General features: G+C 68.0%; 102 protein-coding genes, 2 tRNA genes and 3 pseudogenes (2 of these 107 running past the window's edge). 54 read left to right on the forward strand and 53 right to left on the reverse strand.

The window, feature by feature from the left end:
• Nucleotides 1-705 carry the 5' portion of a malto-oligosyltrehalose synthase gene (gene treY / locus ACSZL9_RS14755; protein WP_446666263.1) on the reverse strand. 1,704 nt of this gene lie to the left of the window's left edge, so only the first 705 of its 2,409 coding nucleotides appear in the window; the start codon lies at nucleotides 703-705; the stop codon falls past the left edge of the window.
• Nucleotides 706-846: 141 nt separating this feature from the next.
• A complete protein-coding gene (locus ACSZL9_RS14760) occupies nucleotides 847-1,620 on the reverse strand; it encodes an NAD(P)H-dependent oxidoreductase (RefSeq protein WP_446666264.1) in 774 nt (257 codons plus the stop codon).
• An 84-nt stretch (nucleotides 1,621-1,704) separates the two neighbouring features.
• Between ACSZL9_RS14760 and ACSZL9_RS14765 the strand changes: the two genes are divergently transcribed.
• Nucleotides 1,705-2,037, forward strand: coding sequence for a winged helix-turn-helix transcriptional regulator (locus ACSZL9_RS14765; protein WP_446666265.1), 333 nt, complete (start codon nucleotides 1,705-1,707; stop codon nucleotides 2,035-2,037).
• A gap of 102 nt (nucleotides 2,038-2,139) precedes the next feature.
• Here the strand turns inward: ACSZL9_RS14765 and ACSZL9_RS14770 are convergent, their stop codons facing one another.
• Together ACSZL9_RS14770 and ACSZL9_RS14775 are read right to left on the reverse strand one after the other, a co-directional pair.
• Nucleotides 2,140-3,165 (reverse strand): GNAT family N-acetyltransferase, encoded by a 1,026-nt coding sequence (locus ACSZL9_RS14770; protein ID WP_446666266.1) that lies wholly within the window; start codon nucleotides 3,163-3,165, stop codon nucleotides 2,140-2,142.
• Nucleotides 3,166-3,240: 75 nt separating this feature from the next.
• Nucleotides 3,241-4,257 (reverse strand): CapA family protein, encoded by a 1,017-nt coding sequence (locus ACSZL9_RS14775; RefSeq protein WP_446666267.1) that lies wholly within the window; start codon nucleotides 4,255-4,257, stop codon nucleotides 3,241-3,243.
• Nucleotides 4,258-4,267: 10 nt separating this feature from the next.
• Here ACSZL9_RS14775 and ACSZL9_RS14780 point away from each other — a divergent pair, with 10 nt between their 5' ends.
• A complete protein-coding gene (locus ACSZL9_RS14780; protein ID WP_446666268.1) occupies nucleotides 4,268-4,525 on the forward strand; it encodes a hypothetical protein in 258 nt (85 codons plus the stop codon).
• A gap of 110 nt (nucleotides 4,526-4,635) precedes the next feature.
• Entirely contained in the window at nucleotides 4,636-5,055 is a 420-nt protein-coding gene (locus tag ACSZL9_RS14785) for a hypothetical protein (RefSeq protein WP_446666269.1), read from the forward strand.
• A 133-nt stretch (nucleotides 5,056-5,188) separates the two neighbouring features.
• Here the strand turns inward: ACSZL9_RS14785 and katG are convergent, their stop codons facing one another.
• The 6 genes and pseudogenes from katG to ACSZL9_RS14815 form a co-directional block, all read right to left on the reverse strand.
• On the reverse strand, nucleotides 5,189-7,390 hold the full coding sequence (katG, locus tag ACSZL9_RS14790; RefSeq protein WP_446666270.1) for a catalase/peroxidase HPI: 2,202 nt from the start codon (nucleotides 7,388-7,390) through the stop codon (nucleotides 5,189-5,191).
• Between the two features lies 1 nt (nucleotide 7,391).
• The gene (locus ACSZL9_RS14795) at nucleotides 7,392-7,853 is read right to left on the reverse strand and encodes a Fur family transcriptional regulator (protein WP_446666271.1); all 462 of its coding nucleotides are present in this window, start codon (nucleotides 7,851-7,853) and stop codon (nucleotides 7,392-7,394) included.
• A 45-nt stretch (nucleotides 7,854-7,898) separates the two neighbouring features.
• Nucleotides 7,899-9,155, reverse strand: a complete 1,257-nt coding sequence (locus ACSZL9_RS14800; RefSeq protein WP_446666272.1) for a cytochrome P450 — start codon at nucleotides 9,153-9,155, stop codon at nucleotides 7,899-7,901.
• 73 nt (nucleotides 9,156-9,228) lie between these two features.
• Nucleotides 9,229-10,701: a phosphatase PAP2 family protein gene (locus ACSZL9_RS14805; protein WP_446666273.1), complete on the reverse strand. Its 1,473-nt coding sequence runs from the start codon at nucleotides 10,699-10,701 to the stop codon at nucleotides 9,229-9,231.
• Nucleotides 10,702-10,776: 75 nt separating this feature from the next.
• Nucleotides 10,777-11,877, reverse strand: coding sequence for a hypothetical protein (locus ACSZL9_RS14810; RefSeq protein ID WP_446666374.1), 1,101 nt, complete (start codon nucleotides 11,875-11,877; stop codon nucleotides 10,777-10,779).
• Nucleotides 11,863-12,510 (reverse strand): annotated as a pseudogene (locus ACSZL9_RS14815) (GTP-binding protein); the annotation flags it as partial. The pseudogene ACSZL9_RS14815 and the gene ACSZL9_RS14810, both read right to left, overlap by 15 nt.
• Before the next feature lie 179 nt (nucleotides 12,511-12,689).
• Here ACSZL9_RS14815 and ACSZL9_RS14820 point away from each other — a divergent pair.
• Complete coding sequence (locus ACSZL9_RS14820; RefSeq protein WP_446666274.1) at nucleotides 12,690-13,802, forward strand: DNA glycosylase AlkZ-like family protein; 1,113 nt, start codon at nucleotides 12,690-12,692, stop codon at nucleotides 13,800-13,802.
• A gap of 86 nt (nucleotides 13,803-13,888) precedes the next feature.
• On the forward strand, nucleotides 13,889-14,272 hold the full coding sequence (locus tag ACSZL9_RS14825) for a VOC family protein (RefSeq protein ID WP_446666275.1): 384 nt from the start codon (nucleotides 13,889-13,891) through the stop codon (nucleotides 14,270-14,272).
• Between the two features lie 14 nt (nucleotides 14,273-14,286).
• Here ACSZL9_RS14825 and ACSZL9_RS14830 read toward each other — a convergent pair whose 3' ends face one another.
• On the reverse strand, nucleotides 14,287-15,564 hold the full coding sequence (locus ACSZL9_RS14830; protein ID WP_446666276.1) for an MFS transporter: 1,278 nt from the start codon (nucleotides 15,562-15,564) through the stop codon (nucleotides 14,287-14,289).
• 344 nt (nucleotides 15,565-15,908) lie between these two features.
• Here ACSZL9_RS14830 and ACSZL9_RS14835 point away from each other — a divergent pair, with 344 nt between their 5' ends.
• Complete coding sequence (locus ACSZL9_RS14835; RefSeq protein ID WP_446666277.1) at nucleotides 15,909-16,283, forward strand: VOC family protein; 375 nt, start codon at nucleotides 15,909-15,911, stop codon at nucleotides 16,281-16,283.
• A 31-nt stretch (nucleotides 16,284-16,314) separates the two neighbouring features.
• Here the strand turns inward: ACSZL9_RS14835 and ACSZL9_RS14840 are convergent.
• Nucleotides 16,315-16,387 (reverse strand) — tRNA-Lys (locus ACSZL9_RS14840).
• Nucleotides 16,388-16,638: 251 nt separating this feature from the next.
• Between ACSZL9_RS14840 and ACSZL9_RS14845 the strand changes: the two genes are divergently transcribed.
• Both ACSZL9_RS14845 and ACSZL9_RS14850 read left to right on the forward strand, forming a co-directional pair.
• On the forward strand, nucleotides 16,639-19,191 hold the full coding sequence (locus ACSZL9_RS14845) for a DEAD/DEAH box helicase (RefSeq protein WP_446666278.1): 2,553 nt from the start codon (nucleotides 16,639-16,641) through the stop codon (nucleotides 19,189-19,191).
• 20 nt (nucleotides 19,192-19,211) lie between these two features.
• The gene (locus tag ACSZL9_RS14850) at nucleotides 19,212-19,856 is read left to right on the forward strand and encodes a hypothetical protein (RefSeq protein WP_446666279.1); all 645 of its coding nucleotides are present in this window, start codon (nucleotides 19,212-19,214) and stop codon (nucleotides 19,854-19,856) included.
• A 271-nt stretch (nucleotides 19,857-20,127) separates the two neighbouring features.
• Here ACSZL9_RS14850 and ACSZL9_RS14855 read toward each other — a convergent pair whose 3' ends face one another.
• The 18 genes from ACSZL9_RS14855 to ACSZL9_RS14940 form a co-directional block, all read right to left on the reverse strand.
• Nucleotides 20,128-20,412, reverse strand: coding sequence for a DUF6349 family protein (locus tag ACSZL9_RS14855; RefSeq protein WP_446666280.1), 285 nt, complete (start codon nucleotides 20,410-20,412; stop codon nucleotides 20,128-20,130).
• Between the two features lie 239 nt (nucleotides 20,413-20,651).
• The gene (gene pstB / locus ACSZL9_RS14860) at nucleotides 20,652-21,428 is read right to left on the reverse strand and encodes a phosphate ABC transporter ATP-binding protein PstB (protein ID WP_446666281.1); all 777 of its coding nucleotides are present in this window, start codon (nucleotides 21,426-21,428) and stop codon (nucleotides 20,652-20,654) included.
• Between the two features lie 53 nt (nucleotides 21,429-21,481).
• Entirely contained in the window at nucleotides 21,482-22,480 is a 999-nt protein-coding gene (gene pstA / locus ACSZL9_RS14865) for a phosphate ABC transporter permease PstA (RefSeq protein ID WP_446666282.1), read from the reverse strand.
• Entirely contained in the window at nucleotides 22,477-23,484 is a 1,008-nt protein-coding gene (pstC, locus tag ACSZL9_RS14870) for a phosphate ABC transporter permease subunit PstC (protein WP_446666283.1), read from the reverse strand. Before pstC ends, pstA begins: the two co-directional genes overlap by 4 nt.
• Before the next feature lie 127 nt (nucleotides 23,485-23,611).
• Nucleotides 23,612-24,736, reverse strand: a complete 1,125-nt coding sequence (pstS, locus tag ACSZL9_RS14875) for a phosphate ABC transporter substrate-binding protein PstS (protein ID WP_446666284.1) — start codon at nucleotides 24,734-24,736, stop codon at nucleotides 23,612-23,614.
• Nucleotides 24,737-24,899: 163 nt separating this feature from the next.
• Entirely contained in the window at nucleotides 24,900-25,853 is a 954-nt protein-coding gene (locus tag ACSZL9_RS14880; RefSeq protein ID WP_446666285.1) for an NUDIX hydrolase, read from the reverse strand.
• Nucleotides 25,850-28,117, reverse strand: coding sequence for an RNA degradosome polyphosphate kinase (locus tag ACSZL9_RS14885; protein ID WP_446666286.1), 2,268 nt, complete (start codon nucleotides 28,115-28,117; stop codon nucleotides 25,850-25,852). The genes ACSZL9_RS14880 and ACSZL9_RS14885 overlap by 4 nt, the downstream gene beginning before the upstream one ends.
• A 158-nt stretch (nucleotides 28,118-28,275) precedes the next feature.
• Entirely contained in the window at nucleotides 28,276-29,118 is an 843-nt protein-coding gene (mshD, locus tag ACSZL9_RS14890; protein ID WP_446666287.1) for a mycothiol synthase, read from the reverse strand.
• A 30-nt stretch (nucleotides 29,119-29,148) separates the two neighbouring features.
• Nucleotides 29,149-30,057, reverse strand: coding sequence for a type II secretion system F family protein (locus ACSZL9_RS14895; RefSeq protein ID WP_446666288.1), 909 nt, complete (start codon nucleotides 30,055-30,057; stop codon nucleotides 29,149-29,151).
• A 1-nt stretch (nucleotide 30,058) separates the two neighbouring features.
• Nucleotides 30,059-32,005, reverse strand: a complete 1,947-nt coding sequence (locus ACSZL9_RS14900) for a type II secretion system F family protein (protein ID WP_446666289.1) — start codon at nucleotides 32,003-32,005, stop codon at nucleotides 30,059-30,061.
• Nucleotides 32,002-33,375, reverse strand: a complete 1,374-nt coding sequence (locus tag ACSZL9_RS14905; RefSeq protein ID WP_446666290.1) for a CpaF family protein — start codon at nucleotides 33,373-33,375, stop codon at nucleotides 32,002-32,004. Before ACSZL9_RS14905 ends, ACSZL9_RS14900 begins: the two co-directional genes overlap by 4 nt.
• A complete protein-coding gene (locus ACSZL9_RS14910) occupies nucleotides 33,372-34,538 on the reverse strand; it encodes an AAA family ATPase (RefSeq protein WP_446666291.1) in 1,167 nt (388 codons plus the stop codon). Before ACSZL9_RS14910 ends, ACSZL9_RS14905 begins: the two co-directional genes overlap by 4 nt.
• On the reverse strand, nucleotides 34,535-35,356 hold the full coding sequence (gene cpaB, locus ACSZL9_RS14915) for a Flp pilus assembly protein CpaB (protein WP_446666292.1): 822 nt from the start codon (nucleotides 35,354-35,356) through the stop codon (nucleotides 34,535-34,537). The genes ACSZL9_RS14910 and cpaB overlap by 4 nt, the downstream gene beginning before the upstream one ends.
• Before the next feature lie 18 nt (nucleotides 35,357-35,374).
• On the reverse strand, nucleotides 35,375-36,589 hold the full coding sequence (locus ACSZL9_RS14920) for a pilus assembly protein TadG-related protein (protein ID WP_446666293.1): 1,215 nt from the start codon (nucleotides 36,587-36,589) through the stop codon (nucleotides 35,375-35,377).
• Nucleotides 36,577-36,981 carry a TadE/TadG family type IV pilus assembly protein gene (locus tag ACSZL9_RS14925; protein ID WP_446666294.1) on the reverse strand — a complete coding sequence of 135 codons (405 nt, stop codon included), beginning with the start codon at nucleotides 36,979-36,981 and terminating at the stop codon, nucleotides 36,577-36,579. The genes ACSZL9_RS14920 and ACSZL9_RS14925 overlap by 13 nt, the downstream gene beginning before the upstream one ends.
• 74 nt (nucleotides 36,982-37,055) lie before the next feature.
• Entirely contained in the window at nucleotides 37,056-37,244 is a 189-nt protein-coding gene (locus ACSZL9_RS14930; RefSeq protein ID WP_446666295.1) for a Flp family type IVb pilin, read from the reverse strand.
• Between the two features lie 77 nt (nucleotides 37,245-37,321).
• Nucleotides 37,322-37,510 carry a Flp family type IVb pilin gene (locus ACSZL9_RS14935; protein WP_446666296.1) on the reverse strand — a complete coding sequence of 63 codons (189 nt, stop codon included), beginning with the start codon at nucleotides 37,508-37,510 and terminating at the stop codon, nucleotides 37,322-37,324.
• A gap of 420 nt (nucleotides 37,511-37,930) precedes the next feature.
• The gene (locus tag ACSZL9_RS14940) at nucleotides 37,931-38,635 is read right to left on the reverse strand and encodes a response regulator transcription factor (RefSeq protein ID WP_446666297.1); all 705 of its coding nucleotides are present in this window, start codon (nucleotides 38,633-38,635) and stop codon (nucleotides 37,931-37,933) included.
• 97 nt (nucleotides 38,636-38,732) lie between these two features.
• Between ACSZL9_RS14940 and ACSZL9_RS14945 the strand changes: the two genes are divergently transcribed.
• A complete protein-coding gene (locus ACSZL9_RS14945; protein WP_446666298.1) occupies nucleotides 38,733-38,972 on the forward strand; it encodes a MoaD/ThiS family protein in 240 nt (79 codons plus the stop codon).
• Nucleotides 38,973-38,988: 16 nt separating this feature from the next.
• Nucleotides 38,989-39,771 carry a hypothetical protein gene (locus ACSZL9_RS14950; RefSeq protein ID WP_446666299.1) on the forward strand — a complete coding sequence of 261 codons (783 nt, stop codon included), beginning with the start codon at nucleotides 38,989-38,991 and terminating at the stop codon, nucleotides 39,769-39,771.
• Nucleotides 39,772-39,786: 15 nt separating this feature from the next.
• Here the strand turns inward: ACSZL9_RS14950 and ACSZL9_RS14955 are convergent, their stop codons facing one another.
• Together ACSZL9_RS14955 and ACSZL9_RS14960 are read right to left on the reverse strand one after the other, a co-directional pair.
• Entirely contained in the window at nucleotides 39,787-40,308 is a 522-nt protein-coding gene (locus tag ACSZL9_RS14955) for an FABP family protein (protein ID WP_446666300.1), read from the reverse strand.
• 134 nt (nucleotides 40,309-40,442) lie between these two features.
• On the reverse strand, nucleotides 40,443-41,663 hold the full coding sequence (locus ACSZL9_RS14960; protein ID WP_446666301.1) for an LCP family protein: 1,221 nt from the start codon (nucleotides 41,661-41,663) through the stop codon (nucleotides 40,443-40,445).
• A gap of 64 nt (nucleotides 41,664-41,727) precedes the next feature.
• Here ACSZL9_RS14960 and ygfZ point away from each other — a divergent pair, with 64 nt between their 5' ends.
• The 6 genes from ygfZ to manA all read left to right on the forward strand — a co-directional run bounded on the left by ygfZ (nucleotide 41,728) and on the right by manA (nucleotide 46,911).
• Nucleotides 41,728-42,774: a CAF17-like 4Fe-4S cluster assembly/insertion protein YgfZ gene (ygfZ, locus tag ACSZL9_RS14965; protein ID WP_446666302.1), complete on the forward strand. Its 1,047-nt coding sequence runs from the start codon at nucleotides 41,728-41,730 to the stop codon at nucleotides 42,772-42,774.
• 221 nt (nucleotides 42,775-42,995) lie between these two features.
• The gene (locus ACSZL9_RS14970; protein WP_446666303.1) at nucleotides 42,996-43,340 is read left to right on the forward strand and encodes a helix-turn-helix domain-containing protein; all 345 of its coding nucleotides are present in this window, start codon (nucleotides 42,996-42,998) and stop codon (nucleotides 43,338-43,340) included.
• Nucleotides 43,341-43,420: 80 nt separating this feature from the next.
• Nucleotides 43,421-44,167, forward strand: coding sequence for a hypothetical protein (locus tag ACSZL9_RS14975; RefSeq protein ID WP_446666304.1), 747 nt, complete (start codon nucleotides 43,421-43,423; stop codon nucleotides 44,165-44,167).
• A 192-nt stretch (nucleotides 44,168-44,359) separates the two neighbouring features.
• Nucleotides 44,360-45,331, forward strand: coding sequence for an asparaginase (locus tag ACSZL9_RS14980; protein ID WP_446666305.1), 972 nt, complete (start codon nucleotides 44,360-44,362; stop codon nucleotides 45,329-45,331).
• 61 nt (nucleotides 45,332-45,392) lie between these two features.
• Nucleotides 45,393-45,719 carry a DUF2516 family protein gene (locus tag ACSZL9_RS14985; protein ID WP_446666306.1) on the forward strand — a complete coding sequence of 109 codons (327 nt, stop codon included), beginning with the start codon at nucleotides 45,393-45,395 and terminating at the stop codon, nucleotides 45,717-45,719.
• Between the two features lie 16 nt (nucleotides 45,720-45,735).
• Nucleotides 45,736-46,911 (forward strand): mannose-6-phosphate isomerase, class I, encoded by a 1,176-nt coding sequence (manA, locus tag ACSZL9_RS14990; RefSeq protein ID WP_446666307.1) that lies wholly within the window; start codon nucleotides 45,736-45,738, stop codon nucleotides 46,909-46,911.
• Nucleotides 46,912-47,050: 139 nt separating this feature from the next.
• Here manA and ACSZL9_RS14995 read toward each other — a convergent pair whose 3' ends face one another.
• Nucleotides 47,051-48,235 (reverse strand): hypothetical protein, encoded by a 1,185-nt coding sequence (locus tag ACSZL9_RS14995; protein WP_446666308.1) that lies wholly within the window; start codon nucleotides 48,233-48,235, stop codon nucleotides 47,051-47,053.
• 156 nt (nucleotides 48,236-48,391) lie between these two features.
• On the opposite strand from ACSZL9_RS14995, the gene ACSZL9_RS15000 reads away from it, so the two are divergent.
• Nucleotides 48,392-49,255: a peptidase inhibitor family I36 protein gene (locus ACSZL9_RS15000; RefSeq protein WP_446666309.1), complete on the forward strand. Its 864-nt coding sequence runs from the start codon at nucleotides 48,392-48,394 to the stop codon at nucleotides 49,253-49,255.
• Between the two features lie 109 nt (nucleotides 49,256-49,364).
• On the opposite strand, the gene ACSZL9_RS15005 is transcribed toward ACSZL9_RS15000, so the two are convergent.
• Nucleotides 49,365-52,493, reverse strand: a complete 3,129-nt coding sequence (locus ACSZL9_RS15005) for a BTAD domain-containing putative transcriptional regulator (protein WP_446666310.1) — start codon at nucleotides 52,491-52,493, stop codon at nucleotides 49,365-49,367.
• A gap of 154 nt (nucleotides 52,494-52,647) precedes the next feature.
• Here ACSZL9_RS15005 and mshA point away from each other — a divergent pair, with 154 nt between their 5' ends.
• The 3 genes from mshA (at nucleotide 52,648) to ACSZL9_RS15020 (ending at nucleotide 55,352) form a co-directional block, all read left to right on the forward strand.
• Nucleotides 52,648-53,925, forward strand: coding sequence for a D-inositol-3-phosphate glycosyltransferase (gene mshA, locus ACSZL9_RS15010; RefSeq protein ID WP_446666375.1), 1,278 nt, complete (start codon nucleotides 52,648-52,650; stop codon nucleotides 53,923-53,925).
• Nucleotides 53,926-54,088: 163 nt separating this feature from the next.
• On the forward strand, nucleotides 54,089-54,598 hold the full coding sequence (locus tag ACSZL9_RS15015) for a YbjN domain-containing protein (protein WP_446666311.1): 510 nt from the start codon (nucleotides 54,089-54,091) through the stop codon (nucleotides 54,596-54,598).
• Between the two features lie 10 nt (nucleotides 54,599-54,608).
• Complete coding sequence (locus tag ACSZL9_RS15020) at nucleotides 54,609-55,352, forward strand: phosphoglyceromutase (protein WP_446666312.1); 744 nt, start codon at nucleotides 54,609-54,611, stop codon at nucleotides 55,350-55,352.
• A 55-nt stretch (nucleotides 55,353-55,407) separates the two neighbouring features.
• Here ACSZL9_RS15020 and phoU read toward each other — a convergent pair whose 3' ends face one another.
• Nucleotides 55,408-56,073, reverse strand: coding sequence for a phosphate signaling complex protein PhoU (gene phoU, locus ACSZL9_RS15025; RefSeq protein WP_446666313.1), 666 nt, complete (start codon nucleotides 56,071-56,073; stop codon nucleotides 55,408-55,410).
• 238 nt (nucleotides 56,074-56,311) lie between these two features.
• On the opposite strand from phoU, the gene ACSZL9_RS15030 reads away from it, so the two are divergent.
• Together ACSZL9_RS15030 and ACSZL9_RS15035 are read left to right on the forward strand one after the other, a co-directional pair.
• Complete coding sequence (locus ACSZL9_RS15030; protein ID WP_446666314.1) at nucleotides 56,312-57,538, forward strand: sensor histidine kinase; 1,227 nt, start codon at nucleotides 56,312-56,314, stop codon at nucleotides 57,536-57,538.
• Nucleotides 57,535-58,218, forward strand: coding sequence for a winged helix-turn-helix domain-containing protein (locus ACSZL9_RS15035; RefSeq protein WP_446666315.1), 684 nt, complete (start codon nucleotides 57,535-57,537; stop codon nucleotides 58,216-58,218). Before ACSZL9_RS15030 ends, ACSZL9_RS15035 begins: the two co-directional genes overlap by 4 nt.
• 170 nt (nucleotides 58,219-58,388) lie before the next feature.
• Here ACSZL9_RS15035 and ACSZL9_RS15040 read toward each other — a convergent pair whose 3' ends face one another.
• On the reverse strand, nucleotides 58,389-58,949 hold the full coding sequence (locus tag ACSZL9_RS15040) for a hypothetical protein (protein WP_446666316.1): 561 nt from the start codon (nucleotides 58,947-58,949) through the stop codon (nucleotides 58,389-58,391).
• Between the two features lie 211 nt (nucleotides 58,950-59,160).
• Here ACSZL9_RS15040 and ACSZL9_RS15045 point away from each other — a divergent pair, with 211 nt between their 5' ends.
• The 7 genes from ACSZL9_RS15045 to ACSZL9_RS15075 all read left to right on the forward strand — a co-directional run bounded on the left by ACSZL9_RS15045 (nucleotide 59,161) and on the right by ACSZL9_RS15075 (nucleotide 65,415).
• Complete coding sequence (locus tag ACSZL9_RS15045; protein ID WP_446666317.1) at nucleotides 59,161-59,643, forward strand: CarD family transcriptional regulator; 483 nt, start codon at nucleotides 59,161-59,163, stop codon at nucleotides 59,641-59,643.
• Nucleotides 59,644-59,681: 38 nt separating this feature from the next.
• Nucleotides 59,682-60,899: a 2-C-methyl-D-erythritol 4-phosphate cytidylyltransferase gene (ispD, locus tag ACSZL9_RS15050; RefSeq protein ID WP_446666318.1), complete on the forward strand. Its 1,218-nt coding sequence runs from the start codon at nucleotides 59,682-59,684 to the stop codon at nucleotides 60,897-60,899.
• Nucleotides 60,896-61,378, forward strand: a complete 483-nt coding sequence (gene ispF / locus ACSZL9_RS15055; RefSeq protein ID WP_446666319.1) for a 2-C-methyl-D-erythritol 2,4-cyclodiphosphate synthase — start codon at nucleotides 60,896-60,898, stop codon at nucleotides 61,376-61,378. The genes ispD and ispF overlap by 4 nt, the downstream gene beginning before the upstream one ends.
• Before the next feature lie 120 nt (nucleotides 61,379-61,498).
• The gene (locus ACSZL9_RS15060) at nucleotides 61,499-62,137 is read left to right on the forward strand and encodes an MBL fold metallo-hydrolase (RefSeq protein ID WP_446666376.1); all 639 of its coding nucleotides are present in this window, start codon (nucleotides 61,499-61,501) and stop codon (nucleotides 62,135-62,137) included.
• 222 nt (nucleotides 62,138-62,359) lie between these two features.
• On the forward strand, nucleotides 62,360-63,769 hold the full coding sequence (gene cysS, locus ACSZL9_RS15065) for a cysteine--tRNA ligase (RefSeq protein ID WP_446666320.1): 1,410 nt from the start codon (nucleotides 62,360-62,362) through the stop codon (nucleotides 63,767-63,769).
• Nucleotides 63,770-63,846: 77 nt separating this feature from the next.
• Complete coding sequence (gene rlmB, locus ACSZL9_RS15070; protein ID WP_446666321.1) at nucleotides 63,847-64,818, forward strand: 23S rRNA (guanosine(2251)-2'-O)-methyltransferase RlmB; 972 nt, start codon at nucleotides 63,847-63,849, stop codon at nucleotides 64,816-64,818.
• 93 nt (nucleotides 64,819-64,911) lie between these two features.
• The gene (locus ACSZL9_RS15075) at nucleotides 64,912-65,415 is read left to right on the forward strand and encodes a TM2 domain-containing protein (protein WP_446666322.1); all 504 of its coding nucleotides are present in this window, start codon (nucleotides 64,912-64,914) and stop codon (nucleotides 65,413-65,415) included.
• 61 nt (nucleotides 65,416-65,476) lie between these two features.
• On the opposite strand, the gene ACSZL9_RS15080 is transcribed toward ACSZL9_RS15075, so the two are convergent.
• The gene (locus tag ACSZL9_RS15080) at nucleotides 65,477-66,724 is read right to left on the reverse strand and encodes a DUF4032 domain-containing protein (protein ID WP_446666323.1); all 1,248 of its coding nucleotides are present in this window, start codon (nucleotides 66,722-66,724) and stop codon (nucleotides 65,477-65,479) included.
• 196 nt (nucleotides 66,725-66,920) lie between these two features.
• Complete coding sequence (locus ACSZL9_RS15085; protein ID WP_446666324.1) at nucleotides 66,921-68,036, reverse strand: ABC transporter ATP-binding protein; 1,116 nt, start codon at nucleotides 68,034-68,036, stop codon at nucleotides 66,921-66,923.
• A gap of 269 nt (nucleotides 68,037-68,305) precedes the next feature.
• Between ACSZL9_RS15085 and ACSZL9_RS15090 the strand changes: the two genes are divergently transcribed.
• The 5 genes from ACSZL9_RS15090 to ACSZL9_RS15110 all read left to right on the forward strand — a co-directional run bounded on the left by ACSZL9_RS15090 (nucleotide 68,306) and on the right by ACSZL9_RS15110 (nucleotide 75,040).
• Nucleotides 68,306-69,634 (forward strand): sugar ABC transporter substrate-binding protein, encoded by a 1,329-nt coding sequence (locus tag ACSZL9_RS15090; protein WP_446666325.1) that lies wholly within the window; start codon nucleotides 68,306-68,308, stop codon nucleotides 69,632-69,634.
• A gap of 75 nt (nucleotides 69,635-69,709) precedes the next feature.
• Nucleotides 69,710-71,284: an ABC transporter permease subunit gene (locus ACSZL9_RS15095; protein ID WP_446666326.1), complete on the forward strand. Its 1,575-nt coding sequence runs from the start codon at nucleotides 69,710-69,712 to the stop codon at nucleotides 71,282-71,284.
• Nucleotides 71,281-72,144, forward strand: coding sequence for a sugar ABC transporter permease (locus ACSZL9_RS15100; RefSeq protein ID WP_446666327.1), 864 nt, complete (start codon nucleotides 71,281-71,283; stop codon nucleotides 72,142-72,144). Before ACSZL9_RS15095 ends, ACSZL9_RS15100 begins: the two co-directional genes overlap by 4 nt.
• Nucleotides 72,141-74,033, forward strand: a complete 1,893-nt coding sequence (locus ACSZL9_RS15105; RefSeq protein ID WP_446666328.1) for a glycoside hydrolase family 13 protein — start codon at nucleotides 72,141-72,143, stop codon at nucleotides 74,031-74,033. The genes ACSZL9_RS15100 and ACSZL9_RS15105 overlap by 4 nt, the downstream gene beginning before the upstream one ends.
• Nucleotides 74,030-75,040 carry a LacI family DNA-binding transcriptional regulator gene (locus ACSZL9_RS15110; protein ID WP_446666329.1) on the forward strand — a complete coding sequence of 337 codons (1,011 nt, stop codon included), beginning with the start codon at nucleotides 74,030-74,032 and terminating at the stop codon, nucleotides 75,038-75,040. The genes ACSZL9_RS15105 and ACSZL9_RS15110 overlap by 4 nt, the downstream gene beginning before the upstream one ends.
• 29 nt (nucleotides 75,041-75,069) lie before the next feature.
• Here ACSZL9_RS15110 and otsB read toward each other — a convergent pair whose 3' ends face one another.
• Entirely contained in the window at nucleotides 75,070-75,867 is a 798-nt protein-coding gene (otsB, locus tag ACSZL9_RS15115) for a trehalose-phosphatase (protein WP_446666330.1), read from the reverse strand.
• Between the two features lie 22 nt (nucleotides 75,868-75,889).
• Nucleotides 75,890-77,308, reverse strand: coding sequence for an alpha,alpha-trehalose-phosphate synthase (UDP-forming) (locus ACSZL9_RS15120; protein ID WP_446666331.1), 1,419 nt, complete (start codon nucleotides 77,306-77,308; stop codon nucleotides 75,890-75,892).
• A 186-nt stretch (nucleotides 77,309-77,494) separates the two neighbouring features.
• Here ACSZL9_RS15120 and ACSZL9_RS15125 point away from each other — a divergent pair, with 186 nt between their 5' ends.
• The 4 genes from ACSZL9_RS15125 (at nucleotide 77,495) to ACSZL9_RS15140 (ending at nucleotide 82,400) form a co-directional block, all read left to right on the forward strand.
• Entirely contained in the window at nucleotides 77,495-77,920 is a 426-nt protein-coding gene (locus tag ACSZL9_RS15125; RefSeq protein WP_446666332.1) for a CBS domain-containing protein, read from the forward strand.
• A 164-nt stretch (nucleotides 77,921-78,084) separates the two neighbouring features.
• Nucleotides 78,085-79,785 carry a serine/threonine-protein kinase gene (locus ACSZL9_RS15130; RefSeq protein WP_446666333.1) on the forward strand — a complete coding sequence of 567 codons (1,701 nt, stop codon included), beginning with the start codon at nucleotides 78,085-78,087 and terminating at the stop codon, nucleotides 79,783-79,785.
• An 87-nt stretch (nucleotides 79,786-79,872) separates the two neighbouring features.
• Entirely contained in the window at nucleotides 79,873-81,378 is a 1,506-nt protein-coding gene (locus ACSZL9_RS15135) for a threonine/serine ThrE exporter family protein (RefSeq protein WP_446666334.1), read from the forward strand.
• A gap of 356 nt (nucleotides 81,379-81,734) precedes the next feature.
• A complete protein-coding gene (locus ACSZL9_RS15140; protein ID WP_446666335.1) occupies nucleotides 81,735-82,400 on the forward strand; it encodes a transglycosylase family protein in 666 nt (221 codons plus the stop codon).
• Nucleotides 82,401-82,733: 333 nt separating this feature from the next.
• Here ACSZL9_RS15140 and ACSZL9_RS15145 read toward each other — a convergent pair whose 3' ends face one another.
• From ACSZL9_RS15145 to prpC, 3 genes are all read right to left on the reverse strand, one after another.
• Nucleotides 82,734-83,606: an isocitrate lyase/PEP mutase family protein gene (locus ACSZL9_RS15145; RefSeq protein ID WP_446666336.1), complete on the reverse strand. Its 873-nt coding sequence runs from the start codon at nucleotides 83,604-83,606 to the stop codon at nucleotides 82,734-82,736.
• Nucleotides 83,606-85,105, reverse strand: a complete 1,500-nt coding sequence (locus ACSZL9_RS15150) for a bifunctional 2-methylcitrate dehydratase/aconitate hydratase (protein WP_446666337.1) — start codon at nucleotides 85,103-85,105, stop codon at nucleotides 83,606-83,608. Before ACSZL9_RS15150 ends, ACSZL9_RS15145 begins: the two co-directional genes overlap by 1 nt.
• A 412-nt stretch (nucleotides 85,106-85,517) precedes the next feature.
• Nucleotides 85,518-86,669, reverse strand: coding sequence for a bifunctional 2-methylcitrate synthase/citrate synthase (prpC, locus tag ACSZL9_RS15155; RefSeq protein ID WP_446666338.1), 1,152 nt, complete (start codon nucleotides 86,667-86,669; stop codon nucleotides 85,518-85,520).
• A 136-nt stretch (nucleotides 86,670-86,805) separates the two neighbouring features.
• On the opposite strand from prpC, the gene ACSZL9_RS15160 reads away from it, so the two are divergent.
• Complete coding sequence (locus ACSZL9_RS15160) at nucleotides 86,806-88,233, forward strand: helix-turn-helix domain-containing protein (RefSeq protein ID WP_446666339.1); 1,428 nt, start codon at nucleotides 86,806-86,808, stop codon at nucleotides 88,231-88,233.
• 173 nt (nucleotides 88,234-88,406) lie between these two features.
• On the opposite strand, the gene ACSZL9_RS15165 is transcribed toward ACSZL9_RS15160, so the two are convergent.
• Together ACSZL9_RS15165 and ACSZL9_RS15170 are read right to left on the reverse strand one after the other, a co-directional pair.
• Nucleotides 88,407-89,363 (reverse strand): cytochrome c oxidase assembly protein, encoded by a 957-nt coding sequence (locus ACSZL9_RS15165; protein ID WP_446666340.1) that lies wholly within the window; start codon nucleotides 89,361-89,363, stop codon nucleotides 88,407-88,409.
• Nucleotides 89,364-89,384: 21 nt separating this feature from the next.
• A complete protein-coding gene (locus tag ACSZL9_RS15170) occupies nucleotides 89,385-90,152 on the reverse strand; it encodes an SCO family protein (protein ID WP_446666341.1) in 768 nt (255 codons plus the stop codon).
• Nucleotides 90,153-90,235: 83 nt separating this feature from the next.
• On the opposite strand from ACSZL9_RS15170, the gene ACSZL9_RS15175 reads away from it, so the two are divergent.
• The 6 genes and pseudogenes from ACSZL9_RS15175 to ACSZL9_RS15200 all read left to right on the forward strand — a co-directional run bounded on the left by ACSZL9_RS15175 (nucleotide 90,236) and on the right by ACSZL9_RS15200 (nucleotide 94,034).
• Nucleotides 90,236-90,808: a MarR family winged helix-turn-helix transcriptional regulator gene (locus tag ACSZL9_RS15175; protein WP_446666342.1), complete on the forward strand. Its 573-nt coding sequence runs from the start codon at nucleotides 90,236-90,238 to the stop codon at nucleotides 90,806-90,808.
• Nucleotides 90,805-91,242 (forward strand): annotated as a pseudogene (locus ACSZL9_RS15180) (chloride channel protein); the annotation flags it as partial. The gene ACSZL9_RS15175 and the pseudogene ACSZL9_RS15180, both read left to right, overlap by 4 nt.
• A 25-nt stretch (nucleotides 91,243-91,267) precedes the next feature.
• A pseudogene (locus tag ACSZL9_RS15185) lies at nucleotides 91,268-92,167 on the forward strand (chloride channel protein); the annotation flags it as partial.
• Nucleotides 92,168-92,591: 424 nt separating this feature from the next.
• A complete protein-coding gene (locus tag ACSZL9_RS15190) occupies nucleotides 92,592-93,008 on the forward strand; it encodes a TrkA C-terminal domain-containing protein (protein WP_446666343.1) in 417 nt (138 codons plus the stop codon).
• 119 nt (nucleotides 93,009-93,127) lie between these two features.
• Nucleotides 93,128-93,601, forward strand: a complete 474-nt coding sequence (locus tag ACSZL9_RS15195) for an Hsp20/alpha crystallin family protein (RefSeq protein WP_446666344.1) — start codon at nucleotides 93,128-93,130, stop codon at nucleotides 93,599-93,601.
• 115 nt (nucleotides 93,602-93,716) lie between these two features.
• The gene (locus ACSZL9_RS15200; protein ID WP_446666345.1) at nucleotides 93,717-94,034 is read left to right on the forward strand and encodes a hypothetical protein; all 318 of its coding nucleotides are present in this window, start codon (nucleotides 93,717-93,719) and stop codon (nucleotides 94,032-94,034) included.
• Nucleotides 94,035-94,053: 19 nt separating this feature from the next.
• Here ACSZL9_RS15200 and ACSZL9_RS15205 read toward each other — a convergent pair whose 3' ends face one another.
• Complete coding sequence (locus ACSZL9_RS15205; protein ID WP_446666346.1) at nucleotides 94,054-96,180, reverse strand: hypothetical protein; 2,127 nt, start codon at nucleotides 96,178-96,180, stop codon at nucleotides 94,054-94,056.
• A gap of 159 nt (nucleotides 96,181-96,339) precedes the next feature.
• Nucleotides 96,340-97,251 (reverse strand): universal stress protein, encoded by a 912-nt coding sequence (locus tag ACSZL9_RS15210; protein ID WP_446666347.1) that lies wholly within the window; start codon nucleotides 97,249-97,251, stop codon nucleotides 96,340-96,342.
• Nucleotides 97,252-97,367: 116 nt separating this feature from the next.
• Here ACSZL9_RS15210 and ACSZL9_RS15215 point away from each other — a divergent pair, with 116 nt between their 5' ends.
• From ACSZL9_RS15215 to ACSZL9_RS15225, 3 genes are read left to right on the forward strand one after another with little or no spacing between them, the layout of a single operon-like run.
• Complete coding sequence (locus ACSZL9_RS15215) at nucleotides 97,368-99,122, forward strand: GAF domain-containing protein (protein ID WP_446666348.1); 1,755 nt, start codon at nucleotides 97,368-97,370, stop codon at nucleotides 99,120-99,122.
• Nucleotides 99,119-99,769: a response regulator gene (locus tag ACSZL9_RS15220; protein WP_446666349.1), complete on the forward strand. Its 651-nt coding sequence runs from the start codon at nucleotides 99,119-99,121 to the stop codon at nucleotides 99,767-99,769. Before ACSZL9_RS15215 ends, ACSZL9_RS15220 begins: the two co-directional genes overlap by 4 nt.
• 38 nt (nucleotides 99,770-99,807) lie before the next feature.
• Nucleotides 99,808-100,239, forward strand: coding sequence for a pyridoxamine 5'-phosphate oxidase family protein (locus ACSZL9_RS15225; protein WP_446666350.1), 432 nt, complete (start codon nucleotides 99,808-99,810; stop codon nucleotides 100,237-100,239).
• Here the strand turns inward: ACSZL9_RS15225 and ACSZL9_RS15230 are convergent.
• Together ACSZL9_RS15230 and ACSZL9_RS15235 are read right to left on the reverse strand one after the other, a co-directional pair.
• Nucleotides 100,236-100,664, reverse strand: a complete 429-nt coding sequence (locus tag ACSZL9_RS15230) for a pyridoxamine 5'-phosphate oxidase family protein (protein ID WP_446666351.1) — start codon at nucleotides 100,662-100,664, stop codon at nucleotides 100,236-100,238. The genes ACSZL9_RS15225 and ACSZL9_RS15230 overlap by 4 nt on opposite strands.
• 70 nt (nucleotides 100,665-100,734) lie before the next feature.
• Nucleotides 100,735-101,163, reverse strand: a complete 429-nt coding sequence (locus ACSZL9_RS15235; protein WP_446666352.1) for a MarR family winged helix-turn-helix transcriptional regulator — start codon at nucleotides 101,161-101,163, stop codon at nucleotides 100,735-100,737.
• A 38-nt stretch (nucleotides 101,164-101,201) separates the two neighbouring features.
• On the opposite strand from ACSZL9_RS15235, the gene ACSZL9_RS15240 reads away from it, so the two are divergent.
• Nucleotides 101,202-102,467 (forward strand): multidrug effflux MFS transporter, encoded by a 1,266-nt coding sequence (locus ACSZL9_RS15240; RefSeq protein WP_446666353.1) that lies wholly within the window; start codon nucleotides 101,202-101,204, stop codon nucleotides 102,465-102,467.
• Nucleotides 102,468-102,536: 69 nt separating this feature from the next.
• On the opposite strand, the gene ACSZL9_RS15245 is transcribed toward ACSZL9_RS15240, so the two are convergent.
• Nucleotides 102,537-102,902, reverse strand: coding sequence for an MmcQ/YjbR family DNA-binding protein (locus ACSZL9_RS15245; protein WP_446666354.1), 366 nt, complete (start codon nucleotides 102,900-102,902; stop codon nucleotides 102,537-102,539).
• Between the two features lie 330 nt (nucleotides 102,903-103,232).
• Here ACSZL9_RS15245 and ACSZL9_RS15250 point away from each other — a divergent pair, with 330 nt between their 5' ends.
• From ACSZL9_RS15250 to acnA, 3 genes are all read left to right on the forward strand, one after another.
• A complete protein-coding gene (locus ACSZL9_RS15250; RefSeq protein WP_446666355.1) occupies nucleotides 103,233-103,463 on the forward strand; it encodes a dsRBD fold-containing protein in 231 nt (76 codons plus the stop codon).
• A 93-nt stretch (nucleotides 103,464-103,556) separates the two neighbouring features.
• A complete protein-coding gene (locus tag ACSZL9_RS15255; RefSeq protein ID WP_446666356.1) occupies nucleotides 103,557-103,886 on the forward strand; it encodes a cupin domain-containing protein in 330 nt (109 codons plus the stop codon).
• Nucleotides 103,887-103,943: 57 nt separating this feature from the next.
• A complete protein-coding gene (gene acnA / locus ACSZL9_RS15260; protein ID WP_446666357.1) occupies nucleotides 103,944-106,763 on the forward strand; it encodes an aconitate hydratase AcnA in 2,820 nt (939 codons plus the stop codon).
• 8 nt (nucleotides 106,764-106,771) lie between these two features.
• Here acnA and ACSZL9_RS15265 read toward each other — a convergent pair.
• A tRNA-Thr gene (locus ACSZL9_RS15265) sits at nucleotides 106,772-106,844 on the reverse strand.
• A gap of 184 nt (nucleotides 106,845-107,028) precedes the next feature.
• On the opposite strand from ACSZL9_RS15265, the gene mgrA reads away from it, so the two are divergent.
• Nucleotides 107,029-108,072 carry an L-glyceraldehyde 3-phosphate reductase gene (mgrA, locus tag ACSZL9_RS15270; RefSeq protein WP_446666358.1) on the forward strand — a complete coding sequence of 348 codons (1,044 nt, stop codon included), beginning with the start codon at nucleotides 107,029-107,031 and terminating at the stop codon, nucleotides 108,070-108,072.
• Between the two features lie 202 nt (nucleotides 108,073-108,274).
• Here the strand turns inward: mgrA and ACSZL9_RS15275 are convergent, their stop codons facing one another.
• Nucleotides 108,275-109,039, reverse strand: a complete 765-nt coding sequence (locus ACSZL9_RS15275) for an SDR family NAD(P)-dependent oxidoreductase (RefSeq protein ID WP_446666359.1) — start codon at nucleotides 109,037-109,039, stop codon at nucleotides 108,275-108,277.
• Nucleotides 109,036-110,208, reverse strand: a complete 1,173-nt coding sequence (locus tag ACSZL9_RS15280) for an acyl-CoA dehydrogenase family protein (protein ID WP_446666360.1) — start codon at nucleotides 110,206-110,208, stop codon at nucleotides 109,036-109,038. The genes ACSZL9_RS15275 and ACSZL9_RS15280 overlap by 4 nt, the downstream gene beginning before the upstream one ends.
• 120 nt (nucleotides 110,209-110,328) lie before the next feature.
• On the opposite strand from ACSZL9_RS15280, the gene ACSZL9_RS15285 reads away from it, so the two are divergent.
• Nucleotides 110,329-112,401, forward strand: the 5' portion of a protein-coding gene (locus ACSZL9_RS15285; RefSeq protein ID WP_446666361.1) for a DUF6421 family protein. The gene runs 45 nt beyond the window's last position; only the first 2,073 of its 2,118 coding nucleotides appear in the window; it begins with the start codon at nucleotides 110,329-110,331; its stop codon lies off the right edge, out of view.

A 112,401-nucleotide genomic window follows, 5' to 3' on the forward strand; every position in this document is an offset into this window, starting at 1 on the left:
GTTGAGCTCGAGCAGTAGCTCGTGGGTGGCGTCGAAGACCTCCGGCTCCTCTACGCGTATGGCGATGAGCGTGTCGACCTCGAAGAACCGTCGATAGTTGAGCACGGCGTTGCGTTGCCGCCAGTAGGCCAGGCGGTAGTGCTGTCGCTGGAGGAGTTCGGCGACGTCGTCGGTGGTGTCCGTGCCGAGGGCCAGGGGCCAGGCGTGGTCGAAGTAGCGCAGCACCGGCTCGTCGCCGGACCGGTCGAGGGTGATGTCGCCGTCGGCAAGCACCTCGTCGAGCGGCTTGCCGAGCATCGGCAGGGCGATCCGACCGCCGCCGGCCTTCCAGTCGACGTCGAACCAATGTGCTGTCGCAGCATCGCGTCCATCCTGCAACAGCTGCCAGAGTTGCGGATTCAGCGACGCCGGTGCCGGGATGGCCATGTGATTGGGCACCAGGTCGACGACGATGCCGAGACCACGACTGTGCGCGGCGGTCACCAGTTGCTCGAAGGCCGCCCGGCCGCCCAGATCCTCGCTGATCCGAGAGTGGTCGACGACGTCATACCCGTGCATCGATCCAGGCACTGCCTGCAGGATCGGCGAGAGGTAAAGGTGTGAGACGCCGAGTGCGCCGAGATAGTCCAGTTGCGTCGCGGCATCGGCGAAGGTGAAGTCCGCGTGCAGCTGCAGCCGATAGGTGCTGGTCACGTCGCGAGCCATGCCCCCATCATGCCTGGGTGGACGCCGGTCCAGTGCGAGGGGAGCGGAGCTGAACTGCTGGTCGAGCGCCGGCGGAGCGGAGTTGAACTGCTGGTCGAGTGCCGGGGGAGCGCAGCGGAGGAGGTGTATCGAGACCCGCCGCTACGACGCCCGCTCGGACCGCACGTGGATCGCCAGGTCGGTGCGCCCGGCCGCGTGGGACCGGTCGAGCCGTCGCTCGGAGTCGTAGTCCTCCAGCATCCACCGGTAAGGGATCGGCTCCTCGGCGTCCAGTGATGCCAGTCGCCTGCGCACCCGGTCCCGAGCGTCCTCGACGCCGGGCCAGTCCGGCGTGTTGACCCCGAGGATCGCCAGAGACTCCAGCGGCGCGATGCCGGTGTACCAGAGGACGCCGTGGGTGATCGGGAAGAGCAGGTCGTGGATGTTGCCGTTGAGCCCTCGCTCCTCGAACGCAGACGCACGATCGCCGGCCGTGGTGATAATCAGTCCGCGCTTGCCGGTGAATGCGCCGTCGCCATACTTGCGCGAGTTGCCGGAGCCGTCGTGCAGCCCATAGGCGAAGCGTTCGGTGAAGATGCGGTCGATCCAACCCTTCATGATCGCCGGCATGCCGTGCCACCACAACGGGAAGAGCAACACGAGGAGGTCGGCATCCTCGAGGAGTTGCTGGTGCTCCCGGACAACTTCGGCGAGGGTGCCGTCGGCGTGCGCGTCGGCCGCGTGGTCACCCACCGGCCGCCGGAACTCGCACACGCCGTAGTCCGTGGGCCGGACCACCGGATCCCATTGCAGCTCATTGAGATTCAGCACCTCGGTGGAGTGCCCCTGGCGGCACAGCTCGTCGCTCGCGGTGCGGGTCAGGTCCTCGGTGAGGGAATGCGCGGACGGGGGCGCGGAGATCAGTAACGCCTTCATGGCTACGACGCTACGGACAAAGTGCGTGATTGGGTAGTACGGTCTTTCATGTCACTAATGGACACTCAGGGAACGGAGCGTGGCATGCGCGACGCGGTGCGCCGGGCGTTGGAGGTCTGCCCGATCGAGGTGGGTGTCGCGGTGGCAGGCGGCGACTGGAAGCTGACCACCGTTTCGAAGCTCGCACCCGGTCCGCTGCGGTTCGGGGAGCTACAACGCGCCATCGGCCCGGTCTCGGCCAAGACCCTCACCCGTCAGCTGCGGGCGCTCGAGGAGGACGGGGTCGTCATACGCACTGTGTATGCCGAGGTGCCGCCGCGCGTCACCTACGAGCTCACCGAGGCCGGTATGGCGCTTGCGGACATCGCGGACCAACTCGGCAGCTGGGGCGAGAAGTATGTCGCCCGACCCGGCTGAGTCCGAGGTTTCGACAAGCTCAACCGCCTTGGTGCCAGGCTCAACCATCTTGGTGTCAGGCTCAACCGCCTTGAGGTTTCGACAAGCTCAACCGCCTCAACGTCATTCGGGCTGCACTCGCGTGACCTGGTGAACGCAGGTGCCGGCCGTGCGTCGGTAGCCGAGGCTCTCGTAGAGACCGAGCGCCCCGGACGGGTTCGCCGTGTCGACGCCCAACCCGGCGGCTGCCATGCCGGATCTGCTGAATCGGCGCATGGATTCGGCCAGCAGCGCCGACGCGACACCGCGACCTCGGTGGCTGCGCAGGACGCCGAGCTCATCGGTGTAACCCTCGGTGTAGCCCTGCGACTCCCAGTCCTGCTCCCACGCGTAGTTCATCGCCGCACCGATCACCCGATCGGTGGTGTCGTCGATCGCGAGCACGGTCCAGTGCGGTCGGAAGGCGTGCGAGGTGATGTTCTCCTGCCACATCTGTGGCGGCAGGTCGACGTGGCCCCAGTGGTCCCTGAATGCCGCGTCCATCACCCGATGGACCTCCGCACTGCGCTCGGGGTCCCAATCGACGAGGCGTATGCCGTCGAGCGGCCGCACCTCCACGAGTGCGTCGAGGCCCCGGGACATCTCGAAGAAGTAGCGTTCCGTGGGTAATTCGTGTCGCATCGCCAGGTCGCGCACATCGGTCTGCTCGGTCGGCGCGAAGAGTCGCATCGTCAGCGGCCCGAAGCCCGGCCGGCGACTGGCTGTGTCCCAGTCCCGGCCGTGCGCCAGCTCCCACTGCAGGATCGCCTCGCCGATGCCCTCACCCCGGCGGTCCGGGCGGACCGCGCCGTTGAGGCGCACCGTGCGACGTTCGGTGACCGCGCGGTTGCACCCGGCCCACGCGGTGGCCACGACCTGTCCGCCCGTGTCACGGCCGACGAGCGTGTCCTCTTCAGGCACGGATCGGGTGGAGTCCCAGAACTCCTCGAGGTCCGCGAGCGAGGTGCGCTCGGGGTTCTCGTCATACGTCTCGCACTCGGTGTAGAACGCGGCGATGTTCGGAAGATCCTCGCGGGCGAACGGTTGCCACCGGATCCCCGGCAGGGCGTCCAGTCGCGTGCGGGCGTCGGCCTCGGAGGTTTGCGTCATGCACCCGATCCTCGGCGCGTATGCCGTTCCGAGGCAACGCGTTTTCGTGCCTGCCGGGGGTCCCTGTGCGCTCGGTCAGTCCATCGGTTTCGCGTGGCAGCTGTTGCCGTCGGACATCACGACGGACGTCGTGCGGCGCCAGGACGCCGGGTCGGAGGTCTTGCTCACCGGGCGTATGACGTAGCCGTCCCCCCGGTCGACCCGAGTCGGCTGGAACTTCTCGGTCGTGGTCACCTTGCCCGCGGAGTCCCGCGTGAAGGTCACCAGTGCGATCATCCCGTCCTGCGCGGCTTGGGTGGATGTGGTGCCGCCATACGCGACGATGCCTGCGGTCTGGTCGGACAGGGCGTTGCCGAGGCTGTAGTTGACCAGACGACCGTCGATCCGCTGGCACTTCTGCACCACGTGCGGGTGGTTGCCGATGATGTAGTCGACGGTGCCCGAGGAGAGCAATTCCTTTGCCAACCGGCGCTGTTCGGCCGTGGACTGCTGGTCCTGCTCAGCACCCCAGTGCATCGACACCAGCACCAGGTCGGCGCCCTTCGCACGTGCGGCTTTCGCGTCGGCCTTGATCCCCGAGGCGCCAACGACGTCATACAGATTGGCCTTGCTCCACGGCGCGGACGCGGGCACGTGCTTGGTGTTCCCCACCGTGTTGTCCAGCGTGTAGGAGTAGGACAACTGGGCGATCGTGAAGCCCTTCGCGCGGTAGATCGCCGGCTGGCCGGGCTGCGACGCGTCCGCGCCGGGTCCGGCAGCCTGCAGCCCGGCTGCCGCCATGATGCGCCGGGTGTCGCCGACACCGGCGAGATCCTGGTCGAAGGTGTGGTTGTTCGCCGTGCTGCACCCGTCGAAGCCGGCGCGGCGCAACCCGGTCGCGAACGCGGCGGGCGCGCCCATGATGAAGCCGTGGCTGAGGTTGCCACCTGTCGCACCGAGCGGCGTCTCGAGCTGACAGATCGCCACGTCGGCCGACCGCAGTGTGGGGGCGACCTGAGCGAAGATCGGGTCGAAGTCCCAGCCCGAGCCGTGGTGCGCCGCGGTCAGGACGGCCGCGTGCGGGATCTCGTCACCGGAGACGGCGACGGTCACCGATCCGGGCTTGTTCTTGCGCGGCGCGGGTGGCTTCGCGGCGGACGACGAGGCCGCTGATGAGTCGGCTGCCGAACCTGCCGACGATGTGCCCGGTCCCGTCGATGTATGCCGCCCGGTGCCCGGTGACCCGGTCGTGCTGCCGGCCACCGTGCCGGTCGCCGACGGACTGGTGGACTCCGACGGGCGGTCGGCGGAGCTTGGCGCACCCGAGCAACCGGCGACGACGAGAAGCGCGGAGACGCCCGCGATCAGTGCGATTCTGTGACGCCCCTGTCCCATACGGCGGGAGCGTAACCCACATCTGCCGACGATCTGCGGTAACTTCCGGGTAAGTGACTGGCCAGTACGGTTGACCCCTTCGCAAGGAGCACACCCATGGGAAAGTTCGATTCACCGGTCAAAGCAGCCCCAGGCTCGGACCTCAACGCCAAACAGGAGGGCTTGCTCTGGGCCGTCGTCACGGTGGGCGCGTTCATCGTGCTGCTCTTCCTGGACTTCATCTTTCAGCCCGACACCTCGTCGCTGCCGGGCCCCACGTGGCTGACCGGCCCGGTTCTCGGCTTCGTCATCGGCATCATCGCCTCGTTGCTGGTCAAGCCGCGCAGCTGGCAGGTGCAGTCGTGGATCGTTCCGGGTGTCGTCCTGGTCCTCGTCATACTGTGTGAGCTGTTCCGTGGCGACGCCCAGTGGGTCGGCCAGGCGCTGGCCGCCTTCTTCGTCGGCTTCGGCGGCGGCGCGTTGTTCTTCCGGGCCGCCGAGAAGCAGCACGAGTATGACGCGGCCCATCGTGACTGAGGCTCACGCAGTTCGCCGGTGACCGAAAGGACCACCGACGCGTCGAGAGGACCAGCAAATCAGCTGATTTGCTGGTCCTCTCGCTCATGTGGTGGTCCTCTCGGTCAGGGAGAGGACCGGTCCGCTGGTCGGATCAGACGCTGGCAGCGCGCTCCACGTCGAAGCGGTCGTTGTCCATGACCTTCGCCCACGCTGCGACGAACTCGTTCACGAACTTCTCGGCCGCATCGTCGGAGGCGTAGACCTCGGCCACGGCGCGCAGCTCGGAGTTGGCGCTGAAGACCAGGTCCGCACGCGTGCCGGTCCAGGTCTCGCCCTCGGGACCGGTGCCGACGTAGGTGCCCGGCTCGTCGCCCGGCTTCCAGTCGGCCGTGATGTCCAGCAGGTTGACGAAGAAGTCGTTGGTCAGCTGGCCCTCACGCTCGGTGAAGACGCCGGCCTTGTTGTCGCCGGTGTTGGCGCCGAGCACCCGCAGGCCACCGATCAGGACCGTGGTCTCCGGGGTCGACAGGCCGAGCAGGTTGGCCCGGTCGACCAGGTGGTACTCGAACGGCGCCTTGGTCGGGCCTTCGGTGTAGTTGCGGAAGGCGTCGATCTTCGGCTCGAGGTAGCTGAACGAGTCGACGTCGGTCTGCTCCTGGCTCGCGTCACCGCGGCCCGGGGTGAACGGCACCTGCACGTCGAAGCCGGCGGCCTTGGCGGCCTGCTCGACCCCGATGTTGCCGGCCAGAACGATCGCGTCCGCAACGGAAACGCCTGTGGCAGATGCGATCTGCTCCAGCTTGGCGACCACCGGTCCGGTCACGGCCGGGTCGTTGACTGCCCAGCTCTTCTGCGGCTCCAGGCGCAGCCGGGCACCGTTGGCGCCGCCGCGCTTGTCGGAGTTGCGGTAGCAGCCGGCGGCCGCCCACGCGGTCTTGACCAGCTCCTGCACCGAGAAGCCGGCGTCGGCGATTTGCTTCTTGGCGTCCTGGATCGCCTTGGCGCTGGGCGCGTCGACGGCGGGGATCGGGTCCTGCCAGATGAGCGCCTCGGACGGCACCTCTGCACCGCGGTAGCGCGTCGCCGGGCCCATGTCACGGTGGGTCAGCTTGAACCACGCACGTGCGTAGGCGTCGGCGAACTCGTCCGGGTTGTCCAGGAAGCGCTTGGAGATCTTGCCGTACTCCGGGTCGAAGCGCAGCGACAGGTCGGTGGTGAGCATGCGCGGCTCACGACGACCGCTGCCCTGCGACTCCGGCACCATGTCGGCACCGCCGCCGTTGACCGGACGCCACTGCTTCGCGCCGGATGCGGACTCGAAGACCTCCCACTCGTAGCCGTAGAGGATGTGGAAGAACTCGTTGTCCCAACGAGTCGGGTGGTAGGTCCAGGTGACCTCGATGCCCGAGCCGATCGCGTCGTTGCCCTTGCCGCTCTTGTATGACGACTTCCAGCCCAGGCCGTTCTGCTCGAACGGTGCAGCCTCCGGCTCGGCGCCGACGTGCTCGGCGTTGCCGGCACCGTGGGTCTTGCCGAAGGTGTGACCACCGGCAATCAGCGCGACGGTCTCCTCGTCGTTCATCGCCATCCGGCCGAAGGTCTCGCGGATGTCGTGCGCCGCCGCGAGCGGGTCGGGGTTGCCGCCCGGGCCCTCCGGGTTGACGTAGATGAGCCCCATCTGCGTTGCGGCAAGCGGGTTTTCGAGGTCCCGGTCACCGGAGTAGCGGTGGTTGTCGCCGAGCCACTCTGTCTCGGCGCCCCAGTAGATGTCGTCGTCCGGCTCCCACGCGTCGACACGGCCGCCGGCGAAACCGAAGGTCTTGAAACCCATGTCCTCCATGGCGGCGTTGCCGGCGAGGACCATCAGGTCACCCCAGGACAGGGACTTGCCGTACTTCTTCTTGACCGGCCACAGCACGCGGCGCGCACGGTCCAGCAGGACGTTGTCCGGCCAGGACGAGAGCGGGGCGAAACGCTGCTGACCGGTGCCGGCGCCACCACGGCCGTCACCGACGCGGTAGGTGCCGGCGGCGTGCCACGCCATACGGACGACCAGCGGACCGTAGTGACCGAAGTCGGCCGGCCACCAGTCCTGCGAGGACTTGAGGGTGTCGATGATGTCGGCCTTGACCTCGGTGAGGTCGAGGGCCTCGAACGCCTTGGCGTAGTCGAAGTCCTCGCCGAGCGGGTTGGCCACCGCAGGGTTCTTGGCAAGGATCCTCAGGTTCAGACGCTGCGGCCACCACTGCTGGGTGGCGTCACCCTGCGCCGGCTGAGCGACGTCGTGCATGACCGGGCACTTGCCACCGCTGTCGTTGATCTCAGCGAGTGGCTGCTCGTCTGTGGTGCTCATGTCATCCTCTCTTTGCTGCGGGTGTGGTGTCCGCAGTCGGTGAAACCGGGTGGGAAATCTGACAATCCGGGCATAAACCCCAGTAGATGACCTCGGCTTCCTCAATGGTGAAGCCTTGGTCGTCCGACGCCTCGAGGCACGGTGCTGCGCCGATCGCGCACTCGACGTCGACGACCGTCCCGCATGATCGACACACCAAGTGGTGGTGGTTGTCGTTGCGTCGCAACTCGTAGCGGGCCGGTGAACCTGACGGTCGGATCCGGCGCACGATCCCTGTCTCGGTGAAGGTGTTGAGACAGTCGAAGATCGCTTGCCGGGAAACGGTCGGCAGCGCTTCGTGCACTGTCTCGGCGAGCAGGGCGGAGTCGGCGTGCGGATGATCGCGCACCGATTCGAGCACCGCGACGCGCGGGCGGGTCACCCGCAACCCGGCGTCACGCAGTGTTGTCTCGAAGTCCGGCATGGCCCAGAGTCTTGTGCATTGTTTGGACTCAGTCAAGTCTAGGTTTCAGGCGGCGATCGGCAGGTGCAGCGGACCGCGGATCAGGGTGGTGCGGCGCATCGTGACCGGGCCGGCCACGCGCAGGTGTGGCAGCCGGATCGCGAGCTGTTCCAAGGCGATTGACGCTTCCAGGCGTGCAAGAGGAGCGCCGAGGCAGTAGTGGATGCCGCTGGAGAAGGCCAGGTGCTCGGTGCCGTGCGACCGGGTGATGTCGAAACGGTCCGGGTCGGGGAAGACCTTCGGGTCGCGGCCGGTGCCGCCGAGCAACAGCACGATCCACTGGTCCTTGCGGACCGGCACGCCGGCGACCTCCTGCTCCTCGAAGGAGACGCGCTCGGTGCGTTGCACCGGTGGGTTCCAGCGCAGGGTCTCCTCGATCGCCTGGCCGGCGAGATCGGGTTGCTCGGTCAGCAATCGCCACTGATCGGGGTGCTGCTGCAGCGCGAGCAGCGTGTTGCCGAGCAGGTTGACCGTGGTCTCGAAGCCCGCCACGAGCAGCAGGATGCACATCGACATCAGCTCGTCGGGCCGCACCTGATCGCCGCGCTCGGCCACCAGCACACTGGTCAGGTCGTCGTGCGGGTCCGTGGCGCGGACGGCGACGAGCTGCTCGAACATCGTGCCCAGAGCGTCGGCCGCCTGCATCAACTCTCGTGCGTGCCGCAGTGAATGTATGCCGTCGAGCGATCCGCCGAGTGCTGCGCCATACCGTGCAAACGCGGCGGTATCCACACCGGAGTCCCGATCGATGCCGAACATCCTGGTGATCACCCCGATCGGCAGCGGTGCGGCGAACGAGGAGACGAAGTCGACGCTTCCACCCGACAGGTCACCGATCAGCTGACCGACGAGTTCGCTGATACGAGAGCGGTATCCGCGCACCATGCGCGGACTGAATGCGGGTGCCGCGACCCGGCGCAGCCGGCTGTGGTCGGGCTCGTTGCGGTCCAGGAAGGACAGGTCGAAATCCTCGCTCGTCGGCGACGGACCTTCCAAGGGTCGGACGCCGAAGGAACGACTGGTCAGCACCGAGCGCGCGGTCGCGTGGTCGACCGTCAGGAAATTCCCCATCCGGGTGGGCACCAACGGACCCTGCGGACGCACCTCGGCATACACCGCATAGGGATCGTGTCGCCCCTCACTCATCCGCAACCGCGCGAGCGGGTCGTGGCGCAGCTTGGCGTGGTAGGTCGTCGCCAGCTTCGAGCGATAGAGCTCCTGGCTGAAGACGGCAGCAGCACGGACGTCCTGAACGATGCTCATCGATGAATCCCCTCCAGCACCCATGGTGCGCCGAAAGGCTGAGCAAAAGCAGGAAAGCGGTCCGAGAAATGGTTCACCAGGGGCCGTCGTGCCGCAGCACGGTCAGGGCGCGGCGGTCCACCCGCAGCTGCAGCACGTCCGCCTCTTCGCCGAGTTCACCGTCTCGGGCGATGCACACCGGGCCTCCGCGCAGCACCTCGATCTGCAGCGTCGGCGCGTGGATCTCGCGGTAGCGGCCGTGTCGACCCAGCTGTCCGGTCAGCAGTGCGAGCAGGATGGTCAGCGTCGCGCCGAAGCCGGAGGCGTCGAGCATCCGCAGGTCCAGCAATCCGTCGTCCATGCGTTCACGGAAGCTCGGTGCGAAGCCGTGCGGTTGATATTCGCTGTTGCCCAGGAAGAGCAGGTCGACGGTGCTGGTCCGGTCGTCGACGCGGACGGTGATCGGTCGGGACCGCACCAGGGTGCGCAGTCCGGCATACACCGCCGAGAGCGGTTTGCCGATGCGCTTCTCGTTGCGCTCGCGGATGGCGACGAAGTCGGTGTAGGCGCCGACGCTGGCGGTGTTGAGGAAGAGCTCGTCGTTGAGATAGGCGAGATCGACCTTGGCCGCCGTGCCGTTCTTGACCGCGGTGATCGCCGCGCGCAGCGGGTAGGACGACGCGTCCTTGGCGAAATGGTTGAAGGTGCCGGCGGGGAAGACCGCGAGCGGGACGTCGGCCGCGCGTGCCGCAGTCGCAGCCGTGCGGACCGTGCCGTCGCCGCCCGCGACTCCGAGAACAGCTGCCCGAGAAGCGGATTCGCGCATCACGGCGTCGACATCGACGTCCTCGGTCAGCTCGACGACCTCCACGTCGGGGAGTTCGTCACGAACCTTCTCCAGCACGCGTTTCCCCTCGCCGCTGTGCGAGGCAGGGTTGACCACGAGCAGCACACCGGCTCCGGTGGGCCGCTCCTCCAGCTGTATGACGTCGGGGCGTCGTATGGCGGCCGGCGGCTCCGCCGGAGGAACCAGGCGCGCACCGACCTCGGCGACTGCAGTACCGAGCAGCCACCCGGCCGCGACGTCGGACGGGTAGTGCGCACCCGTCGAGATGCGCGAGAGCCCGACCAGCCCGGCCAGCGCACGCAATGGAAGGGACAGCACCGGCATCTCCGTTCCCACCGCGGTCGCAAACGCCGCCGCGCTGGCAGCATGCCCGCTCGGGAAGCTGGTGGAGACCGGTAACCGGCGCGACAGCCGACTGATCGGCAGTGCTGCGACCGAGGGCCGGACCCGCCGGTTCGTCCGTTTGGCAACCTGATTCGCGAGCAGACTGGTTGCCGCGATGGTCACCACACCACGCAGGGCGGCGCGCTTGGCGCGGCGATCACGGCTGAGACCCAGTGCGCCCGCGATGCCGAACCACAGGACGGAGTGGTCGGCCGCATCGGTCAGCCGCGGCAGCACCTTGTCCAGCAGGGGACCGCGCGCCGCAGCGATGCCCTCGAAGATCGACACGTCGAGGTCGTCGATGTCACCGGCGATGCGCCTGATCCAAGCAATCACGGTTCGTCCTGTCATCGAGATGCGGTGGTGCCGCCATACTGGCGCACGACGGGCCGGCCCACCAGCATCGGCGGCTCAGCGCGGATGCGCCTTGACGTAGGCCGACCAGTTGCCGGGGTCGACGCAGACCCGGGGTGATTGCGGAGGTGCCGCGCGCACCGCACGGTGGTGGTCCAGCCGGCTCTCCCACACACCCTCACCGCTGGTCAGGTCCGGAAGACGACGCTGCACCGAGTCCGTGTGGCGCGTCGGTATGACGCCCTCGATGCGCGCGTCGTGCTCGTCGACCTCGGTGCTGGTGATGTCGGCCTCCCACCGGGCGAGTTCGCCCAGCAGCGTCGGCACCTGCTCGGGGAGCAGGTCGAGGGTGAATGACTCCACCGGCTCGCACACGGTCGTGCCCGCGCGTCGCAGCGCGCGCATCAGCACCGGACGGGTCAGCAACCGAAAGTCTCCGGCCGTGCTGGACATCGACTTGTCGAACGTCCCATGGGCGTGTGACTGGCGCGCCCAATACCCCGAATGCGTCATGGTGACAACGCAATCGGTGACCTGCCAGCCACTGAGCCCCTGCCGCAGGGTGTCATCGACCGACGACCTGACCGCGGTGAAGAACGCCGGCGGCATCGAGCCCGCCTCGACCTCCAGCGCGAAGCTGACGCCGCTGCCGACCGGACCCGGCTCGATCCGCAGACCGACCGTCGCCAGGTAGGGGTTCGGTGGCGTCGCGATGACCTCGTATGCCGACCCGCTGCCGGTCACGCGCTCGATGCAGATGACCGACAGCGGACGGAACGTCGCCGCGACCCCGAACTCGTCGGCCAGCCGTGCCTCGATCACCTGTCGTTGGACTTCGCCGTGCAGCGACAGCCTGATCTCCCCGCGAGCGTCATCCTGCCGAAGATTGATCAGCGGGTCCTGGTCGGCGAAGGTTGCCAGGCCCGCCAGCAGGTTCCCCCGCTGCGCCGGATCTGCAGCGTCCACAACGGTTTCCAGCGTCGATGGCCGCAGCGTGCTGACGGTGCGGGCGCTGTCGGCACCGATCCGGTCGCCGACCCGCGGATGGTCGATCCCTGTCACGACGCCGATCCCGCCGGGGGAGAGCGCCTTGGTGCGTTTGCCCGTCGGGTCGCTGATCGCGGTGATGCGGGACCGCTGGTCCAATCGGTCGCGCACCCGGACGGTCCCGTCGTGTACGCGGATCCACGCCCGGCCGTCGCGCTCCACGGAGAAGACGGTCGCCGAGGCAGGTGCGTCGGGACGGGCAGGTGACGGCGACATGTGCCGGATCTGCTCGATGAGTCCGTCGACGCCCGCTCCGGTCCGCGCCGAGCCGTGCAGCACGCGGGTGCCGGCAGCAGGCTTGAGACGGTGCCTGATCTGCTCCTCCACCCGGTCGGGGTCGGCTCCGGCCCGATCGAGCTTGTTGACGAAGATCGTGGTCGGGACGTCCAGTCGCTGTAGCGCGCGCATCAGGATGCGCGTCTGTGGCTGGACGCCCTCGACGGCGGAGACGACGAGCACGACGCCGTCGAGGATGGTGAGCGCGCGCTCGACCTCCGCGATGAAGTCCGGGTGCCCAGGAGTGTCAACGAGATTGACGCGCAGGTCACCGATGGTGAAGCTTGCGACGGCTGTCCTGATGGTGATGCCGCGCTCGCGCTCGAGCGCCATGGTGTCGGTCGCGGACGTGCCGCTGTCGACACTGCCGAGGTGGTCGATGGCGCCCGTTTCGAAGAGGAGCCGCTCGGTCAGAGTGGTCTTACCGGCGTCGACGTGAGCGAGTATTCCGAGGTTGAGTGTGTGCAAGGGTCCTGTCCTTGGCCGCAGTGAAATGGATCGGTGCGGTGCGGGAAGGACGGCGCATCGGCATACTCCTCGGATGTCGGACAGAACACGCCCAGTCCAGCAGAGGCTTCTTCGCAGGGACAACCGATTTTCCGCCGCGTGTGCAGGTAGCGGGCGGCGTCCGCGCTTACGGTGGTCGGGTGAGCACACGACTCGACAGTGCGAGGGCCATCGCGTGGCGTCTGGGTCGGCACCGGCTGACCGGTCGGGGTGCGAAGTCGCTGCTGGACGCCGTACGTGCCGTGGTCGCGCTGCGCGGATGGCCGCTGGATCTCGCCGAACTCGCCGTCGCAGCGCGGCGATCCGAGCCCGATGCCGATGGCCTGACTGGCGCGCTGGCAGCCGGTGACGTCATACGCAGCTACGCATTCCGCGGCGGCTCATACGTTTTCACGCCTGAGATCGGTGCCGTGCTGCTGTCGGTCCACACCGCCGGGCGCTCGTGGGAGAAGGAGCGATTCCAGCGACAGGCCGGCTTCGAGCTGGCCGACTGGGAGCCGTTCCGTGTCGCGATGCGGGAGATCCTCGAGACCGGTCCCAAGACTCGCCCGGAGATCGCGGAGGAGTTGGCCGGACGGCCGGAACTGCGGCACCTCGCCGATGCCGCTGCCGGCGCGGGCGCAGACACGCTCTACAAACCGCTGCACTGGTGGGGCGACATCTGCTTCGGACCGGAGCGCGACGGGCAGGCGACCTTCCGGCAACTGGACGGCGACGCGGCCTGGCCCGGACTGCCAGACGTCGACGATGCCGGGCGCGCTGCGATCGAGCTCTACCTCGGTGCCTACGGTCCGGCGACGGATGCCAACCTGCACTACTGGCTGGCCGAGGGGCTCGGCGCGCCCCGGCGACGAGTCCGGCAATGGCTCGCTGACCTCGACGACCGCGTCACCGAGGTCGCTGTCGGCGACGTTGCGGCATACGTCCGCACGACCGACCTGGACGCGATCGCGACGACCGAGCCGACGGACGAGCTGCAGCTGCTGCCGGGCTTCGATCCGTGGATTCTGGGGCCGGGCACTGCTGACACGAGGATCCTTGCGGCGCAACGTCGTTCGCTCGGCACGCGCGGTGCCAACCTCGTCATACGAGGCGGGGTCGTGTCAGGTGTATGGCGCCGGCAGCGCGACGAGGTCATGGTGTCGTGGTTCGACGAGGCAGGCCCCGCACCCGAGGCGGATCTCGAGGCCGCGACCGCACAGCTGGGACGCGGTGAACCGCTGACGGTTGTCGTGCAACGGACGAGCGTCTGAGCACCGGACAGAGCCTGACCGGAAGCGCTCCTAACGTCGCACCGTGCTCGAAAGACCGGGCACTTCATTCGATGAAGGAGACAACCGTGCAGTTCGCCGCAACCCGTATCGTCACCGACGACGTCGACGCCTTGGTCCAGTTCTACGAAAGGGTGACCGGAGTCGCCGCGGATCGGCTGCACCCGTTGTTCGCCGAACTGCGCACCGACTCCGGCGTGCTCGCGATCTCCAGCACGCAGACCGTTCCGCTGCTCGGTGAGGGCGTGGCCGAAGCGAGCGCGAACCGGTCTGTCGTGCTGGACTTCCACGTCGACGACGTCGACGCGACATACGCCGCACTCCGGTCGGAGATCGACACCTTCGTCAACGAGCCGACGGTCATGCCGTGGGGCAACAAGTCGTTGCTCTTCCGCGACCCGGACGGCAACCTGGTCAACTTCTTCACCCCGGTGGCCGTGCCGGCGCAGTGATCGTGCCCGAGTAGTCAGGCGATCTCGTCCGCTGCCCGGTCGGGCACGGAACGGCCGGTGCTGCCCGGTCGGAGTCGTGCGAACAATGCCGCGGCGGGGGTGAGGAGCACCGCCGAGATCACCATGGCGAACGGGATGGATGTGCGGCCTGCGAGTGCGCCCAGTGGTGGCCCACCGACGACTTGGCCGAGCGCATCCGCCTGGCTGGTGAGCGAGATGGTCGTTGCCCGTGCCCGCGAGTCCACATTGCGCTGCAGCCACGCGGACTGGACCGGAGCCGCGATGGTCTGAGCGGACTTGCGGACCCACATCGCGATCATCGCCGGCCACAGCGAACCCAGGAGAGCGAAACCGACAACGCCGGCAACCTGCACCAGGGTCAGTGCCGCGAGTAGCCCTCCCGGGTGCAGCGCATTCACCCGCTGCGCCGCGACCTTATTGGTGACGAGACTGGCCACCAGCGCGATGAGTGACCCGATCAGCGCGAAGACGGTGAACCACCCTGCAGTGTCGTGGATTCCGAAAAGGTTCGGCAGTGCGAACGTGTCGACGACGCGCGCCGTCCAGAGTCGGTCGAACACCTCCGAAGAGATGCCGGCGATGACCGCGATCACCATGAAGGAACGGACGACGCCCCGCTTGCGAGCCGCGTGCACGCCGGTGATGAAGGTCTGCTTCATCTGTGCCCAGTTCTCCCGCTCGGCGCGCGGAGTCGGCACGAAGCCGGTTTCGGGCATCCGGACGGTCATGACGGCGGCGAGCACGAGATAACCGGTGCCGCCGATCAGCATCGGCCAGTGCAGGTTCACGTGGCCGATGAGACCGGCCAGCACGATGCCGAGCACGCCGAGCACCAGGTGTTGCTGCTCGAAGCGGGTGAACAACGGCTGTACTGCGTCCGCCCCCACCTCATCGGTGATCCAGGCGTCGACGGCGCCCGAGATGAACGTGAAGCCGAGCCCCCAGATCACCTGAGCGATCACGAGTGGCCAGAACGATGCCCAGAACCCTTGCAGCAGGATCGCGGATCCGACGACGACCGCTCCGATCAGTGCGGAGAGACGTCGGGAGTAGAGGTCCGCGACGATGCTCGTCGGGATCTCGAAGAGGAAGCAACTGGCTTCCATGGCCGCGCCGACGACCATCAGTTGCCCGGGCGAGAGGTGGGCGACCTGCACCTGGTAGAGCATCGAGAGCGTGAATGCGATCGAGTGCATCAATGACCAACTGCCCTCCCACCACAGGTAGGCGGTTCGGGCGGGCAGCGGCCATCGGCCGAGAACATTAGACATTGGTGACAGAAATCCTTGAGTAGTGCGCGCATTGGCGCGAGCGGTCACGAAACGCGACTGCGTGGGCACGCAAAAGTGGCGGTGGATCCAGGACGGATCGACCGTTGGGTTCGTGCCGGTGCACCCGAGGTGTCGGCCCGACGGTTACTCGGGCCGAGAGCTCAGTTCATGGGGTGCAAACCACTCAAGCTGGACGATGCATGCACCGAAGATAACGGACACCGCGCCGGGGCTGCATCCGAATTGCCCGCGCAGAGCACAACGGACGGAAACTGACCGGAAGCGCTCCTACCGTCGTGGCGAGCTCGAGCCGTCGAGCACTCGCCCACGAAGGAGAGACAACCATGCAGTTTGCCGCCACCCGGATCGTCACCGACGACGTCGACACGTTGGTCAATTTCTACGAGAAGGTGACCGGCATCGACGCGCACCGCTTGCACCCGTTGTTCGCCGAGCTGCGGACCGACTCGGGCACGCTGGCGATCTCGAGCACGCAGACGGTGCCGTTGCTCGGTGAGGGTGTTGCCGAGGCCGCCGCCAACAGGTCTGTCGTGTTGGACTTCCGCGTCGATGACGTGGACGCGACATACAGGGCGTTGCAACCGGTGATCGACACATTCGTCAACGAGCCGACGTTGATGCCATGGGGCAACAAGTCGCTGCTCTTCCGTGACCCCGACGGCAATCTGGTCAACTTCTTCACGCCGGTCGTCGGTTAGTGCGCAGGAGTGCGGCCGACCGTTGCTGCGGTGGGCCCTGCGGGGCTCGAACCCGCAACCAATGGATTAAAAGTCCACTGCTCTACCAATTGAGCTAAAGGCCCTGGTGCGCCCGTAAGAGTAGTCAAGCCAGGCTGGGAGCGTCACATCGGCCGCCGGCCTTTCGAGACGCTTGCTCGTTCCTCACAAGCTCCTCAAGGACCTTGCTGGTGGTCTGCGGTGGCCGAGGAGGGCGGAGGAGCGCAGCGGGGGAGTCCGTCTCGAGGTCCCGCCCGGCGGCCCGTTTCGGTTATGCCGAAAGTGCGCTCGACCGCACTCTTGGCAGTACCGAGGGGCCTGGGAGGATGGGCGCACCATGAACCTCTACGACCGCCTGCCCGAAACCGACGATCCCGATGCGACATACGAGCGGTTCGTGGACTGGGCGGGCGACCGGGGGCTGACGCTCTATCCGCACCAGGAAGAAGCGACCATCGAGCTGCTCGCAGGCGCCAACGTCATCCTCGCGACGCCGACCGGCTCCGGGAAGTCGATGGTCGCAACGGCGGCCGAGTTCGCAGCGCTGGCCGGCGACCGGGTCAGCTTCTACACCGCGCCGATCAAGGCGCTGGTGTCGGAGAAGTTCTTCGCCCTCTGCGAGACCTTCGGCGCCGACAACGTCGGCATGCTGACCGGCGACGCGTCGGTCAACGCCGACGCCCCGATCATCTGCTGCACCGCGGAGGTGCTGGCCAACATTGCGCTGCGCGAGGGCCGCACGGCCGACGTCGGCATGGTGATCATGGACGAGTTCCACTTCTACTCCGAGCCGGAGCGCGGTTGGGCCTGGCAGGTGCCGCTGCTGGAGCTTCCACAGGCCCAATTCCTGCTGATGTCAGCGACTTTGGGCGATGTCACGATCTTCGAGGAAGAGCTGACCAAGCGCACCGGTCGACCGACCGCGACGGTCGCACAGGCCGAACGCCCGGTGCCGCTCGCCTTCAAGTGGGCGATGACACCGCTGCACGAGACCATCGAGGAGTTGCTCTACGCCAAGGAAGCCCCGGCGTATGTCGTGCACTTCACCCAGGCCGCGGCCCTCGAGCAGGCCCAGGCGCTGATGAGCATCAACATGCTCAGCAAGGCGGACAAGGAGCGGATCGCCGAGATGATCGCCGGCTTCCGCTTCTCCGCCGGCTTCGGCAAGACGCTGAATCGGTTGGTGCGGCACGGGATCGGCGTCCACCACGCGGGGATGCTGCCCAAATATCGGCGGTTGGTCGAGACCCTCGCGCAGGACGGGCTGCTGAAGGTCATCTGTGGCACCGACACTCTCGGCGTCGGCATCAACGTCCCGATCCGGACCGTCATCTTCACCGGCCTGACGAAGTTCGACGGCACCCGCCAACGGCTGCTGAAGGCGCGCGAATTCCACCAGATCGCAGGTCGTGCGGGGCGGGCCGGCTTCGACACCAGCGGCACCGTCGTCGTGCAGGCGCCGGAGCACCAGATCGAGAACGCCCGAGCGCTCGCCAAGGCCGGCGACGACCCGAAGAAGCTGCGCAAGGTGCAGCGCAAGAAGCCGCCCGAAGGATTCGTCAACTACACCGAGGAGACGTTCGACAAGCTCGTCCATGCTGACCCCGAGCCACTGCAGTCGCGCCTGCGCGTCACGCACTCGATGCTGCTCAATCTCATTGCCCGCGAAGGCGATCCGTACGCCGCGGTGCGCGACCTCGTCCGAGACAACCACGAGGATCCGCGCCGACGCCGGCGGCTCGCGAAGCGCGCGATCACCCTCACCCGGGAGCTGCTCACGGCGGGAGTCGTCGAGCGCCTGCCGGAGCCGCTGCCGGACGGGCGCGGCATACAGCTGGTGGCCGACCTGCAGGACGGGTTCGCGCTCAATCAGCCGTTGGCGCCCTTCGCGCTCGCGGCTCTCGACGTGCTGCCGGATCCCGATGACCCGGCGACCGACCAACTGACCCACGCGCTCGACGTGGTCTCGGTCATCGAGTCGATCCTGGAGGACCCGCGCCCGATCCTCCTCGCCCAGCGACGCAAGGCCCGCGGCGAGGCGGTTGCGCAGATGAAGGCCGACGGCATCGAGTATGACGAGCGCATGGAACTGCTGGAGGACGTCGGCTGGCCGCAGCCGCTCGCCGAGCTGCTCGAGGCGGCGTTCGAGACCTATCACGCAGCACAACCGTGGGTGGGGGAGCAGGCGCTGTCGCCGAAGTCCGTGGTCCGCGAGATGTACGAAAATGCCTGGAGCTTCGGCGATCTCGTGCGCTACTACGAGATCGCCCGGTCGGAGGGGATCGTGCTGCGCTACCTGACCGACGCCTACCGGACGTTGCGTCAGACGGTGCCCGACAGCGCCAAGACCGAGGAGCTCTCCGACCTCATCGAATGGCTCGGCGAGGTCATCCGGCAGACCGACTCCAGCCTGCTGGACGAGTGGGAGGAGTTGGTCAACCCGGCGCTGCACGAGGAGCGCGAGTCGGCCCTGGTGCACACTCCCCGGTCGATCACGACCGGCAAGGCCTTCGGCATCCAGGTCCGCCGCGGAATGTTCCGCCGCGTCGAGCTGGCTGCCCGACGGGACATCGTCGCGCTGGCCGCACTCGAACGCTCGGTCGCTGCCTCCACCGAGCCGGCGACCGAGACCGTCATGGACGAATCCGCCTGGCACGACGACCTTTCGGCATACTTCGACGAGCACGAGGAGATGCTGCTCGACGCGGACGCCCGGGGCCCGGCATACCTGCGGATCGAGCGCGGCACGGAGAAGTGGGAGATCCGGCAGGTGATCCACGACCCGGAGGGCAACGGTGACTGGGGGATCGACGCCGAGGTCCCGCTCGCGGCCAGCGACGCCGCCGGGCAGGCCGTCATCGTGGTCCTGGGGCTGAACCGGCTCGACTGAATCACCTACCGTGGAGGGCGATGACTAGCGACAACGAGCCGCGTCGTCCGCGACGCCCCGCAATGTTCGACCCTGCTGCGCTCGACGCCCAGACGTCGAGCGCCGCCGACCCGGCACAGGTGTCGGAGATCGCGCACGAGACGGCAGCGGCGCTCGTGGGCAAGGGACGTGCGGCGGACGATCCGGAGCTCACCAAGCGACTGGTCAGCCTGGTCGACGAGCTCGGTATGGCGACCGTCGCAGAATTGTGGGCCGACCGTCCGGCGGTCAGCCTCCCGGGCACGTTGTGGCGTCTCTATGCGATCCACGAGTCGGTGCGGCGGGACGGCACGGCGGCGGCCGCCGACTATGACCTGGGCCGGCGGGTGGCGGACGTCCAGCACGTCATCGCCGGGGCCGCGGAGCCGCCGTCGCCCGAGGCGTTGCGGGAGCTGACCGACGCCATCCTGACCGGCGTTTTCGACGGTGATCTGTCCGTGGCGCTGGAGCGGGCAGCGGCGTTCTGCCGGATCATCTCGATCGGACGGGCGCACCGGGCCGACGACCACGACGGGTATGACCAGCGCGCCGCCGCTGCCGTCACCCGCAGCGCTGTGGCGCTGCTCGACACGGCGCGGGACCTGGAGCGGGCGGCCTCCGCGTGGCGCGCGGGCACTTTGGACTGACTGACCGACTGACCCATGTGCCGAGAGGCCCCTCGTTTGCCGAGGGGCCCCCGGATTCGGACGCATTTAGCCCCAAATCCCTGGTCCTGTCAGTATTTGCCGGTTCTCTCGGCGAGAAGGCTGGTGCGTCGGGCCGGGAGCGCCTCACGGCGCACGGCCGCTCGTAGCGGCTAATTTTGGGACCCGGGGCTGCCGCGGCCCGACGCACCATGAAGCCTAACGGCGTCGAAGAGCGACTTGTTCCACGTTCGGGAGATCGATTTCGGTCGACCTAGCGGTGGTCGGTGGCGCCGAGGCGGACCTTGCCCTTGCCCGAGCATCCTGCGCGGTGGTCGCGCGCGTCCTCGCGGGCTTTGTCACGGGACCGGCGGGCGCGGCCGGTCCAGTCGCAGCTCTTGCAGTAGCCGAACGCAAAACTGCCGTTCTCCTTGGTGGGCTCGTCCTCGAGCCGCACGAGCGGAGTTGTCGAGGTGCGACCGTGGGAGTCAGCGACCTTCAGGGTGTTGCCTTTGCGTCCGCGAAACAGCGGTCGCCGGCTGTCCTTGTCTTTTCCCACGGGTAAATGATGCAGGAACGGCCGATGAAGTGCACCCGCGGCCCGGGTGAATCGCGGACGTTGTGGCGAGTCTCACGACAAAGCGGACGCCAGTGAAACGACCAAACTCAACGGGCACGGCCAAGGCGACCGAACGACAAGCGGACGCCCGTGAGGCGACGACCAAGACGGAGGGGTGGGGGCAGCGAGCGAGCTCGCGACCCCACCCCTCCGTCTTGCGAGGAGCCGAACAAGGGGACTCAGCCGAAGCGCCCGGAGATGTAGTCCTCGGTCGCCTTCTTGCTGGGGTTGTTGAAGATCTGCTGTGTGTCGTCCATCTCGATCAGGTTGCCGGGCTTCCCGGTGGCCTCGAGGTTGAAGAACGCGGTGCGGTCCGACACCCGGGCCGCCTGTTGCATGTTGTGGGTGACGATGACGATGGTGAACTGCTCCTTGAGCTGCGTCACCAGGTCCTCGATCGCCAGCGTCGAGATCGGGTCCAGGGCGGAGCACGGCTCGTCCATCAGCAGCACCTGCGGCTCGACGGCGATCGCCCGGGCGATGCACAGGCGCTGCTGCTGACCACCGGACAGGCCGGCGCCGGGCTTGTTCAGCCGGTCCTTGACCTCGTTCCACAGGTTGGCGCCGACCAGCGACTCCTCGACCTTCTGGTCCAGCACCTTCTTGTTCTTGACCCCGTTGAGCCGCAGCCCGGCGATCACGTTGTCGCGAATCGTCATGGTTGGGAAGGGGTTCGGGCGCTGGAAGACCATCCCGACGGTGCGGCGGACGGCAACCGGGTCGACCGAGGACGCGTAGAGGTCCTCGTCGTCGAGCATGACCTTGCCCTCGACCCGGCCACCCGGGGTGACCTCGTGCATCCGGTTGAGGGTGCGCAGGAAGGTCGACTTACCGCAACCCGACGGCCCGATGAATGCCGTGACGGAGCGTGGCTCGACGGTCATCGTGACGCCCGCGACGGCCTTGAAGTCGCCGTAGAAGACGTTCAGGTCCTGGACGTCGATTCGCTTACCCATGAAGTGTCTTTCCTTGTATGTCGCGTGAGGTTCCGCGTCGCCGCAGGTGCGGCTCAGCCCTTGACCTTGGTGAAGTGTCCGATGAGGCGGCCGATCAGGTTGATGACCAGCACCAGCAGGATCAGGGTGCAGGCCGCACCCCACACCCGGTCGGCGCTGACCGGATCGCCGGCCATGTTGGGCAGGTTGGTGTTGATCAGGGTCGGCAGCGCCGCGATGTTGCCGGAGAAGAGGTTCTCGTTCAGGAACTGCGAGTACTGCGCGAGGATCAGCAGCGGGGCCGTCTCACCGGCGACCCGGGCGAAGCCGAGCAGCGACCCGGTCACGATGCCGGAGAAGGACGTGGGCAGCACCACCTTGACGATGGTCTTCCACTTCGGCACACCCAGGGCGTATGACGCCTCACGCAGCTCGTTCGGGACGAGCTTGAGCATCTCCTCGGTGGAGCGGCACACGACCGGCACCATCAGCAGCACCAGAGCCAGTGAGGAGCCGAAACCGTTGAGTTGCCAACCGAAGAAGGTCACCCAGACCGCGTAGATGAACAGACCGGCCACGATCGACGGCACACCCGAGAGGATGTCGACCATGAAGCTGATCGCCCGGGCCATCCAACCGCGGCCGTATTCCACCAGGTAGATCGCGGTCATGACGGCGATCGGGATGGCGATGACGGACGTGCCGATCGCGATCAGCAGCGTGCCGACGATCGCGTGGCGGGCACCGCGCACCTCGGTGTCGAAGCCGGGTGCGCCGACTCCTGACTGGTCCTTCTGCCACCAGGTGACGTCCAGCATCGTGCCCAGGCCCTTGGACAGCACGGTCCACAGGATCCACGCCAGCGGGATCAGCGCGATCAGGAATGCCGCCCAGATGATGACGGTCGCGAGGTTGTTCTTCAGCGCACGCAGGCCGGACTTGCCGTGGTCGATGCCGCCACCCAGCGGCTCGTCGCCCGGCGGCCGTCCACCGGGAGCATCCTGCTCCGGCGGCGTCTGCTGCGAAACCTTCGAAGGGGCAACGGGTTTCAACGCGGTCTTCTCGCTGCTCATTCGGAGAATCCACTCCTGCGTTCGATGACGATGCGGGCCAGCGCGTTGACCACGAAGGTCAGCACGAAGAGCACCAGGCCCGCGGCGACATACGCCCCGGTGCCCACGCCCGGGGTGAACTCTGCGGCGCTGTTGGCGATCTTGGAGGCGAAGGTGTCACCGCCGTTGAACAGTGACCACGTCCACTTCGTGCCGTTCGGCAGCGAGGACAGGATGTAGAGCACGGCGACGGTCTCGCCGAGCGCCCGCCCGAGTCCGAGCATGGTCGCGCTGATGATGCCGGTCTTGCCGAAGGGGAGCACGGCGGTGCGGATCATCTCCCACTTGGTGGCGCCGAGTGCGAGTGCCGCCTCGCGGTGCGAGAGGGGCGCCTGGTTGAACACCTCGCGGGTCAGTGCGGTCACGATCGGTAGCACCATGATCGCCAGCACGATGCCCGCGAGCATGATCGTCGTGCCGCCGCCGACGCCGCCGACCTTGCTGAACAACGGGATCCAGCCGAGGTTGTCGGAGACCCAGTCCTGCAGGGGCGCGTATTTCGGGGCGACGATGAAGTATCCCCACAGGCCGTAGACGATCGACGGCACCGCGGCCAGCAGGTCGATCAGGGCGGCTGCCGGGCCGGCCAGCCACTTGGGTGCGTACTGCGTGAGGAACAGGGCGATCGCGATCGAGAACGGCACGGCGATGATCAGCGCGACGACCGAGGTGGCCACGGTCGTCCACAGCATCTGCACGATGCCGAACTCCCGCGTCGAGATCTCCCAGTCGCGGGTGGTCAGGAAGCCGGCCTTGTCCTCGCTGATCGCCGGCACCGCCTGGCTGAGCAGGAAGACGGCGATCAGCGCGACGATAGCGATGACCAGCAGGCCGCTGCCCGAGGCGGCGCCGGCGAAGATGCGGTCACCTCGTCGTCCGGTGCCCGCGTGGTCGCCCTTCAGCGGCGGCCGACCGTCGGGGTCGGGCAGCTCGTCGGCGAGCGATGCGCCGGTCGATGAACTCATCTGGTCTCCGTGAACTGTGCGGTGCGCTGGGCGCGTGCCGCGGAAGGGTGCTGTATGTCGAGCGGGTATGACGCGCGCGAGCGGGGACGTCGTTGTTGCCGACGCCCCCGCAAGCTTGGCACGCCGGTCAGCTGATCGAGCCGATCGTGTCGACGACCTTGGACTGGATTGGTGCCGGCAGCGGTGCCGCGCCGACGCCGGTCAGCTTGTCCTGGAACTCCGGGGAGGCCATGAAGGACAGGAACGCCTTGACGTTCTTGGCGGTCGTGGCGTCGGAGTACTTCGAGCAGGCGACCTCGTAGGTGACCAGGATGATCGGGTAGGCACCCTCGGCCTTGGTCTTGTAGTCGATCTTCAGCGACAGGTCCTTGCCCTTGCCGACGACCTTGGCGGCCTCGACCGCCTTGCCGGCCGACTCGGCGGTGAGCGGGACACCGTCGACGGAGGCCATGCTCAGCTTGTTCTGGATGGCGTAGCCCCACTCGACATACCCGATGCCGCCGTCGGTGGCCTTGACGGCGCTGGCGACGCCGGCGGTCTTGGCCTTGCCCTGGCCGACCTTGCCCTTCCAGGCCTTCTCGTGCTCGTAGGGCCAGTCCTTCGGGGCGACGGTGTTCATGTAGTTGGTGAAGTTGTCGGTCGTGCCCGAGGAGTCGGAGCGGAAGAAGACCGAGATCTTCGTGGCCGGCAGGTCGGCGCCCTTGTTGGCGGCCTTGATCGCCGGGTCGTTCCACTTGGTGATCTTGCCGGAGAAGATCTGGGCGATCAGCTCAGGGGTGAGGTTGAGCTTGCCGACACCCTTGAGGTTGTAGGACACGGCGATCGGGCCGGTGACCATCGGGATGTTCAGCGCCTCGGAGTTGCACGCCTTCTTGGCCTTGGCCGGCTCGCCCTTGTCGGGGTTGAGCGCGGAGTCCGAGCCGGCGAAGTCCACCTGCTTGGCGATGAACTTGGTGATGCCCGCGCCCGAACCGGTGCCGTTGTAGGTGATCTTCGCGCCGTTGCACTTGGCCTGGTAGTTCGAGATCGCCTGGGTGATGGCGTTCTGCTGGGCGGTGGACCCCTCCGCGGACAGGCTGCCGGAGAAGCAGGCCGTGTCGCCGGATGCAGCGGCGCCGGATGCAGCGCTGCCGTTGGACGCCTTGCCCGCCGATCCGCTGGAGTCGGAGTTGGACGCGCTGCCGCAGGCCGTGAGCGCGAGCGCTGCTGCAACGGCGACGCCGGAGGCGCGCCCAATACGCGTGATCTTCAAGAGAACTGCCTTCCCGGAATGACTTTGTTCGACCGACCACGTTGGCCGGTCAACGGTGACGGTAGGGAAGCCGGGTGACGTGTTATCACCCCGCTGGTGAACGCGGGGTGAACGGGCCGGGACGCGTTGATGAGGGTCCGGCAGGCCCTCGGCAAGATCCGGGTCAGGCGGGGGTATGCCGCTCGACGCTCAGCACCCGCGCCTTCTCGCCGCGTCCGGCGACCTGGCACACCAGCGCCTCGCCCTTGAGCATGCCGTCCTCGGCGGCGACCGCGAGGATCTCGTGGATCTCGCTGTCCGGCTTCGTGGTGGCGCGCAACGCCTCGAGCACCGTGGGCAGCACCGGGCGATGGCTGCACAACGCCGACGGCTCGGCACGCTCCAACAACCGGGCGATGTTGCGCCCGGCCCGGGGCGGGTCCGCGGCGAAGGTCTCCTCGGACAGTCCGGCCTTCGTGCGCAGGCGGATGCCGGCGGAGGCGGCATACGGCTGGACGGTGGTGAAGCAGCGCGTCGACGGCGAGGTGATGATGCGCTCGACGCCGTATGCCGCCAGGATCGGCACCAGCGCACGGGACTGGTCGCGCCCGGTGCTGCTCAGTGGGCGCAGCCTGTCGTCGCGGTCCCACTTCTTGCGCGAGACGGAGTCGGCGTGCCGGACGACGACCAGCGGCCAGGTCTGCAACTCGCCGTTGCGGTCGGCGTCGACGACGGTCTGCAGCTGCAGGGCGTCACGCACGTAGCTGAAGCGGGTCTGCGCCTGCGCAGGAGTCAGCCAGGCGACCTCGTCGATTTCGTTCTCCAGGTCGCCGCTGCCGCTCATCACCTCGGCGGCCCAGTAGCGGATCTCCTTCAGCTTGCCGTGCTGCATGGAGTAGACCGAGCGAGGGAGAGGTATGCCGAGGCGTGGCCGAAAACCGGTCTCCTCCAACACTTCTCGTGCTGCAGCCTGGACCCAGGTCTCACCCGGATCCAGCTTGCCCTTGGCCCACGACCAGTCGTCGTACTTGGGCCGGTGCACCAAGGCGACCTGCAACTGGTCGTCGATGCGCCGCCACAGCACGGCGCCGGCTGCGGCGACCGTGCCCGACCGCAGCGTGGCCGGTGACGACGTCACCGGCGGCGTGCCTTGCGCTTGCGCTTGGCGTAGGTGGCCATCAGGTCGGACTGCATGTCGCGCAGCGGCACGCCCTCGGCGTCGAGGTGGTGGCGCTCCCAGCGGCCGTCACCGTGCAGGTGCCACGAGGACGTCTTGTCGGACATGCCCTTGTCGAGCAGCCCGGCGAGCGTCTCGATGTGCTTGGGGTCGGTGATGCGGACCAGCGCCTCCACCCGGCGGTCGAGGTTGCGGTGCATCATGTCCGCGCTGCCGATGTAGATGATGTCGTCCTCGCCCTCGATGATGAAGCGGAAGACACGCGAGTGCTCCAGGAAACGTCCGAGGATGGAGTGCACCCGGATCCGCTCGGACAGGCCCTCGACGCCCGGCCGCAGCGAGCAGATGCCGCGCACCCAGATGTCGACGTCGGCGCCGGCCATCGATGCGCGGTAGCACGCGTCGATGATGTCCTCGTCGACCAGCGAGTTGACCTTGATCTGCACCCGCGCGGTCTTGCCGTCGCGGGCGGCGTCGGTGACCCGGTGGATCTTCTCCAGCAGCCCGGTGCGGACCGAGCGTGGCGCGACCAGCAGCCGTTTGAACTTGCTGCGCGGTGCCATGCCCGACAGCTGGTTGAACAGGCGGGACAGGTCCTCGCCGACCTCGCGGTCGCAGGTCAGCAGGCCCAGATCCTCATAGAGGCGAGCGGTTTTGGGGTTGTAGTTGCCGGTGCCGACGTGGGAGTAGCGGCGCATCTCGCCGGCCTCCTCGCGGACCACCAGGCACAGCTTAGCGTGGGTCTTCAGGCCGACCATGCCGTAGACGACGTGCACCCCGGCGCGCTCCAGCTTGCGCGCCCAGGTGATGTTGTTCTCCTCGTCGAAGCGGGCCTTGATCTCCACGACGGCGAGCACCTGCTTGCCGGACTCGGCGGCGTCGATCAGCGAGTCGATGATCGGGGAGTCACCGCTGGTGCGGTAGAGGGTCTGCTTGATCGCCAGCACGTTCGGGTCATTGGCGGCCTGCTCGATGAAGGCCACCACCGACGTGGAGAACGAGTCGTAGGGGTGGTGCAGGAGTATGTCGCCGGACCGTACCGCCGCCATCACGTCGGACTGGGCGGAGCGCTCGACAGGAGCGAGGTCCGGGTGTGGCTTGGCCAGGAACGGCGGCCAGCGCAACTCCGAACGGTCAAGATCCGCAATGATGTTCAGCGCTCGCAGGTCGAGCGGCTCCGGCAGGCGGTAGACCTCGTCGTCGCGGACACCGAGCTCACGCACCAGCAGGTCCATGACGTGGTCGTCCATGTCGTCGGCGACCTCGAGCCGGACAGGCGGGCCGAAACGGCGCCGGGTCAACTCCTTCTCCAGCGCGGTCAGCAGGTTCTCGGCGTCGTCCTCCTCGACCTCCAGGTCCTCGTTGCGGGTGACCCGGAAGGTGAAGTGCTCGCGCACCTCCATGCCGGGGAAGAGGTATTGCAGGTGCTCGGCCATGACGTCTTCGATGGCGACGAACCTCGCGTCATACAGCTCGTCCTCGCCCTCGGCCATCGGCAGCTCCATCAGCCGGGGCAGCAGCGGCGGCACCTTGACCCGGGCGAAGTGCTCGCGCCCGGTCTTGGGATTGATCAGGAGCACCGCCAGGTTGAGCGACAGTCCCGAGATGTAGGGGAAGGGGTGCGCCGGGTCGACGGCCAGCGGCGTCAGCACGGGGTAGATGCGGTTGCGGAAGACGTTGTTGAGCTCTTCGCGGTCCTCGTCGGTCCAGTCGTCGGGCCGCACGATGCGGATGCCGACGTCCGCGAGGGCCGGCCGGACGTGCCGCTGGAACATCTTGGCGTGGACCTGCATCAGCTCGTGCGCGGCCTTGCTGATCTCGTCCAGGACCTCGCGCGGCTCCAGACCGGAGGGCGAGCGCACGGCCAGACCGGTGGCGATGCGGCGCTTGAGCCCGGCGACCCGGACCATGAAGAACTCGTCGAGATTGCTGGCGAAGATCGCCAGGAAACGTGCCCGCTCCAGCAGCGGCACCAGCGGGTCGGCAGCGAGTTGCAGCACCCGCTCGTTGAACTGCAGCCAGGAGATCTCGCGGTCCAGGAAGCGGTCGACGGGCAACTCCTCGTCGACGCTCTGGTCCAGCTCCGGCGCGACGCGGATGAAGCGGCCGTTCTCACCCCGCGCACGCTGGGCCGCGCGCGTCTGCAGGCGCACCAGCGACGCGTCACTGGCGGTGGGCTGCGTCTCGGGGTCCTCCGCAGCGAGAGGGGTCGGCTCCGAATCCATGTGGTCATTCTCCCAAACACGGCGTCGTGCTGCACCTGGGTGTCCAGAGAGTTGGCCCAGCCTGCCCCGAGAGTTGGCCGAGCCGCCCCAAGTGGGCCGAGCCGCCACGCAAGCTGGCCGAGCCTGTCGAGGTCACCGGCTCAACGATCAGAGATCGCTCAAGCGTCGACCACGGCATACATGACGTCCAGCCCGGTCCGGCTGAACCCCAGGCGCCGGTATGTCGCAACGGCGGCTGCGTTGTCGCCCTCGACATACAACTCGATGCGCTCGACGCCGCGCTGCCGCAGGTGCACCAGGCCGAGGCCGGTGACGACCCGGCCCAGGCCCTGCCCCTGCCGGCCTGGGTCGACGGCAACGACATAGACCTCGCCGGTGTCCGGCTCGGTCGGCTCGATCTTGGTCCAGTGCGACGCGGCGAGCTCACCGGTGGCGTCGTCGAAGATCAGGATCAGGCCCGCCGGGTCCCACCACGGCTCGGCCATCCGCTCGTCGAGGTCGCGGCGGGTCATCTTGCCTTGCTCGGGGTGGTAGTCGAAGGCGCGCCGGTTGAGGTCCAGCCACGTCTCCTCGTCACCCGGCTGGAAGGTGCGTGCGGTGAATCCCGCTGGCACGGCTGGGGATTCGATCGCGGGGTCGGCGTCGGCAGCGCGACCCATCTGCCACAGGTTGCGCACGATGGACAGGCCGGCGGACTCGGCCAGCACCTGGGCGCCGGGCAGGTCGCCGTGTGCCCAGAAGCGTGCGTCCGGGCGCTGCTCGAGCACCTCGTGCACGATCTGCGATCCGAAGCCCTGCCGACGTCGCTCGGGATCGACCACCAGCTCCACCGCGCCGTCGTCGGCGACATACGCGCCGGCGACCACCGCGCCGTCTGAGCTGATGACGTGCTGCGGCTCGGTGTGCCGCAGCGCGATTCGGGTCTGCTCGGAGAACGGCTCCACCCCGTCGGATGACGACGCCCGGTCAGCGATGGCCAGTAGTTCCTGTGCAGCAGTCACCCGTCCATCGTGCCGTATGACGCCCACCGATCAACCGCTGTGCGAGAACATCTGGAAGATCCGGATCGCACCGGGTCCGATGACCACCACCATCAGCGCGGGGAACAGGCACAGGATCAGCGGGAAGAGGATCTTCACGGTGACCTTCTGCGCCTGGGCCTCCGCCCGTTGCCGGCGGGCCAGCCGCATCGCCGCGGTCTGCTCGCGCAGCACGGAGGCGATCGGGATGCCGAGCTTGTCGGCCTGGGCGATCGCGGTGACGAAGTTCTTCACCTCCGGCAGGTTGACCCGGTCGCCGAGCCCGCGGAAAGCCTCGCCTCGGGAGGTGCCGATCTGGATCTCCGCGGTCATCCGGGCCAGCTCACCGGCGATGGGACCGTGCACGTTCCGGGAGACCTCGTGCAGTGCGGCGTCGAAGCCTTGCCCGGCCTCCACGCAGATCGTCAGCATGTCCAGCATCTCGGCGAATCCGCGGGTGACGTGCTCCTGCCGGTGCAGCGCCGCGTTGTAGAGCAACAGGTCGGGCAGCACGAAGAGCAGTGCGCCGAGCAGCAGCGCGAAGACGATGCGTTGCACGGTGTCGGCACCGAGCAGCAGCCCGAGCAGGGCGCCGAGGATGGCGGCCAGCCCCTTGGCGCCCAGCAACCGCTCGACCGTCCAGGGCGCGGGGTGGCCGGCCCGGTCGAGGTTGCGCGACAGGCGCTCGCCCGCCGAGGTGGGTGTCAGCCGGCGGGTGACCTTCGCAGTGAGGGCAAGCAGCCGGTCCACCAGACTCTCCGGCTCGATGCTCGGACCGGACTGCACACCCAGCGGACCCGCGTTGATCAACGCGAGCGACCTGGCGACGGTCTGCGCGTCGCCCGAGGACCGGGCCAGCAGCGCAACGGTGAGCAGGATCGCCAGGGCGATGAGCCCGGCACCGACATACACGACAGTCATGTCACACCTCGATCTGCACGGTCTTGCGCATCCACACGGTGCCGATCGCCATCAGCACGCAGGTGCCGATGAGCATGACCAGGCCGATGCCGGTGGTCCACAACAGCGCGATGTAGTCGTAATTCACGGCCAGCATGTAGCAGAAGAGGCAGATCGGCAGGGCGATCAGGATCGCCGCCGACAGGCGCCCTTCCGCCGACAAGGCGGCGACCTGGCCACGCAGCGACTCCCGCTCGCGCAGGGTGTGCGCGGTCGTGTCGAGCGTCTCGGCGAGGTTGCCGCCGACCTGCCGCTGGATCCGGATCGCCATCACCGCCATGTGCAAGGACTCGGTGCCCATCCGGTCGGCCAGATCGTCGAGGGCGTCGGCGATGTCGGAGCCGATCCGGATCTGGGCCAGCGCCCGGGACAGTTCCTTGGCGGCCGGGTCACTCGCGTCGCGCGCGACGGCGTCGAGCGCCTGCGGCAATCCGAAGCCGCTGCGCAGGCTGGTCGCCACGAGCGTCAGCACCTGCGGCAACTGCTTCTCCAGTGCCAAGGTTCGCCGCTTGGCCTTGAACCGCAGGAAGGCGACGGGTGCGACGAAGCCCAGGACAGCGCCGGCCAGGACACCGAAGAGGGCCGCGCCGCTCAGCAGCACTCCGCCGGCGGCCGCGCACAGCAGCACGGCCACCACGCGCAGGACGAGCCACTCGCCGGCACGGAGCGGCAGGTCGGCACGCTGGATGAGCTGCATCGTCCGATCGGTCGACTTGCGGCGTGCCATGAATTGTTCGGCGCGCCGCACCAGGGCCTCCCGGGTGGCGGAGGGGCCGTCCTTCGTCGCCCGCTTGCCCTGTCGGGTGGCCGCGTCCAGATAGGACTGCACGGTTGCCAGGCGCCGCTCGCGACGCGACTGCAACGACGGGGTCAGCAGTACATACGCGAAGAGGAAGACCCCGACCGTCAGCAGGCTGCCGCCGACCCACAAGACCCATGCCGGCGCGACGTCGACCTTCGCAACCGGCGGGACCGGTGCGGCGGCTGCGGCCGGCGGCGCGCTGGCGGACGGTGCCGGCAGCGCGCCGAAGTCGAGCCGCTGCGACACCGTGAAGGCCTTGCCCGATGCCGTGCCGGTGAGCGTCAGCCGGTGCTCGCCGCCCAGCGACTTCTTCGGCGACAGGGTGAATTGCGACTGGGAGTTCAGCGCCTGCGCCGAGCTGCGGAAGGCTCCCGCGACGCCGCCGCTGTCGGTGGCCAGCACGTCCGATCCGCCGCCCGCCTTCGCGAACTGCGCGAGAGCCTTCTCCGCGGCAGGGTCGGTGTTCTTGAAGCGCACGACGTCGACCCGGATGCCCTGGTCCTGCAGTGCCTTCGTGTCGGCAGCCAGGTCCTTCGCAGGCTTCTTGCTCTGCGTGTCCGCGCCGTCGCTCAGCAGCACGATGCTGCGATCGCCTTTGCTGCCAAGCGTTTTCGTCGCCATACGGACTGCGCCATACATGGCGGTGTTGCCTTTGGCGGTCAGTCCGTCGACGGCACGCTGCACCGACTTGCGGTCGGTCGTGGGTTTGAGCACCAGGCGTGAGTCGGACGAGAAACTCAGCACGCCGACCTGCACATCGGACGGGACTTCCTTCAGATAGACCGCGGTCGCCTGTCGGACGGTCTGCATCCCGGCGCTGCCCATCGAGCCGCTTGTGTCGATCACCAGCAGAGCGGTGCGCTGCATGTGACTGGTGTCCTGCACGGAGACCGGCACCGACTCACCGTCCACGGTGGCGCGGACCGACGACGGGTCGACCTGCACGACCTGCTTGGCACGGAAGGTGAGCACGCCGTCATACGTGCCACCGTGTGCGGTCAGGTCGCCGATGGTGCCCTTGGGTGTGGTGTCGGCGCTGGCCGGTGCCGCCCAGCCGACGGTGACTGCGGCCAGCAGCGCGGCGCACGCGAAGCGGGAGGTCCTCATGCCAGTGCCGGTGCGAAGAAGTGGATCGGCACCTCGATGCCGTGGTCGGACAGCTCCTGCGTCATCTTCGGGCGTATGCCGGTCGGGACCAGCTGCCCCATGAAGCGCCCCTGGGCGTCGCGGCCGGCGGAGTAGTCGAAGGTGAACAGGTCCTGCAGGGTGATCACGCCCGACTCCATGCCGACGACCTCGGTGATGGCGACCATCCGGCGGGTGCCGTCCTTGAGCCGGGTCTGCTGCACGATCAGATCGACCGCGCTGGAGACCTGCTCACGGATAGCGCGCACCGGCAGGTCCACGCCTGCCATCAGCACCATCGTTTCCAGCCGGGCCAGCGAGTCGCGGGGGCTGTTGGCGTGGACCGTGGTCAGTGACCCGTCGTGACCGGTGTTCATCGCCTGCAGCATGTCCAGTGCCGCACCGTCACGGACCTCGCCGACGATGATCCGGTCCGGCCGCATCCGCAACGCGTTGCGGACCAGGTCACGGATCACGACTGCGCCGCGACCTTCGATGTTGGGCGGGCGGGCCTCCATGCGCAGCACGTGGTCCTGGTGCAGCTGCAACTCGGCGGCGTCCTCGATGGTGACGATCCGTTCGTCGGCCGGCAAGAATCCGCTCAGCACGTTCAGCGTCGTGGTCTTGCCGGAGCCGGTGCCGCCGGAGATGAGGATGTTGCGGCGGCCGAGCACGCACATGCGCAGGAAGTCACGGGCCGTCTCGGTCATGGTGCCGAAGCCGATGAGGTCGGCGTCGGTGAACGGGTCGGCGGCGAACTTGCGGATCGTCAGCAGTGCACCGTCGAGCGCGATCGGCGCGACCACCGCATTGACCCGGGAGCCGTCGGGCAGCCGCGCGTCGACCATCGGGCTGGACTCGTCGACCCGGCGGCCGACGCGCGCGACGATCTTGTCGATCGTGCGGCGCAGGTGGGCGTCGTCGCTGAACGCGGTGTCGGCCGGGTGCAGCCGGCCGTCGCGCTCGACGAAGATGTCAGAGGGCCCGTTGACCATGATCTCGGTGATGTCCGGGTCGCGCAGGTAGGGCTCCAGCGGGCCGTGCCCGAGGATGTCGTCGGAGATCTCCTGCGCGATGCGGGTCCGGTCGGAGTGCGACAGCGGCGTCTGTTCGCCGTCGATGACCGTCTGCAAGGTGGTGCGCACCTGCACCGCGAGCTCGGCCTCGGGCAGGTTCGGGTCGTAGAGCCGTGGTCCGAGCCGCTCCACCAGCGCCTGGTGCACCCGGTCCTTCACCGGCGCGAAGACGTCCCGGTTCCTGCGGTGCCGCGCACCGGCCAGCGGTGTCGGAGCGACCGGGGCCCCGCCCTTCGCCTGCCGGGCCAGGTCCATCCGGTCAGCAAGATTGGTCACTTGTTCCTCCTCAGCCGGTGCGAGCGGTGGCTGCTCGCGCGGGTCGGCTCGTCACCGAAGTGCGGCCGCACCGTGTGATCGACGAAGTCGCGCAGCGCGACGGCGAAGGCGTCCTTCGGCTCGTCGACGGTGAGCACGACGCCGCGGTTGGACGCGGCCGGGACACTCATCGCGTTGGGCAGCCGCAGGCTGACCGGCTGCTGCAGCGCCGCCTCCACGTCCTTGACCGACAGACCGACCTTCAGGTCCGCGCGGTTGAGCACGAGCAGCCGATTCTGTTGCGGGGCGCCGAGTGCATCGAGCGTGGTCGTGGCCAGCCGCAGGTTCTTCACCGCGGGTATGTCAAGGGTCGACACCAGCACCAGCAGGTCGCTGAGGTCGAAGGCGCCCAGGACGTGCTCGGGCATCGACGGCGGCATGTCGAGGACGACATAGTCGTAGCTGGTCCGGGCCAGCCGGATGAGCTCGGTGACCAGCTCGGCGGGCACCCGCTCGGCGTCGGCCGGGTCGTGCGGTGCAACGAGCACGTCCAGTCCGGTCGACTCGTGCTGCTCCACGACCGAGGCCAGCCCCTGAGCGTCCAGGTGTCCGGTCATCGCGACCAGGTCCATGATCGAGGTCGTCGGCGGCAGTTGCAGGCAGATGCCGACGTCGCCGAACATCAGGTCCAGGTCGACCAGCAGCGTCTTTGCGCCGCCGGCAGCCAGGTGGGCCGCGGTGTTGACCGCGACGGTCGTCTTACCCACGCCGCCCTTGGCGGAGAAGACCGTGACCACGTGGCCGGCCGTGCCGGCTTCGCCGTTCGGGGACCCGAGTCGGGCACTCAACGCCTCGTTGCGCTGCACCGCTTCGACCAGTGCGGCGTGGTCGTCGGCCTGCACGACCTCCCGCACGCCGCTGCGCAGCGCCTGCGTCAGCACTGCGACCTCGAGCCGGTGCCGCAGCAGCACGACGCCGACCGCGGGGCGGTCGACCCGCAGCTGCTCGGCCAGCTCGTAGGCGTTCCGTGCCGGGACCTCGGGTCCGATCACCACCAGGCGGTGTCCGCCGGTGCCGACCTCCCGGTCGATGCTGGAGGCGTGCGCGACGACGGTGACGTCGTCGCCGAGCGCCATACCGAAGGTGTCGATGGCGCCCTGCATGGGCTCCCACAGGACGGTCATTTCGCACCCACGATCGCCGAGGTTCCGCCGAAGACCGAGCCGTCGTCGGTGCGCTGCTTGGCATCGACCTTGGTGCCGGACCCGAGCAGTCCGGCATACAGCGTGTAGTCGTTGGCCGAGTGCACCAGCCGCACCGAGTCGGCCGGCGTGACGGCCAGCGTGACCAGGTAGGCCGCGTCCCGCTTGGCGGTGTTGTTGGTGCCGGATTTGTCGTCGGCAGAGGAGGATTCGTCACCGCTCGGGCTCTGCAGCGGCTTGCTGCCGTAGGCGATCACTTCGACGTTGGGGAGCACGACGCTGGTGCCCTTGACGTCGAGATCGTTGAACGCCTTGGCCGCCTTGCTGTCGCCGGCCTTCTTGATCTCGTGTGTCGCGTAGACCGCGATGTGCGAGCCGGGGGTGATGAACTGCCCGATGCGTTGCGGGTCGGTCAGTTGCACCGACACCGCGACCTTGCCGGCCGGCACCGAGATGGCCTTCTCGTTGGCCGGCTTGGTCCCGAAGCGCGCCGCCATCACGAACTCGCCGGGCTGTATGTCGGTCGTCGCGACCAGGGACTTGTTGCTCGCGTCCACGGCGCTGAGCACGCCCGACGGGCGACCGCTCTGCGCCACCTTGGTGGCTTCGATCAGGCCCTGCTCCTGCGCGTCCTGCAGGCTGGTGCCGGCGGGCACCAGCTTCTGGACGACGTATGCCGTCACCGGGTTCTGGGCCTCGACCGCACGGGCGTCGGCGCCGTGCACATAACTGAAGACGAGTCCGAACCCGGCGACCGCGAGGACGAGCGCGAGGGCGACGGCGACTATGCGACGTTTCATGAGTGGGTGCTTTCTGTGTCAGCCGGCCGGTATGACGACGCGGGCGCCCAGGTCTTCGGCACCCGGGTCGGTGGCGGTCGAGTCGATGGGTAGCAGGGTGGAGACGAACCAGCCCCAGACGTAGGTGGTCGAGGCGTTGCACTTGCCGGTGCACACACCGGAGGGCTCGGTGTAGACCGACGAGGTCTTGTGCGGCTTCGCACTGGGGACGTTGTCGTAGCCGGCCAGGTAGAAGGCGGCGATCCCCTTGATGTGGTACCTCGCGTTGCGGCCGCTCCCGGTGAAGCCGTCGAAGACCGGGATCGTCACGATCTTGCCGAGATATTTCGCCAGCACGCTCTTGCACGGCACGCTGGCGCCCGGGTTGCTCGGCGCGTTGTCGCCGGCGTCGATGGTGACGTCACAGTCCGGGTCGGCGGTCGAATCCGGTGCGAGCCAGGAGAATCCGCCGTTCGGCTGGTCCGAGCACATGTTGCCGTCCGAGTCGTGCGCGAAGATGCCGGTGACGTAGTTGTCCGGGGTCCGGACCTCGGCGGGCGGAGCGGATCCCGATCCGGCTGGGACGCTGTATGGCGGCGCCGGCGCATACTTCGTGCCGCCCGCCGTGGCGTTGTTCCAGTCGCACATGCCCATGGTGATCGGCAGGGTCGTGCCGGTGCTGCCGGCTGCGACCCAGGCAGCCCGCGCGCACGCCTGGGTCGTCGCGCCGTCCTTGCCGCCCTTGAGCAGCTGCGCGAAGTGGAAGGGCAGCACGCTGCTGCCATCCTTCATCTCCGTCTGCGTGGTGACTTCGACATACGACGCGGAGGCGGGCAGCTTTGCCGGGATCGGTTGGCAGCTTTGCAGTGACGTCGGCGACGTAGTGCCGGTGCAGTCCGGCAGGTCGGTCGGGCCCGAGTAGTTGGCGCTGATGCAGGTGCGCTGGTCGGTCAGGATCTGCATCGACTGGTCGGTGGCGTTGGCGTTCTTCACCGCCAGCGCGCGCAATTGATCGGTGACTGCGCACTCCGCGCCGTCGTCGGTCTGCTGCGCGCAGGCCGCGGCGAGCGCGAGTGACGTGGCGTCGGCGCCGTTCTGCAGTTGCGCGCGGTTGTAGGTGACGTTGCCCAGATCGACGGTCAGCGCGAGCATCCCGATCGCGACGAACATCACCAGCACCGCGGTCAGCACCGCGATCGCGCCGCGCTCGCCGTCGGCGCGGCGGCCCGCGAGCAGGAGTCTCAGCCGCCGCATTGCATCGTCGCCTTCCCGGTCAGGTGGTCGGGCAAGGTGTTGCTCGCGCCGGGGATCAGGTTCAGGGCCGGGCCGAGGACGATCCACTGGAAGGGTGCCTTCACGGTGACGGTGACGTCACCGGTGGTCGCGCCCTGCGGGCAGGTGTTGTTCGAGGTTTGGGCACCCGGCACGCTGCCGGCGGCCTGTCCTGCGCGGGGGAGAGGGGAGGTCCCGTACATCGCCGACCGGGCGCCCTCTCGAGCCGCGTTGGTCAGCGTGATCTCGGTGAAGAGGGCCCTGCCGAAGTCCACGATGCCGCCGATCAGCACCAGGAAGAGCGGCAGCACGATCGCGAACTCCACGAGGGACGCGCCGCGGTCGCGGTGCGCGGTGTGCCGGGTCAGTCGCATGGCGGTGCCTCCTCTCGGGGGAGATGGGTGTGGTGGGTGACGGGTGACGATCGGAGTGGGGAGTCGGTGGGCGATCAGAAAATGGTCGGCACACGCTCGTAAAGGGCGCGCACTCCGAGGCCGAATCCCTGCACTGCGGCCAACGCGACGAGTGCGATGAGGCCGAGCAGAAAGGCGTATTCGGCCATTGTTGCTCCGGATTCCTTTCGCTCGATGACTGCGCGTCGACAGCGCATTCGAGTGGCGAAGAATGCTGCGTTCATGGCTGGCTCGTTTGCGCCAATGCGTCTCGCCCGGGGGCGGTTCGGGTCACCGGACCGACCCCGGACGACGACCGCGATCAGAGCTGTGCGGTGACCTCGTCGAACAGTCCGGCGATACCTTCACCAAGCGTGGTGGCGGCAACGGCAACGATGACCGCGATGAGGGCGACCAGCAGGCCGTACTCCACCATGGTGGCCCCACGGTCCTTCTTGCCCTGAACGGCGTCGACGAGGCGGGACTGGAGGGTGATGAGTGTTTTGGACATGGGGTATCTCCTTCCGGGCGGGTATTCGGCGAATACCCCCGGTGCATGGGTAAGGAAAGAAGGATCTTTCGTGACTGACGAAGAGTCCGCGTGTGACGGACCCCTTGGGGGAACTTGACCCGGTGAAAGACGGTGTATGACGACCTGAATTAGTTGCGTATCCTGCGAACCTCAGATTGACCTGTGGATCAAGTGCTCTGAAGGTAGTGCGGAAGTAAAGGTTCGTCCAGAGTTTTGCCAAATTTTCTTCAAGAGTTGGTAAAGACGCTGGCGTTCGCAAGACTCTCCGTGGTTGGGCACGAGTGTGGTAGAAGGGCGCTTGGCGGTGTTAGTACAGACCCGGGTGGAACGCGAATTAGGTTCTGGCACAGTGCTTTTCGCCGCTCACGACTCGCGTCGAGCTGCACGGGGCAGCAGGGTTCAGTCGACCAGCGACTCGTCCGGCTGCGCGGATCCGGCGGCGCCGACAAACCGATAACCGACGTTGCGGATGGTGCCGATGAGCGTCTCGTGCTCCGGGCCGAGCTTCGCCCGCAGCCGGCGCACGTGCACGTCGACGGTGCGCGTGCCGCCGAAATAGTCGTAGCCCCAGACCTCCTGGAGCAGTTGCGCCCGGGAGAAGACCCGGCCCGGGTGGGACGCCAGGTGCTTCAGCAGCTCGAACTCCTTGTAGGTCAGGTCGAGCGCCTGGCCGTGGATCCTGGCGGCATACGACTCCTCGTCGATGACCAGGCCACCCGCGGTGATCCGCGTCGGCACCTCGTCCTGCTCCTCGACGAGCCGGTTGATCGCGAAGCGCAGCCGGGCGTCGACCTCGGCCGGGCCCGCGCTGTCCAGGATCACGTCGTCGACCTGCCACTCGCCGGTCAAGGCAGCCATGCCGCCCTCGGTGAAGACCGCGACGAGTGGGGTCGACAGGCCGCTGGTGCGCAGCACCCGGCTCAGGCCGCGTGCACCGGACAGGTCGCGGCGGGCGTCCAACAGCACGAGGTCGCAGTCCGGAGGGTCGACCAGGGCCTGCGGTTGCGGGGCGAGGATGCGGACCCGATGGCTCAGCAGACCGAGCGCCGGCAGCACCTCCACACTGGCGCCGGGCGCGTCGGTCAGCAGCAGCAGACGGGCCATGAGTTGCAAGAATAGAACGAGACGACCGCAGCTCCTCACGTTTCGGGGGCGGCGGTGACGAGCGACACACGGGATGAGCCGGGGTCTGGAGGACCACATGCATGAGGTGACGGTGCGCTACTGGGCGGCCGCGCAGGCAGCTGCGGGCACGCACGAGGAGCGGTTCGTGGCCGGCGATCTGGGGCAGTTGCGCACTGCCGCGTTGGAGGCGCATCCCGGGCTTGCACCGGTGCTGAAGGTCGCGTCGTTCCTGCTGAACGGGCAGCGGGTCGACGGCTCGGCGGCGCTGCCCGCGGACGCGACCGTCGAGGTGCTGCCGCCCTTCGCCGGCGGATGATGGGAGGATGCGGCTCGTGTCCACAGCCAGCCTGACCGAGTCGACGACGTCCCGCCTCGCCACGAGCCCGCTTGCGCTACTCGCCGGTGCGGTGACCGCAGCCCTGGTCATTCTGGGTGCGTATGCCGGGGGAGACGTCTCGGCATACGCCGTGCTCGCAGCCGGGTTGACCTTCGCGTGGGGCTGGCCGTTGCTGCTGCGCCTGCCGCGCACCACCGGCACCAGCCTGGTGCTCGCTGCGACGGCCCTCGGTATGGCGGGCGTGGTCGTCTTCTCCGGTGACGAGGACGGCATGCGGTCGTTGAGCGTCGTGCTCGCGGTCGGGCTGGTGCTGGCATTCCTGCATCAACTGGTCCGCACCGACGGTCGTGCCGACCTGACCGTCTCGCTCGCCGGCGCTGCCTTCGGGCTCGTGGTGCTGGCCAGCGGCATGTTGAGCGCCGGGGCGGCGCCATACGACCAGGGTGATGCGGCGGTTGCCGTCGCGGTGGGTGCCGCCGCGCTGGGGCTGCTCGCCGACGCCATGCTGCCCGCGAAACACGCGGTGGAGTGGTCCTGGCCGATGGGCGCGCTGCTCGGCGTGCTGGTCGGGTTGGTCGTCGGCCTGATCGACGGCGACCTATCCCTGAACATCCTGCTGCTCACCGGCCTGCTGGCCGGTTTCGTGGGTGCCGCAGTGCGTCGGGTGCTGCGGTTGCTGGACACCGACGACCCCGCCGGCCAACTGAGCTACGGCATCGCCGCGGTGCTCAGCACCGGCGTGCTGGCGTATGCCGCGCAATACCTCATCAACCGGTGAACCGGCCGTAGGGCGTCAGGCGCCGGACTCGCGAGGAGCCGCAGCAGACCGATGCAGCTGCGCTGAGGCATAGGACTGCAGTGGCTGACCGAGCGCCGCCATGTCGGTGGCCCACATCAGCCCACCCTGCACGTAGCCGTAGAGCCGGTGTGCGGCGGAGTATTCGCGCGCGTCCGGACTGCGCAGCACGCCGTCGGTGCGCAGCTCGGCCTTGGCCGGCTCGGTCTTGCCGTAGTAGAGCTCGGTGACCCCGGTCGGGTGCGTCAGCAACAGCTCGACCTCACCCTCCGGCAGCGGTCGCCAGAAGCCCAGCTCGGTCTCGAACGGCTCGCCGCGACTGCCGTCGTCGTTGACCACCCAGCTGCGGGTGTCCCACCGCAGGAACGGCCGGCCGTCGTGCGTGCAGCTGATCTCCTGGGCGAAATTCACCGTCGGCAGGTCGGGGTAACCGGCGACGCCGGTGCCTTCCCACTCGCCGAGCAGCCAGGCCAGCGGCGCGAGGTCGGGGTGCATGGTGGTGTCGAGTTCGATGGGCACGGCTCGATCGTAACGAGCCGCCGGCGTGCATAACCCTCAACGGTCGCGGGTTACGCGCGGGTATGGCGAGAAACTTGCACGCAACCCTCAACGGTCGCGGGTTGTGTGCGGTCCGGCGGCAGCCGAGGCAGAACTCAGCGGATGGTGTTCTTGCCGTAGGTATAGGTGTCCATCTTGTCGTGGTAGATCGCCTTGCCGAGCTGCTTCATCCGCGGCTTGTCGACCACGTCGATCGAGCCGGCGACCTTGTCGTTGGCAAATCCGGAGAACGGCGCGGTGTAGTAGGTGATGTCCCCAGAACGCAGCTTGCGCAGGCTCAGCGCCAGGCTGCGGATGTCTCCGGCGGAGGTGTCGGCGTCGACCTGGGTGTATTTCGTCAGGTCCTTGACGGTGTTGGTCAGCTTCACCGGGTTGAAGAGCGTGCCGGCCGAGAGCGTCTTGTGCACGACCGCGCTGATCCAGGCCTGCTGGTTGCGACCGCGGTCGATGTCGCCTTCCTTGAGCTGGTGACGTTCGCGGACGAAGCCGAGGGCCTCATCCCCGTCCATCGTGTTGTAGCCCTTCTTGAAGCTGCCGTAGCCCTTCTCGTCGAAGGACTGCGAGACATACACATCGACGCCGCCGAGGTCGTCGGTCAGCTCGGCGAAACCCTTGAAGTCGATGATCGCGTAGCGGTTGATGACGATGCCGCCGAGCATTTTGGAGATCGTCTGGGCCAGCAGGCCCGGCCCGCCATACGCGAACGCGGCATTGATCTTGTTCTTGCCGTGGCCCGGGATCGGCACGTAGAGGTCACGCGGGAAGTGGACGATCTGGACGGACTTGTGGTCACTGCTGATGTGCACCAGTTGTATGACGTCCGACCGCGCGCCCGAGCGCACGTCGTCCACCGTGCCGGAGCGGGTGTCGCTGCCGAGGAGCAGGATGTTTTCCGAATCACCAGCATCCGCAGCGGGTTTCACGGTCGAGCTGGGCAGCGATGCGCCGTGGGTGATGTTCGAGCTGAGCACGTGGTTGAGGTAGAGCGCGAAACCGACGAACGCCAGCACGACGACCAGGAACATCGAAAGCAGGGACAGCAGGGTGACCTTCAGCCAGCCGGCTTTCTTCTTCTGTTTGCGGCGGCGGCGCCGTGTCCCGGCGTATCCGGCGGCGTCGGTGCGCTCATCGGACGGGTCGTCGGAACCGCCGTCGGTGTCGTCGTCATAGGCGTCGTCAAAGGCGCGGTCGTTGCCGGCGTCGTCCGAGTGCTCTGAGTGGCTCGTGGCCTCGTCGGCGGTCGACTCGGGGTCCTGCTGGGACGGGCGGTCGTCGGGCTGGTCCGGCAGGTCGCGATCGCGCTCATCCCCAGTCATGCCGGAAGTCTAAGGTCCTGCCACGGCAGGTCAGGGCAGATTCCGCGAGTCGTAGGCTGGGAGGGTGACTACGGCACCTGCGCAGAGCCCACTGCTCGAACGCCCCGGTGCGGTCCAAGCCGTCGGTCTCGACGCCGGCGTGGCCGCACACTACGGAGATCCGATGCGCGAGCAACGCATGCTCGAGCAGGGTTTGGCCGTGGTGGACCTGTCTCACCGAGGCGTGGTCACGGTCACCGGCCCGGACCGGCTCAGCTGGTTGCACTCGATGACCACCCAGCAGCTGACGGGCCTGGCGCCATACACCTCGACGGAGTCGCTGGTGCTCAGCCCGCACGGCCACATCGAGCACGACCTGCACCTTGTCGATGACGGCGAAACCGCTTGGATCACAGTCGAACCCGGCACTGCACCCGCGCTGGTCGAGTGGCTCAACTCCATGCGCTTCATGCTCCGCGTCGAGGTCACCGACGTCACCGAGTCGTATGCCGTGCTCGGCGAACCCATCGGCAACGAGTCCCTGCCCGCCGAGCGGGAGGCCCGCGGCGTGATCGCCTGGCGCGACCCGTGGCCGGCGATGGGCTCTGATACCGCGGCATACAGCGACGTCGACCCGCACCCGGCCGCCGGGCGCGTGTGGCGGGAGCTCATCGTGCCGCGCGAGCAACTTGTCGAGGAGGTCGGCGACCGACACCTTGCCGGCATCTGGGCGGCCGAGGCCGAGCGGGTGAACGCCTGGCGGCCGCGCGCACGCAAGGAGACCGATCACCGCACCATTGCGCACGAGCTCGATCTGCTGCGGACCGCTGTGCACCTGCACAAGGGGTGCTACCGCGGGCAGGAGACGATCGCCCGCGTGCACAACCTGGGTCGCCCGCCGCGGCGGCTGGTGTTCCTGCACCTGGACGGCTCTGGTCACGTGCTGCCCGAGGAGGGCGCCGAGTTGGTCAAGGCACCGGGGGAGCGGCCGGTGGGCCGGCTCACCACGGTCGCCCGGCACGTCGACGACGGCCCGATCGCGCTGGCCGTGGTCAAGCGCAACACCCCTGTCGACATACAACTGCTCGCCGGAGATGTGAGCGCGGCGCAGACGGTGATCGTCAACCCGTAGCCAGGGCCGGCCCAGCGGGCCGACTGTCCTGACTGTCCCGATGTGCCGACGGTCGGTATGTGGGGACGGGTTGAGGCCGGTATGGCGTCCCGATGTGCCGACGGTCGGTGTGTAGGACCGGGCGGTCTGACAGCGTTTCGAGAGCCCCGCAAAAGCATGTGAGCCACTTCACGCTTGCTCTGGCTTGCATTTTGCTAACTGTAGTTAGCATACTGTTGGACATGAGCCCGAACCCGGTGACCGACCTCGGCACTTACCTCAAGGACCAGCGCCAGCAGGCGCAGCTGTCCTTGCGGCAGGTTGCCGAACGCGCCGGGATCTCCAACCCCTACCTGTCGCAGATCGAGCGCGGCCTCAAGCGGCCGAGCGCCGAGATTCTGCAGGCGATCGCGAAGGGCCTGGCCATCTCGGCCGAGCAGCTCTACGTGCACGCCGGCATCCTCGACGCGCTGCCCGACGGCGAGGTCGTGATCGACACGCGACAGGTGATCAAGAAGGACCCTCGACTCACCGACAAGCAGCGCAAGGCGTTGATCGACGTCTACGACTCGTATGTCGGCGACTGAGCCGGTCCCCGAAAAGCCAGCGTGGCGCCCCGGCGTCATCGCAGTAACGAACTGACAACCCCGAGAGAAAGGCACCAAAGATGCCCAGCAAGAGCACCTTCGAGTCCCCGTTCTACGCCGTCATCGGCGCCGCCGACGCCGCAGTCGAGAGCGTCCGCACCTCCTTCGACAACGCGACCGAGACCGCGCAGTCCTTCCGTGACGAGCTGACCGTGGACGGTGTCCAGGAGCGGATCGTCAACACCGTCAACGACGTTCGCGACCAGATCTTCTCGCTGCCGTCGCTTGCGACCGAGCGTTACGAGGCCGTTGCCGGCAACGTCGAGCGGGCCTACGAGGAGTTCGCGCAGAACTACCTCGAGTTCGCCGAGCGCGGCGCCGAGGTGACCCGCGAGGCCACCGAGCAGGGCCTGGCCGCCGTGTCCACCGCCCGCGGAGCCGTCTCCGAGACCGGTGACAGCGCGTTCGCCCGCGTCCTGGGTGTCCGTAAGGAAGCCGCCAAGGGCGTCGAGCGTCTGGCCGGCCTGGTCGGCCGCAACGCCGAGGTCGTCGAGGCCGAGGCCGAGACCGTCGTGCGCAGCACCGCCGCCAAGCAGGGTGCTGCCAAGCGCCCGAGCCGCAGCTCGGTCGCCAAGACGGCCGGCAGCCGCAAGACCGCCGCCAAGAAGGCTCCGGCCAAGAAGACCACCGCCAAGAAGGCGACCGCGAAGAAGGCTCCGGCCAAGAAGTCGGCCGCCAAGAAGACCACCACGGTCAAGGCTGCGACCCCGACCCTGCCGGTCGAGGCCAAGGTCGAGGCGACGGTCGAGTCGGCCGACAAGGCCTGAACTGACCAACTGCCACTGATCTGGCATTGAGCAGATCCGAAGACCCCCGCGCACCCCGGTGTGCGGGGGTCTTCCTGTTGCCCGACCGGCGGTCCGTCCCTGTTGCTCGTCGCTACCTCGTCGTACGTGTCCGATCCCGAGCGGCCAGGCCCCGGTCCGGAGGACCGCGCCATACGGCTCTATCGTCGGCGTGTGACTTCCTCGCTCCGCGCCTTGTCCGATGCTCCGGTCCTTGCTCACGTCGAGCGGGGTGGCTTCATCGAGTCGGTGCACCGCGGCACCGCGGTGATCACCGCGCCGGACGGCACCGTCGACTTCGCGCGCGGTGATCCCACCGCCCCGTGCTTCCCGAGGTCGTCCAACAAGCCGATGCAGACGCTGGCGATGGTGCGCAGCGGACTGCGACTGAGCGAGCCGAAGCTCGTCGCACTGACCAGCGCCAGCCACTCCGGCGAGGACTTCCACCGGGAGGGGGTGCGCGCGATCCTGGCCGAGGCGGGGCTGACCGTGGCCGACCTGCAGAACACCCCTGACCTGCCGTCCGACGAGCAGGCCCGCAACGAATGGGTGCGCGCCGGTAACGGCCCGGAGTCCATCACCCAGAACTGCTCCGGCAAGCACGCCGGCATGCTGGCGACCTGCGCCGCGAACGGCTGGGACACCACCACCTACCGCGACCCCGCACATCCGCTGCAGCAAGCGATGGCCGACACCATCAGCGAGTTGGCGCACGAGCAGATCGCGTCGATCGCGATCGACGGCTGTGGCGCACCGGTGATGGCGATCTCGCCTGTCGGGCTGGCGCGCGCATTCGGCGCGATCGCGGCTGCTGCCCCCGGGACGCCCGAGGCGACGGTGCGGGACGCCATCCGCGCACACCCCGAATACCTCGGCGGCACCCGGCGTGACGTGACCGCGCTGATCCGCGGCGTCGACGGGTTGATCGCCAAGGACGGCGCCGAGGCGGTGTATGCCGTGGGCCTGTCCGACGGCCGCGGCCTGGTCGTGAAGATCTCCGACGGCGGCCAGCGTGCCCGCCCGGTCGTGATGGCCGCGCTGCTGCGGCAGGCCGGCGTCACCGGCGCCGCCGTCGATGAGCTGGGCAAGGCTGACGTCCTCGGGCACGGTCAGCCGGTCGGCGCGATTACCGCTGTGGGTTTTTGAGCAGTTGCACAGCAGCCGGAAGCACACGAGCAGCACAGATTCGCCGGGTTAGGCTGAGTGCATGGGAAGCCTGGTTCACCTGCAGCAATCCGTCGCGATCGTGCTCGGCGTGGCGCTCTTCGCGATGCAGTTGTTCGCACTCGTCGACTGCGTGCGGCACCGCTCCGACGCGTTCACCGCTGCGGGCAAGCTGAGCAAGCCCGCCTGGCTGGCCATCACCGCAGTCGCGTGCATCATCGGTTTCCTGAGCCTGCTGTCCCCGCTCAATATCTTCGAGATCGCTGCGGTCGTCGGTGCCGGTGTCTACCTGGCCGACGTGCGACCGGCGCTGCAGCAGGTCACCGGGCGAGCCCGGGACAACAACAACGGCCCCTACGGCCGTTGGTGACAGCGAGATTCCGATCGTGCTCGAGGAGTCGGCGGTGACCGCGCCGGTGCAGGCGATCGGGAAGCTACGCCCGCAGATCAAGTCGTCCGCCTGGGGTTCCAGGACCGTGATTGCGGAGCTGACCGGTCGGCCGTCGCCGGCCGACCGTCCCGAGGCCGAGCTGTGGATGGGCGCGCACGAAGCCGCGCCGTCCGGCATCTGCGGGACGACCCTGGACGAGCTGGTCGCGCGCGACCCGGTGGGCGCGCTCGGACCGCGGGTTGCCGAGCACTTCGGCGGTCGGTTCCCCTTCCTGTTGAAGATCCTCGCCCCGCAGAGCCTGCTGTCGATCCAGGTGCACCCCGATGCCGAGCAGGCACTCGCTGCCGCTCCCGGGACGTATGTCGACCAGTGGCCCAAGCCGGAGTCGCTCGTGGCCGTCACCGAGTTCGAGATCTTCGCGGGGCTGCGCCCGTATGCCGACATACAGCGTGTCGTGGAGTCACTCGCGGTGCCGGAGCTGTCGGCGAAGCTGGCGAAGGTTGCCGGATCGGACCAGCCGGTGAGTAACCTGCTGGTCAGCCTGCTGCGGTGCGGCCGCGCGGAGCGGGAGGAGCTGGTCGCGGCCGTCGTCGCGGCTTGCGGCCGGGGGCTCAGCGGCCCAGACGCCGTGGCGTTCGAGGCCGTGCTGCGGGCGGCCGAGCAGTTCCCTGGTGACATCGGTGCAGTGGTGTTGCTGACGATGGTCCACCGGGTCCTCGAGCCGGGCGACTACATCTTTGTGCCCGCGGGAGTGCTGCACGCCTACGTACGCGGCACCTGTGTGGAGTTGCTGGCCAACTCCGACAACATCGTGCGTGCCGGCCTCACCCCGAAGCCGCTCAACATCGACGAGTTGCTGCGCATCGTCGACACCGACCGCGAGATGCGACCCGAGCACCCCACGCCCGGGCGGGTGCATTCCTTCCCGGCCGACGTCCCGCATTTCCAGCTGCACGTCGTCGAGCCGGGCGATGACGCCATACACCTGCCGGGCGCCGACCGGCCGCGGATCGCACTGGTGCTGCACGAGTCGGTGACGATCCGTTGTGGCGACACCGACCTGCGGCTGGCGCCCGGGGAGTCGTGCTTCCTCGGTGCGGGTGAGGGTGCTGCGACGGTGACCGGGCGCGGCACGCTCTATCTGGCGACCTCGGGGATGCCGAACAGCTGAGCGGCGCGGGTTCGGTGCGGGGTTTCGATGCGGGCTCGTTCCTCGCCCTTACTCAACCACCTTGGGCGGGCGTTCCTCGCCCTTACTCAACCAGCTTGGGCGGGGCGTTCCTCGGCGTTCTCAACCAGCTGGGGCGGGGTCAGCCGTCGTAGGACGCCTGCTTCACCGCGAAGACGTTGCGGTTGCCCTTGCCCTCCTGCAGGGACCAGAGCTCGTCGGGTCCGGTGGCGTCCTCCCAGTAGCTGAGGCTCTCTCCCCACTTGACCCATTTGTAGCTGCTGACCGACCCGGACCCGCCCCAGTAGAAGAGCTTCTGGTCGTGCGAGTCGTTGAACCACCACCGGCCGTTGTGCGACGCGACACCGTTGAGGTAGTGGAAGGGCGTGTTCAGCGCCTGGCTGGCCTTGGTCGTGGCGGCGAATTTCGTTGACCCGGAAGCGAAGGGGAAGCGTATGGCGCGCGTCGTGCCCTTCGGGTACTTGCACGTGACGTTCGTCGGGCACTTGTATTCGGTCATCACGATCGACTTCTTCGGCCGGTCCAGCGAGATCGTCGACCAGGTCAGTTTCGTCGTGCCGGTCGCGACGTGTGAGGTGATCTTGCCGACCTGCGGCAGCGCGTAGGCGTAGTTGTGTGCGTAGAACTTGTCGCCGTGCTTGCCGATCAGCGACTTGTCGCCGCCGGTCTCGGTCTTGATGATCTTGCTCATGTCGAAGACCCGCATGCCGGAACCGGTGTCGGCGACATACAGATAGTTGCCGTACCACGCGATGCCGCCGACGTGGATCTGCACGTCCTTGAAGCTCGGTGCCGCCTTGGTGCCGGTCGGCTCGACCAGCAGGATGTAGCGGTATTTGTTGGGGTAGTTGCTGTCCCAGTCGGTCAGGTTGATCCGGCTGCCCTTCGGGTCGTTGTTGTAGAAGCTGGCTGCGATGAGTTGCCGGCCGTCATACCGACCGTTGTTCGCGGTGCCCACGGCGTCCCGGGTCGTGGTGATGCCTTGCGGCGCGACGTCGCTGTCGTTGTTGTCGCCGGAGTCCCAGATGAAGCCGTGCACCTGTGTCGAGATCGCCGTCGACGGCGTCCGACTGTGGTTCGCGTGATCCATCACGGTGCCGACGGACGCGCGGCCGGCTTGTGCGACCAGTCCCGCGACCGGCTCGCTGTAGGTCGAGCCGTAGTCGGCGGTCAACCAGAAGTTGTCGGTGTCGATGGGCGTCGGTGAGCTCGCGGCGTATGCCGGTGCGGTGTGCGCGCCGAGGGCGGCTCCCGCAGTCAGTGCTGCGCTCGCGACAGTGACGAGGACCTTCTGCAGAGTCTTCATCCATCCCATTGTGCGAAGTCCTGCTGCGTCCTTGGGCGTTGCGCTTCGATGGATTCGAGCGGCGCTGCGAAGAGAACGCAGCGGATTCGCAGCGCCGCTGAGCACAGTGGGACGCGTTCCACCAAGGAGTCGACCACGTCAGAGGGAGCGAAGGAAATGGTCACCAAGCGTTCAGGTTTCGGCCGTGCGGCAGCTGTCGTCGGTGCATCGGCGCTGCTCGCCGGCGCATCGCTGAGCATGGCATCGGCCCCGGCCCATGCAGCGACGGCCCGCAACGGGCACTGCGAGTCCGGGGAGTTCTGCCTCTACTACAACTCCGGTCAGAAAGGGTCGGTGTCGGACTTCAAGAAGTCGATCGCCAATTACGGTGCGACACAACCGAGTTGCTACGAATTCAAGGGTGCCGGCAACGGCAAGGGCATGTGCGTGAAGAACCACACGGCCTCGGTCTGGAACCGCACCGGCAAGACGGTCTACGTCTACTACAACAGCAATTACGGCGGTAAGAAGCAGGCGGTCAAGTCCGGTCAGAAGACCAATCTGATCGCGGCGCTGAAGAACAACAACGCCTCCCACCACATCGGCAAGATCAGCACCGGCACGTGCAAGAACACCTTCGGTAACCCGCGCACCTGCGGGCAGGCCGTGACCTGGGCGAAGAACCACCTCGGCAGCACCGCGTTCGGCACCGGATGGTGCGACCACGTCGTGGGCCTGGCCTACGGCTGGTCCAACAGCGGCTCGCGGACCGCCTACGTTCACTGGACTCAGGTGCCGTCGGCGCAGAAGCACGCGGGCAACCGCAGCGTGCCGGTGGGCGGCCTCGCATTCTTCAAGGGCGGCTCGACCGGTGCCGGTCACGTGATGCTGTCCCTCGGTGGTGGCGTGTTCGCCTCGACCGACGTGGGCACGGACGGTCGTTGGCAGGCGGGCCACTACAACAAGACGACCATCGCCAAGATCGAGTCGAGCTTCGGGGAGACCTACCTCGGGTGGACGCAGCCCTGGTTCAACCACTGAGAACCGTTGCGGCTGCATCGGGTTCACCCGGTGAGCTGTCGATCGGCCGGGTGGGTCGGGTGCGTGTCAGCGCGGCCGGCACACCCTGGTGGCGTGATGTCGTGGTGGCTCAGCCCGATGCGGGCCCGGCAGCCTCGGTGTCCAGCTCGCGACCGAAGGCCTCGGTGAACTCCTCACGCGCCGCCAGGTCGGCCGACGCGCGGGCAGCACGCTCCTGCCGGCGCAGTTCGGCTGCGGCGGCGTGCTCGCCGCGTTTGGACAGCACCACCGACAGGTCGTGCATCGCTACGGCGACGCTGAGCGGACGGTCCAGCGTGGTGCACTCCTCGATGCTCTCCCGCAGCTCGGCCTCGGCGTCCTCGAGCCGGCCGAGTGCCGCCAGAGCGCGTCCTTTGGTCCGACGTGCGCGTGCCGCCAGGAAGGGGTCGTGTGCGTCGTCGGCTCGGCGCCATACGATCTCGGCCTCGTGCAACGCCTCCTCGTCGCGGCCCAGCTGATAGCTCATCTCCGAGCGCGCATCCAGTGCGTAGGACAGCAGGTGCTGCTCGTCGAGATCTTGCAGGAGCGAAATCGCTTCGGCGAGCAGCACATTGACCGACCCGAGGTGATGCTGGCGCCAGGTCACGCGAGCCAGCTCGATCGTGGCCGTGGCGTAGGCGATGCGGTCGCCGGAGTCGGCCAGCAGCTCGCGGGCCCGGATCAATTCGTGGTCGGCCGCACTCAGTTCGTCGTAGTCGTTGTGCATGACGCCCCGCACGGTGCTCGTCCACCCGGCGTATGTCGGATCGTTCGCGTCGTGCAGCAGGCGTTCGGCGCGGGTGAGGGCGGCCTCGACCAGAGTGCGCCGGCCGAGCGACAACGCCGCCTGCGCGGTGACGATGTCCGCTGCCGCGGCGGCATGGTTGGCCCCCAACAGGGTCAGCGCCTTGCGCGCACCGCCTGCGGTGGTCAGCGCGGTCCGTGACTGCGAGCGGAGGTCCTGGCGGTGCCACGCCTCGGCAAGTTGCAGCAGGGCGCGGCCCAACTGCTGGTCGGACGACGCCGAGTCCAGTCGGGTGCGAACCGCCGAGGCGAGATCCAGCCAGCTGCCGTGCCCGGCGAACGTGTGCTGGGCATTGGCGGCGGCGAGCAGCAGCCGCCACGACAACTCCGGCGCGCAGTCCAGCACTGCTTCGGCGATCGAGAGCATCGCAGCACCGTCGGCGCGGAAGAAGATGGTCGCGACCCGCACGTCGACCGTCGGCAGGGGAGCGGCGTCGTCATCGGGCATCGGCGGCGGTGCAGGGACGAAGCGGCGGTGGAACGCGTCGTGGAAGCTGCAGGCCCGGCGCAGCAACTCGCGGCCGAGATCGGTTGCGGCAGCGGTGATCTGGGCGGCTTTGACCGGATGCTGCGCACGGGCGAACTGCGCCACCAGGTCATGCAGTCGGTAGATCGTGCACTCGTTGTCGCGCTGCACGGGCTCGATCAGATTGGTCGCGAGGAGCATCTCGATCAGGTCGTCGCCGGCGTCCTCGTCGTGCAGAAGGACGCCGGGCATCCACCCGCTCACGCCGCTCAGCGGCAAGTGGGCGAGCAGCGCGATCGCGTGCTGCTCGTCCGGTGAGCGGCGCTCCCAGACCAACTGCACGCTCTTGCGCAGGCCTTCGAGGGCGTCACGGCCACCCACCGGGTTGGCCAGCAGACGTTGCGCCATCGGAACGAAGCGGCGATCGGGACGGTGCGAGAGCCGCCCCGCGACCAGCCGGATCGCGAGCGGGAGTCGTCCGGTGGCGTTGAGCAACTCGACGGCTCCGTCGACGTCGGCGTCGACCCGATCACCGCCGATCAGTGCGCGCAGCAGCGTCAGCGCGTCGTCGATCTCCAATGACCGCAGTCGGATCGACGTCCAGTCACCGGCCTCGGTCTCGATGCCGCGGGCGGTCACGATCGCGAGCGAGCCGGCGGAGACCGGCAACACCAACTCCAGGGCCCTGGCCACCTCCGGCGTCACAACCGGCAGATTGTCGATCACGATCAGCACCCGGCGCGTCTCCAGGATCGACCGGAAGAGGCCGGTGCGCGCCGCGACGTCCTCCGGGATCGCCTGAGGGCGCACGCCCAGCATCCCCAGGAACGACCCGAGGACCCGCGTCGGGTCGAGGGACTCGCGGGGGCCGAGGTCGGCATACAACGTGCCGTCGGGGAAGTCCTCCTGCACCTGCCGGGCGGCGCGGATGGCCAGCGCCGTCTTGCCGACACCGGTCAGCCCGGTGATGCCGACGACAACCGCGGCGTCGGCGGCGCACTCCGCGGCCGTGCTGATCTGCGCGGATTCGGGTGCGCGCCCGACGAAGTGCGCGGGCTCCCTCGGCAGGGTGCGCGGCACCGGGAGGTGATCGACACCTGGCGGTGCGGTCTGCGGCGGGTCGGCGTCGAGGTTGTCGGGGGAGGAACGCTGGAGGGCTTGGGACCGCGGTGGCGGTGCAGTCGGGGGAGCGGCCTCGACCGGGGCACTGACGCCGTTGAGCTCGCCGTTGAGCACTGCCTGGTGCGCGGCGCACAACACGTCCGACGGGCGGACACCGAGCTCGTCGTCGAGGCGGCGATAGATGTCGCGATAGACCCGCAGCGCCTCCTCCTGGCGCCCGGTCGCGGCGAGCACCCGCATTAGTTGTGCTGCAAACGCCTCGTGGAAGGGCTGCTCCTGCACCAGGGCGGTCAATCGTGTTGTCAGACCACGGAATTCGCCCAGTTGTAGGGCGAGCTCGTTGCACTCCTCGATCACGGTGAGCCGCTCGCCGAGCAGCGTCTCTTGTGCCAGATGGACGTCCTCGGTCGCAGGGATGTTCTGCAACGGCGGTCCGTCGAAGAGCTCGATCGCCGTGCTGAGCCGGCTCCAGCCCTCGGCACCCGATGCCTCCGCGTCGACCAGGGCACGCCATTCGGCGCAGTCCGAGTGGATCCCGTCGGCGAGGCGGTAGCCGGTCTTGGTGGTCTCTATCAACGCCAGGTCGCGGCTCTTGCGCCGTAGCCCCGAGACGAGCGCCTGCACGCGGTTGCGCGCGGAGGAAGGAGGCTCGTCGCCCCAGATCCACGGCACCAACACGTCGGTCGGTGCCGCTGCACCGGCCGGGCACATCGCGACCCTGGCCAGCAATGACCGCTCGAGTTGGCTGAGCGGCAGCGGCGTGGTGTCGCGGGCGAGTTCGACACTCCCCAGGACCCGCAGACGAACGCATTCCCCTGGCGTACGCATGTTTTTCACGGTAACGGGCGGCGAGGAGGCGATGCGGCTCCGGCGACGACGGATTTCGTGCTCCTGCCGGCGCCGATCGGGCAGGAGGCCGGAGTGCGACACTGGCGGGGTGACAGCAGTTCCCGAGCGTCCTTGTCCGGTGCGCCGCATCGCGATGATCAGCGTGCATACCTCACCCCTGGACCAGCCCGGCACCGGCGACGCCGGCGGGCTCAACGTCTATGTCGTGGAGACCGCGAAGCGGCTCGGCCGCCAGGGGATCGAGGTCGAGATTTTCACCCGCCGCACCTCCGCCGCGCTCGCGGACACGGTGCAGCTCGCCCCCAACGTCCTGGTGCGGCACATCGACGCCGGCCCGTACGAAGGCTTGGCGAAGGACGACCTGCCCGGCCAGCTGTGCGCCTTCGCGGCAGGCGTGATGCGGCACGTGGCGCACAGTCCCGAGGGCTATTACGACCTGGTGCACTCCCACTACTGGCTGAGCGGTCAGGTCGGGTGGCTGGCCGCGGACCGGTGGGACGTGCCACTGGTGCACACCATGCACACGATGGCTCGCGTCAAGAACGCCTCGCTGGCGCAGGACGACCGCCCCGAGCCCAGTGGGCGCGAGATCGGCGAGGAGCAGGTGGTGCGGGTCGCGAGCCTGCTGGTCGCGAACACGCCGCGTGAGGCCCGCGAGCTCGTCGAGTTGTATGACGCGAGCCCCGACCTGGTCGAAATCGTCTCTCCCGGTGTCGATCTGGAGACCTTTACGCCGGGGGACCGGGCGGCCGCGCGGACGGCGGTCTGCCTGCCCGACGACGCGCAGGTCGTGCTCTTCGTCGGCCGCATCCAGCCGTTGAAGGCTCCCGACGTGCTGCTGCGGGCGATCGCGAAGCTGCTGGAACGCGACCCCGAACGACGCGACGATCTGGTCGTCGCGGTCCTCGGCGGTCCGAGCGGCACCGGCTTGGAGAAGCCGCGTGGGCTGCAGCAACTCGCCCGGGAGCTGGGCATCGCCGACGTCGTGCAGTTCGTCCCACCGGCCAGCAGATCGGACCTCGCGCAGTGGTATCGCGCGGCCGATCTGCTTGCTGTTCCTTCATATTCGGAGTCCTTCGGTCTCGTGGCGCTGGAGGCGGAGGCGTGCGGGACACCGGTCGTCGCGGCCGACGTCGGCGGCCTACCGGACGCCGTCGGTGCCGCCGGACGGCTGGTCAGCGGGCACGATCCGGACGACTGGGCGACTGCGATCGCCGCTCTCCTGGACGACCCGGAGCAACGAGAAGCGCTCTCCGGCAAAGCGATCGAGCATGTGCAGCGGTTCGGCTGGGATGCCACGAGCGATCGGTTGCTGGAGGTCTATCGCCACGCGTGTCGATCCGCGGTGGAGGAGTTGCCGGAGCGGTCGATGCCGAGCCTTGTCGGCGTCCCGGCCGCGCCCATCCCATGACCCCACAAAGCTGGTCGAGTAGGCCGAGAAAGCTGGTCGAGTAGGGCGAGCCGTTAGGCGAGGCCGTATCGAGATCCCGTGACTTCAAGAAGTTGGTCGAGTAGGGCGAGCCGCTAGGCGAGGCCGTATCGAGACCCCGTTTGCAGCAGAGGAGAGGCCGGAGATGACCGACATCCAGCAGACCGTCGAGGACTACCTGAGGGACGCTGAGGTCGAGTGGGAGCTCGGCGCACGGGACGGCGAATTCGTCGTCACGTTGCCCGGAGAGCGCAAGCTGAAGACGGTCGTCTCGGTGCTGGCCGGCGAAAGCTGGATGACGGCAACGGCTTTCGTCATACGACACCCGGACGAGAATCACGCCGACTTCTATCAATTTCTGCTGCGGCGCAACCTGCGCCGGCCCGGTGTCGCCTACGCGACCGACGAGCACGGTGACGTCTTCGTGGTCAGCCGCACGCCGGTCGCGGCGGTGGACGCGGCATACCTCGACACCCTGCTCGGGACCGTGCTGGAGGCGTCCGACGAGGTCTTCAACGAGCTGCTGGTGATCGGCTTCCGGACCTCGATGCAGAAGGAATGGGACTGGCGGATCAGCCGCGGCGAGTCGACACGCAACCTGGAGGCGTTCCGCCACCTTTTGGACCACGGCGAGGGCGAGCCGCCCGCCGAATAAACTGTGGGCCATGACCTACACCCTTGTGCTGCTTCGTCATGGCGAGTCCGAGTGGAACGCCAAGAATCTCTTCACCGGCTGGGTCGATGTCCCGTTGAGCGACAAGGGACGCGCGGAGGCCGTGCACGGCGGTGAGCTGCTGACCGAGGGCGGCGTGCTGCCCGACGTGGTGCACACCTCCCTGCTGCGGCGGGCGATCACCACGGCTGCGCTCGCGCTCGATGCCGCCGATCGGCACTGGATCCCGGTAAAGCGTGACTGGCGGCTCAACGAGCGGCACTACGGCGCGCTGCAGGGCAAGGACAAGAAGGCCACGCTGGAGGAGTTCGGCGAGGAGCAGTTCATGACCTGGCGCCGGTCCTTCGACGTGCCGCCGCCGCCGATCGACGCCGGTGACGACTACAGCCAGGACGGCGATGTGCGTTATGCCGACCTCGGTGACCAGATGCCGGCCAGCGAGTGCCTGAAGGACGTCGTCGAGCGCTTCCTGCCCTACTGGGACGAAGCGATCGTGCCGGATCTGAAGGCCGGCAAGACGGTGCTCGTCGCGGCACACGGCAACTCGTTGCGTGCCCTCGTCAAGCACCTCGACAACATCAGCGACGAAGACATCGTCGGCCTGAACATCCCGACCGGCCAGCCGCTGGTCTACCGGCTCGACGACAACCTCAAGCCGACGGTTGCCGGCGGTGAGTACCTCGACCCCGTGGCGGCCAAGGCTGCCGCCGAAGCCGTGGCCAACCAAGGACGCTGACCCCTCGGGCGAACAACTCGCTACTGTCGCGAGTTGTTCGCCGGGACCTCCGCCGTCAGCGCGCCAGACCCTCGTCCTCGGTGCCGTAGCGACCGGTGACCAAGTAGACGATGCGGTTGGCGACGGCGACCGCGTGGTCGCCGAACCGCTCGTAGTAGCGGCTGATCAGGGTCGTGTCGACCGCCGCCTCGGTGCCGTGGTCCCAACTTTGGCCGAGCAGCTCGCCGAAGATCTTGCGGTGCAGGTCGTCCATCGTGTCGTCGAGCCGGGTGATCGCGACCGCGCCGTGGACGTCCTTGTTCGCGATCGCGGCGCCGGTGGCGGTCACCAGGCGATCGGCGACGTCGGCCATCTCGCGGATCGTGTTGTGCAGCTCGTCGGGCACCGCGCAGTCGGGGTAGCGGCGCCTGGCGGCCTTGGCGACGTGCCGGGCGAGGTCGCCCATCCGCTCGATGTCGCTGGCCATGTGCATCGCCGTCACCACCATCCGCAGGTCGGTGGCCACCGGCTGCTGCCGCGCCAGGAGGTCGACGGCGCGGTCGTCGACGTCGCGGCGCAGGGTGTCGATGTCGTCGTCGGCCGCGATGACACTCTCCGCGGTCGGCAGGTCCGTCTCCAGCAGGGCCGTGGTCGCGCGCCGCATCGCGGCACCGACCATGCTCGTCATCTCGACCAGATCGTCGGAGACCCTGTCGAGGTCGTCGTGGAAAGCGTCACGCATTGGCAGTTCGATCCTTGTCGTGGTGCTCGGGTGGGCGTCGTAGGTGTATGGCGCAGTGCGTCGTCGCTAGTGAATCAGAGATCGCGACTCAGCTTCGGGGCACGGTGCACGGGCGCACCGTGCCCTGCCGCCAGGTCCGTCCAGGCTGGACTCTCCCAGTGATCGGTGAACTCGGCGGGACGCGTAGGTGAACGCTCGGCGGACTCGCGGCATACGACCGCTCTGAGGTGAAGAACCGGTGTCCCGACTGCGTACATTGGTCGCCGTGATGGTCGCAGTTGTTGCCGCGGTGGTGGCGTTGATCGCCGGCTTCGCCGTCGGCCGGCTCGTGCGCGGCCGTCGGTATGCCGCCGGGCCGGGCCGGTCCGCAGCTGATCCGGCTGCGCCGCAACCGATCTCGCCGCTCGCACCCGCTGCGGTGGACGTCCTGGACGCGTTGCGCGCGGTGGTCATCGTCGTCGACGCCTCCGACAAGGTCGTGCGCTCCAGCCCCAGCGCGGGCGCCCTGGGTCTGGTGCGCGACACGAACCTCGTGCACACCCGCCTGCTGGAGCTCGCGCGTGAGGTGCGCCGTGACGGAGAGGTGCGCGAGATCGAGCTCGAGCTCGCGCGCGGGCCGCTCGGCAGTGCGCAGCTGACCCTGGCGATCCGGATCGCCCGGCTGCGTGCCCAGCACGTGCTGCTGCTGATCGACGATCGCACCCACGCGCGTCGGGTCGAGGACATCCGCCGGGACTTCGTGGTGAACGTGTCCCACGAGCTGAAGACCCCGGTGAGCGGGCTGACACTGTTGGCCGAGGCGGTGGACGAGGCACGGGACGACAGTGCGGCCGTGCACCGCTTCGCCGGCCGGATGCAGGTGGAGACCACCCGACTGGCACGCCTCGTCCAGGAGATTGTCGACCTCTCCCGCTTGCAGGTCGACGACGCGCTGGACGATCCCGTCCTGGTCGACGTGCGCAGCTGTGTCCAGGAGGCGGTGCAGCACCTGCAGCTGCTGGCCGACGACAAGCACATCGCGATCACCACCGGTCTCGGCGACCCGTCCGTGCCGGCCGAGGTGTATGGCGACGCCAACCTGATCACCACGGCGATCCGCAACCTCGTGGAGAACGCCGTCAACTATTCCAGCCGCGACACCCGGGTCAGCGTGACGGTCCAGCCGGGGCCGGCGTTCACCTCGATCGTGGTCAAGGACCAGGGCGACGGCATCCCGCCGGCCGAGGTCGATCGCATCTTCGAGCGGTTCTACCGCATGGATGCTGCGCGTTCGCGGCGCACCGGAGGCACCGGCCTCGGGCTCGCGATCGTCAAGCACGTCTGCGCCAACCACGGCGGTGAAGTCACCGTCTGGTCCGAGCCGGGACAGGGTTCGACATTCACCGTCCGGCTCCCCACGGCACAACCCGTGCCGCCCGACAACCACCCCGTCATACCTGACACGACACGGAAGGTCACCCCATGACGCGCATCCTCGTGGTCGAGGACGAAGTGTCCATCTCCGACCCGCTGACCTACATGCTGGGAAAGGAGGGTTACGAAGTCGCACTGGCCGAGACCGGACCGGACGCACTGCTGGAGTTCGAGCGCAGCGGTGCGGACCTGGTGCTGCTGGACCTGATGCTGCCGGGCATGTCCGGCGTCGACGTATGCCGCGTGCTGCGGCAGAAGTCGACGGTGCCGGTCATCATGCTCACGGCCAAGGACAGCGAGGTCGACAAGGTCGTCGGCCTCGAGCTAGGCGCGGACGACTACGTCACCAAGCCCTACTCCGCGCGCGAGCTGCTCGCCCGGGTCAAGGCAGTGCTGCGGCGCGGCCAGGAGACCGACGAGCTGTTGCCTGCGACGCTCGAGGGCGGCCCGGTGCGGATGGACGTCGAGCGGCATACGGTCGCGGTCGGCGGTGAGTCGATCTCGTTGCCGCTCAAGGAGTTCGAGCTGCTGGAGCTGCTGCTGCGCAACACCGGCCGGGTGCTGACGCGGTCGCAGCTGATCGACCGCATCTGGGGCAGCGACTACGTCGGTGACACCAAGACGCTGGACGTGCACATCAAGCGGTTGCGCGCGAAGATCGAGGTCGACCCCGGCAACCCGCAGCACATCCAGACGGTGCGCGGCCTGGGATACAAGTTCGACACCGCCTGACCCGCACAGGACACGCAAGAGCCCCGACAGCAGACCTGCTGTCGGGGCTCTTCGCGTTTGAGTCTGGCCCTGAGTCGGCCGAGCCTGGCTTCAAGCCGGCCGAGCCTGGCTTCAAGCCGGCCGTGCCGGGTTCTGAGCCGGCCGAGCCTGTCGAGGTCAGCGACGCCGGATCAGGCCGGCGGCTCCTCGACCTCGGTGTTCGGCGGCGGGGTGTAGGTGCCGTGCTCCGGGGACGCGGAGCCGTAAGGGTACTGGTCGAGCAGCACCGGGACCTGCACGTCGGTCGCGCCGGACTTCTGGGTGGTGAAGGTGACCTTCTGCGACTTGCCCGGACGGGCGGCCACGGACGACACGCTCACCGGTGACACGGTGGACGTGGTGTCGGCCGAGGGCTTGCCGTCGAGCCGGATCGCGGTCTCGGCCGGGACGGTCACCGTGGTGTTCTGCTTCCCGGTGGTCACGACCAGCTTGATCGCGGACTGCCCGTTGTTGACCGCGACGCCTTGCATCTGGCCCTTCGCGCCCTTCTGGCTCGCGACGATCAGAATGTTCTGCAGTTGCAGGGAGCCGACCGTGGCGCTGACACCGTCGGCCGCGTCGTAGCTCTTGGTGGTCTGGGCCGGCGAGAGATACATGCAACCGCTCAACGTGGTTGCCGCCAAGCCCGCGGCCACTGCCCCGAGGGCGGGCCGGGACACCGGATGCAGGGGGAAAGGCAGTCGTCGCGTCACACGCGGAAGCCTAGCGGTCCCTGCCGGGCGATGCCGACCCGGCAGGCGGGTCGTTGCGGCATACGTTCTGATGACGCGCGCGCGAAGCATGCCGGCTGCGGCTTGTCAAGATGCCGGCGGAGGCCTGTGGAGGGCCCCTGACCTGCGGAAACGTTTATGTGACGTGCATAACTCGTGATATCCTGAGAGCCGCGAAAGGGGAAAACAACACATGGTTTTCAAGGTCGGCGAGACGGTCGTTTACCCGCATCACGGAGCGGCTCTCATCGAAGAGATCAAAGTCCGCAAGATCAAGGGAGAGGACAAGCAGTACCTCGTTCTCAAGGTTGCTCAGGGCGACCTCAAGATTGAAGTTCCGGCCGAAAACTGCGATCTGGTCGGCGTGCGTGACGTCGTCAGCAAGGAAGGCCTCAACCACGTGTTCGAGGTGCTCCGTGCAGACCACACCGAGGAGCCGACCAACTGGTCCCGTCGCTACAAGGCCAACCTGGAGAAGCTCGCGTCCGGTGACGTGATCAAGGTGTCGGAAGTCGTGCGTGACCTGTGGCGCCGCGACCAGGACCGCGGCCTGTCCGCCGGCGAGAAGCGCATGCTCGCCAAGGCACGCCAGATCCTGGTGTCCGAGCTGGCGCTCGCCGAGCACATCAACGAGGACAAGGCCGAGGCCACGCTCGACGAGGTGCTCGCCTCCTGAGCCACATATCCGCTGACTACGCCCACGACGATTCCGTCGTGGGCGTTGTCGTGGTTGCTGCGGGCATGGGCGTGCGGCTCGGCGCCGGTATGCCGAAGGCGCTCGTCCGGGTCGGCGGTCGCACCCTGCTCGAGCACGCTGTGGAGAGAGCCACCCAAGCTGGTCGAGTCACTCAAGCTGGTCGAGTAGGGCGAGCCGCTAGGCGAGCCCGTATCGAGACCTCGTGCCCGATCGTGGTCGTCGCACCCGCCACACATCTGGCGGAGTTCCAGACACTGCTGCCGGGCATCACTGTCATCGCCGGCGGAGCCGAACGCACCGACTCGGTGGCAGCCGGGCTGGCAGCACTGCCGCCGGAGGCCGACATCGTGCTGGTGCACGATGCCGCACGCGCCCTCGCGCCGCCGTCGCTCTTCGACGCGGTCACGGCTGCGGTGGAGGCGGGAGCCGACGGTGTGGTGCCCGGCCTGCCGGTCAGCGACACCATCAAGCAGGTCGACGACACCGGCCGCGTGGTGGCCACGCCCGATCGCGCCGCGCTCCGGGCGGTGCAGACGCCGCAGGGTTTCCGGCGGTCGGCACTCGAGGCCGCGCACGCCGCGGGCGGCCCAGCGACGGATGACGCGATGTTGATCGAGCGCGCAGGTGGCACCGTCCGGGTGATCAATGGCGATCCGCTCGCGATGAAGATCACCCTGCCGCCCGACATCGATGCCGCCGAACGCCTGTTGGCAACCGCCGCCCGCACGCCAACTCTGATCATCCTCGGCGGCCTGCCGGGCGTCGGTAAAACCACTCTCGCTCGAGCCCTGGCACAACGAATGCCGTTGGCGCACATACGGGTCGACACCATCGAGGGGACGCTGGTGCTCGCCGGGCTGGCCGACAAGATGACCGGCCCCGAGGGGTATGCCGTGGCCTTCCGCATTGCGGGCGACCAACTGGCACAAGGCCTTTCGGTCGTCGCCGACACTGTCAACCCGATGCCGGAGACGCGCGACTGGTGGCGCGCCGTCGCGACCGAGCACGGTGCGCAGGTGGTCGAGGTGGAATTGGAGTGCTCTGACGCCGGTTTGCACGAGTCCCGTGTGACCGAGCGCGTCTCCGACGTACCGGGGCTGCAGGTGCCGACCTGGCAGGCGGTCCAGGACCGCGAATACCACCCGTGGTCCCCGGATCTGCGTCTCGACACCGCACGGCGCAGTCCCGATGAGCTTGCCGAGGACGTGCTCGGCTGGATGAGGAGTCACCAATGATGCTGCCGCGGACCGGGATCGGTGTCGATGTCCATGGATATGCCACTGACGACCGGCCGTGCTGGCTCGCCGGCTTGGAGTGGCCGGGGGAGCGCGGTGTCGAGGGGCACAGCGACGGCGACGTCGCCGCGCACGCTATGTGTGACGCCCTCTTCTCCGCGGCAGGAGTCGGTGACCTCGGCGCCCACTTCGGTGTCGACCGGCCCGAGTTGGCCGGAGCTTCCGGCGTCCGTCTGCTGCAGGAGGCCCGAAAGGTGTTGGCCGAAGCCGGTTTCGAGATCGGCAACGTCGCCGTGCAGGTGATCGCCAACTCCCCGAAGATCGGCAAGCGCCGTGACGAGGCACAGGCCGCGTTGTCCGCAGCGCTGGGCGGCGTGCCGGTGTCGGTCGCCGGCACCACCACCGAGGGGCTCGGCCTGACCGGCCGCGGCGAGGGTCCCGCGGCCATTGCGACCGCGCTCGTCATACCGACCGCATAGCTCGGTGCACCGTCGTCCCGGGCACGCATGATGAGCGCCCGTGGGCATGTCTGAGCAACGGACAGGCATGGCAGCCGGCGGCGCGCGAGGCTACGCTGACGGTCCGCGACAACGAGAGGAATCCCGGTGAGCGACATACGCATTGACAACCTGGTGACGTCCGGCACGTTCAGCTTGGACGGGGGCACGTGGGAAGTCGACAACAACGTCTGGATCGTTGGCGATGACTCCGAGTGCGTCGTGATCGATGCGGCTCATGACGCGGCAGCGATCAACAAGGCCATCGGCGATCGGACCCTCACCTACATCCTGTGCACGCACGGGCACGACGACCACATCGACGCCGTCGGCGACCTGATCGGGCTGCACCCGAAGGCGCAGGTGCTGATCCACGACGAGGACCGCATGCTCTGGGACCGCGAGATCAGCGAGCCGCCCGACGGCGCGCTCACCGACGGGCAGAAGATCTCGGTCGGCGGCGACGAGCTCGAGGTGCTGCACACGCCGGGACACTCGCCCGGAGCCTGCTGCTTCCTGTTGCGTAGTCAGAACGTCCTGTTCAGCGGCGACACTCTCTTCCAGGGCGGCCCCGGCGCGACCGGTCGGTCGTTCAGCGATTTCGGGACCATCGTGGAGTCGATCCGCGACCGGCTGCTGACCCTGCCGCCGGAGACGGTGGTGCACACCGGGCATGGTGACGACACCTCCATCGGTGACGAAGCGCCACACCTGCAGGAGTGGATCGACCGGGGGCACTGAGGCGGGTTTCGATACGAGCCTCCCCCGCTTCGCTCCTCCGGCTCTACTCAACCAGCTTGCGTGTGGTGAGCCTCCTGGGCTGCGGGTCCGGCTCTACTCAACCAGCTTGCGTGTGGTGAGTCTCCTGCGCGGCTGGCCCGGCTCTACTCAACCAGCAGCGTGTGGTGAGGCGGTCGGGCCGCGTGGTCGGAGGAGCGCCTGCGCCCCGTTAAACTCGCGGGCGTGACTCTTCAGATATTCGACACCGCCACTGGGACGCAACGGCCGTTCGAGCCGCTGCGCGAGGGACACGTCGGCATCTACATCTGTGGACTCACCACACAGGGCGCGCCACACATCGGCCACGTCCGCTTCGCGGTCGCGTTCGACATCCTGCGGCGCTGGTTGACCACCGGGCACGGCTATGACGTGACGTTGGTGCGCAACGTCACGGACATCGACGACAAGATCCTGGCGAAGTCCGCGGACAACGATGTGCCGTGGAACCAGTGGTCCTACGGTTTCGAGCGGGAGACCAACGACGCGCTCGACACTCTCGGCGTGCTCCGTCCGAGCTACGAGCCGCGGGCGACCGGACACACCACCGACATGGTCGACCTGATCCGGATGCTCATCGACAAGGGCCACGCCTACCCGGCCGAGGACGGCTCCGGCGACGTCTACTTCGACGTGAAGTCCTGGCCCGAATACGGCCAACTGACCCGGCAGAAGATCGACGACATGGAGCCTGCCGCCGACGCCGACCCGCGGGGCAAGCGTGACCCGCGCGACTTCGCGTTGTGGAAGGGCACCAAGCCCGGTGAGCCGGCGAGCGCCTCCTGGCCGACGCCGTGGGGCGACGGGCGACCCGGCTGGCACCTGGAGTGCTCCGCGATGGCGCGCCGCTGGCTCGGTGACACCTTCGACATACACGGCGGCGGCATCGACCTGCGCTTCCCGCACCACGAGAACGAGCAAGCCCAATCCCGTGGCGCCGGACTGGGTTTCGCGCGCTACTGGATGCACAACAGCTGGGTCACCATCTCCGGCGAGAAGATGAGCAAGTCCCTCGGCAACAGCCTTGCAGTGCTCGAGCTGACCAAGACCGTGCGTCCGCTGGTGCTGCGCTACTACCTCAGCGCCGTGCACTACCGCTCCACGATCGAATATCACCCGGGCGCGCTCGACGAGGCAGCTGCAGCCGTCGAGCGTCTCGAGGGTTTCCTGGACCGCGCGCTGCCCGACGGCGTTGCCGAGCCGGGCGCCATACCAACGGCGTTCGCCGAGGCGATGGACGACGACCTCAACGTCTCCGGCGCGCTCGCGGTCGTCTTCGACCAGGTCAAGCGCGGCAACATCGCGCTGGACGACGGCGACGCCAAGCAGGCCGCCGAGTTGGCCGGCAACGTCGTCGCCATGACCGACGTCCTGGGTGTCAATCCGCTGGCACCGCAATGGAAGTCGATCGACGACAGTGCGACGTCCGACGCGCTCGGCGCGCTGGTGGAGGCACTGATCGACGCGCGTGGACGTGCCCGTAAGGAGCGCGACTTCGTCGCCGCCGACCAGATCCGCGATCAACTGTCGGCCGCGGGCATCACCGTCGAGGACGGGCCGGACGGCGCCCGGTGGACAGTGACGAAGAATGACTGAGAGCCTCGGTCTCGATACACCCGTCGCTCGTCCCTCACGACGGGCTACTCGACCCGCAACGACGACGGAGAACTGACGTGCCAGGTAATTCGAGCCGCCGTGGGGCGGTGCGCAAGGGCAACTCGCGCAAGGGTCCGCAGGTCGGCACCGGCGGACACAAGCGGCGTTCGCTGGAAGGCAAGGGCCCGACCCCGAAGGCCTCCGACCGCCCGAACCACAAGGCGCACAAGCAAGCCCGCAAGGCCGAGGCCAGTCGGCCAGGCAGCACCAAGCAGGGCGCGGGCCGCCGTCCGCAGCGGTCGGCCAAGCAGTCCGGCGAGCTGATCGTCGGCCGCAACTCGGTGCTCGAGGCGCTGCGCATGGGCGTCCCGGCGACCGCGCTGTATGTCGCCGGACGCGTCGACTCCGACGACCGGGTCAAGGAGTCGCTGAAGATCGCCGCCGACGCAGTCATCCCGATCATGGAGGCGCAACGCACCGAGCTGGACCGGCTGGCCGACGGCACTCCGCACCAGGGCCTCGCGCTGCAGGTGCCGCCATACGACTATGCGCACCCGGACGACCTGATCGACCCGCAGCTGCCCGGCCTGCAACTCGTCGTCGCGCTCGACGGCATCACCGACCCGCGCAACCTGGGCGCGATCGTGCGCTCGGTGGCGGCGTTCGGCGGTCACGGTGTCATCGTCCCCGAGCGCCGTTCAGCAGGTATGACGGCCGCGGCGTGGAAGACCTCTGCCGGTGCCGCGGCACGGGTGCCGGTGGCGCTGGCGGGCAACTTGACGCGCACGCTCACCGACTTCCGCAAGGCCGGGTTCTTCGTCATCGGCCTCGACATGGACGGTGACGTGGAGCTGCCCGGACTGTCGCTGGCGACCGAGCCGCTGGTGGTCGTCGTCGGCTCGGAGGGCAAGGGCCTGTCCCGACTGGTGCGCGAGACGTGCGACCAGATCGTGTCCGTGCCGATGAGTTCGTCGGTCGAGTCGCTCAATGCCGGCGTCGCGGCGTCGGTCACGCTCTACGAGGTCGCGAGGTTGCGCTCGCAGGGCTGAGATTGCCTGATCTGCTCACGACATGGAACCATGCGTGCTGCCATGCGGTCTGACCCGTATGGTTCGGGCATCGCAACGATCGAGAGCAGGGGCATGAGCAACTACAACGACAATTCCGGCGGATACGGCGGGGAGTCGGGCGGTCCGCAGTACGGCGCGCAGCCGCCCCAGGGCGGTTACGGCCAGCCGGCATACGGTGACCAGGGCGGATACGGACAGCAGCAGGGCGGCGGCGAGCCGACGTTCTTCCTGCTGAACATGGGCCAGGAGCAGGGGCCGGTGCCCTACTCGCAGCTCGCGCAGATGGCCAACGTTGGCTCGCTCAAGGGCGACACACCGGTCCGCGATGCGGCGACCGGCGCGGTCTACCCCGCCAAGCAGGTCCCCGGTCTCTTCTCCAGCAAGGACTGGCTGACGGCGGTTCTGCTGTCGTTCTTCCTCGGCGGGTTGGGGGTCGACCGCTTCTACCTGGGCCACATCGGCCTCGGCATCCTCAAGCTCGTGACGCTCGGCGCGTGCGGCATTTGGTCGCTGATCGACTTCATCATGTTGTTGATGCGCAAGATCAACGACTCCGACGGCCGACCGCTGGCCTAGCTTTCATCGCGACGACGCGCCCTGCCGATCCGTCGGCAGGGCGCGTCGTCATGCTGCTGCGTCATACACCGCGGTCGGCGCGGACCGGCATCTCCTCGGTGTCGACACCCACGACGGCGCTTTCGTCCGGCTTCTCCGGCAGCACCTTGGCGATGTAGTCGCGCGCGGCCTCCTCGATGGGGAAGTCGCGGTGCGCCGCCTCGGACATGTACCACCGGTGCTCCAGCACCTCGTGGAAGAGCTCCGCGGGCTCGATCTTGCGGCGCATCTCCGGCGGCGCGGTCCGGGTGACCGGCTCATAGATGTGCATCAGCCAGTCGTGCGCGACCTGCTCCTCGTCGTCGTTCTGACGGTCCTTGGCCGCGCGGTAGGAGTCCAGGTCGTTCAGCAGCCGGCGGGCCTGGTTGTCCTCGACGTCGAGGCCGGTCAATCGAAGCAGGCGACGCGAATGATGCCCGGCATCAACGATTTTCGGCTGGATCTGGATCGTCGCGCCGTCGAAGTCGGTGGTGATGTCGAGCTCGCCGACGTCGAACCCGAGCGCGTTGAGCCGCCGGATGCGCTCGTCGACACGCCACCGCTCGCCGACGTCGAAACGCTCGAGCGCGGTCAGCTCGTCCCACAGCACGGCATAACGCTGGATGATCCGGTCGGAGACCTCGACCGGGTCGAGCTCCGCGTCGACGAAACCACCGGCCTGCAGGTCCATCAGCTCCCCGGCGATGTTGACGCGCGCGATGTCGAGGTCGTGCTCGCGTTGTCCGTCGGTGAGCTGGTCGTGCAACTCGCCGGTCTCGGCATCCACCAGGTATGCCGCGAACTCGCCCGCGCTGCGCTTGAAGAGTGCGTTGGACAGGGACACGTCACCCCACCAGAAACCGATCAGGTGCAGGCGCACCAGCAGCACGGCGAGAGCGTCGATCAGCCGCGCGGCCGTCTCCGGCCGCAGACTCTGGCTGAGCATCGCCCGGTAGGGCAGCGAGAACTGCAGGTGCCGGGTCAGCAGGCACGCATCCAGCGGCTCGCCGTGCTCGTCCAGGCGCCCGCCGACGACACCGATCGGCTCGACTGTGGGCTGGTCGAGGCGTCGCAGCATCCGCAGCATGTTGTATTCGCGGCGGGCGATGTCGGCCTTGATCTCCTTGACGGCCACGACGCGCCCCTCGAGCCGCACGAACCGCACGATGTGCCGGGAGATGCCCCGCGGCAGCGCGGCGAGCCGCTCCTCGGGCCATTCCTCGAGCGGGAGACGCCACGGCAGGTCCAGCAGTGCCGGCCACGGCCGGGCAGTTGTGATGTCCAGTGCCACGGGACCATTCTGCCTCGCCATACCGATCGAGCGGCATACCGCGGCATCGAGCGGCACTCAGCTGCCCTCAGTGAAAGCGACACCCCTCGCCGAGAGGCCCCCGGAATGCCGAGAGGCCCGGCGTTTCGGGCCGAATCCGGCCCGAAACGCCGGGCCTGTCGGTGAACGCCGGGCCTCTCGGCGAGAGGGGGGTGGGTCAGGACTCGATGCGCTCGCCGCTCTGCGGGTGGAACAGGTGCAGGTGGTCGCTGTCGCCCTTGGGCTTGAAGTGGATCGTCTGGCCCTTGTCCGGCACGTTGCGGCCGTCCACACGCGCGACGATCTGCTTCTCGTCGTCCGAGCCGCCGATCTGTTTCTCGCCCGCCTGGTTGCCGATCGTGGTGCGCCCGTAGATGTAGGCGTCGGCCCCCAACTCCTCGACCACGTCGACCTCCACCGGGATGCCGCCCTCGGTAGTGATCTCCAGGTCCTCGGGGCGGATGCCGACGATCGCCGCCGTGTCGGTCTTGGCCAGCTTGTCGCGGTCGACCGGGTGGACCAGTGAGCCGAGCTTCACACCGCCGTCGGTGATCGGCACCTCGAGCAGGTTCATCGCCGGGGAGCCGATGAAGCCCGCGACGAAGACGTTGTTCGGGTGGTCGTACAGCTTGCGCGGGGTGTCCAGCTGCTGCAGGACACCGTCCTTGAGCACTGCGACTCGGTCACCCATCGTCATGGCTTCGACCTGATCGTGCGTGACGTAAACGGTCGTGACGCCCAATCGCCTTTGCAGAGAAGCGATCTGGGTGCGGGTCTGCACACGCAGCTTGGCGTCCAGGTTGGACAGCGGCTCGTCCATCAGGAAGACCTGAGGGGAGCGGACGATCGCGCGGCCCATGGCGACACGCTGTCGCTGACCACCTGACAGCGCCTTCGGCTTGCGGTCGAGGTATGCCTCCAGGTCCAGGATCTTGGCGGCCTCCTCCACGCGGCTGCGGATCTCGGACTTGGCCACACCGGCGATCTTGAGCGCGAAGCCCATGTTGTCGGCGACCGACATGTGCGGGTAGAGCGCGTAGTTCTGGAACACCATGGCCACGTCGCGGTCCTTGGGAGACAGGTTGGTGACGTCGCGGTCACCGATCAGGATGCGACCTTCGTTGACCTCTTCGAGGCCGGCCAGCATGCGCAGAGCGGTGGACTTTCCGGAACCGGAAGGGCCGACCAGGACGAGGAACTCGCCGTCCTCGATGTCGATGTTGAGCTTGTCGACCGATGCGATGTCAGCCCCGGGATAAACGCGGGTCGCTTGGTCATAGGTGACTGTCGCCATGATGCAACTCCTTCACCGGCAGGAACGTGCCGGACGATCCGTTGTGAATGGGATGCGACGCCTGTCCCGCACTACACGGGTGTGACGCCAAGCACACCTTAACCGCAGCGGGACGCGAGCGGGGCCGGACGGCGGGAACCGGCTCGTCATACGACCGGATGCTGAAGTGTGCTGAAAGATTGCTGCATGATCTTGCAGCAATCCTGCAAGTGCTTGTAGTGTGCCGCCCACGCCCTATGACGTGCATCACGTCCGCCGAAGGAGATTCCATGATCAAGCGCACCCTCGCCGTCGCTCTCGCGAGTGCCACGGCCGTCAGTCTCGCCGGATGCAGCGGCTCGTCCTCGTCCGGCAGCAGTGGATCGGGTGGTGACAACACCGCGGCAACGGCAGGGTCCGGCAAATCGGCTGCCGCCAAGCCGCAGGCCGTGAGCACCAAGAAGCCGGCGCGTGACAAGAACGCCGACCTGGTGATCTGGGCGGATGCGACCTCTGCGCCGTATGTTTCGAAGCTGGCCGACAAGTTCGGGAAGGCGAACGGCGTCCAGGTCGCCGTGCAGATTGCGACCGATGTCCGCGGGCAGTACGAAACCGCGTTCAAGGCGGGCCAGGCACCGGACATCATCGTCGGAGCGAACGACTGGACCGGGGAGCTGGTGGCCAACGGCGCCATCGCCCCGGTGCACCTCTCGGCGAAGGTCGCCGCCGGATTCAACAAGCAGGCGATCGCGGCCACCAAGTACAACGGTCAGACGTACGCCGTGCCGTATGGCGTGGAAAATCTTGCACTCGTGCGTAACACGGAGCTCGCGCCGAAGGCTCCGCAGACCATGGACGACCTCATCTCCACCAGCAAGAAGCTGAAGTCCCAGGGCAAGGTCCGCAACCTGCTGGCCGGCGCGGTCGGTAAGGAGGGCGACGCGTACAACGCCTACCCCTACCTGTCCGCCTGCGACGGTGGCATCTTCGGCACCAAGTCGAACGGTGACTACGACCCGAACAAGCTGCGGGTGGCCAGCCCCGGCAGTGTGAAGGGCGCGACCGAGATGGCCAGGTTGGGCAAGATGGGTGCGTTGACCACCAACATCGACGGCACGAATGTCGACTCGATCTTCACGTCGAAGAAGTCCGCGTTCGAGATCACCGGACCGTGGTCGATCCCCGCGATCAAGAAGGCCGGCATCAAATACGACATCTCGCCGCTGCCGAAGATCAACGGCTGCGGCGACATGGAGCCGTTCCTCGGCGTACAGATGTTCTTCGTGTCGAGCAAGGCCAAGAACGCCACGGTCGCACAGACCTTCGTCACCAACTTCCTGACGACGAAGTCGGCGCAGGAGACCCTCTTCAACGTCGGGCAGCGTCCGCCGGCGCTCACCGCGGCATACAAAGCGGTCGCGGCGAAGGACACCGACGTGAAGAAGTGGGCGAGCGCCGCCAAGGCCGGCAAGTTGATGCCCAACATCCCCGCGATGAACGCCGTGTGGAATCCGCTCGGGCAGGCGCTCGCCAACGTCGTCTCCGGTAAGAGCCAGCCGCAGGCTGCGCTGACCAAGGCACAGGGCGCGATCAAGACCGCGATCGCCAAGGGCAACTGACCGACACGGGCACGGGATCCGGCGGGCCGCACCAGCCCGCCGGATCCGGTCGTACTGCGCATTCAGGAGATCAAGGTGACCGAACACTCCGAGGCCCGCGGCATCAGCTTCCCCGGGAAGTCCGCCAAGTGGCTGGCCGTGCGGTGGGTGCTGATCGTCGCCGCGTTGCTGGTGGCGGGGTATGTCGCGGCGAAATTCGCCGACGCCGGCGACACGATGGCCGTGGTCGGCACGGCGTTCGTCGCCATGCTCGTACTGCTCGTCTACGGCACGCGACGTGCCATCCCGGCGAAGTACCTGTTGGTCGGGGTGCTCTTCCTGGCCGGGCTGCAGATCTGGCCGATCGTCTACACCGCCGCGACCGCGTTCACCAACTACGGACAGGGACACCTCGTCTCCAAGGAGGAGGCGACGGCACAGGACATCGCCTACTCGGTCGTGCAGGTGGCGGGTTCGCCGACCTACGGCTTGAGCGTCGCGGTCAAGGAAGGCACCAATCCGACGAGCGGGCAGCTGTACTTCCTGTTGACCGACGACTCCGGTAAGAACTTCATCGGCACCGCCAAGGGGCTGCAACCCCTGTCGGGCAGTGGCGTCAAGGTCACCGACGGCCGCATCACGGCGGCTCCGGGCTACACCATGCTCAACCTGTTGGAGGCGAACAAGCGCAAGGATCTGGCCAACTTCGCCGTGCCGACCAAGGGCGGCGGCGGGATCAAGGCGAGCGGGTTCAGCGAGGCGTTCGAGGGCAGGCCGACCCTGGTGTGGGACAAGAAGGCCGACACGCTGACCGACACCAGGACCAAGACGGTGTATGTCGCCAAGGATGCTCGGTGGGTTCCGAAGGGCGGCGACGGAGATCCGCTCGCGGTCGGGTGGAAGGAGAACGTCGGTTTCGGCAACTTCAAGACGATCTTCACCAACTCCACCTATCGCTCCGGTTTCTTGAGCATCTTCGTCTGGAACGTGTGCTTCGCGGTGTTGTCCGTGCTCACCACGTTCATCCTCGGCCTGCTGCTCGCACTCATGTTGAACGACAGGCGGATCCGTGGGCGGGGTGTCTATCGCACGCTGCTCATCGTCCCGTATGCGTTGCCGGTCTTCGTCTCGGCGCTGGTGTGGATGTCGATGTTCAACCAGGAGTTCGGACTCATCAACACGATGACTCACCTCAACATCGACTGGTTGGGCAATGCGTGGGCGGCACGCGCCGCGATCCTGATCACCAACCTGTGGCTGGGTTTCCCCTACATGTTCATCGTCTGCACGGGCGCGCTGCAGTCGCTGCCCGATGACGTCGTCGAGGCGGCCAAGATCGACGGCGCGGGCCCGTTGCGCACACTGCGGTCGATCAAGCTGCCACTGCTGCTCGTGGCCGTCGGGCCATTGCTGATCGCATCGTTCGCCTTCAACTTCAACAACTTCGGGCTCGTGCAGCTGCTGACTCAGGGCGGTCCGTTCGACCAGGCAGGCAACGAGGCCGGCTCGACGGATCTGCTGATCTCGTACGCTTTCCGTCTCGCACTCGGCGGGACGAACCCCAACTACGGTCTGGCGTCCGCCGTCGCCGTCATCATCTTCCTGCTCGTCGGGCTGATGAGTTTGCCCGGCTTCTGGCGGAGCCGGAAACTGGAGGAGGTCAACCGGTGAACGCAGTGCGCAGAAATCTCGGTGGCGGTCTGTGGTGGCGCCACCTGATAGCGATCGTCATGGTCGTGTTTGCCCTTTTCCCAGTGGTGTTCGTCATCTCGGCGGCGCTCAACCCGGCGGGAAGCCTGTCGACGAGCTCGCTGTTGCCGACCGGGTTCTCGATGAACAACTTCCACACGCTCTTCAACGACGCGGCGCGCCCGTTCGGTTCGTGGTACGAGAACTCCCTCGTCATCGCACTCACCGGGTCGATCGCGTCCCTGTTCATCGGCGCCTGTGCGGCATACGCGTTCTCCCGCTTACGTTTCCACGGCCGGCGCGTGGGTCTGCTTGCGCTGCTCCTGCTGCAGATGTTCCCGGTGCTGCTCGCTTTCGTCGGCCTCTACATCACCTTCGGCAACGTCGGCGAGGTCCTTCCGTCCGTCGGCCTGAACACCTCCTGGGGTCTTGTCCTGGCATACATGGGCGGTGCAATGGGTTCCAACGTCTGGTTGCTCAAGGGCTACTTCGACACCGTCCCGGTCGAGCTGGACGAGGCGGCGCGGATCGACGGGGCGACCCACGCGCGAGTGTTCTTCACCGTGCTGCTCCCGCTCGCCCGCCCCATCCTGGTCACCGTGTTCATGCTCAGTTTCGTCGGCCTCTACGGAGAATTCATGCTCGCCAGCATCTTCCTCACCTCACCGGACAGCCAGACCCTGGGCGTCGGTCTTTACAACATGACGGTTGGCTCGGATCGTGTGGCGCTGTTCGGGCAGTTCGCTGCTGGCTGCCTGTTGGCGGCGCTCCCGGTGCTGATCCTCTACCTGCTCTTCCAGAAGCAACTGGTCAGCGGTCTGACACAAGGGTCGGTCAAATGAGCTCCGATCTGCTGGCCCGCCCGCACCACGACGGTTCGCAGCTGTATGTCGACAACCAAACTCCTCGACTCGGGGACTCCGTCACGGTGCGGATCCGGGTCCCGCGCACGGCGGACATCACCGAGGTGCACGTGCGGCACGTGTGGGACGGTGAACCGACGTTCGCGACGGCGCACGTCGAGCGACGGACGGACATCGAGGACTGGTGGAGCGCAACGGTCACCTGCCACAACCCGGTCACGCCATACCGCTTCCTGCTGCAAGGCAGGGACGGTGCCTACCTCTGGGTGAACGGCACCGGGATCCACCGACGGGACGTGCCGGACAACAGTGACTTCCGGCTCGTCACTCACCCTGCGCCGCCGCAATGGGCCGCGGATTCGGTGGTGTACCAGGTGTTTCCGGACCGGTTCGCCCGGGCGTCGGACGCGCTGCCCGTGGAGCAGATCGCGCCCGACTGGGCGGTGCCCGCAGCCTGGGACGACAGCGTCGACGCCGAGGTCCCGGACGTGGTCGCCAGACAGCTCTTCGGTGGTGACCTGGACGGCGTCCGGGAACACCTCGACCATCTCGTCCGGCTCGGGGTGACGGTCCTCTATCTGACGCCGTTCTTCCCGGCGCGCTCCAACCATCGGTACGACGCCTCGACCTTCGACGCCGTCGACCCGTTGCTCGGAGGCGACGAGGCACTCGATCGCCTTGTCGCAGAGGCACACCGGCGTGGGCTGCGAGTGCTCGGCGACCTGACCACCAACCACACCGGGGACGAGCACGAGTGGTTCCTGGCCGCCCGGGCCGATCCCGCGTCCGACGAACGCGACTTCTACTTCTTCCACGACGACGGTGACTACGACAGCTGGCTCGGCGTGCATTCGTTGCCGAAACTCAACCACGCGTCGGCGGAGTTGCGGGACGCGTTCTTCGACCGGCCGGACGCACCCGTCCGCAAGTGGCTCAGCGGACCGAACGCATTGGACGGGTGGCGTGTCGACGTCGCGAACATGACCGGAAGGCACAACGCCCAGGACGTGAATCACGCGGTCGCAGAACACATGCGCCGGACACTGGACGGGCTGGACGGCGAGAAGCTGCTCGTCGGAGAGCACGTCCATGACCACTCGGCAGACGCACAAGGATCCGGATGGCATGGCGTCATGAACTACTCCGGGTTCACCCGGCCGTTGTGGACCTGGTTGCGGGACAAGGAGTTCGCCCCGAACTTCCTCGGAGCGCCGCTGGCCGTGCCCCGCCTCGGCGGGGAGTCCGTGGCCGAGACGATCGACGAGTTCGGCTCGCTGGACCCGTGGCGGTCCCGGGTGCACAGTTTCACGCTGACCGGCTCACACGACACCACGAGGATCCGCACGCTCGTCGGCGATGATCCGGCCATGGTGCGGGTCGCGGCCGCCTTGCTGCTGACCATGCCGGGGATCCCGATGATCACCTACGGCGATGAGGTCGGTATGCCGGGAACCTTCGGCGAGGACGGCCGGCGTCCGATGCCGTGGGACGAAGACCGGTGGGATGCAGAGATCTTCGGCTCCTATCAGGAGCTGATCGCTGCACGGCATTCGCTCGAACCGTTGCGGCACGGTGGTCTGCGGTGGGTCTCTGCGACGACCGATAGCCTGACCTACGTGCGAGAGACCGAGTCCGGAGGCGTGCTGGTGCACTGTGCCCGCGCCGCCCACGAGGCGTTCGCCGTGCCCGCCGTTCACCTGCAAGGTGTCGCACGCGGGCGGATGGTCGCGGCCGCCGGTGCCGAGATCGTGCCCGACGAGTCCACCGTAACGTTGCGTGCGACGCGCCCGGGCTACGCGATCTGGTCGTGGGACACGTCGACGGCCGGCCATCCGGCGGACGCCACGGCTGCGCAGGTGGTGGCGTGACCGGTCGGCTCGCGCGGATCGCCGAGCATGCCGGGGTCAGTGAGGCCACGGTCTCGCGTGTTCTGAACAACAAGAGCAACGTCGCCGCGGAGACACGGGCAGCGGTGCTCACCTCGATCGATGTCCTCGGCTTCGAGCGACCGTCGCACCTGCGCGGTCCGATGCGCGGTGGCCCGGTGGGGCTGATCGTGCCGGAGCTGACCAACCCGGTCTTCCCGCTGTTCGCGCAAGTGATCCAACAGCGGCTCGCGGCAAAGGGTTTCACGGCAGTGCTGTGCACCCAGGCGCCGGGCGGCGTCGCCGAGGAGGACTACCTGCCGATGCTGCTCGACCACGATGTCTGCGGCATCATCTTCGTGAGCGGCAAACACGCGGAGAGCAACTCGGACGTGTCGGCCTATCAGGGCCTGGTCGCGCAGGGGTTGCCGATCGTGATGATCAACGGTCACCGGCCGGAGATCGCGGCGCCGTCGTTGTCGACCGACGAGCGTGCCGCCGTGGCGCTCGCGTTCAGCCACCTGGTGCAGCTCGGCCACGAGCGAATCGGCCTGGCGACGGGACAGCCCCGCTACGTGCCGTCCATCCGCAAGGTTGCGGAGTTCGAGCGCCAGACCGCGGTGGCCGGGATGGAGACACTGATCGAGCAGACCTGGTTCACCGTCGAGGGCGGTGAACTCGCGGGTCGGTCACTCGTCGAGCGCGGTGCGACGGCGATCATCTGTGGCTCCGATCTGATGGCGCTCGGGGTGATGCGGGCCGCGACCCAGCTCGGGTTGACGGTGCCGACGGACCTGTCCGTGGTCGGGTACGACGGTTCGGACATCACGAAATACACCGGGCCGCCGTTGACAACGGTCCGCCAGGACGTCACGACAATGTCCGCGGCCGCTGCCGACGCGCTGGCGGAGTTGGTGAAGGGACATCCGCAGCCGTCCGGGGATGCGCTGTTCGCGCCGGAGTTGCTGGTGCGCGGATCCACGGCCCGTGTACCGCTGCCGGGGGACTGACCGCACCAGCCATCGGGCGGTGTGTCGCGCTATCGGCCCGTCGGGTCGCTCCGCAGGTGGAGGACCGTGCGCAGCACCTGCAGGACGTCCGCCGAGTCCTGGATGCGGAAGTCGGCGAGCGTCTCGCCGCCGCCGACCTTGATGGTGACGTTGCGTTCATCACCGGCAAGCACGTGGAAGGCGCGCTCATCGGTGACGTCGTCGCCGAGATAAAGAGTCGCTCGCGTGCCGAATTCCGTTGCCAGCGCGTGCAATGCGCTGCCCTTCGTCACCGCCAGCGCACTCAGCTCGACGATCTGCTTGCCGTCCATCACGTCCACACCGGGTATGGCGATCGCCAGCGCGGCCCGGGTCGCCGCTGCGGCGATGTCGTCGGGCACGTTGCGGGTGTGCAGCACGACACCGGCCGGCTTGCGCTCGATCCGGGTCGGTGGGTATGCCGCGGCGACTGCCTCCAGTGCCGTCGTCGCGAGCCCGAGCCGCTGTTGCGCGGCGTCGTCGAACGTGGCGTCCAGCGGCAGCGGTCGGTCGGTCTCCGCGCCGTGCGACCCGACCAGCACGATGTCGCTGCCGGGCTCGAGGTCGGTCAGCTCGCGCAGCGCGGCCAGGTGGCGCCCTGACACGATGGCGACGAAAACGTCTGGCAGCGATGCCAATTCGCGCAACAGACTCATCGACCCGTCGATCGGTCGCGACGTCGACGGGTCCAGGACCAGTGGTGCCAGCACACCGTCGAAATCTGTGGCCACGAGGATCGGGCCGGCTGCGGTCAGTTCGGCGAGGGCGGTGCGCAGGTCGGGCGGCAACGTCATGGCGGGTCGAGTCATGGCAGGTCGGGTTGTGATCGAGTCACGGGCGGTCGGGGGCGACGGTCAGATTGGTCAGGAAGCTCTCCGCCCAGTGGCGCACGTCGTGTCGCAGCACCTGGCGGTGCATCGCGCGCATCCGCCGCGACCGGTCGTCGGGGGCGCTCTCGAGGGCCCGCAGGATTGTGCGCTTGGTGCGGGAGATGTCATGCGGATTGCACAGGTAGGCCTGCTTGAGTTCGTTTGCCGCACCGGTGAATTCGCTCAGCACCAGCGCACCACTGCGGTCGTGCGCGGCGACATACTCCTTGGCGACGAGGTTCATGCCGTCGCGCAACGGAGTCACCAGCATCACGTCCGCGGCGACGAACAGCGCCGCCATCTCCTCCCGCGGGAAGGACCGGTGCAGGTAGGTGACCGGGGGTGCTCCGAAGCTGGAGTGCTCGCCGTTGATCCGCCCGACGGTCTGCTCGACCTCGCTCTTGATGTGCTGATAGGCCTCCAGCCGCTCGCGGCTGGGCGTCGCCACCTGGATGAATTTCGTCCGGGTCGCGGTCAGCGCGCCCTCGCGGTACATCTCCTCCAGCGCCTTCAGCCGGTGCCGGATGCCCTTGGTGTAGTCGAGCCGGTCGACGCCGAGCAACAGCTGCTCGGGGTTGCCGAGTTGCTCGCGGATTTCGCGGGCCCGGTGCTGCACCTCGGGGGTGGCCGCCAGGCTCGCCATACTCTCCGCATCGATCGAGATCGGCACGGCGGCCGCCCGGCACTCGCGGCCGTCGGAGGTGTGCACGACGTCGCCGCGAACCGCGACGTCGTCCTCGGCGAGCAGCTGGCGGCATGCACGCAGGAAGTTCTGGGCATCCGAACGGCGTTGGAAACCAAGGAAGTCCGAACCCAACAGGCCGTGCAGCAACGAGTCGCGCGCCGGCAACTGCATGAACAACTCGACCGGTGGGAAAGGGATGTGGTTGAACCAGCCGATGCGCAGGTCCGGTCGCAACTCCCGCAGGAACTGCGGCACCTGCTGCAGCTGATAATCGTGGATCCAGACCGTGGCGTTCTTCGCCGCCAGGTCGGCGATCTCCTGTGCGAAGCGCCGATTGACCGACTCGTATGCCGCCTGCCAGCTGCGCTTGAAGGTCGGCGGCACGATCACGTCGTGGTAGAGCGGCCACAGCGAGCCGTTGCTGAATCCTTCGTAGTAGGCACGGATCTCGTGCTCGCTGAGCCCGATCGGGTGCAACCACATCCCGTCCTGCTCGAACGCCGCAGGTGCCTTGCCCGGCACACCGGCCCAGCCGATCCAGGCCCCGTCCCGGTCGCTCATGACCGACTCCATCGCGGTGACCAGCCCGCCCGGGCTGCGGCGCCATACGGTCCGCTTGCCTTCTCGAACGCGGTCCACCGGCAGCCGGTTGGCCGCGATCACCAGGTCGAACGTGTCCTTGGGCAACGTGGGCACAACCCTTCGAGTCGAAACGCTGAGTCGGTGCTCCACGGGCGGTGGCTGCACCGACGAGGTCGCCGGCGGCCTCGGCGCCTTCACTGTATGACGGCCGCACGCGGCACCAGCCACGGGCGTTCCACAAGGCGGACAACCGCCGACGTGATCATGGCCACAACACGGCGCGGGAGGTTACCGTGGAACATGCGTATCCAGGAATTGCTCAAGGGCAAGGGTTCTGACGTTGTCACGGTCGCGGCCGACGCGTCCGTGGGTCAATTGGTGCAGCTGCTCGCCGACCACAAGATCGGCGCGGTCGTCGTGGTCACCGGCGAGGAGATCGCCGGCATCATCAGCGAGCGCGACGTCGTGCGAGCGCTGCCCGGTGGAGCCGAGGGTCTGCTCGAGCGCCCGGTGTCGAGCCTGATGACCTCCGACGTCATCAGTTGCTCGCCGGACGACGAGGTCAGCTCGCTGGCCGAGTCGATGACCGAGCACCGCTTCCGTCACCTGCCGGTGGTGCAGGGCGGGCAGCTGGTCGGCATCGTCAGCATCGGCGACATCGTCAAGAACCGCCTGGAGGAGCTGCAGAACGAGCGCGATCACCTGGAGTCCTACATCTCCTCCTGAGCATCACCCCACGAAGTTCTCCTCCGCTGCGCTCCTCCGATACTTCGCGGGGACCCCGATGAAACGACCCCACTAAGTTCCCCTCCGCTGCGCCCCCGACGTGGTCTTCGCCACGTCGTGAAGCGTCCGCGGACTCTCGTTCGTTGTCGCATACCGTGGACCCCATGACTGCAGACCGTCACTCGGACCCCGCAGCCCGCGGGAACGGTGGCACGCACCGGTTGCCGGTGATCCAGAGCACCGACGACTCCGACCGGCGCGCCGATCAGGACCGCATCGGTGATTACGAGCTGGTCCGCAAGATCGGTGAAGGCGGCATGGGCGTCGTCTACAAGGCGCTCGACGCACAGGGTCAGGCGGTCGCGCTGAAGGTCCTGCGCGCCCACATCGCTCACGACCGCAGCGCTCGTGAGCGGCTGCGTCGTGAAGTCAGCACCCTCGTGCGCGTGCGGTCCCCGCGCGTTGCGGCACTGCTCGATGCCGAGGTCGACGGAGACAGCCCATACCTGGTCACCAGCTTCGTGCCCGGTGCCGCGCTCGACGAGGTCGTGGAGAGCGACGGCCCGTTCGGGGCCGTCCGGCTCGCCCGCCTCGGGCGTGGACTCGCCGAGGCGCTGGGCGCCATACACCGGGCGGGCATCGTGCACCGCGACCTCAAGCCCGGCAACGTGCTGATGGTCGGCGACGACCCGGTGCTCATCGATTTCGGCATCGCGCACGTCGCCGACGACTCCCGCCTCACCTCGACCGGCCTGGTCATGGGCACACCCGGCTATCTCTCACCGGAGATCGTCGAGGGCGACCAGGTCACCGAGGCAACCGACTGGTGGGGCTGGGCAGCCACTCTTGCGTATGCCGCCAGCGGCCGCGCACCCTTCGGTCGCGGGCCGATGCCGGTGGTGCTGGACCGCGTGTGCCGTGGCGAATACGACCTCAGCGGGGTCGACCCGCGCCTGCGGCCGCTGCTCGAGGCGGCGCTCGACCCGGACGCCTCGCGGCGGCCTGCGGCCAGTGACGTCCTGGCGGCGCTCGACCTCTTCGCCGCCGGCGGGCACACCGGTGAGCTGCCCGTCCTGGAGCATCGCCGGCCGCCGGCGCAGCGCTCCGACCGGCGCACGCCGTCGACCGAACGCTTCGACCCGCAGCCCGACCCGACGGAGCGCTTCGGGCCGCCTCCGGCGGGTCGCGTCGTGCGACCGGCCGACCCGGACCGGCCGGTCCCGTCGGTCGCTCCGGGGCGTTTCGTCCCGCCTCCGGACCCGCGCATCGGCCAGTCCTCCCGCACCGGGACGCTCGCGGCGATGCTCGCGGCGCTGACCGGCATCACTGCCGTGCTGCCCACGGTGGGCATCACCCTGCTGGTCCTGTGGGCGATCGCCGCGCGCTGGTGCGACAAGTCGATCACCTCGATGGTGTTGCGGCGCTACAGCTCGGGGCCGCGCAAGTCCGACACCTTCGTCGCTGCCGTCACCTCGCCCTGGCACGGCGTGATCGCAGCCCTGGCGACCCTGTTGACCGTGCTGATCCCGGCCTTCGTGGGCGGGTGTGCGGCGGCCGCAGTGGCCCTGGTCTATTCGATGGTCGAGGACGACTCGGTCTTCCTGGGCCGGCCGCTGCCGATGGCGGTCGGTGTGCTGGTCGGCGCGCTGGTGATGTGGTGGGGACCCGGCGGCATACCCCTGCGGCGTGGGTCGCGCAGCATCGTGCGTGGCGTCGTGCGCGGGCAGCCGTTGACCCAGATCATCATCGGCCTGTGCAGCCTCATCGCGCTCGTCGGCCTGATCTTCCTGCTGACCCATCTGTCGACGGGCGCGGCGTGGTGGCCGATCGACAGCAACTCCAGCCTCCAGCTGCAGCTGGCCTGACCCGCGCAGCGGGCGCCATACGCCCGATATCAGCCCACGCCCAGCTGAGGCACACCGCGCACTAGCCGCCGGTCCTACGCTGGGGCGGTGGACGAGGGACAGGACACCGACCCGGGCGGGCTGCCGATCACCGGGCGCCGGATGCGTTTCCTGCAGGGCGAGCCGGTCACCGAGCCGCTGCCGATCGCGGACAGTCTGCGGCACACCCCCTATCGCGAGCCGGCGGCCATGGTCGCCCCGGACGAGGAGGCGTCCGTCCGCAGCGCGCTCGAGCTGGCGGTCCGCGTGGGCGAGTTGCTCTTCCGCTGCGGCGCCGGCACCCGCGACGTGGAGGCGGCCGTCATCGCCGTTGCGGCGGCCGCGGGCCTGCGCCGCCTGGAGATCGACATCACCAACCAGTCGTTGCTCGTCCAGGCCCCGACGCCGTCCGGTGTGCCGGTCACGCTGCTGCGGGTCGCTCGCTCCAACACCCGTGACTTCGCACGGCTGACCGCGGTGCACGGTCTGGTGCAGGAGTTGGTCGCCGGCGGCATCGACGACGTCGAGGCGGCCACCCGCAAGCTGCGCCGGATCCAGCGCACCGCACGGCTCTATCCGCGGTGGCTGGTCGCCCTCGGGTATGCCGGGCTCGCCGGGTCGGTGTGCGCGATCCTCGGCGGACACGCCATGGCGATCGCAGTCGCTGTGCTCTCGGCGCTCGCGGTCGACCGCATCGGCCGTGCGCTGGGCAAACGCGGTGTCCCGTCCTTCTACTCGGCCGCCGCCGGCGCGGGGGTGTCGGTGGTGCTCGCCTGGCTGGGCTATCTCGTCGGCGTGCACGGCTGGCTCGGGCTCGACATGACCAACAACGACTTCGCGTATGCCGTCGCCGCCGGGATCGTCGTGCTGCTGCCCGGCCGGGCGATGGCGTCGGCCGTCGAGGACGCGGTGACCGGTTTCCCGATCACCGGTGCCGGACGATTGCTGACCGTGTTGCTGTCCACCGCCGGCATCATCGTCGGCATCGCCGCCGGGCTGTCCTTCACGCTCCGGCTGGACAAGGCGCTGGAGCTGGAGCTCACGGCGCCGAAGGCGCTGTCCTTCGGCAACCAGCAGACGGTCCTGTGGTTCCGCGTCCTGTGCGGTGCCTTCGGTGCGATGTGCAGCGCGGTCACCGCCCGGGCGTTGCCGCGACACCTTTTGCCCGCCGGTTTGCTGGGTGCGCTCGGGCTCTTCCTGTCCGGCGCGCTGTCCAGCTCACTGGGGTTGGGCGGCTTCCGGCTGGGTGCGACGACAGCGATCGCCGTCGCGGCTATCGCCATCGGCGTCGCGGGCCGGCTGATCGGCCTGCGGATGGGGGCTCCCGCACTGGTCCTCGTGGTGCCCGCTGTGTCGCCGTTGCTGCCGGGCTTGCGGATCTTCCGTGGGATGTATGACGCCGTGAACGGCAGCATCGTCGGCGCGGCCGTCACGTCGCAGGGTGCCGCGATCACCACGTTGATGGGTGCGGCTGCGGTGGCCCTGGCCATCAGCACCGGCGTCGTGATGGGGGATGTGCTCTCCGCGCCGCTGGACCGGCGGGTCCTGCACCGGCGCCGGGTCCGCCGCCGCTGAGTCCGGGCAGCCTGCCGTCGGATCCTCGCCGACAACACTGTCGCGCGCTGAAATTCGAAAAATTTCTGCGGTCGCGCGCCCGAGATGGCGGGCGAGGCGCTCTTCTGTTGCCGGGCAACGGAACTACACGGATGTAATTTTACCTTTTTACGCCGCGTGTCGACTTGAATTGTGCTCAGAAGTCACACTCACATCTTGTGTCACATGAGTCAATCCCGTAACGTGCGGCGGGCCCTCGGGGGCACGATCGACCCGGCGTGAGCCGGCCGCCAGGAAAGGACACGACCTTGCCTTACACACCGCGTCACAGGACGGACCGCCCGTCTGTTGCCGGACGCCGCGTCATGGGTGCCGCGATGGCGTCCGCCGCCACCGTCGGCGCAGGACTCGCTGGTGCCGCACACGCCAAGGCCTCCGCGCCATACAACGTCTGGGACCGGGTCGCCACCTGCGAGTCCGGCAACAACTGGTCGATCAACACCGGGAACGGTTTCTACGGCGGTCTGCAGTTCACCCACTCGACCTGGCAGGCGTTCGGCGGCGGCAAGTATGCCTCCGACGCGCATTACGCCACGCGCGATCAGCAGATCTATGTCGCCCAGGCGACACTGCGCGTGCAGGGTCCCGGCGCGTGGCCGGTCTGCTCCAAACGGGCGGGCCTGACCCGTGCGAACGGCCTTGCCGTCCATGTCAATCCGGGCGGTGGCAACCCTGCCCCGAAGCCGCAGCCGCCCTCGCGCAGCGGACACCGGGCGCTGGTGATCGACGGCATCATCGGGCCGCTCACCACCCGCTCCACACAACACTGGCTCGGAGTGCGGCAGGACGGTGCCAACCACCTCAACTCGCGGACCATCGTCGCTCTGCAGGCGCGCCTGGGTGTGCACCAGGACGGCGTCATCGGCCCGGTCACCACAGCCGCGATGCAACGCTACCTGGGTATGTCGCGGGACGGCGCCAGCCACTTCAACTACCGCACCGCGGTCTCCCTGCAGAACTACCTCAACTCCAAGGGCATGTAACTCACCCCACGAAGTTCTCCCCGCTTCGCTCCTCCGATACTTCGCGGGGGCCCCGACTGCTTCGTCGCGACGTTTCGTGTGGCCATACCGATGCCGCCCTCTTCACCGAGAGGCACCTGGACAGACCGAGAGGACCGGCGATTGGCGCGTTTTTCGCGCCAATCGCCGGTCCTCTCGGTATTCGACGGGCCTGTCGGCAAGAAGCAGCGGACTCAGTCGGTCCCGTAGCGGTCGTTCAGCGTGTCCCACATCGGCTTGTCGACCAGCCGCTGCCGCTCGGCGAAGCCGACCACGAGGTTGTCCTCCTCGNCCTGTCGGCAAGAAGCAGCGGACTCAGTCGGTCCCGTAGCGGTCGTTCAGCGTGTCCCACATCGGCTTGTCGACCAGCCGCTGCCGCTCGGCGAAGCCGACCACGAGGTTGTCCTCCTCGGTGACCCGGCCGTTGTCCCGCAGCGCGGTCAGGGCGTTCTGCATGCCGAAGACGGCACCCTGCAATGCGGCGTTGGCGTAGAGCACGATGCCGTAGCCCGCCTCGGCCAGCTCGGGTGCCGACACCATCGGCGTCTTGCCGCCGATGACGAGGTTGGCCAGCAGGGGCTGGTCGACCATCGTCGGCAGGCTCAGCACCTGCTCGCGATCGGTGAGCGCTTCGACGAAGAGGATGTCGGCGCCGGCTTCACCGAAGGCACGTGCGCGCTCCACCGCTGCCTCGAAACCGTGCACGGCGGCGGCGTCGGTGCGCGCCATGATCAGCAGGTTGTCGTCGCGTCGTGCGTCGACGGCAGCCTTGATCTTGTTCACGGCCTCGTCGTCGGAGATCACCGACTTGCCGTCGAAGTGACCGCACCGCTTCGGGCTGACCTGATCCTCGAACTGGATGCAGTCCGCGCCGGCCCGCTCAAGCACCCGCACGGTGTGCCGCACGTTCAGCGCGTTGCCGAAGCCGGTGTCGGCGTCGACCAGCAGCGGCAGGTCGACGGCGTCCCGGATCCGTGCGGTGTGGTCGGCGATCTCGGCCAGACCCATGAAGCCTTGGTCGGGCAGGCCGAGCGACATGTTGGTCACGCCCGCGCCCGTCACGTATGACGCCCGGAAGCCCAGGTCCTGGATCACCTTGGCGGACAACGGATTGAACGACCCGGGCACGACGACACCGGCCCGCTCGTCGACGAGAGCGCGCAGTTGCTGCTTGGTGGAGGCTTCCATCACTTGGCTCCGAAGTCGTTGTCGGCGGTGACGAAGAGGTCGACATACTCGTGGACCGGCGTGGCGGCCAGCTTGGCCTGGTCGAGCGAGACGTCAGCGATCTGCTGCTGGCGGGCGTCGTCGAAACGGCGGGCCAGGTTGCGGCGGAACTTCGCCTCCAGCAACGGCAGGCCCTCCTCGCGGCGGCGACGGTGCCCGATCGGGTACTCCACGACCTCCTCGTCCAGCGACGTGCCGTCGGTGAACTTCACGGTCAACGCGTTGGCGATGCTGCGCTTCTCCGGGTCGTGGTAGTCCCTGGTGAACTGCGGGTCCTCGACGCAGTGGATCTTCGCGCGCAGCGTGTCGATGCGCGGGTCCGCGGCGACGCTGTCCTCGTAGTCACCGGCGGTCAGGCGACCGAAGATCAGCGGCACGGCGACCATGTACTGGATGCAGTGGTCGCGGTCAGCCGGGTTGTTCAGCGGACCCTGCTTGTCGATGATCCGGATGCACGCCTCGTGGGTGCGGATCGTCACCTCGTCGATGTCGTCGATCGTCTTGCCGGCGGCCTCGATCTTGTCCTTCAGCGTGTGTGCGGCCTCGACCGCGGTCTGGCTGTGGAATTCGGCCGGGTAGCTGATCTTGAACAGGACGTTCTCGGCGACATACGAGCCGTAGGGGCGCTGGAAGGTGAACGGCTTGCCGCCGAAGCTGACGTCGTAGAAGCCCCAGGTCGGTGCGGTCAGCACGGTCGGGTAGCCCATCTCGCCGGTCTGCGCGATCAGCGCGAGCTTCACGGCGCGGCTGCACGCGTCACCCGCCGCCCAGCTCTTGCGGCTGCCCGCGTTGGGCGCGTGGCGGTAGGTGCGCAGCGACTGGCCGTCGACGAACGCCAGCGAGACCGCGGCGAGCGTCTCCTCGCGGCTGAGGCCGAGCAGCGTCGACACGACGGCGGTGCTGGCGACCTTCACCAGGATGACGTGGTCCAAACCGACTGCGTTGAAAGAGTTTTCGAGCGCGATGATGCCCTGGATCTCATGCGCCTTGACGACGCCCTCAATGACCGCCTGCATGGTCAGCGGCTCCTCGCCACGGGCAACGCGCTCACGCGAGATCCAGTCGGCGACGGTCAGGATGGCGCCCGCGTTGTCGCTCGGGTGCCCCCACTCGGCGGCCAGCCAGGTGTCATTGAAGTCGAGCCAGCGCACCAGGGCGCCGTTGTCGAATGCCGCCTGCACCGGGTCGAGGACGTAGTTGGTGCCGATGACGCGGGCGCCGTTCGGGACCTCGGTGCCGGGCACGATCGGGCCGAGCAGCTTTGTCGCTGCGGGGTATTCGAGTGCTTCGAGGCCGCAGCCGAGGGCGTCGATGAGGATGTTGCGGGCGGTGGTCAGCGCGAGCTCGGAGTCGATCTGGTAGTCGCGGACGTAGTCGACGATGTCGACCAGCACGTCGTCCCAGGCGCGACCGCCGGTCGCGGATTTCGTTGTGGTGGTGTCGGTTTCACTGCTGGACAAGGTATGTCGCCAATCGTTGATCGTGGGTTGAGAAGTAAGGGGGTTGAGAAGAGAAGCGGGTTGAGTAGCGGGGGAGCGGGCGGGGTCCCCGCGAAGTATCCGGAGGAGCGTAGCGGGGGAGGAACTTCGTGGGGTGCCGGAGCGGAGGAGCGTATCGAAACCGCGGTCTCGATACGGCCTCCGCTAGCGCTCCGGCCTACTCGACCAGCTTGGTTGTGTGGTCTCGATACGGGCTCGCCTAGCGGCTCGCCCTACTCGACCAGCTTGGTTGTGTGGTCTCGATACGGGCTCGCCTAGCGGCTCGCCCTACTCGACCAGCTTGGTTGTGTGGTCTCGATACGGGCTCGCCTAGCGGCTCGCCCTACTCGACCAGCTTGGTTGTGTGGTCTCGATGCTCGACCAGCATGGGTTGCTACTTGCGGTCCTTGAGCGGGACGAACTTCTGGTCCTCCGGGCCGATGTAGTTGGCGCTCGGACGGATGATCTTGTTGTCGGCACGCTGCTCGAGCACGTGCGCCGCCCAACCCGTGGTGCGGGAGATGACGAACAGCGGGGTGAACATGTCGGTCGGCACACCCAGTGCGCGGTAGCTGACGGCGCTGAACCAGTCGAGGTTCGGGAACATCTTCTTGGCGTCCCACATGACCGACTCGATGCGCTCCGCAACGGCGAAGAGGCGCTCGTCACCGCTGCCCTTGGACAGGTCCTTGGCAACCTGCTTGATGATCTTGTTGCGCGGGTCGCCCGTGGTGTAGACGGGGTGCCCGAAGCCGATCACGACCTCCTTGTTGGCAACGCGCTCGCGGATGTCGGCCTCGGCCTCGTCCGGAGTGGCGTAGCGCTGCTGGATGTTGAGCGCCACCTCGTTGGCGCCGCCGTGCTTCGGACCGCGCAGGGCGCCGATCGCGCCGGTGATCGCGGAATACATGTCCGAGCCGGTGCCGGCGATGACGCGAGCGGTGAACGTGGAGGCGTTGAACTCGTGCTCGGCATACAGGTTGAGCGAGACGTGCATCGCCTTGACCTGCTCGTCGGTCGGCTCGGTGCCGTGCAGCAGGTGCAGGAAGTGGCCGCCGATCGAGTCGTCGTCGGTCTCGACGTCGATGCGCTTGCCGCTGTGCGTCCAGTGGAACCAGTAGAGGAGCATCGAGCCGAGCGAGGCGATCAGCCGGTCGGCGATGTCGCGGGCGTCCGCAGCGTTGTGGTCGTCCTTCTCCGGAAGCGTGCAACCGAGTGCCGAGACGCCGGTCCGCATGACGTCCATCGGGTGGCTTGCGGCGGGGAGTGCCTCGAGCGCCTGGCGCACGGCGAGGGGGAGTGCGCGCTTGGCCTTCAGCTGTGCCTTGTAGTTGTCCAGCTGCGCGGCGGTCGGCAGCGCGCCGTGGATCAGCAGGTGCGCGACCTCTTCGAAGCTGCAGTTCTCGGCGAGGTCGTTGATGTCGTAGCCGCGGTAGGACAGGTCGTTGCCTCGCTGGCCGACGGTGCACAGCGCGGTGTTGCCGGCCGCGACTCCGGAGAGGGCAACGGACTTCTTGTGCTTGGGTTTGGTGGCGGCTTCGGCCATGGCAACTCCTCAGGGGTTCGGGATCTCCGTTCTCCTTAACAAGATAAACAACCCGGCACACTGCCAATACCAGCGGAGTGGTGCGAATTTGCGGCAGTTTCGCCCACGGCGATGTGAAGTTTGCAAACATGGCGGTATGGCGACAGGCGAGTATGCCGGATTCGTGGTGCGACGAGCCCGCGAGGAAGCAGGGATGACGGGGGCTGCGCTGGCGCGGCGGTGCTCGATCTCGGCCAGTTACCTCAGCCAGATCGAGCACAACACCCGCGTGCTGACGCCGCAGCTGCGCACCCGCATCGCCGGGGTGCTGGACATCGACGTGCAGCAGCTGACGATCGACCCGCGGGCACGGACGGCTGCCGCACTCGTCGACAGCTTCGCCGAGCACCCGGAGCTGCGTGCGTTGTCACTGGCGGAGGTGCGGCTCGTCGCCGATCAGTTGCCCGGTGTCGCTGCGTCGTTGCTCAGCCTGGCCAACGGCCGCAACGCCGACCGGGAGCGGATCGAGGCGCTCGAGCTGCGCCTCGGCGGTGATCGCGGTGACGATGTCGGGCCGGTGATGCCGTTTGAAGCGGTGCGCGACTTCATTGCGTTGCACCGCAACTACTTCGACACCCTCGACCGCGGCGCCGAGGAGCTGGCTGCCCGGCTGGACCTGCAGCCGCGCACCCGATACGAGCAGGTCCGGCGCTACCTCGAGGAGCACGGCGTCGAGGTCGCCGAGCGCCCGCGTCAGGTCCTGCACAGCCAACGTCTCTTCGACCCGGAGAAGCGCCTGCTGGTGGTCGCCGCCGAGCTGCGGCCCGCACAGAAGGCCTTCCAGCTGGCCAGCCAGGTCGCGCTGCTGACGATGGAGGAGCAGATCGCGGCATACCTGCGCACGGCGCCATACACCGACGAGGTCACGACCCGGCTGACACGGATCGGGCTGGCGAGCTATTTCGCCGGTGCCCTGCTGCTGCCCTACCGCAGCTTCCTGACCGCTGCACGTCGGCTGCGCTACGACCTCGAGATGTTGTCGGAGGAGTTCGACGTCGGCTTCGAGACAGTGTGTCATCGGCTGAACACCCTTCAGCGGCCTGATGATTCGGGCATCCCTTTCGCGCTGGTGCGCGTCGATCGTGCGGGCAACATCTCCAAGCGACAGTCGGCCACGCCGTTCCACTTCTCCCGCACAGGCGGCACCTGCCCGCTGTGGACGGTGTATGACGCGTTCACCCGCCCGGGCCAGGTGCTGCGGCAGATTGCCGAGATGCCGGACGGGCGGGCCTACCTGTGGATCGCCCGGACCGTCAGCAGCGGGGGAGCCGGGTTCCGTTCTCCACGCAAGACCTTCGCGGTCGGTCTGGGGTGTGACCTCAGCTACGCACCGCAGACCGTCTACTCGACCGGTCTCGATCTGCAGGACCGGGCGTTCCGCGCGCAGATCGGCATGGGGTGCAAGGTGTGCGAGCGGCCGGCGTGCCCGCAGCGGGCCTTCCCGTTCGCCGGTCGCACCCTGCAGGTGGACGAAAATCGTGGCCAGCTCTACCCCTACATGCACGAGTCCGAGGACGCCGAGTGACGCCCTACTCATCCCCGCGCCCCGCGCATCCGCTTCCCCACACGCCGACAGGACACATTACGCATCGAGAGGACACGCAAACCGGCCCCGATCGAGCGAATTCCCGTGTCCGCCCGATCTGTTTCGTGTCCTCTCGGCGAGGGGGGCCGGCTCTCGGCGGAGGGGGAGGGGGTCTACCGGAGGTTGTGCAGCCACTCGTTGTACGCGCGCAGCTCGGCATCGTCGGTGCGGTTCTCCGAGCGATCGTGCCGCAGCGCTTCGTGTTTGCTGCTCGCGGCCCACACCACGGCGAGTGTCAGCACCACGGCGAGGTTCGGCAATTCGGTGAAGCCCCAGGCGATCGCGCCGCCGACCTGCTGGTCGTGCACGGTGTCCAGGTGCCAGGACATCGGTGGGTCGGCGAAGCAGCGGGTGAGCAGGGTCGTCATACCCATGACGGCGACGCCGAAGAACGCGTGGAACGGCATCGGCAGGAACGCCTCGATGAGCCGCACCGCCGGGCGCTGCCGGTGCGGCGATGGGTCCAGGCCGAGGATCGGCCAGAAGAGCAGATAACCGGTGAGCAGGAAGTGCACCAGCATCGCGTCGTGCCCGAGCCAGTTGCCCATCAGCCAGTCGATCACCGGGGTGAAGTAGAGGCCGTAGAGAGTGAGGATGAACAGCGGGATGGTGAACGCCGGCGCCGTCACCACCGCGGCGAACCGGCTGCCCAGCACGCGGACCAGGACGCGGTGCGCCCGCGACCGAGCAGGTATGGCGCGCAGCGCCAGTGTCGTCGGCCGTCCGAGCAGCAAGGGGATCGGGGTGACCATGTTCAGCGTCATGTGCTGCACCATGTGCACGCTGAACAGCTCCATCCCGTAGCCGTTGATGCCGGTGCCGATCATGAACACGAACGACGCGATGCCGCAGGCGAACCAGATGCTGCGCCCGACCGGCCACCTGTCGCCGCGGCGGTGCAGGCGGACCACGCCCCAGGCGTAAAGAGCCGCGACCAGGACCGCCAGGACGAGCAGGATCGGCACGGGCTGCGGGTGCCAGGCCAGGAAGCGCGGCCAGGTCGGCGGCGCCATCGGCATCCACATCGGTCCGGTGACGTCGAACATCGGACTGTTGGGCGTGCCGGTCATGTCCGCCTCATGTCACGAGCCTCACGACCGCAACGACCGGATGACCGTCTCGGCCTGCGCCTTGGTCCACGCGGTCGGCTCCGGATCGGCGAGGTTCTTGCGGCCCTCGTCGTTCATGAAGTGCCGCAACTCTTGCGGCACAGTGCCTTTCGTGGCGTATGGCGTGCCCTCCAGCACGAACCGCTCGTGGCCGCGCGGGTCGAGGAAGAACACCTCGTCGGAGTGCTGCACGTCGTAGGTGAGCTTGGCCCCGGTGCGCCAGTTGTGCGGTGCGGGGCCGGGGTCGTTCGGCACCCGTTTGCGCCATACCCCGAGGTAGTCCCACAGCTTGTTGACGTTCTGCGCGCTGCCGGTCCAGGCCTGCCAGTCGGGTGGTGGGTCGGTGAAGAGCTTGCGGTAGGCGCGCAACTGCGTCGTCGTGTCCCGCTGCGGGTCCACGGTGAGCGAGATGAACACCGGTGGCTTGCTGGTGCTCTCCTCGGCGCGCGCGGTCTGCACCACGGTGGCGGTGTCGATCGGGCAGGTCTCCTGGCACAACGTCATCACGTCCGAGAGGACGACGATGCGGCCGGTGAGATCGGCCAGACTCACCTGTTTGCCGTCGGTGTCGGTGAACGGGAGTTTGCGAATCGACGCCGGGATCGTTGAGTCCAGCGGGGTGCCAATGGATTTCAGCGATGAAGGAGCTGGATTCATTGGGGAGGACGTGCCGCCGGCGGAGCCGGACGAGCAACCGGCCAGCCCGAGCACGGCCACCGATCCAACCAGTGCCATAGGCAATCGCTGCATGACGCAAGGGTCGCACGCGAAGCTGAGCCGACTCTGAATCCACAACACATGCACACTGCAACAGTTGCTCTATGCTGTCCTGCATGAGCGACGACCTCGTCCCCGTGTCCGAGTCCATCGATGCGGAGCTGGCCGACGACGACGCCGCCAGCATGCTTGCCGGTCAGGCCGACATCGTCGACGCCGTCCTGGCGGCGAACCGGGTCTTCGTCGCTGTCGCGGCGGGCGCCCTCGCGAATCTCGATCCGGAGGTCACGCTGCCGCAGTTCCGCGCGCTGGTGCTGATCGACATCCACACCTCGATGACTGTCGCGCAACTCGCGGAGGCGCTGGGCGTGGTGCCCTCGACGGCGACCCGGATGTGCGACCGCTTGGTTGCCAAGGAGTTGGTCGACCGGGTGGTCGACAGCGAGAACCGGCGGCAGATGACCCTCACGCTGCGACCCGAAGGGCGGGCGCTCATCGCCCAGAGCACCCGGCAACGCAAGCGCGAGATCAACCGGCTGCTCAAGAGCATCCCGGCGGACGCGCAGGCCGAGCTCGCCGAGGCGCTCGGCCTGTTGGTGCAGGCCGCACACGGCAGCGACCGCACGCGTGCGTCGCGCCGTCTGGGACCCACGTCCGGGAAGCCGAGCCGCGAGCGGAAGCGGTCATGACCGTCGTCCAGACGCAGTTGCGCTCCGCCGGCGCGGCTGCCGGTGGCTGGGTCCGGCGCAGCAGTTACCTGCAGAAGTGGGTCGTGCTCGGCGCCGTCATCGGGGTCATTGCCGGCCTGGGCGCGGTCGCCTTCTTCGTCGCGTTGCAGACGGCGGGTCACCTGCTCCTGGAGGACATCGGCGGGTATGTCGTGCCGACGGCGGCGGCCGAAGGAGGTGGCCACGGCACGGGTCATTACACGCGCTGGTGGGCCGTGCCATTGGTGGTGGCGCTCGGTGGCCTGCTGTCCGGGCTGCTCGTGACCAAACTGGCGCCCGAGGCCGAGGGGCACGGCACGGACGCCGCGATCGACGCCGTGCACCGCAACCCGCGGATGATCCGCGCACGTGCCGTCGTGGTCAAGATGATCACCTCGGCCATCACCATCGGGTCCGGAGGATCGGGGGGGCCGGGAGGGTCCGACGGCGCAGATCTCCGCCGGCTTCGGCTCCCTGCTGGCCCGCACTCTCGACCTGAACGCCGAGGACGGGCGGATCGCCGTGTCGGTCGGCATCGGCTCGGGCATCGGCGCCATCTTCGGCGCTCCGCTGGGCGGCGCAGTGCTCGCCGCGGACATTGTCTACAAGGACGACTTCGAGGTCGAGGCGCTCGTGCCCGGCCTGGTCACCTCCATCGTGGCCTACACGGTTTTCGGTCTGGCCGAAGGTTTTTCGCCGATGTTCGGGTATGCCGCCGCCGGCTACCAGTTCGACCAGCCGGTGCAGTTGGCATGGTTCGCGGTCATCGGCGTCGTCGCCGGCCTGGTCGGGTTGGCCTACAGCACCACGTTCTACGGCATCGCCGACTTCATCAAGAAGCTGCCCGGCGGCGGCGTCGTCAAGCCGGCTGCCGGCGGACTGCTGGTCGGTCTGCTCGCACTGGCGATCCCGCAGGTGCTGGGCACCGGCTACGGGTGGGTGCAGATCTCACTGAGCAGGGAGGGCCTGCTCGGCATACCGCTGTGGACCATCCTGCTGCTGCCGTTCGCGCGGATCGTGGCCACGGCCCTTTCCATCGGATCCGGAGGATCCGGAGGCATTTTCGGCCCTGGCATGGTCATCGGCGGGTTCACCGGTGCGGCCGTCTGGCGGGTGCTGGAGATGTTCGCGCCGGGCGTGCCGCACAGCCCGGCGCCGTTCGTCATCGTCGGGATGATGGCGTGCTTCGGCAGCATCGCCCGCGCACCGCTGGCGATCATGCTGATGGTTGCGGAGATGACCGGCAACCTGACGATCCTGGCTCCGGCGATGGTCGCCGTCGGCATCGCCTACCTCATCGTGCGGCACTTCGACAAGACCACTTACCGCTCCCAGCTGGCCNTGCGGAGATGACCGGCAACCTGACGATCCTGGCTCCGGCGATGGTCGCCGTCGGCATCGCCTACCTCATCGTGCGGCACTTCGACAAGACCACTTACCGCTCCCAGCTGGCCAACCGTGAGGAGGCCACCGGAGCGCGACTCAAGCAGGGACTGCCGCTGTTGGGGCGGGTGCCGGTCGCTGACGCCATGGCGGTGCCGCGGCTGGTCCTGCACGACGACGACGCGCTGGAGGTCGCCGTGGAACGTCTTGCCCGGCAGGGCATTCCGGGTGCCCCGGTGCTCGACGCGCAGGACCGGTTCTGGGCACGGTGGCGCTGTCCGACCTGGCCGAGCCGGCACGCAAGGACCCGAACTCCCCGTTGCGCCGACGGGTCGACGCGACCGCTCCGTCGGTCGACACCACCGCCACACTGGACCAGGCGATGGACGCGCTGCCGGCCACCGTGCACTGGCTGACCGTGCTGGACGACGAGCGGCGGGTCCAGGGGATCCTGGCGTTCAGCGACATCGTGCGTGCCTATCACCGTGCCCTGCGCGCCGATGCCCGGCGTATGTCGCGGGTCGCCTCGAGTGCCGGAATCCAGGACGTCGTCGTCGGGCCGGGGTCGCCGCTGATCGGACGCCGGCTCGACGAACAGGTGCTGCCGGACGGCGTGATCGTGGTCGCGGTCCGCCGCGGTGACGCCATGCTGCTGGGCCTCGGCGCGGTGCAACTCGCGGCCGGTGACCAGGTGACGGTGCTGGTGCGACCCGACCGGTTGGACGGCATCCACACCCTCTTCGACGGCGACGCCGTCACATCGCACCGCACCACGGCGGGTGACCCCGGCAACCGGTGAACGGCCGTCATACCCCTTGGCACTCTCCGGCTGAGAGTGCTAAATTTCCTGTCGTAGGAATTCGCAGTCGGTCGCCTCCGGGTGGCCCGGTGGCGGCCTTTGAAACGTTGGAGGTTGCTATGCGCTCTGACTCGATTTCTGATTTCGACGCCCTTGCCCGCAATCTGTTGGGCATGCGGGCCGGCTCCGTCCGATCGCCGCAATTCATGCCGATCGACCTTTACCGTGTCGAGGACCACTACGTCTTGCACGCCGATCTGCCCGGCATGGACCCCGGCAGCATCGACGTCAACGTGGATCGCGGCGTGCTCACTCTCACGGCACACCGGACCCCGCCACCGGAGGAGGACGTCCAGTGGATCACCAGTGAGCGGTTCGCCGGTGTCTACCGCCGTCAGATCAGTCTCGGGGATGACATCGACACCGAGCGGATCTCCGCCAGCTACGACAACGGCGTGCTCAACCTGACGATCCCGTTGCACGAGCGGGCCAAGCCGCGGCAGATCAAGGTTGCGCACGGGCAGGACGGCAAACAGCATCTCGTGACGTCGGGGACCCAGTCATCGCAAGGGCATTCGGAAGGAGGCGAGTGAGCAGGCAACAACACTGACCGTTGGTTGACAGCGGTGGCCGGGCGCCCTCGGCACGGTCCTTCTCTTCCTCTCGTATGTCGTCCGAGACGCCCGGCCACCACCAGCGAGGTGCATCATGACCGCAGACCTGCAAAACCCGACCGACCTGAGAACCATGACGATCCGGGAGTTGCTCGCCGAGCTCACCCGCGCGGAGGACCGCCTCCGCGGCGAGCGCGCTGCCGGGTATGGCGCGAACCCCGAGGTGGCCCGGCTGCAACGCCGGATCCGGGCGATCTCGGCGCAACTTCACGAACGACGAAGCGGTCCCGGCGACGGGACGGATCCGACGATCGAGGCCGACGAGGTTGATGTGATCGAGCAGTCGATCCCCGTCGACGGCGACCCGGAGGAGGAGTACCCACCACAGGTCGAGCCGAGCCGGCCCTACTGAGCCGGCCCGGATCACGGGGTCAGCCGATGGCCGCGGCGCGTGCCTCCAGTCGGCCCGCCGCGGCCGTCAGCTTGCCGAGTTGCCCGATCCGCTGGCGGCCGTGCGTCTCGGTGGCGCCGAGGATGACGCCCGCGAGCTGTTGCCCGGTGGCGTCGCGCGCGGATCCGACTGCCCGCAGAGCGTTTTCGGTCGTGGTGTAGTCCACGTCGTTCGCGCTGTCACTCTCGATCGCCGCGGTCGAGGCCTTCAGCGTGGTCATCGCGAACGTGCCGGTCGGCGCCACCAGTTGCTTGTATGCCGCCTCGGCGCTGGTCAGCTGCGACCGGTGCGCTCGGGCAGCGGGGGACAGGACCGAGTCCGCCAGGATCGGCAGCAGTGGCACACCGTCCACCTGGTAGCGGTCCTGCAACCCGGTGAGCAACAGCACGGTCGGACGCATGTCGACCTGGTCGGTAAAGGTGCTGTCCGTCCCGCGGGCCGCGATGCCCGGGCCGACATACCCTGCCCAGATGTCCTGCATGTCCGGCCAGTAACTGCCGTGATTCCAGGCGTATCCGGCGTCGGTCGTGTAGACGCAAGACAGGTTGCAGTTCGGTTGGCCGCTGCCGACATACGAGTCCTCACCGGAGAACGCGGTGAGGCTCGGCGTGCGCGCGGGGTCGGCACTGACGAAGTGCAGGATCTGTTCCTCGACCGGGTCGGCGATGTCGTAGGCGACGGGCTCGGTCTTGCCGGTGTACGGGTTGGTGATGCGCAGGGCGCCGAGATCGCGCCCGAACCTGCGGGCCACGTCCGAGGCACGGTCGGGGTTGCCGTTCAGCCAGATCGCCGGCGCCGGGTCGGAGTGGATGCCGAACGAGGTGGTGTTGCCGCGCTGTGTCGCGAGCAGTCCCGGAAGGTTCACGTTCACCTCCGAGCGGGTGGCGTAGCTGCAGTAATTGCCAGCAACCCCAGTGCAGTTCGCCGGTGTCGGCGCGCTACCCGCAAAGTGGTCGCCCTCGTCGGTGGTGACGGTGAACAGCGTGTTCTGTGCGGTGATGCCGTCCTTGGCGAGCCGGGCGAAGAACGCCGCGAACGCCGAGTTGTATGCCGCGAGCTGCTCCTCGTACGTCTGCTCCCCGGGCCCCATGTCGCCGGTGTCCGCGGCGGTGTGATCACCGTGCACGTCCGAGATGTAGAGGTTGACCGCCTGCACGCCGTTCTCCAGCAGCTGTGCGGTGTAGCCGAGCGAATTGGCGGCGGTCTCCGAGTCGAAGCCCGGGAAGCCGGGGTTGCCGGCGCTGTCGGCGATGACCGAGCCGTCGGTCGCGCGCACCGGCCCGTCCGGGCTGATCCGTGGCTGGATCTGTGCGTTGCCGAAGAGCGCCCGGTATCCGGCATACCCGCCCGGCTCGTCGGGCAGGATGTCCTGCTGGCCACCGGCGCACAACGACGCGCCCTTGGCGCAGTGCACCGCGAGGCCGACCATGTCGGCCTGTGCCTTGACCGGGTCCGCCTTGGCCTCGGCCGCCTGCGGTGAGTCGGCGCCGAAGACGGTGGTGACGTCGCTGCCGGTGTTCTCCAGCACGGTGTTGGGGCTGCCGACCTCGCCGACGTTGCAGCCGGCTTCGGTGAACGGCGTCCACGGTGCCGGCACGTTGATGCTCTGTGCCGGTGCGGGCGCGGTGCGTGAGGGCAGGTAGTCGAGGTTGTAGCGGCTCGTCGTGCTGCCGCTGAACGTCGTCAGCTTGTCGGTCCAGTAGGAGAAGGACGAGTAGCCGACCGGCGTGCCGGTCGCGTCATACAAGTCACCGCTGTTGGACTGGGTGATCGCGTTGCGGTCCGGATAGAGTCCGGTCGCGTTGGAGATCATGGTGGTGCCGGTGTGCACCAGGTCGTCGTGCGTGTTCGTCATCACGACGCCCTGACTCTTCATGAAGTTCAGCAGGGCCGGCATCTGCTCCAGATCGCTCGCGACGTTCGGGTTGTCACGGGTGAGGTGCACGTTGTCGAAATCGATCTGGACGACGTGCTTGATTCCGTTCGCCAGACGGCAACCGGAGGACGGGGATTGCGAAGGGTGGCCAGGGGCGGCGGCCAGGGCCGGTGTGGTGGCACCGACACAAAGAGCTGCTGCTGCGAGGGCACCGAAAAGCGTTGTACGCATTGATGACTCCTTCGAGCGTCCTGTCCCGACGATGGAACAGCGACGTTCGATCCTCCACCCGATAGGAGTCCAATGGTGGAAAAAATTTCCTGAACGTTTCCGGTGAATCCTGTCCACAGCCCGCACGCTCCTCGTGCCGGGCCACCGGCTCGGGGTTCGTCAGACGGCGCTGTGCTGCTTGCCGTCGGTGGCCGTCGGTTGCTCGGCGTGGACGTGCGCGACGACGGCCACCGGGCAGGCGGCGCGCCGCATCATCGCCTGGCTGACCGACCCGAGCACGAAACCGGTGAGCTCGCGATGCCCTCGCGTGCCCACGACGAGCAGCGATGCGCCGACGCTCTGCTGCGCCAGCGAGCCGGCGGTGGGCGCGCACTCCACGACCGTGCGGACCTCGACCTTCGGATGACGCGACCGGGGCTCGGCCAGCGTCTGCTGCAACGTGGCCAGGTGGTGCTCGTGCGCGGCCTTCATGTCACCGCCGGGCATCGGGATGCCGCTGGCGAAGTCCCATCGGTCGAGTTGCCACGCGAGGACCGCGACGAGCGGGACGCCACGACGGGCGGCGTCCTCGAACGCGAAGTCCAGGGCCGCGACACCATCCGGCCGGCCGTCGACGCCGACGACCACCGGCCCGGTGCTCTTCCCGTCCACCGGATCGCCGCGCACCACCATCACCGGGCAGTTCGCGGTCGCGGACACCTCCGTGGTGACCGACCCGAGCACGGCACCGCGAACGGCGCCCAATCCGCGTGTCCCGAGCACGATCTCGCTCGCGATGTCGGACGCGTCGACCAGCGCCGGGATCGGCGAGTCGATCGGCTGCGACCAGGTGACCGGCAGCTCCGGGTGGTCGCCCCGGACCCGGCCGAGGGCCTCGTTGCAGACCGCGTCGATCGGCGGCCGGCTGGGCGTCAGGTCGAACGCCTCGGCCAAGCGTCCGCCGGCGTGCATCAGGTGCAGCGGGCGCGAGGTCACCGCTGCGCGGTCGGCGGCCCAGCGCAGCGCCTCCCATGCCTGGGGGGACCCGTCGACACCGACGACGATCGCGTGCTGCGGGATTGTGGTGGTCATCAGACACCTCCTGGTTGTGGCTTCGCCCTCAGCCTCGGCGAACGGTCGACGCGCGGGCAGGGCCGAAGGTCCCGGAACCCGGTCGGCCGTGTCGTCGCTCGACATACACTTGGAGCATGTCGAGCCGCGACCAAGGTCCGGACGAGACGCGCTCACTGGTGACGCCGTCGGCGCTCGATCTGGACGATCTCATCGGTGAGCTCCGAGCACGGGCCGAGGCGTCCAGTCGCTCGCAGGAGCGGCTCGCCCATCTGCTCGATGCCGTGGTGGCGGTCACCGCCGACCTCGACCTGAGCGACGTGCTGGAGCGGATCGTGCGGGTCGCCTGTGAGCTGGTCGATGCGCGGTATGGCGCTCTCGGCGTCCTCGACCGGGACCGCGAGCGGCTGGCGGAGTTCGTCACCCGCGGGGTCAGTCCGCAGGAGCGGGCCGCGATCGGCGACCTGCCGCACGGCAAGGGCGTGCTCGGGCTGCTGATCCGCGAGCCGCGCCCGCTGCGGCTGCCCGACCTGTCGGCGCACCCGGCGAGCTACGGCTTCCCGCCGGAGCACCCGCCGATGCACACCTTCCTCGGGGCGCCGGTCCGCATCCGGGACGAGGTGTTCGGCAACATCTACCTGACCGAGAAGGCCGGCGGCGGCGAGTTCACGGCCGACGACGAGACGACGCTGGTGGCGCTCGCGGCGGCGGCCGGCATCGCGATCGACAACGCGCGCCTCTACGAGCGGAGCCGACGGCAGCGGGCCTGGGTGGAGACCACCAGCGAGCTCAGCCAACGGCTGCTGGAAGGCTCCGACGAGGAGGACGCGATGCGCTTCCTGGTCGAGGCGGCGGTCGAACACTCCTACGCCAGAAAAGGATTCGTCGCGCTGCACGACGGGATGGGCAGCCTGCGGGTCGTCACCTGTGGCGGGGCGTGCGACTGCACGACGCACATCGAGCTCACCGCGCCCGGCTGGCGCAACCTGGTGCAGGCCGGTGAGCCGGTGCTGCTCGCGGAGGGCGGCCCGCCGCCGACGCGGCTGGGCGACGGGCTGCTGGGGGAGCTGGACACGGTCCTGGGCGTCGAGCACGGCGAGATCGCTGTGCTGCCGGTGGTGGTCGGCACCGAGGACGTCGGCGTGCTGGTCGTGGCGTGGAGCCACGACTCCTGGTCCGTCGCGGACGAGATGACCGAGTTGCTTGCCCGGCTCGCCGATCAGACCGGGCTGGCCCTGACGGCCGCCCGTGCCCAGCGCGACCGGTCCCGACTGGTGCTGCTGGAGGACCGGGACCGGATCGCCCGCGACATGCACGACCACGTCATCCAGCGCCTCTTCGCGACCGGGCTGTCCCTGCAGGCTGCCAGTCACCTGGCCACCCACCCGACGGTGCGAGCCCGAGTGGACGATGCCGTGGACGAGTTGGATCGGGCGATCAAGGACATCCGGCACGCGATCTTCGAGCTGCACGACGTGCAGCCGGCGACGGTGTCCGATGCGGTGGCAGCCCTGATCGCCGACCTGACCGACGTGCTCGGCTACCCGCCGCAGGTCGACGTGCGAGGACCGCTCGACCGACTGCCCCCCGACCTCGCGTCCGACATGCTCGCGGTCGTGCGGGAGGCCCTGTCCAACGTGGCCCGGCACGCCGGAGCGGACGAGGCGGTGGTCCGCATCGAGTGTGCCGATGAGTTGGCGATCACGGTGTGCGACAACGGGACTGGCATGCCACCCGGGGTTCGTCGCAGCGGACTGGGCAACCTGTCGGACCGGGCACTGCGCCGTGGCGGATCCCTCACGGTCCGGCCGGCCGTCCCGGTCGGCACCGAGCTGTGCTGGCGGGTGCCGCTCGTGCCGGCCGGCGCCGCGGAGGGGGTGGGCAGCCGATGACGATCCGGATCTTCCTGCTCGACGACCACGAGGTGGTGCGTCGCGGCATCCGCGATCTGCTCAGTGCGGAGCCGGACTTCACCGTCGTCGGTGAGGCCGGCACCGCTGCCGACGCGTTGCGCGAGATCGTCATCTCCCGGCCGGACGTCGCGCTGCTGGACGTGCGGCTGCCGGACGGCTCCGGGATCGACGTGTGCCGGGACGCCCGGTCGGCACTGCCGACCATGCGTGCGTTGATCTTCACGTCGTACAACGACGCGCGTGCGCTGCAGGCGGCGGTGCTCGCCGGCGCATCCGGCTATCTGCTCAAGGACATCAAGGGGCCCAGCCTGACCGATGCGGTGCGAGCGGTGGCCGAGGGCCGGAATCTGCTGCGCCAGAACGAGATCGAGAAGTTGCGCGAGACCTGGCAGGCACCTGACGCGGTCGATGACCGGTTGCGGCTGCTGACCCCGCAGGAGCGGCGGATCCTGGAGCACATCGCCGACGGGATGACCAACAAGCAGATCGCGCAGGCACTGCACCTGGCCGAGAAGACCGTGAAGAACTACGTGACCTCGCTGCTCGGCAAACTCGGCATGGAGCGCCGGACCCAGGCGGCGGTGTTCGCGGCGACGCACAGCCCGCGGCGAAACCGGGACCAATGACCCTGTGACGCCCGTGGCGTGCTCGGCATCGTCGGAGCATGAACATCACGAGCAGCAACACAGACACCATCGAACTGACCGTCTCCGAGTGCTGGGCGCTGGCGCGCTCCGCGCCCGTCGGCCGGCTGGCCGTCGTCATCGACGGCGAGCCGGACGTGTTCCCGGTCAACCACGTCGTCGACCACGGCACCATCGTGATCCGGACCGGTGTGGGCACCAAACTGCGCGGCGCCGATCACCACGTCGTCGCCTTCGAGATCGACGGGTATGACGCCGCCCGCGCCGAGGCGTGGAGTGTCGTCGTCAAGGGCATCGCGCGGTCGGTGGACGGTCTGCACGAGACGATCGACGCGTTGCAGCTGCCGATCTTCCCCTGGCAGGGCGGCCCGAAGCCGTTCTTCCTGCGGATCGAGCCGGGCACGGTGACCGGTCGCCGGGTGCGGGTGCGCGGCGGCCGGCAGGAGGGCTAGTCCGCGCCCGGCATGTCGACGGCCGGGAACTCGCGGCCGCTGATCGTGTCGGGCTGGATCCGCACCAGGTGTGGTTTGGCGCCCGGCTCCCACGGGAACACCGGCAACCGCATCAGATCGAGGATTTCGTGCACCTGCTCGATCTCCTCGGCGACGCCGGTGAGCAGCACACTCCAGGCGGTCTTGGTGAACGTGTCGTAGCCGTCCACCTCGAAGGCGACCGGCTGTCCGATCGCGCCGTCGAGCTTGGTGCCGGAGCCGGTGCGGAAGAGGACGGCGCCGTCGTGGACGAGGTGGTTCACCGGGTAGATCTCGGGTCGCCCACCGACGACGACGCCGAGCCGGCCGAGCGGTGCCGTCTCGAGCAGCGCGAGGCACTCGGCGGGGGAGAGGTCTTCGGTGCGGGGGTGGGTGGATGCCTTCATGGTTTCGAGCGTCGATCGTCGGTGACGGGGTGAGTAGGGCCATTGGTCCCGGGACCGGCGGCTTGCCCGCTCAGTCCGGGGGCTCGATCAACCGCTGCTCGAGCCCGCGGAGCAATTCGGTGCATCGGCGCAGGGTTTCGCGGTCCGCGTCCAACGTGTGCGCAAGCTCGGTGCCCCAGGCGGCGCGCAGTGCCAGCAGGTTCGTCTCGGCCAGTCGGGTCGGCGTGACGCTGACCTGCCGACCGCTGGTGGCTCGGGTGATCATCTCCTTGGCTTCGAGGCTGCGTAGCGCGGCGCTGACGTTGGTGCGCTGCAGCCGGCCGCGGGCCGCGATGTCGCTGGGGGAGCAGCCTGGATGCAGGTCGATCAGCCGCATGACCTGACGTTCGGTCTCGTTCAGCGTGACCAGCTCCGTGGCGGCCGGTATGTGCGCCCGGATCAGCCGGCCGACGTTGAGGACCAGGTCGGCGAAATCGGCGAGCAACTCGTCATCGGGCATGGCTCGCAGCATAGTCGAGATTATGCAAAAATAATTATGTGCAGATAATCAACTCGGATCGGCTGGCGCGGCGGCCGCGTGCCGCCATCGTGGCGCTGGGGCTGTTGTCGGCGTTCGGACCGCTCTCGCTCGACCTCTATCTGCCGTCGCTGCCGCGGATCGCGGACGACCTCACGACCACGGCAGGGGCCGCGCAGTTGACGCTGTCCGGGTCGCTCGCCGGGCTGGCGGTGGGTCAGTTGCTCGTGGGACCGATCAGTGACCGGATCGGGCGGCGCCGGCCACTGCTGGTCGGGCTGGCCGGCTTCGTGGTGCTGTCGATCGTGTGCGCCCTCGCGCCAACCATCGGTGTGCTGATCGTCGCGCGCTTCGTCCAGGGCCTGTGCGGCGCGGCCGGGCTGGTGATCGCCCGGGCGATCGTGCGCGATGCCTACCCCGACGAGCACATCGCCGACGTCTTCTCGCTGTTGATGGTCGTCAACGGTCTGGCACCGGTGCTCGCGCCGCTCATCGGGGGAGCGCTGTTGCACGTGATGCCGTGGCGCGGGCTGTTCGGGGTGCTCACCGTGATCGGCGTGATCATCGGGTGGCTGACGGTCCTCGCCCTCCCCGAGACGTTGCCGCCGGCGTTGCGGCAGCGCGGTGCATTGGGCGGGGTCGCCCGGGCGGCTCGGGAGGTCGCGCGCGATCGCCTGTTCCTCGGGTCGACCGGTGTGCTCGCGCTGGCCAGCGCGATGCTGTTCACCTACATCTCGCTGAGCAGTTTCGTGCTGCAGGACGGGTTCGGGCTGTCGGCAGGCGAGTTCAGCGCCGTCTTCGCGATAAACTCCACCGCGATCATCGTCGGCAGCCGGGTCAGCCAGGTGCTGCTCCGCCGCCACTCCATGCCCGCCGTGCTCGGCGTGGGGCTGGCCGTGATGACCGCCGCCTGCCTCGTCGGATCGGCAAGCGCCGCAGTGCATCTCGGGCTGGTCGGGTTGCTGCCGTCGCTCGTCATCGCCGTCGGGTCGGTGGGCATCGTCATGCCGACTGCGACCGCTCTCGCGCTCCTGCGACACAGCCGCAACGCCGGTATGGCGTCAGCGCTCCTCGGGTCGCTGCAGTACCTCGCCGGGGCGGTCGTCGGCCCGGTGCTGTCCGTGCGCGGCGCGACGCTGGGGGCGATGTCTGCAGGTATGACGGTGTCGGCGGCCCTCGCCCTCGGCGTGTGGGCCTTCGTCATACGACGTGGCGTCCTGGAGGAGACGGTCGTTGCGGAGCCGGTGACCGTCATCGAACTCGAGACCCGCAGAGTTGACAGCTGAGGCCCCGCTGACGTGACGATGGCGGCGCTCGGGTCGGGCACGGCGCCCCCACTGACCGGCCGCGGCCGATCACGCCGGCCCCGGGCCGTCGGGATGAGCGAGATCATAGGCCCGGGAAAGCTTTTGGGGCACCACCATCCGCCAGGCGTCGACGACGAACTCGCGGGCCTCGGACGGGTCCAGCCGTGCCAGCTGGGCGTGGACCCAGTTGAAGCGCAAGTCCGACGCAGATGGCAGCTTGAACGTGTCCGGGTCACTCGCGACGAGCGCTGCCCGCTCTTCCTTGGGGAAGCCGAAGCCCATCACGGTCTCGTCTGAGGAGAATGCGACATACACGATCTGCCCGACGCGGAACTTCAGCCTGCCGCGCACGTGGACAGGATAGGAGCGCTCCAGCTCGGTGCCCAGCGGCAGGACGTCGTCGATCGCGGCCATCCGCACATCTTGCCGGGCAGCACCGACGGAGGTCTCGCATCAATGGAACCCGCACCGACCGGACACCGTCGACGCTCACGTTGATGTCTCCGGGCGACGCCTTCGCGACGAGCTGCCGGGGCGTCTGATCCACGAGGCTGTCGGGACAATCGGGCCTGGTGATTTCCTCCGGTTGTCGTCTGGGCGGCTGGAGCACGTGTGAACAGGTGATCTTCGGGGTATGACGCCATCGACAGGGCGTGACGTCGGGACCTTGGTCCATGGTGCAACGCGGGGACTCGCCCTTGACTGTGGTCATCAGTTGCTGACGCGATGAGGAGTGCGGGGCCGATGAGCGAGACCTGGAACGTGACGATTTTCATCGAAGAGGACGGTCGCTCGGCGTCGGCGCACGCCCGGCTCACCGGCGGCGCGGGACCGGGCCACTTGGTGGGCACAGGCAGTTGCCGCGTGACACCCACGGCCCTGCAGGACGCCGGCCAACGAGCGGCTGTTCATGCGTTGGAGGACCTGAGTCAACAACTCGACCGGTTCATGGTCCCCCAGCGGTCCGGTGTCTGACCGGGTGAGATCTACGTGCTCCCAGCCCGTTTCGGCGGCCGCAGCAGTATGGTTCGAAGAACCGAGCGGATGCGCAGCAGCCGAGGAGCGCACATGCACAAGCACAGCTTGGACGCGATGGCACGCGAAATGGGTCACCGCGCCGCAGAGGTCAGCAGCGGACGCGCGGCGCGGACGGTCTACGGCGGACACGAGACGCGGCTGCGTCAGACCGTGATCGCGCTGCGGGCCGGCGCCCGCTTGGCCGAGCACACCAATCCCGGCGATACCACCGTGCTGGTGATCACCGGTCGCCTGCGGTTGTGGGCGGGCGAGGTCAGCTGGGAAGGGCGTGCGGGCGACCTGCTGGTCGTGCCGGACGCAGCACATTCGGTGGAGGCGGTGACCGACACCGCATTCCTGCTGACAGCGGCCAATCGCTGACGGAGCGTATGACGTGAGCACCAGACATCGAGTACCGCGGCACCTACGGGAGGTCTCATGACCATCGACAGCAGTCAGACCCGAGACACGTTGGTAGTGGGCGAGACCCGCTATCAGATCCACCGCCTGGATCGCGTGGAGGGCGCCGCGCGGTTGCCCTACAGCCTGAAGGTGCTGTTGGAGAGCCTGCTGCGTCACCAGGACGGTCGGCACGTCACCGCAGAGCACATCGACGCAGTTGCCGGCTGGGACCCTGCCGCGGCACACGGGCGCGAGATCGCCTACTTCCCGGCGCGCGTGCTCATGCAGGACTTCACCGGGGTGCCCTGTGTCGTCGACCTGGTGGCGATGCGCGACGCCATCACCGAGCTCGGCGGCGATCCGGCCAGGATCAACCCGCTGATCCCCACCGAGCTGGTCATCGATCACTCCGTCATCGCGGACGTGTTCGGCCGCCCGGACGCGTTCCGGGTCAACGCCGAGCTGGAGTTCGAGCGCAACGCGGAGCGCTATCAACTGTTGCGCTGGGGCCAACAGGCGTTCACCGACTTCAGTGTCGTCCCGCCGGACACCGGCATCTGTCACCAGGTCAACTTGGAATATCTGTCGCGGGTCGTCTTCACCAGGGAGGGCCCGGACGGCTTGGAGGCATACCCGGACACCCTCGTGGGCACCGACTCGCACACACCGATGGTGAACGGCCTCGGCGTGCTGGGCTGGGGTGTCGGCGGCATCGAGGCGGAGGCCGCGATGCTCGGGCAACCCATGAGCATGTTGGTGCCGCAGGTGCTCGGGTTGAAACTCAGCGGCGAGCTCTCGGCCGGCACCACCGCGACGGACCTGGTCCTCACCGTCGCCGAACTGCTGCGCCGGACCGGCGTGGTCGGCAAGTTCGTGGAGTTCTTCGGGCCCGGCGTGGCCAACGTGCCACTGGCCAATCGCGCCACCATCGGCAACATGAGCCCGGAGTATGGCGCCACCTGTGCGATCTTCCCCATCGACCAGGTGACGTTGGACTACCTGCGGCTGACGGGCCGACCGGAGCAGCAGATCCGGTTGGTCGAGGCGTACGCCCGCGAACAGGGGATGTGGCACGACCCCGACCACGAACCGGACTACTCCCAGGTGCTGGAGCTGGACCTCGGATCCGTCGAACCGTCGATCGCCGGACCCAAGCGTCCGCACGACCGGATCCCGCTGCGGATCGCCCCGCACGCAGTGGCCTCTCTGCTGTCCGGGCGCAGCCAGGCGGAGGCGGTCGAGGCCGGTCTCGACGAGGCGTCGGCCGAGTCCTTCCCGGCGAGCGATCCGGTTGCCGTCGACCACGATCGGGACCGCGACGCGCCGCACTCGCCCTGTGCGTGCGCCGGTCAGCACGACTGGCCGAGTTCACCGGCGGAGATCGAGCTCGACGGGTCGGCATGCAGCATCGACAACGGCGACGTGGTGATCGCCGCGATCACGTCCTGCACCAACACGTCCAACCCGTCGGTGATGATCGGGGCGGCACTGCTGGCCCGGAACGCCGTGCAGCGCGGGCTCGCACGCAAACCGTGGGTGAAGACGTCGCTGGCACCCGGCTCCCGGGTGGTCACCGACTACCTCGAACGTGCCGGATTGACCTCGTACCTCGACAAACTCGGCTTCAACCTGGTCGGTTTCGGTTGCACCACCTGCATCGGCAACTCCGGGCCGCTGATCCCGGAGGTGTCGGCGGCCGTGCAGGAGCACGACCTGACCGTGTGCTCCGTGCTGTCGGGCAACCGCAACTTCGAGGGACGCATCCACCCCGAGTGCCGGATGAACTTCCTGGCCTCGCCGCCGCTGGTCGTCGCCTACGCGCTGGTCGGCACACTGCACGTCAACGTGCTCACCGATCCGATCGGCACCGACGAGTCCGGCGAGGAGGTCCATCTGCGGGACATCTGGCCGAGCGAGCAGGAGATCAACGAGGTGATCGACTCCTGCCTGCGGGCGGAGATGTTCGCCGACGGGTATGCCGATGTCTTCTCCGGGGACGAGCGCTGGCGCGGCCTCGACGTGTCCGAAGGGCAGACCTTCACCTGGGACGACGCCTCGACATACGTGCAGCAACCACCCTATTTCGACGGGGTGGGGCCCGAGCCGGCGCCGGTCACCGACCTGCAGGGCGCGCGAGTGCTGCTCAAGCTCGGCGACAGCGTCACCACCGATCACATCTCACCGGCCGGGGCGATCAAGCGTGACTCGCCGGCCGGCGCCTACCTCACCGCCCACGACGTGGGTCCGCGCGACTTCAACTCCTACGGCTCGCGCCGCGGCAACCATCAGGTGATGATCCGCGGCACGTTCGCCAACATCCGGCTGCGCAACCAGTTGGCGCCCGGCACTGAGGGCGGCTTCACTCGCGACTTCACCGTCGGCGAGGGCGAGGACGCCACGGTCACAACGGTGTTCGAGGCCAGCGAGCACTACCGTGCCGCCGCGACGCCGCTGCTGGTGCTGGCCGGCAAGGAGTACGGCTCCGGGTCCTCGCGGGATTGGGCCGCGAAGGGAACCACCCTGCTCGGCGTCGAGGTGGTGATCGCCGAGTCGTACGAACGCATCCACCGGTCGAACCTGATCGGGATGGGAGTGCTGCCGTTGCAGTTCCCCGACGGGGAGAGCGCCGACTCGCTCGGGCTGACCGGTGAGGAGATCTTCGACATCACCGGCATCGCCGCGCTGGCCGACGGGATCCCGGAGACGGTGCAGGTGCGGGCGGTGCATCCGACGACCGGCGCGGAGACCGGCTTCGACGCCGTGGTCCGCATCGACACACCCGGGGAGGCCGACTACTACCGGCACGGCGGGATCATGCCGTACGTGTTGCGGCAACTGCTCGATCAGGAGGACTGACGAAACGGAGCCGGTGACAGGAGTCGAACCCGCGACATCTTCATTACAAGTGAAGCGCTCTACCAACTGAGCTACACCGGCGTGCCGCGAGCGTGGGGCCCGCGAGCGGCCCAATGCTACCCACGCCGGTGCCCGTCTTACGAATCCAACCCGAGGTAACCAACACATCGCCCAGTGACGGCTTCCTCGGCGAGAGACGGCCCGATTTCGCCGTCACTCGCGCAGACAGCCGTCAGTCGGTGCGAGCGATGTTTGAATGTATGACGTGACGAAGCACGCAGACGACTACCAGGCAGACCGCGCACGCTACGGCTCGATGATCTATCGGCGTTGTGGCACAAGCGGATTGGACCTTCCGGCGCTTTCGCTCGGGCTGTGGCACAACTTCGGCGACGACGTCCCGTTGGAGCGGCAGCGGGCGATCCTGCGTCGAGCATTCGACTGGGGTGTGACGCACTTCGACCTCGCGAACAACTACGGCCCGCCATACGGCTCGGCGGAGCGCAACTTCGGCACGATCTTCGCCCAGGACTTCAAGCGCTACCGCGACGAGCTGATCCTGTCGACCAAGGCCGGCTACGACATGTGGCCCGGGCCTTACGGCCAGGGCGGCGGCTCCCGCAAATACCTGCTCGCCTCGCTCGACCAGTCGCTGCAGCGGATGGGCGTCGACTACGTCGACATCTTCTACAGCCACCGCTTCGACGACACGACACCACTGGAGGAGACCCTCGGCGCGCTCGACACCGCTGTCCGTCAGGGCAAGGCGCTGTATGTCGGGATCTCGTCATACAGCGGTGACCGCACGCAGGAGGCGGTGCGGATCCTGCGTGAGATGGGCACGCCGTTGCTGATCCACCAGCCGTCGTACTCGATGATCAACCGCTGGGTGGAAGAGGACCTGCTGGAGATCCTCGGCGTGAACGGCGTTGGCTGCATTGCGTTTTCGCCGCTCGCGCAGGGGATGCTCACGTCGAAGTATCTCAAGGGTGTGCCGGAGGGGTCGCGGGCGACGCAAGGCAAGTCGCTGGACCCGAAGATGCTGACCGAGGAGACCGTCAAGCACCTGCAGTCGCTCAACCGGATCGCAAAGAAGCGCGGGCAGACGTTGGCGCAGCTCGCCCTCGCGTGGGTGCTGCGGGACCAGCGGGTGACATCGGTGCTGGTGGGTGCTTCGAGCGTCGAGCAGCTCGAGGACAACCTCGGTGCGCTGGACAATCTCGACTTCACCGACGACGAGCTGAAGAAGATCGACAAGCACGCCGTGGAGTCGGGGATCAACCTCTGGGCGAAGTCCTCGAACAAGTAGGCGGCACCTCGAGACGCTCGCTCGTTCCTCACGAGCTCCTCGGCGACCTCTGACCGGAATCATGCACGCCTGGCGACAGGCCACGATCCGTTGACCGAACGACAAGTGGACGCCCGCGAGACGACGACCAGCGCAGTACCGGTGCACCGCGAGCTTGCGAGCGGAAACCGGTACTGCGCTGCGAGGAGTCGAGCCAGACGGCTCAGCGAGGCGGCATCCGGAGGGCGCCGTCGAGGCGGATGACCTCACCGTTGAGCATCGGGTTGTCGACGATGTGCGCCACCAGCGACGCGTATTCGTCCGGGCGACCCAGCCGGGAGGGGTGCGGCACCTGTGCCTCGAGCACGGACTTCACGTCGTTCGGGAGGCCAGCGAGCATCGGCGTCTCGAAGGTGCCGGGCGCAATAGTCGCGACGCGGATCTGCTTGTCCGCCAGGTCCCGTGCGGCGGTGAGCGTCAGTCCGACGACACCGGCCTTGGACGAGGCGTATGCCGCCTGACCGATCTGCCCGTCATACGCGGCGACCGACGCAGTCATCGTGATCACGCCGCGCTCGCCGTCCACGGGTTCGTTGCCGATCATCTGCTCGGCGGCCAGGCGCAGCACGTTGAACGTGCCGATCAGGTTGATCTGCACCACCTTGCTGAATGCTTCGAGCGGCAGCACGCCACGCTTGCTGACGACCCGGCCCGGTGTCGCAACGCCCGCGCAGTTGACCACGATGCGCAAGGTGCCGAGAGCCGTCGCAGTGTCGATCGCGGCTTTGACCTGCTCCTCGTCGGTCACGTCTGCTGCGACGAATTTCGCTCTGTCGCCGAGGGATTCGGCAACATCGGCGCCCTTGGACGACGCCAGGTCGAGTATGACGACGGACGCCCCCTCGGCATACAGCTTGCGCGCGGTGGCCTCGCCGAGGCCGGATCCTGCGCCCGTGACCAGTGCAACCGTGGTGGAGTCGATCTTCATCGTGCAGTGCCCTTTCCGGTGATCTCACGCAGCAGGTGGCGGGAGATCACGACTCGTTGGATCTGATTGGTGCCCTCGAAGATCTGGGTCACCTTCGCCTCGCGCATGAAGCGCTCGGCCGGGAAATCCTGGGTGTAGCCCGCTCCGCCGAGCACCTGCACCGCGTCGGTGGTGACCCGCATCGCGGCGTCGGTCGCGACGAGCTTGGCGACCGCGGCCTCCTTGGAGAACGCGCGCCCGGCGTCCTTCAGCCGAGCCGCGTGCAGGTAGGTGGCTCGCGCGGACGTCACCGCCGCCTCGAGGTCGGCCAGCAGGAAGGCCAGCCCCTGGAAGTCGGCAATCGACCGCCCGAACTGCTTGCGCTCCGAGGCGTATGACGCCGCGAGATCCAGCGCTGACTGCGCCAATCCCGTTGCGGCTGCGGCAATCCCGAGGCGCCCGGCGTCCAGTGCAGCCAATGCGATCTGCATGCCCTGGCCGCGCTCACCGATCATCCGGTCGGCCCCGACGGCGACCTTGTCGAAGTGCACCTCGGCCACCGGGTCGGCGGCCAGCCCCATCTTGCGCTCGGGAGCCCCGAAGGTGAGACCGTCGCTGTCGGCCGGCACGACGAAGCAGGACAGGCCGCGGCTGCCGGAGTCGTCGGTGCGGGCGAACGTCGTGTAGTAGTCGGCATGCCCGGCGTGCGAGATCCAGCTCTTGGTGCCGCTCAGGGTGGCGCTGCCGTCGTCGGCGAGGGTGGCACGCGTCCGCATCGACGCGATGTCGGACCCGGCTTCCCGCTCGGACAGGCAGTAGCCGCCGAGCGTTTCGCCGCCGAGGATGTCCGGCAGCAGTGCTTCGCGTTGTGCAGCGGTGCCGAAGCGCTCCACCGGGTATGCCGTCAGCGAGTGCACGGAGACGCCGATGGCCACACTCATCCACGCCATGGCGAGTTCCTCGACGACCTGCAGGTAGACCTCGTAGGGCTGCCCGCCACCGCCGACGTCCTCGGGGTAGGCGAGCGAGAGCAACCCGGCGCGGCCGAGAGTGCGGAAGACCTCACGAGGCGGTGTCGCGCTGCTTTCTGCTTCGTCGACTCGGGGAGCTAATTCGCGCGCGGCGATCTCGCGGGTGAGCTCGATCAGGTCCGCGGCATCGTCCGTGGGAAGGACACGTTCGACCGGCATGTCTTGGAGCGTAATGCGCGTCACATCCGGACCAGGGAGCGGGTTGTATACCGCAAGTTTTACGGTCTACCCTGGATTCAACAAGAAAATCTTCTACCGGCCACGAAGGATGTGACTGAAATGGGTGTCTTCCCCAAGGTGATCGTCGAGCAGGCGCACAGCAGTGCCTGGGCACTGACGCGGGCCACAGCCACCGCGATGAACCCCGCGAACCCGGCGGACTCGTCGTTGGAGAAGGCCGCAGACACCCTGCGGGGCCGTGGTTTCGAGGTTGTCGGCCACGACGCCGGCCGACTGGAGGACGCCGCGCTCGCCGATGCCGACGTGCTCGTCATCGACCACCCGGCAGCGGCCGGATCCGAGCGGACCACTGGCGACCTGCCCCCGGTGCTGGAGACGGCCGAGCTGGACACCGTCGTCAAGTTCGTCGAGCAGGGCGGCGGTCTTGTCGTGCTCGCCGAGTGCGACCAGGACGTCTACGGCAACAACCTCAACGAATTGCTGGCGCGCTTCGGGCTGCACGTCACCAGCACCACCGTGCACGAGTCCGCCGAGGGCGGGCGCCGCTTCCACGACAACGCCACCTGGGTGCTCGCGGACATCGCCGGCGGTCTCGGCCAGGGACTGCTCGCCGGGGTCGACGAGTTGTGCTTCTACCGCGCCGGCGTCATCGACATCTCGGGTGCACCCGAGGCACAGGTGCTGGCGCGCACCAGCGCCTCGGCATACCCCGCCCGCCAGCCGCTCGCCGTTGCGCTGCCGTATGGCGCGGGCCGTGTCGTCGTGCTGGCCGACTCCGACCTGGTCGGTGACGACTCGATCGACGAGCTGGACCACCGCCGCTTCTGGAGCAACCTGGTGACCTGGGCGAGCGCCGCGCGTAAGCAGACCAACAGCGTCACCTCCATCGGCTCCGGCGTCGACCGCAGCCCGGAGTGGCTGTCGCTGAAGGCGGCCGTGGAGGAGCTGCGCACGATGCAGGCCAAGGACGGGTCCGTCGAGGACGACTCCCAGCACGCCCGGGCAGCCGAGCTCGTCGAGACCATGAAGACCGAGATCGCTGCGCTGGCACCGCGATTCCCGCACGACGCGGACTACCTCGCCGAGCTGCCGAAGGACCTCGACAAGTGGATCGAGTCCGGCTTCGGCACCCCGGACTTCCTCGACTCGCTGATGAAGTTCCGCCCGGACCTGTGTCGTGAGGATGGCATCGAGCACCTGGTCGTCTTCCCGATGTACACCCAGAACGGCAACCTGGACCGTGTATTCGAGGCGCTGCTCGTCTCGGTGCAATGGCCGGACTGGCTGGCGAAGGTCGAGGAGACCTACGACAACAAGATGTTCCTGGCGGTCAACTTCATCGACTTCACGCCTGGTTACGACACCAACTCGGCGGTCCTCTTCCCGGAAACCGTTGCAGTGCGGGAGGTTCCGAAGTTCAGCTGGGGCGCGATCTTCTGCGACCGCGAGGGTGCGCGTTTCCGTCGGGTCGTCGCCGCCGCGTCGGAGCTGCTGTCACTGCAGCTCCCGCCGGACGCCGAGCGACTCGTGGCCTCCCAGGAGCTGGCGCAGTCGACCTTCGCGATGTGGGACATGATCCACGACCGCACGCACAGCCACGGCGACCTGCCCTTCGACCCCTTCATGATCAAGCAGCGGATGCCGTTCTGGATGTATGCGCTGGAGGAGTTGCGGTGCGACCTCAACACCTTCCGGCAGGCGGTCAAGCTGGAGGAGCAGGGCCAGCCCTACGCCCGATTCGTCCAGCTGGCAATCCTTTTCGACCGGCTCTTCCGCTTCCCGATCACCGGTGACCGGCACCGCAACTACGACGGCCTCGGCGGACAGCTGATGTTCGGTTACCTGCACAAGCACGATGCGTTGCACTGGACCGACAACAAGCTGTCCTTCGACTGGCGCCGGGTGCCCGAGGTCGTCGTGCAGTTGTGCGACGAGGTCGAGGTGCTCTACCGCAGCGGCATCGACCGGTCGCGTGTCGGCCACTGGCTCGCCTCGCACGAGTTCGTTGCCACGTATGTCGTGCCCAACCCCGGCTCCACCTGGGCAAAGGGCGCCGACGCGCTGCCCTTCGACGGCACGAAGACCAAGGCGCTGAACGACCTGGTGCTCGATGACGAGTTCCCGCTCAACGTGTTCTACGAGGCGCTGCGCAAGCAGATGGCGTCGGTGATC

The organism is Flexivirga sp. B27 (assembly GCF_052905685.1).

What these genes read in the sequence shown, in the direction of transcription:
- ACSZL9_RS15170 (WP_446666341.1), bottom strand. Translation starts at nt 90,152, where the DNA reads ATGCAGCGATTGCCTATGGCACTGGTTGGATCGGTGGCCGTGCTCGGG.
- ACSZL9_RS14850 (WP_446666279.1), top strand. Translation starts at nt 19,212, where the DNA reads ATGACTAGCGACAACGAGCCGCGTCGTCCGCGACGCCCCGCAATGTTC.
- ACSZL9_RS14835 (WP_446666277.1), top strand. Translation starts at nt 15,909, where the DNA reads ATGCAGTTTGCCGCCACCCGGATCGTCACCGACGACGTCGACACGTTG.
- ACSZL9_RS15125 (WP_446666332.1), top strand. Translation starts at nt 77,495, where the DNA reads ATGCGTATCCAGGAATTGCTCAAGGGCAAGGGTTCTGACGTTGTCACG.
- ACSZL9_RS14960 (WP_446666301.1), bottom strand. Translation starts at nt 41,663, where the DNA reads ATGACTGGGGATGAGCGCGATCGCGACCTGCCGGACCAGCCCGACGAC.
- ACSZL9_RS15015 (WP_446666311.1), top strand. Translation starts at nt 54,089, where the DNA reads ATGACCGACATCCAGCAGACCGTCGAGGACTACCTGAGGGACGCTGAG.
- ACSZL9_RS14785 (WP_446666269.1), top strand. Translation starts at nt 4,636, where the DNA reads ATGGGAAAGTTCGATTCACCGGTCAAAGCAGCCCCAGGCTCGGACCTC.
- ACSZL9_RS14910 (WP_446666291.1), bottom strand. Translation starts at nt 34,538, where the DNA reads ATGACCGTCCTGTGGGAGCCCATGCAGGGCGCCATCGACACCTTCGGT.
- phoU (WP_446666313.1), bottom strand. Translation starts at nt 56,073, where the DNA reads ATGCGTGACGCTTTCCACGACGACCTCGACAGGGTCTCCGACGATCTG.
- ACSZL9_RS15140 (WP_446666335.1), top strand. Translation starts at nt 81,735, where the DNA reads ATGGCGTCCGCCGCCACCGTCGGCGCAGGACTCGCTGGTGCCGCACAC.
- ACSZL9_RS15090 (WP_446666325.1), top strand. Translation starts at nt 68,306, where the DNA reads ATGATCAAGCGCACCCTCGCCGTCGCTCTCGCGAGTGCCACGGCCGTC.
- ispF (WP_446666319.1), top strand. Translation starts at nt 60,896, where the DNA reads ATGATGCTGCCGCGGACCGGGATCGGTGTCGATGTCCATGGATATGCC.
- ACSZL9_RS15045 (WP_446666317.1), top strand. Translation starts at nt 59,161, where the DNA reads ATGGTTTTCAAGGTCGGCGAGACGGTCGTTTACCCGCATCACGGAGCG.
- cpaB (WP_446666292.1), bottom strand. Translation starts at nt 35,356, where the DNA reads ATGAAACGTCGCATAGTCGCCGTCGCCCTCGCGCTCGTCCTCGCGGTC.
- ACSZL9_RS14985 (WP_446666306.1), top strand. Translation starts at nt 45,393, where the DNA reads ATGGGAAGCCTGGTTCACCTGCAGCAATCCGTCGCGATCGTGCTCGGC.
- ACSZL9_RS14940 (WP_446666297.1), bottom strand. Translation starts at nt 38,635, where the DNA reads ATGGCCCGTCTGCTGCTGCTGACCGACGCGCCCGGCGCCAGTGTGGAG.
- otsB (WP_446666330.1), bottom strand. Translation starts at nt 75,867, where the DNA reads ATGACTCGACCCGCCATGACGTTGCCGCCCGACCTGCGCACCGCCCTC.
- pstB (WP_446666281.1), bottom strand. Translation starts at nt 21,428, where the DNA reads ATGGGTAAGCGAATCGACGTCCAGGACCTGAACGTCTTCTACGGCGAC.
- ACSZL9_RS15145 (WP_446666336.1), bottom strand. Translation starts at nt 83,606, where the DNA reads ATGGAAGCCTCCACCAAGCAGCAACTGCGCGCTCTCGTCGACGAGCGG.
- ACSZL9_RS14800 (WP_446666272.1), bottom strand. Translation starts at nt 9,155, where the DNA reads ATGAGCATCGTTCAGGACGTCCGTGCTGCTGCCGTCTTCAGCCAGGAG.
- ACSZL9_RS15230 (WP_446666351.1), bottom strand. Translation starts at nt 100,664, where the DNA reads ATGAAGGCATCCACCCACCCCCGCACCGAAGACCTCTCCCCCGCCGAG.
- ACSZL9_RS14945 (WP_446666298.1), top strand. Translation starts at nt 38,733, where the DNA reads ATGCATGAGGTGACGGTGCGCTACTGGGCGGCCGCGCAGGCAGCTGCG.
- ACSZL9_RS14900 (WP_446666289.1), bottom strand. Translation starts at nt 32,005, where the DNA reads ATGAGGACCTCCCGCTTCGCGTGCGCCGCGCTGCTGGCCGCAGTCACC.
- ACSZL9_RS14895 (WP_446666288.1), bottom strand. Translation starts at nt 30,057, where the DNA reads ATGACTGTCGTGTATGTCGGTGCCGGGCTCATCGCCCTGGCGATCCTG.
- ACSZL9_RS15275 (WP_446666359.1), bottom strand. Translation starts at nt 109,039, where the DNA reads ATGAAGATCGACTCCACCACGGTTGCACTGGTCACGGGCGCAGGATCC.
- katG (WP_446666270.1), bottom strand. Translation starts at nt 7,390, where the DNA reads ATGAGCACCACAGACGAGCAGCCACTCGCTGAGATCAACGACAGCGGT.
- ACSZL9_RS14885 (WP_446666286.1), bottom strand. Translation starts at nt 28,117, where the DNA reads ATGGATTCGGAGCCGACCCCTCTCGCTGCGGAGGACCCCGAGACGCAG.
- ACSZL9_RS15160 (WP_446666339.1), top strand. Translation starts at nt 86,806, where the DNA reads ATGGCGACAGGCGAGTATGCCGGATTCGTGGTGCGACGAGCCCGCGAG.
- ACSZL9_RS14845 (WP_446666278.1), top strand. Translation starts at nt 16,639, where the DNA reads ATGAACCTCTACGACCGCCTGCCCGAAACCGACGATCCCGATGCGACA.
- ACSZL9_RS15220 (WP_446666349.1), top strand. Translation starts at nt 99,119, where the DNA reads ATGACGATCCGGATCTTCCTGCTCGACGACCACGAGGTGGTGCGTCGC.
- ACSZL9_RS14920 (WP_446666293.1), bottom strand. Translation starts at nt 36,589, where the DNA reads ATGCGGCGGCTGAGACTCCTGCTCGCGGGCCGCCGCGCCGACGGCGAG.
- ACSZL9_RS15075 (WP_446666322.1), top strand. Translation starts at nt 64,912, where the DNA reads ATGAGCAACTACAACGACAATTCCGGCGGATACGGCGGGGAGTCGGGC.
- ACSZL9_RS14760 (WP_446666264.1), bottom strand. Translation starts at nt 1,620, where the DNA reads ATGAAGGCGTTACTGATCTCCGCGCCCCCGTCCGCGCATTCCCTCACC.
- ACSZL9_RS15245 (WP_446666354.1), bottom strand. Translation starts at nt 102,902, where the DNA reads ATGGCCGCGATCGACGACGTCCTGCCGCTGGGCACCGAGCTGGAGCGC.
- ACSZL9_RS14770 (WP_446666266.1), bottom strand. Translation starts at nt 3,165, where the DNA reads ATGACGCAAACCTCCGAGGCCGACGCCCGCACGCGACTGGACGCCCTG.
- ACSZL9_RS15005 (WP_446666310.1), bottom strand. Translation starts at nt 52,493, where the DNA reads ATGCGTACGCCAGGGGAATGCGTTCGTCTGCGGGTCCTGGGGAGTGTC.
- ACSZL9_RS15205 (WP_446666346.1), bottom strand. Translation starts at nt 96,180, where the DNA reads ATGCGTACAACGCTTTTCGGTGCCCTCGCAGCAGCAGCTCTTTGTGTC.
- ACSZL9_RS15105 (WP_446666328.1), top strand. Translation starts at nt 72,141, where the DNA reads ATGAGCTCCGATCTGCTGGCCCGCCCGCACCACGACGGTTCGCAGCTG.
- ACSZL9_RS15020 (WP_446666312.1), top strand. Translation starts at nt 54,609, where the DNA reads ATGACCTACACCCTTGTGCTGCTTCGTCATGGCGAGTCCGAGTGGAAC.
- pstC (WP_446666283.1), bottom strand. Translation starts at nt 23,484, where the DNA reads ATGAGTTCATCGACCGGCGCATCGCTCGCCGACGAGCTGCCCGACCCC.
- ACSZL9_RS15210 (WP_446666347.1), bottom strand. Translation starts at nt 97,251, where the DNA reads ATGACCACCACAATCCCGCAGCACGCGATCGTCGTCGGTGTCGACGGG.
- prpC (WP_446666338.1), bottom strand. Translation starts at nt 86,669, where the DNA reads ATGGCCGAAGCCGCCACCAAACCCAAGCACAAGAAGTCCGTTGCCCTC.
- ACSZL9_RS14970 (WP_446666303.1), top strand. Translation starts at nt 42,996, where the DNA reads ATGAGCCCGAACCCGGTGACCGACCTCGGCACTTACCTCAAGGACCAG.
- ACSZL9_RS15225 (WP_446666350.1), top strand. Translation starts at nt 99,808, where the DNA reads ATGAACATCACGAGCAGCAACACAGACACCATCGAACTGACCGTCTCC.
- ACSZL9_RS15130 (WP_446666333.1), top strand. Translation starts at nt 78,085, where the DNA reads ATGACTGCAGACCGTCACTCGGACCCCGCAGCCCGCGGGAACGGTGGC.
- mshA (WP_446666375.1), top strand. Translation starts at nt 52,648, where the DNA reads ATGATCAGCGTGCATACCTCACCCCTGGACCAGCCCGGCACCGGCGAC.
- ACSZL9_RS14795 (WP_446666271.1), bottom strand. Translation starts at nt 7,853, where the DNA reads ATGCCGGACTTCGAGACAACACTGCGTGACGCCGGGTTGCGGGTGACC.
- ACSZL9_RS15235 (WP_446666352.1), bottom strand. Translation starts at nt 101,163, where the DNA reads ATGCCCGATGACGAGTTGCTCGCCGATTTCGCCGACCTGGTCCTCAAC.
- ACSZL9_RS14830 (WP_446666276.1), bottom strand. Translation starts at nt 15,564, where the DNA reads ATGTCTAATGTTCTCGGCCGATGGCCGCTGCCCGCCCGAACCGCCTAC.
- pstA (WP_446666282.1), bottom strand. Translation starts at nt 22,480, where the DNA reads ATGAGCAGCGAGAAGACCGCGTTGAAACCCGTTGCCCCTTCGAAGGTT.
- ACSZL9_RS15255 (WP_446666356.1), top strand. Translation starts at nt 103,557, where the DNA reads ATGCACAAGCACAGCTTGGACGCGATGGCACGCGAAATGGGTCACCGC.
- ACSZL9_RS15280 (WP_446666360.1), bottom strand. Translation starts at nt 110,208, where the DNA reads ATGCCGGTCGAACGTGTCCTTCCCACGGACGATGCCGCGGACCTGATC.
- ACSZL9_RS15000 (WP_446666309.1), top strand. Translation starts at nt 48,392, where the DNA reads ATGGTCACCAAGCGTTCAGGTTTCGGCCGTGCGGCAGCTGTCGTCGGT.
- ACSZL9_RS14975 (WP_446666304.1), top strand. Translation starts at nt 43,421, where the DNA reads ATGCCCAGCAAGAGCACCTTCGAGTCCCCGTTCTACGCCGTCATCGGC.
- ACSZL9_RS15250 (WP_446666355.1), top strand. Translation starts at nt 103,233, where the DNA reads ATGAGCGAGACCTGGAACGTGACGATTTTCATCGAAGAGGACGGTCGC.
- ACSZL9_RS15190 (WP_446666343.1), top strand. Translation starts at nt 92,592, where the DNA reads ATGGACGCGCTGCCGGCCACCGTGCACTGGCTGACCGTGCTGGACGAC.
- ACSZL9_RS15200 (WP_446666345.1), top strand. Translation starts at nt 93,717, where the DNA reads ATGACCGCAGACCTGCAAAACCCGACCGACCTGAGAACCATGACGATC.
- ACSZL9_RS15035 (WP_446666315.1), top strand. Translation starts at nt 57,535, where the DNA reads ATGACGCGCATCCTCGTGGTCGAGGACGAAGTGTCCATCTCCGACCCG.
- ACSZL9_RS14995 (WP_446666308.1), bottom strand. Translation starts at nt 48,235, where the DNA reads ATGAAGACTCTGCAGAAGGTCCTCGTCACTGTCGCGAGCGCAGCACTG.
- ACSZL9_RS14930 (WP_446666295.1), bottom strand. Translation starts at nt 37,244, where the DNA reads ATGAACGCAGCATTCTTCGCCACTCGAATGCGCTGTCGACGCGCAGTC.
- acnA (WP_446666357.1), top strand. Translation starts at nt 103,944, where the DNA reads ATGACCATCGACAGCAGTCAGACCCGAGACACGTTGGTAGTGGGCGAG.
- ACSZL9_RS14935 (WP_446666296.1), bottom strand. Translation starts at nt 37,510, where the DNA reads ATGTCCAAAACACTCATCACCCTCCAGTCCCGCCTCGTCGACGCCGTT.
- ACSZL9_RS15165 (WP_446666340.1), bottom strand. Translation starts at nt 89,363, where the DNA reads ATGACCGGCACGCCCAACAGTCCGATGTTCGACGTCACCGGACCGATG.
- ACSZL9_RS15215 (WP_446666348.1), top strand. Translation starts at nt 97,368, where the DNA reads ATGTCGAGCCGCGACCAAGGTCCGGACGAGACGCGCTCACTGGTGACG.
- ACSZL9_RS15195 (WP_446666344.1), top strand. Translation starts at nt 93,128, where the DNA reads ATGCGCTCTGACTCGATTTCTGATTTCGACGCCCTTGCCCGCAATCTG.
- ACSZL9_RS15175 (WP_446666342.1), top strand. Translation starts at nt 90,236, where the DNA reads ATGAGCGACGACCTCGTCCCCGTGTCCGAGTCCATCGATGCGGAGCTG.
- ACSZL9_RS14765 (WP_446666265.1), top strand. Translation starts at nt 1,705, where the DNA reads ATGCGCGACGCGGTGCGCCGGGCGTTGGAGGTCTGCCCGATCGAGGTG.
- ACSZL9_RS14925 (WP_446666294.1), bottom strand. Translation starts at nt 36,981, where the DNA reads ATGCGACTGACCCGGCACACCGCGCACCGCGACCGCGGCGCGTCCCTC.
- ACSZL9_RS15085 (WP_446666324.1), bottom strand. Translation starts at nt 68,036, where the DNA reads ATGGCGACAGTCACCTATGACCAAGCGACCCGCGTTTATCCCGGGGCT.